Annotated in this window: 90 protein-coding genes and 1 riboswitch (1 of these 91 only partly in view); of the genes, 25 read left to right on the forward strand and 65 right to left on the reverse strand. The window is 53.6% G+C overall.

Annotation, left to right across the window (positions count from 1 at the left end):
• The 9 genes from gltB to RKA07_RS10970 all read right to left on the reverse strand — a co-directional run.
• Nucleotides 1-1,258 carry the 5' portion of a glutamate synthase large subunit gene (gene gltB / locus RKA07_RS10930; protein ID WP_310966336.1) on the reverse strand. It extends 3,191 nt beyond the left edge of the window, so 1,258 of the gene's 4,449 nt are visible here — the first part of the coding sequence; its start codon is at nucleotides 1,256-1,258; its stop codon lies off the left edge, out of view.
• A gap of 210 nt (nucleotides 1,259-1,468) precedes the next feature.
• The gene (locus tag RKA07_RS10935; protein WP_310966337.1) at nucleotides 1,469-2,929 is read right to left on the reverse strand and encodes an SPOR domain-containing protein; all 1,461 of its coding nucleotides are present in this window, start codon (nucleotides 2,927-2,929) and stop codon (nucleotides 1,469-1,471) included.
• 35 nt (nucleotides 2,930-2,964) lie between these two features.
• Complete coding sequence (gene aroB / locus RKA07_RS10940; protein WP_310966338.1) at nucleotides 2,965-4,062, reverse strand: 3-dehydroquinate synthase; 1,098 nt, start codon at nucleotides 4,060-4,062, stop codon at nucleotides 2,965-2,967.
• Nucleotides 4,055-4,621: a shikimate kinase AroK gene (gene aroK, locus RKA07_RS10945; protein ID WP_200204844.1), complete on the reverse strand. Its 567-nt coding sequence runs from the start codon at nucleotides 4,619-4,621 to the stop codon at nucleotides 4,055-4,057. Before aroK ends, aroB begins: the two co-directional genes overlap by 8 nt.
• A 135-nt stretch (nucleotides 4,622-4,756) precedes the next feature.
• Nucleotides 4,757-6,811: a type IV pilus secretin PilQ gene (locus RKA07_RS10950; protein ID WP_310966370.1), complete on the reverse strand. Its 2,055-nt coding sequence runs from the start codon at nucleotides 6,809-6,811 to the stop codon at nucleotides 4,757-4,759.
• 65 nt (nucleotides 6,812-6,876) lie between these two features.
• Entirely contained in the window at nucleotides 6,877-7,425 is a 549-nt protein-coding gene (locus tag RKA07_RS10955; protein WP_310966339.1) for a pilus assembly protein PilP, read from the reverse strand.
• 2 nt (nucleotides 7,426-7,427) lie between these two features.
• A complete protein-coding gene (locus RKA07_RS10960; RefSeq protein ID WP_310966340.1) occupies nucleotides 7,428-8,039 on the reverse strand; it encodes a type IV pilus inner membrane component PilO in 612 nt (203 codons plus the stop codon).
• Nucleotides 8,039-8,602, reverse strand: coding sequence for a PilN domain-containing protein (locus RKA07_RS10965; RefSeq protein WP_200204847.1), 564 nt, complete (start codon nucleotides 8,600-8,602; stop codon nucleotides 8,039-8,041). The genes RKA07_RS10960 and RKA07_RS10965 overlap by 1 nt, the downstream gene beginning before the upstream one ends.
• Entirely contained in the window at nucleotides 8,602-9,666 is a 1,065-nt protein-coding gene (locus RKA07_RS10970; protein WP_200204848.1) for a pilus assembly protein PilM, read from the reverse strand. The genes RKA07_RS10965 and RKA07_RS10970 overlap by 1 nt, the downstream gene beginning before the upstream one ends.
• A 195-nt stretch (nucleotides 9,667-9,861) precedes the next feature.
• Between RKA07_RS10970 and RKA07_RS10975 the strand changes: the two genes are divergently transcribed.
• Nucleotides 9,862-12,378, forward strand: a complete 2,517-nt coding sequence (locus RKA07_RS10975; RefSeq protein WP_310966342.1) for a penicillin-binding protein 1A — start codon at nucleotides 9,862-9,864, stop codon at nucleotides 12,376-12,378.
• Nucleotides 12,379-12,460: 82 nt separating this feature from the next.
• On the opposite strand, the gene RKA07_RS10980 is transcribed toward RKA07_RS10975, so the two are convergent.
• Both RKA07_RS10980 and rpmE read right to left on the reverse strand, forming a co-directional pair.
• Nucleotides 12,461-13,726 carry a malic enzyme-like NAD(P)-binding protein gene (locus RKA07_RS10980; protein WP_200371767.1) on the reverse strand — a complete coding sequence of 422 codons (1,266 nt, stop codon included), beginning with the start codon at nucleotides 13,724-13,726 and terminating at the stop codon, nucleotides 12,461-12,463.
• Between the two features lie 228 nt (nucleotides 13,727-13,954).
• Complete coding sequence (gene rpmE / locus RKA07_RS10985) at nucleotides 13,955-14,179, reverse strand: 50S ribosomal protein L31 (RefSeq protein WP_200204851.1); 225 nt, start codon at nucleotides 14,177-14,179, stop codon at nucleotides 13,955-13,957.
• 215 nt (nucleotides 14,180-14,394) lie between these two features.
• Here rpmE and RKA07_RS10990 point away from each other — a divergent pair, with 215 nt between their 5' ends.
• From RKA07_RS10990 to hslU, 5 genes are all read left to right on the forward strand, one after another.
• Entirely contained in the window at nucleotides 14,395-16,569 is a 2,175-nt protein-coding gene (locus tag RKA07_RS10990; RefSeq protein ID WP_310966343.1) for a primosomal protein N', read from the forward strand.
• Between the two features lie 110 nt (nucleotides 16,570-16,679).
• A complete protein-coding gene (argS, locus tag RKA07_RS10995; RefSeq protein WP_310966344.1) occupies nucleotides 16,680-18,365 on the forward strand; it encodes an arginine--tRNA ligase in 1,686 nt (561 codons plus the stop codon).
• Nucleotides 18,366-18,515: 150 nt separating this feature from the next.
• Complete coding sequence (locus RKA07_RS11000) at nucleotides 18,516-19,007, forward strand: SPOR domain-containing protein (RefSeq protein WP_227715399.1); 492 nt, start codon at nucleotides 18,516-18,518, stop codon at nucleotides 19,005-19,007.
• 209 nt (nucleotides 19,008-19,216) lie between these two features.
• Nucleotides 19,217-19,786: an ATP-dependent protease subunit HslV gene (gene hslV / locus RKA07_RS11005; RefSeq protein ID WP_309045778.1), complete on the forward strand. Its 570-nt coding sequence runs from the start codon at nucleotides 19,217-19,219 to the stop codon at nucleotides 19,784-19,786.
• A 2-nt stretch (nucleotides 19,787-19,788) separates the two neighbouring features.
• Entirely contained in the window at nucleotides 19,789-21,120 is a 1,332-nt protein-coding gene (gene hslU / locus RKA07_RS11010; protein ID WP_200371771.1) for an ATP-dependent protease ATPase subunit HslU, read from the forward strand.
• Between the two features lie 52 nt (nucleotides 21,121-21,172).
• Here hslU and RKA07_RS11015 read toward each other — a convergent pair whose 3' ends face one another.
• From RKA07_RS11015 to RKA07_RS11025, 3 genes are all read right to left on the reverse strand, one after another.
• A complete protein-coding gene (locus RKA07_RS11015) occupies nucleotides 21,173-22,417 on the reverse strand; it encodes a patatin-like phospholipase family protein (RefSeq protein WP_310966345.1) in 1,245 nt (414 codons plus the stop codon).
• Between the two features lie 119 nt (nucleotides 22,418-22,536).
• The gene (ptsP, locus tag RKA07_RS11020; protein ID WP_310966346.1) at nucleotides 22,537-24,843 is read right to left on the reverse strand and encodes a phosphoenolpyruvate--protein phosphotransferase; all 2,307 of its coding nucleotides are present in this window, start codon (nucleotides 24,841-24,843) and stop codon (nucleotides 22,537-22,539) included.
• Nucleotides 24,844-24,858: 15 nt separating this feature from the next.
• Complete coding sequence (locus tag RKA07_RS11025; protein WP_200204859.1) at nucleotides 24,859-25,389, reverse strand: RNA pyrophosphohydrolase; 531 nt, start codon at nucleotides 25,387-25,389, stop codon at nucleotides 24,859-24,861.
• A 173-nt stretch (nucleotides 25,390-25,562) separates the two neighbouring features.
• Between RKA07_RS11025 and RKA07_RS11030 the strand changes: the two genes are divergently transcribed.
• A complete protein-coding gene (locus tag RKA07_RS11030) occupies nucleotides 25,563-26,219 on the forward strand; it encodes a histidinol-phosphatase (protein WP_200371773.1) in 657 nt (218 codons plus the stop codon).
• 64 nt (nucleotides 26,220-26,283) lie between these two features.
• Here RKA07_RS11030 and RKA07_RS11035 read toward each other — a convergent pair whose 3' ends face one another.
• The 3 genes from RKA07_RS11035 to RKA07_RS11045 form a co-directional block, all read right to left on the reverse strand.
• Nucleotides 26,284-27,480, reverse strand: coding sequence for a class I SAM-dependent rRNA methyltransferase (locus RKA07_RS11035; RefSeq protein ID WP_200371774.1), 1,197 nt, complete (start codon nucleotides 27,478-27,480; stop codon nucleotides 26,284-26,286).
• Between the two features lie 225 nt (nucleotides 27,481-27,705).
• A complete protein-coding gene (gcvH, locus tag RKA07_RS11040) occupies nucleotides 27,706-28,098 on the reverse strand; it encodes a glycine cleavage system protein GcvH (protein WP_200371775.1) in 393 nt (130 codons plus the stop codon).
• 44 nt (nucleotides 28,099-28,142) lie between these two features.
• On the reverse strand, nucleotides 28,143-29,033 hold the full coding sequence (locus RKA07_RS11045) for a LysR family transcriptional regulator (RefSeq protein WP_200204863.1): 891 nt from the start codon (nucleotides 29,031-29,033) through the stop codon (nucleotides 28,143-28,145).
• Nucleotides 29,034-29,155: 122 nt separating this feature from the next.
• Here RKA07_RS11045 and metE point away from each other — a divergent pair, with 122 nt between their 5' ends.
• A complete protein-coding gene (gene metE / locus RKA07_RS11050; RefSeq protein ID WP_310966347.1) occupies nucleotides 29,156-31,477 on the forward strand; it encodes a 5-methyltetrahydropteroyltriglutamate--homocysteine S-methyltransferase in 2,322 nt (773 codons plus the stop codon).
• Here the strand turns inward: metE and cpdA are convergent.
• From cpdA to thiC, 4 genes are all read right to left on the reverse strand, one after another.
• Nucleotides 31,471-32,277 (reverse strand): 3',5'-cyclic-AMP phosphodiesterase, encoded by an 807-nt coding sequence (gene cpdA / locus RKA07_RS11055; RefSeq protein WP_200204865.1) that lies wholly within the window; start codon nucleotides 32,275-32,277, stop codon nucleotides 31,471-31,473. The two genes, metE and cpdA, sit on opposite strands and share 7 nt — an antisense overlap.
• Before the next feature lie 231 nt (nucleotides 32,278-32,508).
• On the reverse strand, nucleotides 32,509-32,994 hold the full coding sequence (locus RKA07_RS11060; RefSeq protein WP_200204866.1) for a DUF1249 domain-containing protein: 486 nt from the start codon (nucleotides 32,992-32,994) through the stop codon (nucleotides 32,509-32,511).
• A gap of 2 nt (nucleotides 32,995-32,996) precedes the next feature.
• Complete coding sequence (locus tag RKA07_RS11065) at nucleotides 32,997-33,611, reverse strand: NUDIX domain-containing protein (RefSeq protein ID WP_200204867.1); 615 nt, start codon at nucleotides 33,609-33,611, stop codon at nucleotides 32,997-32,999.
• A 260-nt stretch (nucleotides 33,612-33,871) separates the two neighbouring features.
• The gene (thiC, locus tag RKA07_RS11070; protein WP_200371777.1) at nucleotides 33,872-35,749 is read right to left on the reverse strand and encodes a phosphomethylpyrimidine synthase ThiC; all 1,878 of its coding nucleotides are present in this window, start codon (nucleotides 35,747-35,749) and stop codon (nucleotides 33,872-33,874) included.
• 90 nt (nucleotides 35,750-35,839) lie between these two features.
• Nucleotides 35,840-35,956, reverse strand: a riboswitch (TPP riboswitch).
• 206 nt (nucleotides 35,957-36,162) lie between these two features.
• Here thiC and RKA07_RS11075 point away from each other — a divergent pair.
• A complete protein-coding gene (locus RKA07_RS11075) occupies nucleotides 36,163-37,524 on the forward strand; it encodes a TolC family outer membrane protein (RefSeq protein ID WP_200371778.1) in 1,362 nt (453 codons plus the stop codon).
• Nucleotides 37,525-37,613: 89 nt separating this feature from the next.
• Here the strand turns inward: RKA07_RS11075 and waaA are convergent, their stop codons facing one another.
• Nucleotides 37,614-38,867 carry a lipid IV(A) 3-deoxy-D-manno-octulosonic acid transferase gene (gene waaA, locus RKA07_RS11080; RefSeq protein WP_310966349.1) on the reverse strand — a complete coding sequence of 418 codons (1,254 nt, stop codon included), beginning with the start codon at nucleotides 38,865-38,867 and terminating at the stop codon, nucleotides 37,614-37,616.
• A 122-nt stretch (nucleotides 38,868-38,989) separates the two neighbouring features.
• Between waaA and lpxL the strand changes: the two genes are divergently transcribed.
• The 3 genes from lpxL to RKA07_RS11095 are packed head-to-tail and all read left to right on the forward strand — an operon-like array spanning nucleotide 38,990 to nucleotide 42,013.
• Nucleotides 38,990-39,937 (forward strand): LpxL/LpxP family Kdo(2)-lipid IV(A) lauroyl/palmitoleoyl acyltransferase, encoded by a 948-nt coding sequence (lpxL, locus tag RKA07_RS11085; RefSeq protein WP_200371780.1) that lies wholly within the window; start codon nucleotides 38,990-38,992, stop codon nucleotides 39,935-39,937.
• Nucleotides 39,924-40,901 carry a mitochondrial fission ELM1 family protein gene (locus RKA07_RS11090; RefSeq protein WP_310966350.1) on the forward strand — a complete coding sequence of 326 codons (978 nt, stop codon included), beginning with the start codon at nucleotides 39,924-39,926 and terminating at the stop codon, nucleotides 40,899-40,901. Before lpxL ends, RKA07_RS11090 begins: the two co-directional genes overlap by 14 nt.
• Nucleotides 40,898-42,013, forward strand: a complete 1,116-nt coding sequence (locus RKA07_RS11095) for a glycosyltransferase family 4 protein (protein ID WP_310966351.1) — start codon at nucleotides 40,898-40,900, stop codon at nucleotides 42,011-42,013. Before RKA07_RS11090 ends, RKA07_RS11095 begins: the two co-directional genes overlap by 4 nt.
• 34 nt (nucleotides 42,014-42,047) lie before the next feature.
• Here RKA07_RS11095 and RKA07_RS11100 read toward each other — a convergent pair whose 3' ends face one another.
• Entirely contained in the window at nucleotides 42,048-42,869 is an 822-nt protein-coding gene (locus tag RKA07_RS11100; protein ID WP_310966352.1) for a glycosyltransferase family 2 protein, read from the reverse strand.
• A gap of 130 nt (nucleotides 42,870-42,999) precedes the next feature.
• Here RKA07_RS11100 and RKA07_RS11105 point away from each other — a divergent pair, with 130 nt between their 5' ends.
• The 3 genes from RKA07_RS11105 to RKA07_RS11115 are packed head-to-tail and all read left to right on the forward strand — an operon-like array spanning nucleotide 43,000 to nucleotide 47,346.
• The gene (locus tag RKA07_RS11105; protein WP_310966353.1) at nucleotides 43,000-44,415 is read left to right on the forward strand and encodes a mannose-1-phosphate guanylyltransferase/mannose-6-phosphate isomerase; all 1,416 of its coding nucleotides are present in this window, start codon (nucleotides 43,000-43,002) and stop codon (nucleotides 44,413-44,415) included.
• Complete coding sequence (locus tag RKA07_RS11110) at nucleotides 44,412-45,317, forward strand: lysophospholipid acyltransferase family protein (RefSeq protein WP_200371785.1); 906 nt, start codon at nucleotides 44,412-44,414, stop codon at nucleotides 45,315-45,317. The genes RKA07_RS11105 and RKA07_RS11110 overlap by 4 nt, the downstream gene beginning before the upstream one ends.
• A gap of 1 nt (nucleotide 45,318) precedes the next feature.
• Nucleotides 45,319-47,346 (forward strand): O-antigen ligase family protein, encoded by a 2,028-nt coding sequence (locus RKA07_RS11115; protein ID WP_310966354.1) that lies wholly within the window; start codon nucleotides 45,319-45,321, stop codon nucleotides 47,344-47,346.
• On the opposite strand, the gene RKA07_RS11120 is transcribed toward RKA07_RS11115, so the two are convergent.
• The 3 genes from RKA07_RS11120 to RKA07_RS11130 are packed head-to-tail and all read right to left on the reverse strand — an operon-like array spanning nucleotide 47,297 to nucleotide 50,202.
• Nucleotides 47,297-48,370: a CDP-glycerol glycerophosphotransferase family protein gene (locus RKA07_RS11120; protein ID WP_310966355.1), complete on the reverse strand. Its 1,074-nt coding sequence runs from the start codon at nucleotides 48,368-48,370 to the stop codon at nucleotides 47,297-47,299. The genes RKA07_RS11115 and RKA07_RS11120 overlap by 50 nt on opposite strands.
• Nucleotides 48,371-49,489, reverse strand: a complete 1,119-nt coding sequence (locus tag RKA07_RS11125; RefSeq protein ID WP_310966356.1) for a glycosyltransferase family 4 protein — start codon at nucleotides 49,487-49,489, stop codon at nucleotides 48,371-48,373.
• Nucleotides 49,486-50,202, reverse strand: a complete 717-nt coding sequence (locus RKA07_RS11130) for a 3-deoxy-D-manno-octulosonic acid kinase (RefSeq protein ID WP_310966357.1) — start codon at nucleotides 50,200-50,202, stop codon at nucleotides 49,486-49,488. The genes RKA07_RS11125 and RKA07_RS11130 overlap by 4 nt, the downstream gene beginning before the upstream one ends.
• A 157-nt stretch (nucleotides 50,203-50,359) precedes the next feature.
• Here RKA07_RS11130 and RKA07_RS11135 point away from each other — a divergent pair, with 157 nt between their 5' ends.
• A complete protein-coding gene (locus RKA07_RS11135; RefSeq protein WP_200371790.1) occupies nucleotides 50,360-51,388 on the forward strand; it encodes a glycosyltransferase family 9 protein in 1,029 nt (342 codons plus the stop codon).
• An 82-nt stretch (nucleotides 51,389-51,470) separates the two neighbouring features.
• On the opposite strand, the gene RKA07_RS11140 is transcribed toward RKA07_RS11135, so the two are convergent.
• The 3 genes from RKA07_RS11140 to glnE form a co-directional block, all read right to left on the reverse strand.
• Nucleotides 51,471-51,875 (reverse strand): DUF6165 family protein, encoded by a 405-nt coding sequence (locus RKA07_RS11140; protein WP_200371791.1) that lies wholly within the window; start codon nucleotides 51,873-51,875, stop codon nucleotides 51,471-51,473.
• An 84-nt stretch (nucleotides 51,876-51,959) separates the two neighbouring features.
• Nucleotides 51,960-52,886 (reverse strand): branched-chain amino acid transaminase, encoded by a 927-nt coding sequence (locus RKA07_RS11145; protein WP_310966358.1) that lies wholly within the window; start codon nucleotides 52,884-52,886, stop codon nucleotides 51,960-51,962.
• 88 nt (nucleotides 52,887-52,974) lie between these two features.
• Nucleotides 52,975-55,878 carry a bifunctional [glutamate--ammonia ligase]-adenylyl-L-tyrosine phosphorylase/[glutamate--ammonia-ligase] adenylyltransferase gene (gene glnE / locus RKA07_RS11150; RefSeq protein ID WP_310966359.1) on the reverse strand — a complete coding sequence of 968 codons (2,904 nt, stop codon included), beginning with the start codon at nucleotides 55,876-55,878 and terminating at the stop codon, nucleotides 52,975-52,977.
• Nucleotides 55,879-55,956: 78 nt separating this feature from the next.
• On the opposite strand from glnE, the gene RKA07_RS11155 reads away from it, so the two are divergent.
• On the forward strand, nucleotides 55,957-57,126 hold the full coding sequence (locus RKA07_RS11155) for a potassium channel family protein (protein ID WP_200371794.1): 1,170 nt from the start codon (nucleotides 55,957-55,959) through the stop codon (nucleotides 57,124-57,126).
• A 22-nt stretch (nucleotides 57,127-57,148) separates the two neighbouring features.
• Nucleotides 57,149-58,492 carry a magnesium transporter gene (gene mgtE / locus RKA07_RS11160; protein ID WP_200371795.1) on the forward strand — a complete coding sequence of 448 codons (1,344 nt, stop codon included), beginning with the start codon at nucleotides 57,149-57,151 and terminating at the stop codon, nucleotides 58,490-58,492.
• Here mgtE and RKA07_RS11165 read toward each other — a convergent pair.
• From RKA07_RS11165 to typA, 5 genes are all read right to left on the reverse strand, one after another.
• Nucleotides 58,489-59,367 (reverse strand): CYTH domain-containing protein, encoded by an 879-nt coding sequence (locus RKA07_RS11165; RefSeq protein ID WP_310966360.1) that lies wholly within the window; start codon nucleotides 59,365-59,367, stop codon nucleotides 58,489-58,491. The two genes, mgtE and RKA07_RS11165, sit on opposite strands and share 4 nt — an antisense overlap.
• Before the next feature lie 103 nt (nucleotides 59,368-59,470).
• Nucleotides 59,471-60,496, reverse strand: coding sequence for a porin (locus tag RKA07_RS11170; RefSeq protein ID WP_310966361.1), 1,026 nt, complete (start codon nucleotides 60,494-60,496; stop codon nucleotides 59,471-59,473).
• A gap of 384 nt (nucleotides 60,497-60,880) precedes the next feature.
• Nucleotides 60,881-61,327 carry a D-aminoacyl-tRNA deacylase gene (gene dtd, locus RKA07_RS11175; protein ID WP_200204899.1) on the reverse strand — a complete coding sequence of 149 codons (447 nt, stop codon included), beginning with the start codon at nucleotides 61,325-61,327 and terminating at the stop codon, nucleotides 60,881-60,883.
• Nucleotides 61,328-61,423: 96 nt separating this feature from the next.
• Nucleotides 61,424-62,386 carry a prolyl aminopeptidase gene (gene pip, locus RKA07_RS11180; RefSeq protein WP_200371798.1) on the reverse strand — a complete coding sequence of 321 codons (963 nt, stop codon included), beginning with the start codon at nucleotides 62,384-62,386 and terminating at the stop codon, nucleotides 61,424-61,426.
• A 138-nt stretch (nucleotides 62,387-62,524) separates the two neighbouring features.
• Nucleotides 62,525-64,336, reverse strand: a complete 1,812-nt coding sequence (gene typA / locus RKA07_RS11185; RefSeq protein WP_310966362.1) for a translational GTPase TypA — start codon at nucleotides 64,334-64,336, stop codon at nucleotides 62,525-62,527.
• A 615-nt stretch (nucleotides 64,337-64,951) separates the two neighbouring features.
• On the opposite strand from typA, the gene glnA reads away from it, so the two are divergent.
• The 6 genes from glnA (at nucleotide 64,952) to RKA07_RS11215 (ending at nucleotide 71,302) form a co-directional block, all read left to right on the forward strand.
• Nucleotides 64,952-66,355 carry a glutamate--ammonia ligase gene (gene glnA, locus RKA07_RS11190; protein WP_200371800.1) on the forward strand — a complete coding sequence of 468 codons (1,404 nt, stop codon included), beginning with the start codon at nucleotides 64,952-64,954 and terminating at the stop codon, nucleotides 66,353-66,355.
• A 217-nt stretch (nucleotides 66,356-66,572) separates the two neighbouring features.
• Nucleotides 66,573-67,097 (forward strand): DUF4124 domain-containing protein, encoded by a 525-nt coding sequence (locus tag RKA07_RS11195; RefSeq protein ID WP_200371801.1) that lies wholly within the window; start codon nucleotides 66,573-66,575, stop codon nucleotides 67,095-67,097.
• 280 nt (nucleotides 67,098-67,377) lie between these two features.
• Nucleotides 67,378-68,475 carry a nitrogen regulation protein NR(II) gene (gene glnL, locus RKA07_RS11200; protein ID WP_200204904.1) on the forward strand — a complete coding sequence of 366 codons (1,098 nt, stop codon included), beginning with the start codon at nucleotides 67,378-67,380 and terminating at the stop codon, nucleotides 68,473-68,475.
• Nucleotides 68,472-69,896 (forward strand): nitrogen regulation protein NR(I), encoded by a 1,425-nt coding sequence (gene glnG / locus RKA07_RS11205; RefSeq protein ID WP_200204905.1) that lies wholly within the window; start codon nucleotides 68,472-68,474, stop codon nucleotides 69,894-69,896. The genes glnL and glnG overlap by 4 nt, the downstream gene beginning before the upstream one ends.
• Before the next feature lie 36 nt (nucleotides 69,897-69,932).
• A complete protein-coding gene (locus RKA07_RS11210) occupies nucleotides 69,933-70,115 on the forward strand; it encodes a hypothetical protein (RefSeq protein WP_200204906.1) in 183 nt (60 codons plus the stop codon).
• A complete protein-coding gene (locus RKA07_RS11215) occupies nucleotides 70,103-71,302 on the forward strand; it encodes a sensor domain-containing diguanylate cyclase (protein WP_310966363.1) in 1,200 nt (399 codons plus the stop codon). Before RKA07_RS11210 ends, RKA07_RS11215 begins: the two co-directional genes overlap by 13 nt.
• 66 nt (nucleotides 71,303-71,368) lie before the next feature.
• Here RKA07_RS11215 and ssb read toward each other — a convergent pair whose 3' ends face one another.
• Together ssb and RKA07_RS11225 are read right to left on the reverse strand one after the other, a co-directional pair.
• Complete coding sequence (gene ssb / locus RKA07_RS11220; RefSeq protein ID WP_200371804.1) at nucleotides 71,369-71,920, reverse strand: single-stranded DNA-binding protein; 552 nt, start codon at nucleotides 71,918-71,920, stop codon at nucleotides 71,369-71,371.
• A 57-nt stretch (nucleotides 71,921-71,977) separates the two neighbouring features.
• A complete protein-coding gene (locus RKA07_RS11225) occupies nucleotides 71,978-73,348 on the reverse strand; it encodes an MFS transporter (protein WP_310966364.1) in 1,371 nt (456 codons plus the stop codon).
• Nucleotides 73,349-73,525: 177 nt separating this feature from the next.
• Between RKA07_RS11225 and uvrA the strand changes: the two genes are divergently transcribed.
• A complete protein-coding gene (uvrA, locus tag RKA07_RS11230; RefSeq protein ID WP_310966365.1) occupies nucleotides 73,526-76,369 on the forward strand; it encodes an excinuclease ABC subunit UvrA in 2,844 nt (947 codons plus the stop codon).
• A 200-nt stretch (nucleotides 76,370-76,569) separates the two neighbouring features.
• On the opposite strand, the gene rplQ is transcribed toward uvrA, so the two are convergent.
• From rplQ to tuf, 29 genes are all read right to left on the reverse strand, one after another.
• On the reverse strand, nucleotides 76,570-76,968 hold the full coding sequence (gene rplQ, locus RKA07_RS11235) for a 50S ribosomal protein L17 (RefSeq protein WP_200204912.1): 399 nt from the start codon (nucleotides 76,966-76,968) through the stop codon (nucleotides 76,570-76,572).
• A 33-nt stretch (nucleotides 76,969-77,001) separates the two neighbouring features.
• On the reverse strand, nucleotides 77,002-78,006 hold the full coding sequence (locus tag RKA07_RS11240; protein ID WP_200204913.1) for a DNA-directed RNA polymerase subunit alpha: 1,005 nt from the start codon (nucleotides 78,004-78,006) through the stop codon (nucleotides 77,002-77,004).
• A 35-nt stretch (nucleotides 78,007-78,041) separates the two neighbouring features.
• Complete coding sequence (rpsD, locus tag RKA07_RS11245) at nucleotides 78,042-78,662, reverse strand: 30S ribosomal protein S4 (RefSeq protein WP_200204914.1); 621 nt, start codon at nucleotides 78,660-78,662, stop codon at nucleotides 78,042-78,044.
• An 18-nt stretch (nucleotides 78,663-78,680) separates the two neighbouring features.
• On the reverse strand, nucleotides 78,681-79,070 hold the full coding sequence (gene rpsK, locus RKA07_RS11250; RefSeq protein WP_100641182.1) for a 30S ribosomal protein S11: 390 nt from the start codon (nucleotides 79,068-79,070) through the stop codon (nucleotides 78,681-78,683).
• Nucleotides 79,071-79,083: 13 nt separating this feature from the next.
• Nucleotides 79,084-79,440, reverse strand: a complete 357-nt coding sequence (gene rpsM / locus RKA07_RS11255; RefSeq protein WP_200204915.1) for a 30S ribosomal protein S13 — start codon at nucleotides 79,438-79,440, stop codon at nucleotides 79,084-79,086.
• A gap of 142 nt (nucleotides 79,441-79,582) precedes the next feature.
• Nucleotides 79,583-79,696, reverse strand: coding sequence for a 50S ribosomal protein L36 (gene rpmJ / locus RKA07_RS11260; protein ID WP_008174902.1), 114 nt, complete (start codon nucleotides 79,694-79,696; stop codon nucleotides 79,583-79,585).
• A 31-nt stretch (nucleotides 79,697-79,727) separates the two neighbouring features.
• Nucleotides 79,728-81,050: a preprotein translocase subunit SecY gene (secY, locus tag RKA07_RS11265; protein ID WP_200204916.1), complete on the reverse strand. Its 1,323-nt coding sequence runs from the start codon at nucleotides 81,048-81,050 to the stop codon at nucleotides 79,728-79,730.
• A 17-nt stretch (nucleotides 81,051-81,067) separates the two neighbouring features.
• On the reverse strand, nucleotides 81,068-81,502 hold the full coding sequence (rplO, locus tag RKA07_RS11270) for a 50S ribosomal protein L15 (protein ID WP_200204917.1): 435 nt from the start codon (nucleotides 81,500-81,502) through the stop codon (nucleotides 81,068-81,070).
• A 1-nt stretch (nucleotide 81,503) separates the two neighbouring features.
• A complete protein-coding gene (gene rpmD / locus RKA07_RS11275) occupies nucleotides 81,504-81,692 on the reverse strand; it encodes a 50S ribosomal protein L30 (protein WP_200204918.1) in 189 nt (62 codons plus the stop codon).
• 4 nt (nucleotides 81,693-81,696) lie between these two features.
• On the reverse strand, nucleotides 81,697-82,197 hold the full coding sequence (gene rpsE, locus RKA07_RS11280; RefSeq protein WP_144780214.1) for a 30S ribosomal protein S5: 501 nt from the start codon (nucleotides 82,195-82,197) through the stop codon (nucleotides 81,697-81,699).
• A gap of 12 nt (nucleotides 82,198-82,209) precedes the next feature.
• Complete coding sequence (gene rplR, locus RKA07_RS11285; protein WP_100641175.1) at nucleotides 82,210-82,557, reverse strand: 50S ribosomal protein L18; 348 nt, start codon at nucleotides 82,555-82,557, stop codon at nucleotides 82,210-82,212.
• 9 nt (nucleotides 82,558-82,566) lie between these two features.
• Nucleotides 82,567-83,100 (reverse strand): 50S ribosomal protein L6, encoded by a 534-nt coding sequence (gene rplF, locus RKA07_RS11290; protein ID WP_200204919.1) that lies wholly within the window; start codon nucleotides 83,098-83,100, stop codon nucleotides 82,567-82,569.
• 9 nt (nucleotides 83,101-83,109) lie between these two features.
• Nucleotides 83,110-83,502, reverse strand: a complete 393-nt coding sequence (gene rpsH / locus RKA07_RS11295) for a 30S ribosomal protein S8 (RefSeq protein ID WP_200204920.1) — start codon at nucleotides 83,500-83,502, stop codon at nucleotides 83,110-83,112.
• Between the two features lie 89 nt (nucleotides 83,503-83,591).
• Nucleotides 83,592-83,897: a 30S ribosomal protein S14 gene (gene rpsN / locus RKA07_RS11300; protein ID WP_041341451.1), complete on the reverse strand. Its 306-nt coding sequence runs from the start codon at nucleotides 83,895-83,897 to the stop codon at nucleotides 83,592-83,594.
• A 13-nt stretch (nucleotides 83,898-83,910) separates the two neighbouring features.
• The gene (gene rplE / locus RKA07_RS11305; protein WP_100641171.1) at nucleotides 83,911-84,450 is read right to left on the reverse strand and encodes a 50S ribosomal protein L5; all 540 of its coding nucleotides are present in this window, start codon (nucleotides 84,448-84,450) and stop codon (nucleotides 83,911-83,913) included.
• A gap of 15 nt (nucleotides 84,451-84,465) precedes the next feature.
• Nucleotides 84,466-84,786 (reverse strand): 50S ribosomal protein L24, encoded by a 321-nt coding sequence (gene rplX, locus RKA07_RS11310; protein WP_144780220.1) that lies wholly within the window; start codon nucleotides 84,784-84,786, stop codon nucleotides 84,466-84,468.
• Between the two features lie 17 nt (nucleotides 84,787-84,803).
• Nucleotides 84,804-85,172: a 50S ribosomal protein L14 gene (rplN, locus tag RKA07_RS11315; protein WP_200204921.1), complete on the reverse strand. Its 369-nt coding sequence runs from the start codon at nucleotides 85,170-85,172 to the stop codon at nucleotides 84,804-84,806.
• Between the two features lie 18 nt (nucleotides 85,173-85,190).
• Nucleotides 85,191-85,457 (reverse strand): 30S ribosomal protein S17, encoded by a 267-nt coding sequence (gene rpsQ / locus RKA07_RS11320; RefSeq protein WP_071267344.1) that lies wholly within the window; start codon nucleotides 85,455-85,457, stop codon nucleotides 85,191-85,193.
• A 1-nt stretch (nucleotide 85,458) separates the two neighbouring features.
• On the reverse strand, nucleotides 85,459-85,650 hold the full coding sequence (gene rpmC, locus RKA07_RS11325; protein WP_096784142.1) for a 50S ribosomal protein L29: 192 nt from the start codon (nucleotides 85,648-85,650) through the stop codon (nucleotides 85,459-85,461).
• Nucleotides 85,650-86,063, reverse strand: a complete 414-nt coding sequence (gene rplP / locus RKA07_RS11330) for a 50S ribosomal protein L16 (protein WP_100641166.1) — start codon at nucleotides 86,061-86,063, stop codon at nucleotides 85,650-85,652. The genes rpmC and rplP overlap by 1 nt, the downstream gene beginning before the upstream one ends.
• A gap of 12 nt (nucleotides 86,064-86,075) precedes the next feature.
• On the reverse strand, nucleotides 86,076-86,759 hold the full coding sequence (gene rpsC / locus RKA07_RS11335; protein ID WP_200204922.1) for a 30S ribosomal protein S3: 684 nt from the start codon (nucleotides 86,757-86,759) through the stop codon (nucleotides 86,076-86,078).
• A gap of 11 nt (nucleotides 86,760-86,770) precedes the next feature.
• On the reverse strand, nucleotides 86,771-87,103 hold the full coding sequence (gene rplV / locus RKA07_RS11340) for a 50S ribosomal protein L22 (RefSeq protein WP_100641162.1): 333 nt from the start codon (nucleotides 87,101-87,103) through the stop codon (nucleotides 86,771-86,773).
• 17 nt (nucleotides 87,104-87,120) lie between these two features.
• A complete protein-coding gene (gene rpsS / locus RKA07_RS11345) occupies nucleotides 87,121-87,396 on the reverse strand; it encodes a 30S ribosomal protein S19 (protein WP_200204923.1) in 276 nt (91 codons plus the stop codon).
• A gap of 23 nt (nucleotides 87,397-87,419) precedes the next feature.
• Nucleotides 87,420-88,247, reverse strand: a complete 828-nt coding sequence (gene rplB / locus RKA07_RS11350) for a 50S ribosomal protein L2 (protein WP_200366507.1) — start codon at nucleotides 88,245-88,247, stop codon at nucleotides 87,420-87,422.
• A gap of 17 nt (nucleotides 88,248-88,264) precedes the next feature.
• A complete protein-coding gene (rplW, locus tag RKA07_RS11355) occupies nucleotides 88,265-88,558 on the reverse strand; it encodes a 50S ribosomal protein L23 (protein WP_200204925.1) in 294 nt (97 codons plus the stop codon).
• Nucleotides 88,555-89,160, reverse strand: coding sequence for a 50S ribosomal protein L4 (gene rplD / locus RKA07_RS11360; protein WP_200204926.1), 606 nt, complete (start codon nucleotides 89,158-89,160; stop codon nucleotides 88,555-88,557). Before rplD ends, rplW begins: the two co-directional genes overlap by 4 nt.
• An 11-nt stretch (nucleotides 89,161-89,171) precedes the next feature.
• Nucleotides 89,172-89,810, reverse strand: coding sequence for a 50S ribosomal protein L3 (gene rplC / locus RKA07_RS11365; RefSeq protein ID WP_200204927.1), 639 nt, complete (start codon nucleotides 89,808-89,810; stop codon nucleotides 89,172-89,174).
• 75 nt (nucleotides 89,811-89,885) lie between these two features.
• The gene (gene rpsJ, locus RKA07_RS11370; RefSeq protein ID WP_041341420.1) at nucleotides 89,886-90,197 is read right to left on the reverse strand and encodes a 30S ribosomal protein S10; all 312 of its coding nucleotides are present in this window, start codon (nucleotides 90,195-90,197) and stop codon (nucleotides 89,886-89,888) included.
• A 192-nt stretch (nucleotides 90,198-90,389) separates the two neighbouring features.
• A partial coding sequence (gene tuf, locus RKA07_RS11375; protein WP_310966021.1) for an elongation factor Tu occupies nucleotides 90,390-91,481 on the reverse strand: 1,092 nt, incomplete at its 5' end.

Here is a 91,481-nt window from a genome sequence, read left to right on the forward strand (position 1 = left end):
TGAGCCGCTGATCGATATCCCGGGTGTGCAACACTTCTCCGGTTTCCGTATCAATTGCCAACATCTGCCCGGGGCCTACCCGGCCTTTGGCGACCACGTCCTTTGGCTGGTAACCGTAGGTACCAATCTCTGACGCCAGGGTAATGAAATCATCCTTGGTAACTACCCAGCGCGCCGGCCTCAAACCATTTCTGTCCAGCATGCACACAGCGTAACGGCCATCCGACATAACCAGTCCGGCAGGGCCATCCCAAGGTTCCATGTGCATGGAGTTGTATTCGTAAAAGGCCCGCAATTCCGAATCCATGGTATCGACGTTCTGCCAGGCCGGTGGAATCATCATGCGCGCAGCCCGGAACAGGTCCACGCCGCCTGCCAGCAGAATCTCCAGCATATTGTCCATGCTTGAGGAATCAGAACCGGCAAGGTTCACAAGAGGCTGCAGTGTTTTCAGATCCGGCAGGTTTGGCGAGCTGAACTTGGCGGCACGAGCAATAGCCCAATTCCGGTTGCCGTCGATGGTGTTAATTTCACCATTGTGGGCCAGAAAACGAAACGGCTGAGCCAAGGGCCAGAGTGGCATGGTATTGGTGGAGAAGCGCTGGTGAAACACGCATATGGCTGTAGCGAAATCGGGATCACCCAGATCCTTATAGAAGTTCGCCAGATCCGCCGGCATCATCAGCCCTTTATAGGCAAGTGTGCGATGGGAGAGACTGCAGATATAAAACTCGGAATCATCCGCCATATCCCGCTCGGCATGGCGGCGCCCAACAAACAGGCTGATGGCAAATTCCTGCTCAGTCTTGCCTGCAGGCGTTACATAAACCTGCTCTATCCGGGGCATGCAATCCAAAGCCATTGGCCCAAGACAGCCGTCATCTACTGGCACTTCCCGCCAGCCCATAACTTCAAGGCCTTGGTCGGCCAGACACTTTTCCAGAACTAATCGGCCTTTTGCAGCTTTACCGGCATCCTGACTCAGAAACACCTGGCCTACGGCGAATAAGCCTTTGGGCTCTTGGCCGAATGCTTTTTTGGCCGCTTTCTTCAGAAAAGCTTGAGGACTTTGTATCAGGAGGCCGCAACCGTCACCGGTTTTGCCATCGGCCGCAATACCACCTCTGTGTGTCATGCAGGTGAGCGATTCTATGGCTGTTTGCAGCAGTTTGTGACTGACCTCGCCTTTCATGTGGGCGATTAGTCCAAACCCGCAGTTATCTTTGAACTCGTCGGGGTGATACAGACCTGATTTCATAAGCGCCCTCTTGCATATTTATGCATCTTTATCGGCGACTTTGCACCAACAAAGTGCACAAAATCCGCCGACGCTAAAAAAATGGGGCAGCGATTATACGCACGTAAAAATACGTACACAAACACATTTTATTTTATATTTTCTGAAAGGAAACAGAGCAGTTAAGCTTTTCTCTTAAGAAACAGGAAGTTGCCCTGTGTTATCGGCAGGTCATAAGGCTTCGATTGTTCGCACCCAAGGCGTGCCCGATATCAGTGCACGGGGCAAAGTGGACGCAGCCTTCTGAGCCTCTTCCTTGGTTGCGTAGCTCCCATAAAGAACCATGAACCAAGGCTCGCCCTTACGCGCTCCCCTGGTATAAACCAGCTCAGGGAGAGAGGGGTTGCGAGCAATAACATTCAGTGCCGTTTGCTCCAGATTTCCAGCCACCAACTGGATGGTCCAACCCTTACTCCGGCTGCGTATTTGCTCAACGCCTACATATTTACTGGCATTTTTTGGAACGAAGTCAGGCTCAGGCTCAGGCTCAGGCTCAGGCTCAGGCTCAGGCTCAGGCTCAGGCTCAGGCTCAGGCTCAGGCTCAGGCTCAGGCTCAGGCTCAGGCTCAGGCTCAGGCTCAGGCTCAGGCTCAGGCTCAGGAATAGGTTCCGCCAGGGCCAGAGTTTCTGTCAACACCGGAATATCTTCCACTGGAACCACATTTTCTGGAGTTTCTGGGCCAATGGTAATGCTTCTGCGAACGCGATCAGGCTCTGGAAGCGTTTCACTATCCAGAGCTACCGTTTCATCATACTGCTGGGACACGAACCACCAGGAAGCTCCCAGAATCAATAGGGCCAACGCAGGCAAGCGGAACTGTTTGAAATCGATACGCCTGGTCTTTCTTTGCCTGGAGGCATCAGACACGATATCCAGCCAAATACCTGGCGTAACCCTTTTCAACCGAGAGAAACTCCCCTGGCTGAGATCGTGTATCCGCGCAAGGCGAGCAGGACTCAAAAGTTCACTCACCTTACCTCCCGCGTTATGGACGCGGGGCTCAAGATAGGAGAACACTTCTTCCCGGGTTAGTGGTCGCAAATGGACCTGATGCACAGAGGTGGACGAGTCATCGAGGCCAAGGAGTGTAACCAGGCGGTCTTCCCCAACGAAAACCGGGACTGCCGCCTTGGCTCGATCTGCTGCCAAAAACCCGTCGAGGATTAGCCTGAGAAGCTCTGGAGGAGCCCGGTCAGCATCATCAATAAGCAGCACCATACGCTGCCCTTTACCGACTCTGGTTTCAGACCATCGAAAAAAACGATACACGGCCTCTCGCGGGTTATCATCCGCTCCAACACCAGAACGGGCAATCTGCCGGAGATCTTTTGCAAGCGCATTAGCACTGACCATGGCTGCAGAAGAAATGCGATGAAAACCCAATCGTGACGATTCACTGCGAACCAACTCTGCCAGCAACCGGCTTTTTCCAGACCCGGGGCCGCCGGTGAGTAAGAGAGCCATGTCGCCAAACCCACATAGATGGCGCAATGCCTCCAAGGCGTGGTGACGCATACCATCCGGAAAGAACGGCGTGTCCATCTCCAGCGGATTACCTCTCAGGCCATACCGCTGCTGCAAACGGGGGAACAAGCCTCCTCCATCCAGGCTGTTGAAGCTGTCGTCAGTCACAAAAGACCCCTACCGTTCAATGTTACGCGCCCCGCTCAGTTATCCTGATAACAAAAGGCGTTTAGTGTTGCCTTAAGATTTTCTGGAGAGGCTTCGGATGTGACTTCCGCCTCTCCGACAGCCTTAAGCAACACCAACCTCAACTTGCCATCAACATTCTTTTTGTCGACCGCCATAAGGCTCATAAAGTCCGCAGGGGTCATTTGTTCGGGCGGCTGCGAAGGAAGCCCTGCTTTGAGAACGATGCGCACAACCCGGTCATAATCAGCCCGGTTTATCGATCCCTCACGTAAAGACAAGTCGGCAGCCATTATCATGCCAGTGCCTACAGCCTCTCCATGAAGCCAGTTGCCATAGCCGGCGAAGGTCTCAATCGCATGGCCAAATGTGTGACCAAGATTCAGCGTAGCTCGAATTCCACTTTCCCGTTCATCCTGACCGACCACATCTGCCTTGCACGCGCATGAGCGAAATATAGCTTCTCCCAGAGCCTCGCTGTCAAAAGCGACCAGCTGGCCCATTGCCTGCTCCAGCCAATCAAGAAAAGCAGTATCGCGAATAAGTCCATATTTAATGACCTCTGCAAGGCCAGCAGACACCTCCCTCGGCGGTAAGGTTTGCAGCGAATCTGTATCAATCAGCACCACTTCCGGCTGATGAAATGCACCAACCATGTTCTTCCCGAGCGGATGGTTAATTCCGGTTTTTCCACCCACAGATGAATCCACCTGGGACAGCAGCGTAGTGGGAATTTGTATGAATGGAACACCTCTCTGATAGCAGGCAGCTGCGAATCCTGTCATATCGCCGATTACACCACCACCGAGTGCCACCAACGTAGTTTTACGGGTGTGCTGATTTTCCAGAAGGGCATCAAATATCAAATTCAGCGTTTGCCAGTCTTTATGCTTTTCACCATCAGGGAGTACCAAAGCATCTATTGTCTTTCCGGGAAAACTGGCTTTGGCTTTCTCCAGATACATGGGGGCAACCACATCGTTGGTTACGATCATTACCTGGGATCCGCCAACGTAGCCTGAAAGATCAAACTCACCCAGCATGCCTTTACCGATTATTATCGGATAACTACGCTCACCCAACTCAACCTGAAGTTCGTGAAGCAGCTTATACATGATTGCGACCCTCCTTTCGCACCTGCCTTTGTTGTCGCGGTGTTTTTGGGTTTATGCGATTAACAAGCTGCCGCACTACAAGACGGGGACTCTTACGGTCCGTGTGCATAATAATGTCTGCCAGCTCGGTATATAAGGGGTCCCGAACCGCAAACAAAGTCCGCAAAACACCTTCGGGATCATCATTCTGCAGCAAAGGCCGATTCCGGTCTTTGCGTGTGCGCTCTACCTGCTGCTCTATGGATGTTCTCAGGTAGACAACCACTGAATGTTTTTTCAGGAGAGCGTGATTTTCAGGGCGCATTACAGCCCCACCACCGGTAGCAAGTACCGTCTCAGGCTCAGCCGCAAGCTCTTCCAGCATCGCCGTTTCACGCTGCCGAAAACCCTCTTCCCCTTCTACATCGAATATCCAGGGAATATTTGCTCCACAACGCTCTTCTATGATCCGGTCAGTATCAAGAAACCTGTACCCCATCTCCCGGGCAAGCATACGGCCAATCGTACTTTTACCTGCGCCCATGGGGCCAATCAGGACTATGCGTTTGGGCAAAGACATAACTTCCGCTCAATAATGTTCAGGCGCGTGAGAATATCACAGGGCTGAAGATTGCATAAGCTTCGCCTGGGATCTCAGGTTTTCAGACACAAAAAAGCCGCCGGTTTATCGCGGCGGCTTTGCTGCTGACCCCTGTTACTGAATAAGGTCGTTCTTGATGATCTTCGGTGTGATGAAGATCAAGAGTTCACTACGGAGTTCGGTTACTTCCGTCCGCTTGAAAAGACGGCCCAGGTAGGGAATATCACCCAGGAATGGTGTTTTTGTGACCGTGGTTGAGTTGGTGGACTCAAAAATCCCTCCAAGCACAATTGTTTCACCATTGCCCACAAGCACCTGCGTTGTAATGGAGTTGGTATTAATCGCCGGACCCGCGTCAGTATCTTCGCCTCGGGAATCCTGATTAACCTCAAGGTCCATTATGATCTTGTCGTCAGGGGTGATCTGAGGAGTGACCTCTAGCGACAGCACCGCCTCTTTGAATGAAGTGCTGGTTGCACCGCTGCTGGAAGCTTCCTGATATGGAATTTCCTGACCCGACTTGATAGAAGCCGTCTGACGATCTGCAGTTACCACGCGTGGCTGCGAGACCACCTCGGCCTGACCGTCACTTTCAAAAGCGGACAACTCCATATCAATCAAGAAGTCCGTACCAATGTAACCAAAGGCTAGCGACCCTGCCGGGGAACGAATAGTGCCCAGGTCTACGTTAAGGTCAGACGGGAAGCCAAGAGCGCCGCTGCCGGCAATCGAGCTCAAGCCACCCTGTGAGCCGCCGACTACAACATTATTGTTTCCACTGTTTGCATTACCCCGGCCTGCTGCACCCCAGCGCACACCAAGCTCTTGAGCAACGTTATTCTGAGCGCGAACAATGCGAGCTTCGATGGAAACCTGACGAACCGTTATGTCCCAAGTCGAAACAAGACGACGGATTTCATCCAGTTTCTCAGTCGTCTCCCGAACACTGATGGTATTGGTGCGCGCATCTGAGGAAACGAAGCCTCTGCTCGAGATCAGCTCTTTATCTGCTTGAATAAGTGCAACTATGTCACTCGCCTTCGCGTAGTTAACCTGGATAATGTCCAAACGAACCGGCGCAAGCTCAGCAATCTGCTTGGTAGTTTCCAGCTCAAGCTTCTCACGGGCCGCAATCTCTTCAGCAGGTGCGACTAACAATACGTTGCCAATCTGACGCTTATCCAGCCCTTTGGTCTTCAGGATAAGATCCAGAGCCTGATCCCAGGGAACATTCTGCAGTCGCAGAGTAATGCTGCCACCTACCGTGTCACTGGCAACAAGATTCAAGCCGGTGAAGTCAGCAATCAACTGCAGCACTGAGCGCACTTCGATATCCTGGAAGTTCAGCGACAGCTTTTCTCCAGAGTAAGGGAACTTTTCCTCACGGCGGGTCTCAGCTTCTTCTTCGCTCAGCTTTTCAACACTCACCGTAAACTGACTACCAGACTGATAGGCAATGTAATCATAATTGCCTTCAGGGCGTATCTCGACCACCGCGTTGCCATCTTCGATGAACGTATCAACGCGGCTGACAGGTGTTGCGAAGTCGGTTACATCCAAGCGTCGGCGTAGATCGGCTGGCACGGCAATCCCATTCATCGTGAGACGGATTTTCCCGCCCAACTCAGACAGATCAACCGGCGTGCCTGGACTTCCAAGATCAACAATGACACGACCCTCGCCATTCTTTCCACGACGGAAATCTATGCCGGCCAATGTACCTGGTGTAGAAGCGGACTGTGACGCAGCTGCTGTTCCGGAAGTGTTAGTGGCAACAGAGCCAGCACCTGACTCACCACCGATTGTCATCACCAGCGAGTTGTTATTCCGAACTGTCTCGTAAGGCGCAAGCTCAACCAGATTGAAGATCAAGCGCGTACGATCCTTTGTCTCAACAACGGTCATGCTCTGGGCATTACCCGAACCGAGAGGAATGCTGCGGGTGTTAAGCCCACTGGTAGTGTCACGCAAATCCATCGCGATTCTTGCTGGTCGTTCAATGGTGTAACCCGATGGTTCGGGCGGTTGACCATCAAACTTAAGTGTCACTTCCAGGCGCTCTCCCGGTAGCGACGAAAACGACACGTCTTCCAGCGTGACCGCACTGGCCAGGCCGGATAACAACCCAAAAGCAATTAAGCTGACGTATACATTGAGTTTTCTGAACATCGCTAGCCTCGACCCCGAACTTTTTTGTGCATGCATTTTTCTTTCAGTTTTCATAAAGTCGCTCCTTAGCCAGCGTCTTCGTCCAGGGTCAGAGAGCGAGGACGCTCTACCCAGCCACCCCGGCCATTGGGAACGATTTCGATAAGCTCTATACGGGTTTCACTAACGCCAATAACCCGGCCATAGTTCTGCCCCATGAAATTCCCGGTACGAACCCGGTGAATACCCCCCGCATTGTCCCGAATCAGAGCAAACAGGTTTCCGGACACTCCCTGGAGCGTCCCCACCATGCCAAGATCCTTGAGATCAAAATTCTCCAGCACTTCTTTGGGGCGATCCAGATTGGGCTCAATATCACTTATGGGCTTTTCGTCAACCATAGTCAGCTGAACATCCAGTGGGGGCTCAAACGGAGCCCGCCTGTCTGCTGCAGAGTAACTGAACGCCTCGTATGCGCTAAACTCAGGCAATGGTTCGACATGCCCCCGAGGTTTGGCTCGGGTGTCTGCCATAAACTTGTCCAGATCGGAAAAACCGCTGCCCTGGGAGCAAGCTGTCAAGAGTGATACCAGACAAACACCCAGCCAGGCTTTTCCCGCATGCTTTGCTGCCATGCTCATTCTCCAGCCCGGTAGCGGTAGGTGCGCGCAACAACTTGCATATCAAGTCGCTCACCGTCTCCGCCAGTTGGTTTAATGGTTAAATCATGCAATGTTACGATCCTTGGAAGGCTTGCAACGCTGCTTACAAAGGATGCCAACTCATGGTAAGAGCCGGAAACACGGATATTGATCGGTAGTTCTGAATAGAAGTCGCGTCTCTGCTCAGGCTGTAGCTTCACTTCCTGCAACGCGAGTCCGCTACCCAGAGCAGTGTTAGTGATATCTTCCAGAAGCCCCGGCACTTCTGTCTCGCTCGGCAACTGCCGAACCAGAGCGCCAAAGGTCTCTTCCATTTCAATCATCTGCGCTTTGAACACCTCCAGGTTAGCTACCTGGTAAGCTTTCTCTTCGTACTTTTTGCGCAAATCCAGTTCGATTTTTTCAACCCTGTCGATCTGAACATACTGGTCTTTTATGAAAAACCAGTAGCCTCCGCCCATGATCAGACCGAAAACGATCAAAACAACAATGGCCTTGATAGGTGCAGGCCAGATACCCGCATTATTTATATCAAGATCATTGATATCAAATTCATTCAGGCTTTTAAGTGAATCCGCAAGGCTCATTACTTACTCCCTCCTTCCGGCTCAGGTGTTTTTTGCTGCACTGTCATGGTGAACTGGCTGTAACCTGCACGCTTTCCATCCGCCGACGACACATTGGACAGATTCGGGTTTGTGAACCACTCGGACTCATCAAACTGACGCATCAGCGTTGAAACACGGCTATTTGATTCCGCCATACCCACAATGCTCACCTGATCACCTGTCTTTTTGAGGTCTGTATAAAACAGACCATCAGGTAAGGTGCGGACCAACTCATCAAAGGCACGAACAATGACGGGCCGCTTGCCCTGCAAGTCCTGAATGACCTTCATGCGCGCAAGCAACTCGTTACGCTTGCGCTTCAAGCTGTCAATTTCCTTGATCTGCACATCGAGCTTTTTGGTGGCCGACTCGATGTACGCGTTACGTGAATGTTGGTATGCGATACTGCTATCGAGGTCAGAACTCCACAAAAACGTAAGCCCTGCTCCGATAATAGCGGCACCCACAACCATCACAACAAACTGTTTCTGCTTCTCTGCCCGGAGCTCTTCGCGCCAAGGCCTGAGGTTAATTCTTGCCATTAGTCGAAGCTCCTCATCGCCAAGCCACAAGCAATCATCAGCGAGGGAGCATCGTTACTCAAAGCAGATGCGTTAACCCGCGAACCGACCGCCATCTCTGCAAAGGGGTTCGCAACAAGTGTTGGTGTACCAGTCTTTTCTTCCACCATTTCTGTCAGCCCCTGAATCGAAGCAGTACCACCTGCGAGCACCACGTAGTCCACCGCATTGTACTGGCTAGCCCCGAAAAAGAACTGCAGCGCACGGGCAACCTGCTGAACCACGGCCTCCCTAAACGGCGTAAGCACTTCGGATTCGTAATCATCAGGCAGCCCGCCCTGCTTTTTGGCAAGCCCGGCTTCTTCTACAGACAAACCGTAGCGACGCTGAATTTCTTCCGTAAGCTGTTTGCCACCAAAGATCTGCTCTCGCGTATACACGGTTTTACCTTCAGCCAGTACACTCAAGGTTGTCATGGTCGCCCCAACATCAACAATGGCCACCACAAGCTCCTCACCCTGGGAATCGAGCTGAGCTTCAATCAAACCGTATGCACGCTCCAGCGCATAGGCTTCAACGTCCACAATCTTCGTGTTAAGCGAAGCGATCTCGAGTGCGTCCTGGCGGATATCCACGTTCTCCTTACGGCAAGCCGCCAGGAGCACATCCACCTGATCCGGGTTCGTTTCCGAGGGACCCTGCACCTCGAAATCAATAGCAACCTCGTCTAACGGATATGGGATGTACTGATCAGCCTCGAGGGCGATCTGATCTTCCATCTCAAATTCGTTAAGGCCGCCATCCATCTGAATGAGCTTTGTAATGACCGCTGAGCCGGACACCGCCACAGCAACCTGTTTGACGCTGGAACGCGACTTTGAGGCTACCCGCTTGAGAACCTCACCCACCGCTTCTACGTCCGTGATATTTTTTTCCACGACAGCATTCGCCGGCAACGGCTCAACAGCGTAGCTTTCGACCTTATAACGGTCGCCCTGCTTGGACAGCTCTATGAGCTTGACGGAACTGGAGCTCACATCAACGCCCAACACTGCACTGGATTTCTTTCCGAACAATCCGAACACGCGCTCACCCTATACCTGGTTAGTTGCACCCGGTTACATGTGTTATGTGTTTTTTATTTAAGAGAATTTCTTCATTGTTCCGTTTACAATGCCCACTCTCGTTCAGCTGGGAACATTTGCAACGGTGAAGCGACTCATCCTTCCTAAAGCAATTTCTCAAATGATAGACCTATATCCAACAGTTGTCAGAAAAAAATGTCTCATTTGTTGCGTACTTCTCGCCTTTTTGCCTGGTTATTTCTCACCGGACTGAGTGTCGCCGTTATCGTTGGCTCAGGCTTTTATCTTTACTTGCGCCCTGGCCTTCCACCTGTTGAGCAGCTTCTGGACATAAAACTCCAGACGCCGCTGCGGGTATATAGCAAAGACAACAGATTAATAGCAGAATTCGGTGAAAAGAGAAGGGCCCCGATCACAATCGAACAGATCCCTACAATTCAGTTACAAGCCTTTTTGGCAGCTGAGGACTCACGCTTTTACGAGCACTTCGGGGTCGACATCAAAGGATTGGTGCGGGCTGCGATCGAACTGATCTCTACCGGCTCGATCCAATCTGGCGGCAGCACCATCACCATGCAGGTTGCAAAAAATTACTTTTTGTCACGCGACCGGACCTTTATTCGCAAGTTCAACGAGATACTCCTGGCTGTTCAAATAGAACGTGAACTCGAAAAAGACGAAATTCTTGAGCTCTACCTGAACAAGATCTACCTGGGCAACCGGGCTTACGGCATAGCGGCTGCGGCTCGCGTTTATTACAACAAGCCCGTCAACGAACTGTCACTTGCTCAAATGGCCATGTTGGCAGGACTACCCAAAGCCCCCTCTGCATACAACCCTCTCGCCAACCCCCAGCGCGCTATGCAGCGCAGAGACTGGATTCTTGGCCGAATGAAAGAGCTTGCGTATATCAGCCCGACCGCCTACGACCTCGCCATTCAGGCGCCACTCACAGCAACTTACAACGCCACAGAAACCGAAGTGGACGCCGACTATGTTGCTGAGATGGCGCGAGCAGAGATGGTCCGACGCTTTGGAGAGGAAGCCTATACCGATGGCTACTCCGTTACACTGACGGTAGACAGCAAAGAACAGCAGACAGCAACAGACGCCTTGCGAAGCGGCCTTGAAGCCTACGATCGCCGACACGGGTTCCGGGGCGCCATAGGCAAACTGGATGCCGACACCCTTGCAGGAGGAGATCTTGCTCGCGCGATGCTGAACTACCCCAGAGTAGAGTCTTTGATGCCTGCCGCTATTACCGAAATTAATGACGATAAAGGGGAAGCGCGCGCCTATGTGCGGAGGTTTGGACCAGCAATCATACCCTTCGAAACAATGCAGTGGGCCCGCCGCTACAGAACTGAAAACCTGACCGGGCCCAAACCCGAAAAAGCTTCAGATGTTGTGAGCGTAGGCGACGTTGTTTATGTTCGGGTAGACGAACTCCCCAAAGTACCAGACACACCGGATGACGCAGAGCAAACAGTCGACCAGGACCCAGCATCTGTCCAACCCATCCGCGCGTCACTCATGCAAGTTCCAAAAGCCGAAGGTGCGCTAATCTCTATTGAGGCTAAAACCGGCGCCATACAAGCACTTGCGGGCGGCTACAGTTTCGGGCAAAGCAAGTACAACCGTGCCATACAAGCCAAGCGTCAACCAGGCTCTACATTCAAACCGTTCCTGTACCTCAGCGCCCTGGAGAGCGGCAAAACGCCGGCCACTATTTATAACGATGCCCCAATTGTTTTTGATGACTCGGAACTCGAAACTGCCTGGCGCCCACAGAATTCCTCAGGACAATTCTATGGCCCCACCCCTCTGCGTGAAGCCCTTTACCGCTCACGAAATCTTGTTTCTATCCGGCTCTTGAGAGATCTGGGCATTCCCCAAATGCTGGACTACCTTGATCAGCTCAAGGTTCCCACCGAGAATATGCCCAAAGACCTGTCCCTCTCACTGGGCAGCGGACAACTCTCGCCGATGGAGTTAGCCAGAGGCCTGGCAGTTATCGCCAACGGTGGTTACGACGTAGAACCGTTCCTGATTCAGAGCATCACAGATGTAGACGGCAAGGACATATACTTGGCCCCGGAGGTTATTCTGTGCGAACGTAACTGCGGCACCAACGACCTGGAGCCTGAAACCAGCACAGATGACACTCTCGAAAGCACACTGACCATGACAGAGGAATCCGCCCCCAAGACGCGTGTTATGCGTCGGCTAGCAGACGAGCGCTCTGTATACATATTGCACTCAATGCTCCGGGATGTGGTTAAGCGGGGAACTGGGCGCAGGGCGCTGGCCCTTGGCCGGGATGACATTGCCGGCAAGACCGGCACAACAAATGAGCAGAGGGACACCTGGTTTGCAGGGTTCAACCACAACCTTGCCACCACGGTGTGGGTCGGGTTCGACCAGCCAGCCCCACTAGGCCGCCGGGAATTCGGTGCGAGCACAGCCTTACCCATCTGGATAGACTACATGAAGGTAGCGCTTGACGGCGCCCCATCAGCCTTCATGCCGCGCCCTAACGGCATTGTAAACATTCGAATCAACCCGGAGACCGGTAGGCGTGCAAGACCTGGCGAGGAGGGTGCCTTCGAGATATTCAAGGAAGAAGATGCACCCGCACCTCTGACCGAAGAAGATGAGAGACCCGGCCGCACTCATGGCAATGGAGACGACCTTTCGCGCCAAATCTTCTAGGCAACCCGCAGCACAAAACAAATACCCACAAAAAACCGGCGGGATCACCGCCGGTTTTTTTACAAACTCATAACGTCATCGATCAGATGATGTCATCCATACTCTTCAGCGGATAGTGCGCCGGATAGCCTTTACGGGCAACGCCGGAATCCACTGCAGCACGGGCAACAGCTGCAGGAACAACCTCCAGCAGACGAACATCCATGGGCTTGGGAATGATGTACTCTTTACCAAACTCAAAGCTGTCAGCACCGTAGGCTTCGCAGATCTCCTGCGGCACCGGCTCTTTAGCCAGTTCACGGATCGCATTCACTGCAGCCACTTTCATTTCTTCGTTGATGCAAGTTGCACGAACATCAAGTGCACCACGGAAGATGAATGGGAAGCCAAGCACGTTGTTAACCTGGTTTGGATAGTCTGAGCGACCAGTCGCCATGATGAGGTCATCACGAACAGAGTGCGCCACCGCAGGATCGATTTCAGGATCCGGGTTTGAGCAGGCAAACACAACCGGGTTGGGAGCCATTTTCTTGAGCTGGTCAGCGCTCAGCAGATCCGGGCCAGACAGGCCCAGGAACACATCGGCTCCATCAATGGCTTCATCCAGCGTACGCTTGTCGGTGTCGTTGGCAAACATCGCCTTATACTGATTAAGGTCATCGCGACCAGAGTGGATCACACCCTTGCGGTCGAGCATGTAGATGTTATCAGAGCTGATACCGCAGCTGATCAACAGCTTCATGCACGCGATTGCAGCAGCACCGGCACCCAGGCAAACCACTTTCGCTTCTTCAATTTTCTTGCCCTGCAACTCAAGGGCGTTGATCATGCCGGCTGCAGTAACAATCGCTGTGCCATGCTGATCATCGTGGAAGATAGGCACGTTGCACTTTTCGATCAGCGCGCGTTCAATTTCGAAACACTCTGGCGCCTTGATATCCTCAAGGTTAATGCCACCAAAGGTGTCAGCAATACGCTCAACGGTTTCAATGAACGCCTGCGGGCTTTCAGAATTGACTTCGATGTCGAATACGTCAATCCCGGCAAAGCGCTTGAACAGTACACCTTTGCCTTCCATTACCGGCTTGCTCGCCAGCGGGCCCAGGTTACCCAGACCGAGGATCGCAGTACCATCGGAGATAACGGCGACAAGGTTACCCTTGGCCGTGTACTTGTATGCGTTCTCCGGGTCCTTCGCAATCTCGCGAACCGGCTCTGCAACGCCTGGGCTATATGCCAAAGCGAGGTCGCGAGCGGTCGCGGTCGGCTTGGAGATTTCTACACTAATCTTTCCAGGCCGCGGCTTGGCGTGATATTCAAGGGCTGCTTCTTTCAGATCTTGAGACATTGCCACTGTTCCGTTTGTCACGTTAAAAGGTAATAAGCCTCCAGACGGCAGGTGCCTGCCTGAAGGAGCGCGACATTATGGCGCGCTCGCCCCGAAACGACAAGGGCAAATCGAACAAACTATAACCAGTCAATACGGCGAATTGCGTATAATCAAATACTAAGCTGTTATTTTGCGCTTCCCATAAAAAAAGCGCCCTCAGGCGCTTTTTTCGAATCTATAACAAGATCAGTCTTCTTTCTTTCCGGCGATACGACCGCCAAAACGCTTCTGGAACTTGTCGATACGACCACCAGTATCCATAACCTTCTGCTTGCCAGTGTAGAATGGGTGACACTGGGAACAAACATCCAGCTGCAGGTCATGACCGACAGTAGAGCGAGTTTTGATCACGTTTCCGCAAGAACATGTTGCGGTGATGTCTTCGTACTTGGGGTGAATACCTTCTTTCATGGCGAACCTCTGTGGGTCATGCCGCTACCTGATCACGGGACACTCGTAAAAGCCCAAGTGCCAGGCACCGCATGTTTGAATCAATGGAGAAGACGGGGCACAATCATGCCCTGCCGCAAACAGACCGCGAATCTTACTTGCAATTATCCTGGCAGGCAAGCCTTGCAGGTGCGTGAACCCTGCCTTATACGCATAAATCATTAAAGGATTACCCGTTGCCATCAACAGCCCGTATTGCGCTGAATCGGCCACTAAGAAGGCTCTTTGATTACCTTGTGCCCGAGGGAATACCTTTGGAACCGGGCCAACGCGTAAAAATTCCTTTCGGGCGACAGCAGGCGATCGGCCTGGTTGTGGAAACAAACATTGAACCACCAGAGGGCATCACCCTGAAACCGGTGCTAAAAGCACTGGAAAACTGGCCCGCCCTGCCAAATGAAACTTTTCAATTACTTAGCTGGGCTAGCGACTACTACCAGCACCCTCTGGGGGAGTGTTTGTTCACTGCCATCCCACCCGCTCTGCGGCGGGGCCGGCCGGCCATACAAAAAAACGACGACAGATGGCAGGCCTGCGGTAGCAGCGCGGCCCTCCCGGCAAAAGCCCACAAGCAAAAAAACCTGCTGGAATGGATTGCCCAGCATGAGCAGGGCGTAAAAAATAGCGAAATCACAAAAGCGGGCTTCACTCGCCCGCAACTGAAGGCTCTGCTTGAAAAAGAACTGGTTCGAGTTGCAGCCCCGGAGAGCGCAAGCCCCCAAAGCCAGCAATACAGTGAATCCATTGCAGCCCCAACACTTTCTCCTGCCCAACTCAACGCCGCATCCCAGCTTCCACTACCGGACGAAGGCTTCAGCGCCTCCCTTCTATACGGCATCACCGGCAGCGGCAAAACCGAAGTTTACCTGCACTACCTTAAGCAGAACCTCGCCACAGAAGATCAGGCTCTGGTACTGGTTCCGGAAATCAACCTGACCCCCCAAACTGTCGCCCGCTTCAAACGCTATTTTGGCGAGCGCATCCTGGTATGGCACTCCGCCCTGAACGACAGCGAACGACTGAACGCCTGGCTAAAAATCCGCAATGGTGACCCCATCATACTCATTGGCACCAGGTCGGCGGTACTACTTCCATTCACCGCACTGAAAACCTTGATTGTTGATGAGGAGCACGACAGTTCATACAAGCAAGGCGAAGGATTTCGCTATTCCGGCAGGGATGTTGCCGTTTATCGTGCGCACCTGAATCGTTGCCCGGTGATCCTTGGCTCCGCCACACCATCTCTGGAGTCTTATCACAACGCCCTGGCGGGCAAGTACAGGCTGATAAAACTGGAAGAACGTGCCGGTGAGGCGCTACCGCCCTCTATCAGCCTGCTGGACATCCGTAGCCGCCCCCTGGAGGGCGGGCTCTCCCGCCCTGCCCTGCAAGCACTCAAGAAAACACTGGAAGACGGAAACCAGGCACTCGTGTTCGTAAACCGTCGCGGTTATGCGCCAGTTATGATGTGCTTTGACTGCGGCCACATGGTTGAGTGCCCGCGCTGCGACACCCGCCTCACCTACCATCGCCGTGACCGCGCCATGCGCTGCCACCATTGCGATTACCAGGCTGCAGCAACCGACACCTGCCCCAAATGCAAAAGTGAAGCTTTCAAACCCGTAGGCCAGGGAACAGAGCAAACGGAAGATATCCTGGCCGCCCACTTCCCCGACACTCCCATCGTCCGGGTAGATCGCGATAGCACCCAGCGCAAAGGCAGCATTCAGACGATACTCGAACAGGTCAACACCGGCGAGCCCTGCATTCTCGTAGGCACCCAGATGCTGGCAAAGGGCCACGACTTCCCAAATGTGACGTTGGTTGTTGTTATCAATGCCGACGGCGGCCTTTTCAGCGTCGACTTCCGGGCCCCTGAGCAATTGATCCAGACATTACTCCAGGTAAGTGGCCGGGCAGGGCGTGGAACTAAAGTAGGCAAAGTAGTTGTACAAACCTGCCACAGCGACCACCCCCTGCTCAGAACACTTTGCAATGGGCACTATCTCGACATGGCAGACCAGCTTCTTGGGGAGCGCGAAGCCGGCCAGTTTCCGCCTTTTCGCGCCATGGCTATATTCCGGGCCGAAGCGGACACCATGGAGCAAAGCCTACAGATCCTCGACAGCATAAAACCGCTCACAAACACACCAGGCATCGAAGTTTGGGGCCCCCTGCCCTCCCTGATCGCACGCCGGGCTGACCGACACCGGGCGCAACTGGTGCTAAATACGGATAACCGGCGACGCCTCAATAAGCTTTTGACGAGCGTTTGCCAGACGCTTGAACAAAAGCGATTTCAAAAGGGCGCGAAATGGATGATTGATGTGGATCCGCAAGAAACGGGCTAATCATCATGCTTTTGCTTGCGGCCGGACTTTCCGCGATAATGGCCCTCTTCAATTATCACCGGGCGCCCTGCCCCAACCCAACTTTCCAGTAAACTGAGCCATCTCACAGCATGAAAGAGACCGTTTCCGACCTGCTCCAGTCCGCACTGGCGGCCCTTCAATCTGAAGGCACGCTACCAGCCGACCAGACCTATACGCCGCAAGTGGGTAACACCAAGGATAAATCCCATGGTGACTATGCTTGCAACATCGCATTGGTTGCAGCCAAAACGGCCGGCTGTGCGCCTCGCAAACTGGCAGAAATGCTGATTGAGAAGTTGCCCCAAAGCAGCGCTGTCGCGAAGGTGGAAGTTGCAGGCCCGGGGTTTATTAACTTTTTCATGAGCACGGCCAGTGCATTTGAGATAGTAAATACCATTCTGGATGAGGCTGGGCAGTTTGGTCGCAACAACAGCGGTAAGGGTGAAAAAGTCCAGGTGGAATTTGTATCCGCCAACCCCACTGGCCCACTGCACGTAGGCCACGGCCGGGGCGCAGCCATTGGCGATTGCCTTTGCCGCCTCCTGGAAGCCAACGGCTATGACGTTACCCGCGAGTTTTACTACAACGATGCCGGCGCCCAAATCAACAACCTTGGCCTGTCCGTACAGGCGCGCGTCAAGGGGCTGACACCCGAAGACGAAAGCTGGCCGGAAGACGGCTATCGTGGCGACTACATTGCTGATGTCGCAAAAGCCTATCTGGCCGGTGATACGGTTACGGCAGATGACAGGGAGGTGACTGCCAGCGCCAACCCTGATGACCTGGCTGCCATTCAGGAGTTTGCAGTGGCCTATCTGCGCCGGGAGCAGGATCTCGACCTGAAAGCCTTTGGCGTCGAGTTTGATGTGTACTTCCTGGAATCGTCCCTGTACGACGATGGAAAAGTGGAAGCTACCGTTAAACGCTTACAGGAAAACGGCTACACCTATGAAGACGGCGGCGCCATGTGGCTCAAAACCACAGAGTTCGGTGACGACAAAGACCGGGTTATGCGCAAGAAAGACGGCGGCTACACCTACTTCCTGCCAGATGTCGCCTACCACCTGGACAAATGGCAGCGTGGCTTTACCACGGTCATCAACGAACAGGGGGCCGACCACCACTCTACGGTAACTCGCGTTCGTGCTGGCTTGCAGGCTTTGAACGCAGGCATTCCCAAGGGCTGGCCGGATTACGTTCTGCACCAGATGGTGATGGTTACCCGTTCCGGACAGGAAGTAAAAATTTCCAAGCGCGCAGGCAGCTACGTCACCATTCGCGATTTGATAGACGAAGTCGGCCGCGACGCCACCCGTTTTTTCCTTGCAGCTCGGCGCGTTGACTCCCAGTTGACCTTCGATATCGATCTGGCCCGCTCCCAGACCAATGAAAACCCGGTGTACTACATTCAGTATGCCCACGCACGCATATGCAGCGTGTTACGGAAGCTGGCTGCCGAAGGCGTTGCGCGCGGACTGAACGAGTGTGTGGGCGATCTGTCTTTACTGACGCTGGATGAAGAAAAAGAGATAGCAAACCAGCTGGCGAAATATCCGGAGCTGATTGCCAGCTCTGCCTTACAGCGTGAACCACACACCCTCACCCATTATCTGAGGGAGCTGGCCGGCCAGTTTCACACTTATTACAACGCCCACAAGGTGCTGATAGAAGATACAGCACTGCGAGATGCCCGCATCAGCCTCTACCTCGCCGTACGCCAGGTAATTGCCAATGGGCTGGACCTGCTGGGCGTTAGCGCACCGGAAGAGATGTAAGTAACAACAATGTCCCGAGACTATGCTCGTAAAAATCGCTCAGGTGCTTCTGCAGCCCCCAACAGGAAAAAGCCTGCCAAGCCTGCTAGCGCCCAGAAAAAACGCGCAAAGCCAGCTGCGCCTGCGCGCTCTCAGCGAGGAGGTTTATCCTTGAAGTGGATTTTTTCACTGGCAACGGTTGGTGGCTTTATCGGGTTTATTGTCTACCTCAATTCTGTGCCACCAAGCAGCGGGCCGCAGCAGCCGCCCACTGCCAAAGAGTCAGTACAAACTCCGGCAACGAAAACCGCCAAACCGGAGGAGAAAAAACCAGGTTTCCGGTTTTATGAGATGCTGCCGGAATCTGAGGTTATTCCGCCAAAGGTGGAGGAGTACACTCCGGGCCCAACCAAGCAGGACTTTGACTACCTGGTGCAGTCCGGTTCTTTCCGCAGCAAGGAAGATGCTGAGCGTCAGCGCGCACAGATTGCCTTTCAGGGGCTCAGAGCCGGCGTGCAACGCATAGAACTCGATAGCGGCTCCGTTTGGTATAGAGTGAATGTCGGGCCCTTTAATACCCGCAGCCAGATGAGCTCAGCCATCGACAAGCTTGTTTCGATTAACATTCAGCCGCTTATTCGGAAGGTTCCCAAGCAAGGTTGAGGTTACCCGATAGCTACGGGAGTCTGCAGGGTGCGGCTTTTCAAAACCGTGCGGAGCCATGGATGGCGGAGCCGAGCGTACAGGGAGGTATTCACAGCGTGTTTTGAAAAGCCGCACCCTGCAGACTCCTACTCCAAACTACTTGAATTCTTCCATCCTGCCTCCATAACTGCCCAATACCGATTTTTAATCAGGCAATTGGAGCCCGAATGACTACCATACTTTCCGTCAGACGCGATGACGAAGTTGCCATGGGTGGCGACGGCCAGGTTTCTCTGGGAAATACCATGATGAAGGGTAATGCCCGCAAGGTACGCCGCCTCTATAACGGGCAGGTTATCGCGGGTTTTGCTGGCGGCACCGCAGATGCGTTTACTCTGTTTGAGCGCTTTGAGGCGCAGCTTGAAAAGCATAACGGCAATCTCACAAGAGCCGCCGTTGAACTTGCCAAAGACTGGCGGTCAGACAGAGCCTTACGCAAGCTGGAAGCGCTTTTGGCTGTGGCGGATAAAACAGCTTCCCTGATCATCACAGGTAATGGTGACGTGATAGAGCCAGAGCACGGGTTGATTGCCATCGGCTCCGGCGGCCCGTTTGCTCAAGCTTCCGCACGGGCTCTGCTTGAAAACACCGAGCTTTCTGCCCACGAGATTGTGGAGAAAGGCTTGGAAATAGCTGCAGATATCTGCATCTATACCAACCACAATCGCACCATTGAATTGCTCCCCAAAGACGCAGTTACCAAACCAGAACCCTCCAAAACGACTGATCCGGAGTAAACATGTCTGCAATGACTCCCCGTGAAATTGTTCACGAGCTCAATAAACACATCGTGGGTCAGCAAGAGGCCAAGCGGGCTGTGGCGATCGCCCTGAGAAACCGCTGGCGCCGGATGCAGCTGGACAGCACGCTTCGGGATGAAGTCACGCCCAAGAACATCCTGATGATCGGCCCTACCGGCGTGGGCAAAACTGAGATTGCCCGCCGTCTGGCGAAATTGGCAGATGCACCTTTCCTGAAAGTTGAAGCCACCAAATTTACCGAGGTTGGCTACGTTGGGCGTGATGTGGAATCCATTATCCGCGATCTGGCGGATATGGCCGTAAAAATGCTGCGGGTTCAGGAAATGAAGCGTCACGAAGAGCAGGCTTTGGACGCAGCCGAAGACAGAATCCTGGACGCCCTGCTCCCACCGCCAAGAAGCTTCGGCGAGGATAGCCAAAAGACCTCTGAAGACTCCTCCACTCGCCAGATGTTCCGGAAAAAGCTGAGGGAAGGCGAACTCGACGATAAGGAAATCGAGATCAACCTCCGTAATTCAAGCGCCGGCGTAGAAATCATGGCACCTCCTGGCATGGAGGAGATGACCAGCCAGCTACAGAGCATGTTTTCCAACATGGCCGCTGACAAATCCAAGCCACGGAAAATGAAGGTGGCAGACGCTCTGAAACGGGTGAAGGAAGAGGAAGCCAGTAAGCTGGTCAATGAGGAGTCGATCAAACAGAAAGCCATTATCGCCGTTGAGCAGAACGGCATTGTGTTTCTCGATGAAATTGACAAGGTGGCCAAGCGCGCGGAGAACAGCTCGTCGGATGTTTCCCGGGAAGGCGTTCAGAGGGATCTGTTGCCACTTATTGAGGGCAGTACCGTGAGCACAAAATACGGCTCGGTACGCACAGATCATATTCTGTTTATTGCGTCCGGCGCTTTCCACTTGTCCAAGCCATCGGATCTTATTCCGGAGCTGCAGGGCCGACTGCCAATACGGGTAGAACTGCAGGCTCTTACCCCGGACGATTTCAAGCGCATTCTCACAGAACCGGATGCCTCATTGGTTCAGCAGTACGAAGCTCTGATGAACACCGAGGGCGTTAAGCTGACGTTCAGTGAAGATGCAATTGCCCGCATAGCGGAGATCGCCTGGAAGGTAAATGAGACAACCGAAAACATCGGTGCCAGGCGCTTACACACGGTTTTGGAAAGGCTATTGGAAAGCCTGTCTTTTGATGCGGGTGATGGGGTAACCGAAGCGTTTGAAGTCACTGCAGATTACGTTAATGAAAAGCTTGGAGAACTGTCGGAAGACGAAGATCTGAGTCGTTATATTCTCTGATTTGAAGCCACCGTTGAGCCAGGCGTGCTTTTCGCGCGCCTGGCCCGAATACCTACTCTGCCTTTGAAAACAGGTGGGTGACCGTTCCCAGCCCTGCCGCCAGCTTGCCCTTTCCGGTTGTCTTTTTCTTTCTGCTCTTGGCCACATACAGTGGCAGCATTTCGCCATAAAGGCTGGTACTAATGGTGCGCTGCTCATCTTCCAGACGATCCCGGCGTAGCTTGATGCCATATTTTGCCAGCTTTGGCTCCAGCTCGTCTGCACGATTCCGCAGATCCTGGCGGGTCATCTGATAAGCATGCTCACACACCATTCGGCGTGACTGGAAGCTGAACACGTTAGAGAAAAACAGCTTGGCGTCATCCCGAGTCGGCTCAAACAACAGGATATCCTTATCCGGATAGTCCGTCGCGTAGTGAGCAATACCCGACTGCATGCGGGAATAAACCATGGTCCGGAACATCTGTGACAGCAGGTTTGGCATCCCCGAACGAGTCAATTCTCCGGGCGCCATAGTGCCCGCCCGTACCGCCGCACTGGCATCAATGGGCACCAAGGGGTTCACAGCAAAAACCAGGTCTGCACCATCTTCAAACGCAACCGATGCATGCAAGCCTTTGCGCAGCGTTCCGTCTACATAATACCGGCCATCGATATCAACCGGCACGTACAGCCCCGGAGATGCTGTGCTCGCTTGTATGGCTTTGGATATAGGCACATGATCAAACCCGGGAGCGCCAAAGCACACGGCGTCGCTGCTTTCCACGTCTGCCGCAACAATGTATAGGCTGCGCTTTAGCTGCCGGAAGTCGTTTGAGCGGCCCAACATGGAAAAAGCACGCTTGAGATAATCATGAAGCCCTTCATTATCAAACAGCCCAGCGGGAGCCGCCTGAGACAGTATGGTAAGGGCCTCTAACAAGCTTTGGTCGTAGGGGTTAGCAACAAAACGGCGCACGGCCGTAGTGATCAGTCCGGGCACCGCCAGCAAACGGCCCGCCATTTCTTTCAGTGCTGGCCGGAAGAATACATCAGGGTGAAAAGGATGAACTTCAGCTTCATTACGCACAAAAATCCGGCACAGCTGCGCCGTGGTCATCTGGTTTGCAAGGTTGGCAGCTACGAATGAGCCGGAGTTAACACCCACGTACACATCAAGATTATTGAAGTCCAACCCATCCAAGGCCTCATCCAGCGCCCGGAGTGCGCCAATCTCGTATATGCCGCCTAAAGGTCCACCCCCACCGAGCGCGAGCCCGATGCGTGGTGCTGGTTTCAGTTCGGTTGGCTTTTTCATGGCCTTTCCTTCTCCGGATAAATCGCCAGATTTATTTTCTGGCCTGCCTGACTTAACAAGGTAGCAACCCGGTTTAGAGCACGCACCCTATATTTGAGCGACTGCCTGATATGACAAGCTCAAGAGGCGGCCTGTTCCACAAGAGCAGCGCTCGTAGAGATTCCCGGCCGGAGATACCGACCAAAGCCCGCATCGCGAAGCGCAAGATCCACACAACTCTTGATCACGTGAGGAGAGTCCAGCAACAGCACGTCTTTCAAGAGCTTTACCGCCCATTCCCGGCTGACGCTGCGAATCACGGATTTCACTTTTGGCAGGCTGGCGGCGTTCATGGAAAGGGAATCGTAGCCCATAGCCATCAACAACAATGCGCCACCGGGATCTCCCGCCAGCTCGCCGCAGATACCCACTGGCTTGCCGACCGCATGGGCATCCTGGGCAATCCGCACCAACGCCTGCAAAACAGCGGGATGATAGGAATGGTATAGCTGAGCAACCCGAGGGTTGTTACGGTCGACCGCTAGCAGATACTGGGTCAGATCATTTGAGCCCACCGAGAGAAAGTCCACACGATCAGCCAATTCACGAACCTGGTATACCGCGGCCGGTATTTCCACCATCACACCCACTTTGGGCATGTGAATGTTAAAACCTTCCTCTCGCACCTCGTGATATACCCGGTAAATCAGGTGCAGAGACTCTTCTACCTCAGAAATATTGCTGATCATGGGTAACATGATCTGCAGATTGTTCAGGCCCTCACTTGCTTTGAGCATGGCTCGCACCTGAACCAGAAATATTTCCGGATGGTCCAGAGTTACCCGAATACCGCGCCAACCCAGGAACGGGTTCTCTTCCTCAATCGGGAAATAGGTCAGCGCCTTGTCACCACCGATATCCAGAGTACGCATGGTTACCGGGTTGGGTGCAAAGGCTTCCAGCTGTTCCCGGTAATACTGTCGCTGCTCCTGCTCCGATGGAAAGCGGTCCTTGATCATGAAAGGCACTTCGGTGCGATAAAGCCCTATGCCTTCGGCGCCGTGCGACAAGGAACGCACTACATCCGTCATCAGCCCGGTATTCACCAGCAGGGGCACACGATGGCCATCGGTGGTTATACAGGGTTTATCGCGAAGCGCTTCCAGCCCCCGATCGAGTTCAGCCTCTTCCTCGCAGATGGTTTGAAAAAACGCCCTGAGGTCTGACGACGGAGAAGCAAAAATCTGCCCCTCAAAACCATCAACAATCAGCTCCCGACCATCGAGCTGATTCACCGGAATATCCACAAGCCCCATAACGGTGGGCACACCCATTGCGCGGGCGAGAATGGCCACATGGGAGTTGCTGGAACCTTTGACGGAAACAAGGCCCACCAGCTGGCCCCGGGGCACCTCTCCCAGCATGGCAGGCGTCAGCTCTTCACTGACGAGAACCGTGCGTTCGGGGTAGTTCAGGTCCTTTTGATCGCCCTCCTGCAGGTAGGAAAGCAGACGGCGACCAAGGTCGCGGACATCGACCGCCCTTTCCTGAAGGTAGTGGTCATCCATCATTTCGAAATGACGAACGTAGTGCTGAACCACCTGTTTGAGGGCACCCTGAGCCCAGTTTCCTTCCCGAATACGATTATTAACTTCCCCGGGCAATGCTTCATCGCCCAGCATGCGGAGATATACGTCAAACAGTGCCAACTCTTCCGGACGAAGCCGTGAAGTGAGCCGCTTGGCGACCTGGCCAATGTCTTCGCACACCGATTGCACTGCCGACCGGAACAGCTCCAGTTCCAGCTCAATATCTTCTGCAGGCTTATCGGGAACCACGTCCAGATCAGCTGCGGGGTACACCACAACACCATGACCAATTGCCACTCCGGGCGCGCCCGGAACACCATTAAAGCTGACATCTCGGGTCTCTTCGCCGGTGAGAGAGAGACCGCTGATGGCGCCGGTCGCCTCACTGTGGGCTATAACGCCCGCAAGCTGAGCTGAAACCGTGACCAGAAACGCTTCTTCACCCTCATCAAAGCACCGGGAACTCTCGCGCTGCTGGACTACGAGAACCCCAAGCACACGGCGATGGTGAATAATGGGGACACCGAGGAAGGAGCGGAAACGCTCTTCACCAGTTTCGGGAAAATAACGATAACGGGGGTGGGAAGGTGCATCTTCAAGATTGATTGGTTCTTCCCGGGAACCGACAAGGCCCACCAGGCCTTCTGAGTGCGCAAGGCTCACTTTGCCTACGGCTTTCAGGTACAGGCCTTCGGTGGCCATCAAAATGTAGCGATTGGACACCGGATCCAGCAAGTAGACAGAACAGACCTCGGTGTTCATGGCTTTCTGCACACGCGACACGATAATACCCAACGCTTCCGAGAGATCCCGGGCGCTGTTTACCTCTTGTACAAGACTTCGCAGAATGCTCAGCATGGGTGTGTCAGTCCGTCATTTCGCCTGTTCCTTTAAACGCCGGTTGTGCTCGCTCCGGTGCCACTGCTCCATGTTGTAGAACAGTCTTGGCGCAAGTTCTCTCAGCGCACGTCGGTACACTTCACGCTTGAAGGACACCACCTGACCCAACGGATACCAGTAGCTTACCCACTGCCAGCCATCAAATTCCGGTGAATCCGTACCATCAACGCGCACTTGTGCATCGGGTGATAACATCCTCAGCAGGAACCATTTCTGTTTTTGACCCACGCAGACGGGGTGCGAGTTGTGCCGCACCATCCTTCGGGGAAGACGGTACCTCAGCCAGCCCCGGGTGCAACTGATGATTTCGACATCATTGGCGCCCAGGCCAACTTCCTCTCCGAGCTCCCGGTATAGCGCTTCTTCCGGCGATTCTTCGTGATTTATCCCGCCTTGAGGAAACTGCCAGGAGTCCTGTCCTATTCGCCTCGCCCAGAGAACCTCTCCCCGGTGGTTGGCCAGAATGATTCCGACATTGGGTCTGAAACCGTCTGAATCGATCACGGTACAGTCCTCTTGATAGAGTCGGCAGGCCGGTGAGATATGTACCGGCCGGATTTTTTCCAAGTTGCGCTCATTCTTACAGAATCCCAAGACTTCGGCAAACGCAGCCGCACTCAGGGTACCCGTGGTAACATACCGCTTTTCGCAAGCCCTATGCCTCTGGAGGTAAACGTTTGACGCTCGCAATTTTTGATCTCGACAATACCCTGCTCGCTGGCGACAGCGACCACGCTTGGGGCGAGTTTCTTGTAGAAGAAGGCATCGTTGATGCAGAGACCTATCGCCAAGCTAACGACCGCTTTTATCAGGAATACCTGAATGGCGAAATGGACATCCTGAATTACCTCAGGTTTGCGCTTCAACCTTTGTCAGCACACAACATGAGTGAACTACTGGCGTGGCGAGATGTGTTCATGGACAAGAAAGTGCGCCCCATGCTGCAAGAAAAAGCCAGTGAACTGTTGAACAGCCACCGGGAGCAGGGCCATACGCTGATGATTATCACAGCCACCAACCGGTTTGTGACCGAGCCCATTGCAGCCGTGCTGGGTATTGACCACCTGATCGCCACCGAACCTGAGTTGGTCAATGGACGTTACACCGGTGAAATTGCAGGCGTCCCCAGCTTTCAGGGAGGCAAGGTCACTCGTCTAAACGACTGGCTGAACGCTCACAACAGAAGCCTGGACGGCGCCTGGTTCTACAGCGACTCACACAACGATTTGCCACTGCTGGAAAAGGTGGACAATCCGGTTGCCGTTGACCCGGATCCAAAGCTGGAAGAATTTGCGAGGAACAAAGGCTGGAGTGTTATGACGCTTCGCGACTGAGCCCCGCTAACTGCGCGTTGAGCCCGCCTCCTTGTTTTATTGGAGGGCGGGCTCAACCAGGGGATCACATAAAACCGGTAAGGGATCGTACGAAGCAGGACTTGATGTAGTCGGTCTCTGGAATGCCTGGAATAATCGGGTGGTCCGGCGCCTGATGCCCCTGCTCCAGCAACTGCACGAAGCGATCGATCTTGCGGCCACTGCCGCGAATGATATCTACCAGCTTTTCCTGCGAGAGATGCATGGAACACGAAGCAGAAACAAGAATTCCGTCCCGCTCCAGCAGCCTCAGCCCAAGCTGATTCAACCGCGCATAGGCCTGCTCGCCAGCTTTCTGATCCCGACGGCGGGGAATAAGCGCGGGCGGGTCCAGCACAACGATATCGTACTTTTCCTTCTCTTCCGCCAGCGCTTTCAACGCATCAAACGCATCGCCTTCGATGGTTTCAACATTATCAAGGCCATTCAGCTTGGCGTTGTGATGTACCGAATCAATAGCACCAGAAGAACTGTCCACACAGGTAACCTGGGCGGCACCGGCGCATGCCGCCTGAATACCCCAACCGCCTACATAACTGAACACATCCAGCACCCGTTTACCCGGCGCGTAGGCCTGCAGGCGCAGACGATTCATACGGTGATCGTAAAACCAACCGGTTTTTTGACCGCCCTCCAGGGGCACTTCGAAGCGCACGCCGTTTTCTTCCACTTCAAGCAGTGTCGCTTCCGGGCCATGGGCCTGCTCAACGTATGAGTTCAGCCCTTCAACGCTGCGCATCTTGCCATCGTTTTTCAGGATGATGGCTTTCGGGTGCGCCAACCGCTGAACCGCACGGACTATAGATTCTTTCATCAGCTCCATGCCAGCGGTGGATATCTGGACGACAACCGTATCGCCAAAGCGATCGATAACCAGCCCGGACAGGCCGTCGCTGTCGCCGAATACCCAGCGGTAGAAGGGCTTATCAAACAACCTGTCCCGCAATGCCAGCGCTGTTTCCATGCGCTGAGTCAATCGGTTCGGGGTCATACCTTGTGCCGCGTCCCGGCTGATGAGTCGGCCGCAAATAAGAGCATGAGGATTTACGAAAATCACACCGAGAGGTTTGTCGTTGGACGCACGCAGCTCAGCCTGGGTGCCGGCTTCAAACTGTGTCAGTGGTGATCTCTGGATGTCGACTTCGTTGCTGTAAACCCACAGGTGGCCAGCCCGAAGCCTGCGCTCCGCGCCTTTGCGTAGATATAAAACCGGGAAATTCATTGCTGCCACCTTGGGGGAAGAAAATCAGGGCGGGATTATACATTAACTGCGGTCTACGACACATGAGCTGGGGGCGCAGTCGGGGCGCAGCTCCCAAAACACGCTGTGAATACGTCCGTGTACGCTTGGCTCCGCCATCCATGGCTCCGCACAGTTTTGGGAGCTGCGCCCCGACTGCTTCGACACTGGAGGTGCCTATAACTGCTTTCGAACCAGTGCCAATAATTACTCGGCGGCCGCTACATGCTCGGCGTAGGCATCTGCATCCATCAGTCCATCAAGCTCACTTTTATCAGCAAGCTTTACCTTGAACATCCAGCCATCGCCGTACGGATCTTCGTTGACCTTCTCTGGCTCGTCTTCAAGGCTTTCGTTAACTTCAAGAACCTCACCTGTTACCGGGCTGAACACATCGGATGCGGACTTCACAGATTCGGCCACGCCAGCTTCTTCGCCGCCGGTGACTGTTTCGCCAACTTCCGGAACACCGATATAAACCACGTCACCCAGTTGCTCTTGGGCGAAGTCGGTTATGCCAACGGTTGCAGTGCCGTCAGCGTGTACGCGCACCCACTGGTGGGTGTCGATGTATTTGAGATCAGAAGGTGTTTCACTCATAAGGGTAATTCCTGACAAAAATTTTGGGCAGTGTAACCGAAACCTTAGCGCCAGCGAACCTCTCGTGCCAGCTTCATGAAGGAATCGAGATATTGCACGCCCACATCTCGCTCGCGGCAGCCCAGGAATATCTGTTTGGATATGCCTTCTTTGCCCAGTTTTACCGGAACAATGCCCAGCCGGTCGCTGTATTCCGTGACCAGCCATCGGGGTAGCGCCGCTACGCCACGGCCGGCGGCGACCATTTGCAGCATGATGTCTGTGGTCTCAATGGTTTTGTGGCGTGCGGGGCGCATGTTTGCGGGCACCAGTATGTGGTTGAAAACATCCAGCCGCTCTATCGCCACGGGATAGGTAATCAAGGTTTCCGATTCCAGATCCACCGCTTCTGCCCAAGGCTTGCCTGCCAGGCGGTGGGTAGCGGCAACCACCAGCACCTGCTCGTAATCAAACACAGGCTCAAACACTAACCCCGGCCTGTGCAGCGGGTCGGGAGTGACCAGCATGTCGATGTCGTGGCCAAAAAGAGCGCCAATACCACCGAATTGGAATTTCTGCTTTACGTCTACATCCACCGATGGCCACTGCTCAAGGTAGGGGCCAACAACTTTTAGCAGCCATTGATAGCAGGGATGGCACTCCATTCCGATACGCAGGGTGCCCGCCTGCCCTCTGGCGAACTGGCCGATGAGCATTTCCGCATGCTCAAATTGAGGTAACAGGCGATTAGCCAGTGCCAACAAGTGGCTGCCGGCTTGGGTCAATCGAAGTTGCCTGCCTTCTCGCAGCCAAAGCGGGGTTCCCAACTGCTGCTCCAGTTTGCGTACGGAGTGGCTAAGCGCGGACTGGGTAAGGTGAAGGCGGCTGGCGGCTGCTGTCAAGGAGCCTTCTGTTTCAACAGCTCGAAGAACTTCCAGATGGTTACGTTCAATCATTCGGCAATCCATGAATGGAATTAATGGAACCCTGAAATAATACCATTATTTTTCATTGACCCGGAACGCTAATCTGGCAACTCCTATCAACGCCTCACTAAACACAGATTCAGGAGTTTCAGATGACCATTACGCACAACCTCGGCTATCCGCGCATCGGCGCGCGCCGGGAACTTAAATTCGCCTTGGAAGCACTTTGGAATGGCACCTCCTCCGAACAGGCGCTGCAGGAAACCGCCGCCGGGTTGCGTTCGCAAAACTGGCAAGAGCAGGCCGATCTTTCCCTGGCGCCCGTAGGCGATTTTTCGCTTTACGATCAGGTGCTGGACATGAGCGCGACACTTGGCAATTTGCCGGAGCGGGCAAGCGCCCATGAAGGTTCACCGCTGGACGAGTATTTTCGTGTGGCCCGGGGCCGCTCCCCAAGCGACAGTGCCTGCTGCAGCGTCCATGCGGGCGAAATGACCAAGTGGTTTGATACCAACTATCACTACATAGTGCCGGAGTTCAGTGCCGATACGAATTTCAGCCTGAACGCTGATCGCATACTGGTGCAACTGGCGGAAGCCCGCGCTCAGGGTGTAAACACCAAGCCTGTCATCATCGGCCCGGTTACCTATCTATGGTTGGGAAAAGCCAAAGATGAATCTGATCGCTTGAAACTGCTCGACAAGCTGCTGCCGGTCTACACCGAGTTACTGGCGAAGCTCGCGGATGCGGGTGCTGAATGGGTGCAGATTGATGAGCCGGCACTGGTTACCGAGCTGGATGCCGACTGGAAGCATGCTTTCATTCTCGCGTACCACGAACTGAAAACCGCTCCGGTAAAACTGCTGTTGACCACTTATTTTGGCGAGCTAAGGGAAAACCTGCAACTTGCCTGCGAACTGCCTGTGGCAGGCATTCACTTGGACGCTATCAGCGCACAAAACGAAGTTGCGCGACTGGCCGACTGGCTGCCAGCTCACAAGGTGCTGTCCCTCGGTGTTATCAACGGCCGAAACATCTGGAAAACCGACCTGAATGCTACTCTGGATCTTCTGGAGCCGCTGAAGGAAAAGCTGGGCGAGCGTCTTTGGCTGGCGCCTTCCTGCTCTCTTCTGCATGTACCGGTTGATCTGGAAAGTGAAACCACGCTGGATGCCGAAGTGCGCAACTGGCTGGCTTTTGCCCGGCAGAAACTGCAGGAGTTAAACACTCTGGCGAAGGCTCTTGATGAAGGTCGAGAAGCCGTAGCCAAAGAACTGGCCGCCAATCAGAACGCCATCGAGAGTCGCCGCCAGTCCTCAAGAGTACACAACCCCGCGGTTGCGGAAGCCCTGTCAGCCATTACGCCTGAGCATGGCCAGCGCAAGAGCCCGTTCAGCACACGGTCCAAGCTGCAGCAGGAACGATTCAAGCTACCCGCCTATCCGACGACCACCATTGGTTCCTTCCCGCAAACGCCGGAAATACGCGCGGTTCGCAAAGAGTTCCGCCAAGGCAACCTGAGCCAGCAGGACTACACCGCGCGGATTCATGAAGAAATTGCTTACTGTGTTGAGCAACAGGAAGCGCTAGGCCTGGACGTGCTGGTGCACGGCGAAGCTGAACGCAACGACATGGTGGAGTATTTTGGCGAACAGCTGGAAGGCTACGTGTTCAGCCGGTTTGGCTGGGTGCAGTCCTATGGCTCACGATGCGTGAAACCACCCATCCTGTTTGGTGACATCACCCGCCCCAATGCCATGACCCTAGACTGGACCAAATACGCCCAGTCCCTGACCGACAAGCCCATGAAAGGCATGCTCACCGGCCCGGTTACCATTTTGAACTGGTCGTTCGTGCGGGATGACCAGCCACGCAAGGACACCTGCCTGCAGTTAGCGCTGGCCGTACGTGAAGAAGTTCAGGATCTGGAAAAAGCCGGGGTAGGGATTATCCAGATTGATGAAGCCGCCTTGCGTGAAGGCTTGCCACTGCGCCAGTCAGACTGGAATACCTATCTGGAGTGGGCTATCGAAGCCTTCCGCATCAGTGCTAATGGCGTGCAGGATGACACTCAGATTCATACTCACATGTGCTACTCGGAGTTCAACGATATCATCGGGGCCATTGCCCGCATGGATGCCGACGTGATCACCATCGAAACATCACGCTCTGCCATGGAGCTGCTGGATGCGTTCAAGGGCTTTGAGTATCCCAACGACATAGGGCCAGGGGTTTACGACATCCACTCCCCGAACATTCCGCGAGTGGCACAAGTAACCGATTTGATGAGCAAAGCCGCAGAGAGGATTCCGGCAGAGCGTTTGTGGGTCAACCCGGATTGCGGCCTGAAAACCCGCCGCTGGGAGGAAGTCATACCTGCTCTGGAAGCAATGGTGGCAGCAGCACGAGAGCTTCGCGGACAAAACGCAGAAAGTGACGTTGCAGAGCAGGAGCTGGCAGAAGCGGCTCAGTAACCGGTGCTGTTCTGATCCAGCTCAAACTCGAAACTCCGGGCCCGGCAGACCTCCGTAGTGAAGTCGCCGGAAGCCTGGAGCTCAAACCAACGATACCCGGGCGCCAGGTCATCTACAGAGAACTTGCGTGAGCCGGAGGTAAATTGAATGCAGGTGGACGGCGTAGCCAACAAGTGCACGCCGTTTCTTTGCTGCTCAAAGGTCTGGTGAATGTGGCCCCACAACACAATTTTTACTTGCGGGAACCTGTCAATCAACTGCCAGAACTCTTCACGGTTTCTCAGCCCAATATCGGCCATCCAATCGGTATCAATATCAACGGGGTGATGGTGCAGGGTTACAAGGGTCGGCACATCCGGATTCTGCTCCAGCATCTGTACTAAAAAACCCAACTCGGATTCCGCGAGCTCCCCATGCACTTTACCCGGTACGGACGAATCCAGAAGAATAAACTGCCAGCCGCCCTGCACAAGGTGACGACGGTTTGCGCCGTAGCGAGCGGCAACTTCTTTCAGGGAGGGAACCTTGTCGTGATTACCGGCAATCCAGGCTGATGCACAGTTAAAAGCAGTAAAACTCTCGCCTAGCGCACAATAAGCTTCTTCCGATCCATCCTGAGCAAGATCGCCAGTGGCAAGAATCAGATCCGGCTGCCCGTGCGAAGCAAGCACTTCAGCTATGACTGCATTGAGGCTGTCGCGGGTATTAACACCAAGCAGCGCGCCATCAGCACTGGCCATAAGGTGTGGATCCGTTAGCTGCAGTACCCGAAGTGGCCGGGCGGTTTCCTTTGAGGTCATGATGCTATTGGTCTGTTTGCTGCCGTCAATGAGTAACAGATTTACGGGCTACCACGTTACACAGGCTCCCATGATCTGAGGGCAAGTGTACGTTGTAAGCTACCGAATTTATCACTTGCTATTGGAACCGATGTCACATTCTGGCCTAACGCAGGCAAAATATTGCGCGATTTGCCAACTCTATTCGCCTTTCACAGCACCTGATTTACTGGCAGCCAGGCGCAAAAACTCTTAGTCGACACCCTGCCGGGTCGTCCATGCCGCATGTTCAAGAGGCAGGTGGCCGAATCTCAGACAGTATTCCAGCCAGTCGGCCAGGAACCCATTAACCTGCGTCTTTTCATCCGGGTGGTGCATAAAACGGTTAGGATAATCGTTGACCGGCGCAATCTGCGTGTCGCGATAACAACTTATGACCTCTGCCATAACTGCATCGTGGTATACACGCACGGTCATCTGCGGATTGTTAAGCCAGCGACCACTATTGTGTATTTGTTCGAGCAAGAGGGTTTCGGTATATCGGGCGGTTTGCAGCACCTTGATTCGAACCCGGCCCAAATATTCGCTTTCCCGGTGCAACTCAATGTCGCAGACGGGCTGATCACCTGCTCTCAGTTGGCGTAATCTTTCAATGCGGTGGTAGTTACCCTCACACAGGGCTCCAAGCTGCCGCAGGTCGGGCACGTAGCGCTTGGGTTTCATTGCCCATTCATTCATGGCTACCACCCTGCCCGCAGTCTGGCACGATTGATCTGCAGCCATTGTATGGCAATGATTGCTGCTGCATTGTTGATGCGGCCGTCGCTGATCATCGCTATGGCTTCGTCTGCTGAAACCACATGGGCACGGATGTCTTCGCTTTCCTCTTCCAGTCCGAACAGGCCGCCTGCGGATTCGGTGCTGACTTTGCCGCAATACAGGTACACCATTTCTGTAGTGCCACCTGGCGACACCAGGTAATCACAGATTTTTTCGAGTTTGCTGAAGCTGAGGCCGGCTTCTTCTTCAGCCTCTCTTTGGGCGACTTCTTCGCTGCTCTCGCCTTCTTCGTTCATTCCAGCGACCAGTTCCAGCAACCAGGGGGATTGGTCTCGCCCCAAAGCGCCCAGGCGGAATTGTTCCAGCAGTACCACTTCGTCCCGTTCGGGGTCGTAGGGAAGCACGCAGGTGGCATCGCCACGAATGAAAAGCTCGCGGGTAAACTGCGGCATGTTCCGGCCATCAAAGCGCGGGTGAGTCAGGCACAGCTTGTCCATGCGAAAGAAGCCCTGGAAGACGATTTCGCGTTTTTCAACTTTGACATCACTGGCTTTGAACTGGAACGGCTTGGTCATGCTTTACTCTGTTTTGAAATCGGTTTTGCACGATAGCCGGTTGGTGTTGTTTATTGCAAGCCTGCTTGGGTGCAAGACAGTTGTGGGAGAACGCTTCCCAAAACACGCTGTGAATACGTCCCTGTACGCTTGGCTACGCCATCCATGGCTTCGCACAGTTTTGGGAAGCGTTCTCCCACAACTGCCCCGTGCATCACAGTAATACGCTGACAGTAATTAGCTGGCTGGATCGCGCCCAGCCAGCTAATCAGGCTAAGAACTTACACTTTATCGTATAGCTTACTCCCTGACTCCACGAACTCCCGGGACTTTTCCTTCATGCCTGCATCCACGGCTGAAATCTCATCAATGCCGTGTTCGGCTGCATAATCGCGAACTTCCTGGGAGATTTTCATGGAGCAGAATTTCGGGCCGCACATGGAGCAGAAGTGGGCCACTTTGGCGGATTCCTTGGGCAGGGTTTCGTCATGGAAGGCGCGGGCTGTGTCCGGGTCCAAACCGAGGTTGAACTGGTCTTCCCAGCGGAATTCGAACCGGGCTTTGGATAGGGCGTTGTCGCGGATTTGGGCGCCGGGATGGCCTTTTGCCAGGTCGGCGGCGTGGGCGGCGATTTTGTAGGTGATGATGCCGGTTTTTACGTCGTCTTTATTTGGTAAACCCAAGTGCTCTTTGGGGGTGACGTAGCAGAGCATGGCACAGCCAAACCAGCCGATCATGGCAGCGCCGATGCCGGAGGTTATGTGGTCGTAGCCAGGGGCAATGTCGGTGACCAATGGCCCGAGGGTATAAAAGGGCGCTTCGTCACAGCACTCCAGCTGCTTGTCCATGTTCTCTTTTACCAGGTGCATGGGTACGTGGCCGGGGCCTTCGATCATGCATTGTACGTCGTGCTTCCAGGCGATTTTGGTGAGTTCGCCCAGGGTTTCCAGTTCGCCGAACTGGGCTGCGTCGTTGGCGTCGGCTATGGAGCCGGGGCGCAGGCCGTCGCCGAGGCTGAAGGAGACATCGTAGGCTTTCATGATTTCGCAGATGTCTTCGAAGTGTTCGTACAGGAAGCTTTCCTTGTGATGGGCCAGGCACCATTTGGCCATGATGGAGCCGCCACGGGAGACAATGCCGGTGGTGCGTTTGGCGGTCATGGGAACGTGATGCAAACGCACACCTGCGTGGATGGTGAAGTAGTCCACGCCCTGCTCTGCTTGCTCAATCAATGTATCCCGGAAGATTTCCCAAGTGAGGTCTTCAGCGACACCGCCTACTTTTTCCAGCGCCTGATAGATGGGCACTGTGCCGACCGGCACCGGTGAGTTGCGGATCAGCCATTCGCGGGTTTCGTGAATGTTCTTGCCGGTGGAAAGGTCCATGATGGTATCGGAACCCCAGCGGATGCCCCAGGTGAGTTTCTCTACTTCTTCTTCAATAGACGAGGTAACCGCTGAGTTGCCGATGTTGCCGTTGATTTTCACCAGGAAATTTCGGCCGATAATCATGGGCTCGGATTCAGGGTGGTTAATGTTCGCGGGGATGATGGCCCTGCCCCGGGCAACTTCGCTGCGCACAAATTCGGGGGTAATTTCCTTTGGGATGCTGGCGCCGAACGATTGGCCGGGGTGCTGATCATCGGCCAAGCCTTGCTCACGAGCTTCCTGCAGCTTCATGTTTTCCCGTATGGCGATGAATTCCATCTCCGGCGTAATGATGCCTTTGCGGGCGTAGTGCATCTGGGTCACGTTTTTATTGCCCAGCGCCCTCAGCGGCTTGCGCTCATCCATAAAACGGAGCGGGTCCAGCTGCGGATCTTTCATTCTGCGACGGGTGTATTCCGAGGTGTAGCCTGCCAAGGGAGCCGTATCTTCACGCTCCGCTATCCAGGCCGCGCGGATGGCGGGAAGGCCTTTGCGCAGATCGATGGTGGCTTCAGGGTCTGTGTATATGCCGGAGGTGTCGTACACCACAACCGGTGGGTTTTTCTCGCCACCCATTTCTGTGGGTGTGTCCTGCACGGTGATTTCCCGCATAGGCACCCGCAGGTCGGAACGGCTACCCTGCACGTATACTTTGCGCGACCCCGGCAAGGGCTGTATCGCGGCGGAATCGACGCGGGCGGAATCACTGAGGTAGGTAGGCAGATCTGTCATCATTCGCTCCCGGAATATTACTTTGGAATTCGGGTCGCGCATGACGGAGAGAGCCCCTACCCACGTGGTTCTCGGGTAGCACTGGCTCTTCGATAGCTTGGTCTCAATCCCTACGCCGGTATTATCCGGATCAGGTCGCGGGTTCTGCGATGCAATCTCAGCCGACTATCTGAACAAGTCAAACAGCCAGCACCCCGTCAAGACGCGAGTCTTTAATCTGTAGCACTCAAAGTGAGTGTTGTTTGCAAGTGTAGAGCTGAGCGCAATTATTGTCCATAATGGGAAGATTGTTTCAGTCGGCTTGCTTAACCATGCCATTACTGATGTTGCCTCCATGTCATCGCGGGCAATCCGGTATCCTTTTTCAGCGCCCCCAACTGGGCGCCGGCGCGCACATGTACTCAGGAGTAATAATGAAGAAACGATTGCTTTCCGGACTTATTGGCCTCTTGGCGGCTCAGCCTGCCCTTTCCCTGGACCTGGTTGAGACCTATGAGAAAGCACTCTCTTACGACTCCGGGATCGCGGCTGCTCAAGCCAGATTCGAATCCCAGCAGGCGGCCAGTGATATAAGCAAGAGTACCCTGCTGCCCCAGATTGGAGCCTATGCGCAAGGAAATCATACGGATTTTGACGCCAAAAACGGCGTGGGGGACAGTTACAAATCTCTTAACTACGGTGTGCGCCTCACCCAACCGGTATTCCGAGCAGACAACTGGTTTCGTTATGATTCCAGCAAATTCCAAACCGCAGCAGCCCAAGCTCAATACAATCTGGCACAGCAGCAGCTGATTCTGGATGTTGCCACTGCCTATTTCAACGTATTGCGGGCGCAAGACACTGTTACAACCGCAAGAGCAGGCGAAGCCGCCATTCGCCGGCAATACGAACAGGCACAAGAGCGTTTTGATGTTGGCCTGATAGCTATCACAGAAGTTTATGAAGCGCGCGCCAGCTACGACGATGCCAGAAGTATCCGGATTGCAGCAGAAAACCAGACGAACATCGCCCGGGAGCAACTGGCCCGGTTTACAGGCGAATATTCTGAAGACCTGCAAAACTTGCGTCAGAGCTTCCCTCTGGGTCAACCAGAACCGCAAGACCCATCCGCATGGGAAATGACGGCTCTTGAACAGAACTGGGCAATACAAGCTGCTATGTCAGTACTGGATTCAAGCGAATCCAATTTAGACGTCGCAAAATCTGGCCATATGCCAACGCTAGATCTGATCGCCTCCTACGGAAAAAATGAACTCGATGGCAACAAGCTTCCGCAACAGGAAGGGACCCAAGGTGTTATCGGCCTTGAGCTGAATATACCATTATATATGGGCGGCGGAACTCAAGCTGGTGTTAGACAGCAGCGTTCGCTGGTTACAGTAGCTCAGGAGGATCTGAACACGACCCGCCGCGATGTAAGAGTGAGCACGCGCAGCCTGTACCTGACTGTAAACAACAACGTAGAGACTGCATCCGCCCTGGAGCAAACGATTATTTCCCGCCGCAGCGCACTGGACGCGACCCGCGCGGGGTATGACGTGGGCACCCGCAACATAGTTGAGGTACTGGATGCAGAGCGCGCTTACTACGTGGCTCTTAATGATTACGCCAATGCTCGCTACGACTATGTTACGAATACCCTCCGGTTAAAGCAGGCTGCCGGCACCCTTAGCCCTAGAGATCTTATTGAATTGAACAATTGGCTTAGCGCCAGTGCACCGGGAATTGAGGCTCTGGCCAACGACAAACAGACCCTGAAAGACCCGACACGCTAGTTTGCGAGGCTAAAATCCGGATGAAAGCGCGGTGGGGAGCACATTCCTCCCCACCCAACGTTTACTGCCCCCCCCTACACCAACCCAACTCAAACCCACTCGATAATTCCGTCAACCACCCTATCCAGCGCACCCTTGTTCTTATTTACCACCGACAATGCACGTTGCCCCCTGGCTTGACGCTCCTCAACATCAGTGAACAGGGCGAGCAGCTGTCGAAACACCTCATCTCCATCCCTGACCATGGTTACGCCACCATCATCAAGCAACCGATCATAGATAGTTTCAAAATTGAATACGTTGTGCCCAGAAATAACAGGAATTCCCCAGCCCGCCGGTTCCAGAGGATTGTGACCGCCACGCTCTATCAACGAGCCGCCCACAAAAGCCACATCACTGGCTCCGTAGAGCATCATCAGCTCGCCCATGGTGTCGCCCAGGTATACCTGCGCGCTGGAGGGGTCGTCACCTGAAGAGCGCCGCGCCAGAGAGAATTCCTGTCGGCCAATGAGTTCCGCTACTGACTCAAACCGCTCCGGGTGGCGGGGCACAATAATCAACAGCGCATCGGGCTGATGCTGCAACAACTGCTTATGTGCCGCCAGCAACTGGGCGTCTTCGCCTTCATGGGTACTTCCGGCAATCCACACGGGGCGACCTGAAAGGCTGCTCTTTAGCTGCCCTGACGCCGCGCGCACTGAGTCAGGTATATCCACATCAAATTTGACGCTGCCTGTAACCGCAACTTTGGACGCGGCGACACCTATTCTTCGAAAGCGCTCTGCATCTTTTTCAGCTTGGGCTGCAACCCAGCTGATGCTGCGCACAATCGGTGCTACCAGTCGCTTTACACGTTCATAGCCCAGCGCTGAGCGCTCCGACAGCCGGGCGTTGATAAGAAAAACAGGGACCCCGCGAGACCGGCTCTGGCGAATCATGTTCGGCCATATCTCCGTTTCCATAATCACCAGTATTCTGGGGTTAACACGGTTCAGAAACCGGCGAATGGCACCGGGGGTGTCATAAGGTGCGTATGCATACTGAACCTGGTCCCCAAACATTTTCATGGCCTGCGTCTGACCTGTGTCTGTCATGGCGGTTAACAGGATTGTTATATCGGGATTGCGGGCGAGCAGCCGCCGCACCATGGGCGCAGCGGCAATGGTTTCGCCTACCGACACAGCATGAACCCAGACAACAGTGCCGCTGGCATGGGGAACAAAACCCAACCGCTGCCGCCAGTTGATGCGCAGCTCAGGCGCTTGACGGCCCTGCCACCACAACCGGATAAGAATAAACGGCAGCGCCAATCGTATAAGCTGTGAATAGATAAATTGAAGCACGCAGGACTCTCCCCAAAACAGTGCGGTATCATATCGCAAAGCCTGACCAGTTGCTTCCGACTGACACTGCCGGGCAACATAGCCATAGCCGCAACCCACTGAGCTAGCAGGACAGATTTCAAGTGAAGAAGAAACACCGTAAACAGGCGCGCAATACAGACTACGCAGCCTATCGCCACCCGCGTTGGTGGCCAACCTGGATCGGAATTGCTGTTATGTGGTGTGCAGCCCAGCTTCCCATCCGTTTTCAGTGGTGGCTTGGCAAATGCATTGGGCTTCTGGCGTGGCGCTTTGTCAAGAGGCGGCGACATATCACCGAGGTTAATATACGCCTGTGTTTTCCTGAACTGACGCAGGCGCAGCAAGGTGCACTGGTTCGTAACAGTTTTATCGCAAACGGAATAGGCCTCATGGAGCTGGGTATAGCCTGGTTCCGGAATCCGGCAAAGCTTACGGGTATAACAGAGGTTCATGGCAAGGAGCATCTGGACAATGCGCTGGCCGAAGGTAAGGGTGTATTGTTGCTGGGCGGCCACTACAGCACCCTGGACCTTGGAGGCAGCCTGGTTACCGAGTACATTGAGGCAGATGTGATGCAGAGGGATCACAACAACCCACTGATGAACGCCGTTATGACCCGGGCAAGGGAACGTCGCTACGAGACAGTCCTGGGCGCCCGGGATCTTCGTGGGCTATTCCGCAGCCTGAAAAAGAATCGGACTGTGTGGTACGCCACAGACCAGGATTATGGCCGCAAAGATATTGTTTTCGCGCCGTTCTTTGGTATACCAACTGGTACTATCACAGCCACATCTCGTATAGCTGCACGCAGCCAGTGTAAAGTGGTTCCATTCAGCCATTTTCGACGGCAGGACAAGCCTGGCTATGACATATACTTTCACCCGCCGCTGGACCCCTTCCCAAGCGGCGACGACATGCAGGATGCGACGGCAATCAATCAGATTATTGAGCGCGAGATCCGGCGCGCACCCGATCAGTATCTCTGGATGCACCGCCGCTTCAAAACGCGGCCAGATATAAACGACCCAGGTTTTTATGGCGGCAAATAGCACGTCGGCGGCACCTGTAATATGGCTGCTCACAGACAACAAGCCCGGGCACCGAAATCAACTAAAGGGGCTTGGCAACCGACTACGGGTGAAAGCCGGGGCCAGTCTGTACTGGATCGACGCTCCCGACACACGCACACCCTTGTGGCGAGCGCTGCTGGCAATACCGCCCGGGCTGGGCAGATCGCTCCCCCACCCGGACCTGATCATTGCTGCAGGTGCGGGCACCCACAAACTGCTGCTTTCTTTGCGACGGCTCAAGAATGCCAAAACTCTGGTCATCATGAAGCCCGGATTCCCGCGCAACTGGATCGACGGCGCTATAATTCCCGCCCATGACGGCATTGCTCAAAACCGGGACACACTGATTACTGACGGTGTTATCAACACGGTCACACCCCTGGCCAGAATTACGGATAAACCCGAAGCCCTTTTGTTACTCGGTGGCCCATCACCCCATTACGACTGGGACGATGACGTGGTTTTCGGGCAGGTCACTCATCTGATCGGAGAGTATCCTGAATGGCGCTGGACCATCAGCAGCTCAAGACGAACGCCTGGAGCTCTCAGGGAACGACTAAATGAGCTGGCCGGCCTCAAGATTACCGTGGCAGACCCTGACAGGACCCATGAAGACTGGTTAAGCCACAGTGTAGCGGCATCCCGGGCTATCTGGGTAACCCCTGACAGCATGTCCATGGTATGTGAAGCTGCCACATCCGGGGTACCAACCGGGTTGTTCCAACTCCCCGAGCGTTCCGGAAGCCGTGTAGCCAGCGGCGTGCAACAATTGGTTGAGGCTGGCCATGTAGCGCGCTGGAGTGATCATGCAACCGTGATGGGCGGTAAAACTGGTCAGGGAAAACCTCTCTGGGAGGCTGACCGGGCGGCTCTATGGGTGATTAAACGCTGGCTGACACCTGCCAGCGAAAAGCAGAAAAGAGTAAAAGGGATGACTCCTTGAGAATTCTCCAGGCACTACCGGCTCTATACAGTGGCGGTGTAGAACGGGGAACCGTCGAGTTTGCGGCGGATCTTGTTCGCCACAACTGCGAATCCTGGGTTGTATCAAACGGCGGGCCTCTGGTGAAACGTCTTGAAGAGCAAGGCACAACCCACATCAGAATGCCCATTCATCGCAAGTCACCTGCATCCTTTGGGCAAATTCGCCCCATGCGTAACCTGATTCGGGAGCTTCAGCCAGACATTATTCACGTACGCTCACGCATGCCCGCCTGGATCGTGCGCCTTGCGTGTAAGGGGCTGCCTGCCAGCCAGCAGCCAGCCATTGTGTCGACTTTCCACGGCATGTATTCCGTAAACCCGTACAGCGCCATCATGGCAAAATCCGATCACGTGATCGCAGTATCAAACTGTGTACGCAACTACATCACCCACAACTACCAGGTTCCCGAGCAAAAGCTCACTGTGATACAGCGCGGAGTGGATGTGGATTACTTTCAGCAACAAACACTGAGTGAAACATGGCGACAATCTCTGTTTACCCAATTCCCACAACTTGAGAACAAACATATTCTCATGATGCCCGGGCGCATTTCCCGGTGGAAAGGCCAGCTGCAGTTTCTTGAGGCTATGGCTGAAATCACCCGCGAAAAACCAGACTGCCACGGCATCATTGTTGGCGGTGCAGAACCCGGGAAAGAGCGCTTCCTGCAGGAACTGGAACGACATCGCACAAAGCTCGGGCTTACTGACAAAGTCAGCTTCCTTGGGCAGCGGGATGATATGGCGGAGCTATATCTGCTTGCCGACCTGGTCTGTCATATGTCGACAAAGCCCGAACCCTTCGGCCGCACTGTTACCGAAGCACTTTCCTCCGGCACGCCCGTGGTTGCGTTTAACCGTGGTGGTGCAGCTGAAACGCTGCAGGCATGCTTTCGCGACGGGCTTGTAACCCCTGATAACATTCAGGAGTTTGCCCAGGTAGCTATCAGATTGCTCGGTGACAACGCCCCGCACATTGAGATTCCATACCGGTTTCGGCTGCAGGCGCAAACAGAGTCGACACTGGAGGTTTACCGGAAGGTTCTTGGCAAAGCCGCTTCCACCTTTTGAAAATTATCTGGCAGATACATGTGTCAGGCAAGCGTCACTGCGGGCCCTTGGCCTGGTTTTTATGTTCAGCCCCACCTTCCAGCTCCGCCAGCATTTGCATCTCCTTTGCCTTGGCCAGCCTCATAAAGTTTCTGTTCGCGGCGGTAATCGCAACACTTAATCCAAACCATCCATTTCGGAATTGCCCACGAACCAGGTAATACTTAAGGAACTTGAGTGGGAACTCTGCAAACAGCCGCGCACTTGGAATTTTCCGGCCTTTTGCAACCAAAAACCGCGCCTGTTCCGATGAAAGCTGGCTGTATTTTTTCTCAATCTGCTCTAATGAAACGAGCGTTCGGTGAAGAACATCTCCTTTCAATTCAAGCACCTTGCCCACCTTAACCTGCGGGCGATCGTTATTGCTATCCTTCTCAGCCTCTATCGCTGCTCTGGTTCGGTTGTATAAACGAAGAATCTTCTTACTTCTTTCGTATCTGAACGGGTGGCCTTGCAGAGGTGGGGACAGCACCCAGCGCATCTTGAACCCTGCAACATCATCCGGAATCGGCTTTTCAAACAAGCCCCGAATGTTCGCCACTAACTCATCAGACAATACTTCATCGGCATCCAGATCAAGCACCCAGTCGTTGCGACAAAGGCTTGCAGCATAGGCCTTCTGGCTGGCAAACCCCTCCCAATCGTTGTGCACAAACCGGGCCCCTGAAGATTCCACAATTTCTCTGGTTTTATCAGTACTTCCAGAGTCCACAACTAGTATTTCATCAGCCCAACCCATCACTTTTGCCAGTGACTCCGGGAGCCGCAACTCCTCGTTCTGAGTAATATAGTAAACAGACAACGGTAGTTTCATCATGATTCCTGGCATTAAAGCGGCCGACTAAAGCCATTGACCGGTCATTATTACGGTATCAATATGGTAAAGTATTTCGCTTCAGGTTGGCGCTTTTCTATAGCTTTCACAAACTCAAGCCCGGAGCAAACCCATGATTCATCCCGTCATTATGGCTGGCGGTACCGGCTCGCGACTTTGGCCGTTGTCACGACAGCTGAACCCGAAGCAGTTTCTCAAGCTGACCGACAGCCCACTCTCGATGCTGCAATCGACCGTGGCCCGGCTTGACGGCATGGACACACAAAACCCGCTCCTGATTTGCAACGAAGAGCATCGCTTTCTGGCTGCAGAACAAATGCGGCAGTCCGGCCACGAAGATAGCTGTATTATCCTTGAGCCTTGTGGTCGCAATACCGCGCCTGCCATTGCCCTGGCGGCGCTTCAATTGTGCGAAAGCGCCGGGAGCGAAGACCCTCTGATGTTGGTACTTGCTGCCGACCACCTGATTACAGACGTCGAAGCTTTCCAGGATGGTGTGAAAAAGGCTGTGCCTTTGGCAAAACAAGGCAAACTTGTGACATTTGGCATCATCCCGCACCAACCTGAAACCGGATACGGCTATATCCATCGCAGTACCGAGTTGGCGACTGACTGTTACTCCGTTGACGGTTTTGTGGAAAAGCCCGATCTTGAGACCGCAAAAACCTATCTTGAATCTGGAGAATACCTCTGGAACAGTGGCATGTTTCTGTTTGGCGCCAAGCAATACCTGGCAGAACTGGAGCTGCACCGCCCTGACATTTTATCAGCCTGTCGCGCTGCGATGGCTGATACCAGCGAAGATCTTCACTTTGTTCGGGTAAGCCCGGAACTTTTTGCAAACTGCCCCTCTGAATCTGTTGACTATGCAGTCATGGAAAAAACGAACCATGCTGTGGTTGTTTCTTTGGACGCCGGATGGAGTGACATAGGCTCCTGGTCAGCGCTGTGGGATGTCAGTGAAAAAGACGCCAATGGCAACAGCCTCAGCGGCGATGTAATCGCCCACCAAACCAGCAACACTCTGGTTCGCGCAGACAGCCGGCTGGTAGCGGCAATTGGCGTTGATGATCTTGTCATTATTGAGACCAACGATGCCATTCTTGTTGCTCACAAAGACAAAGTACAGGACGTAAAAGCGGTGGTTGAGCAGATCCGAAACGATGGCCGACATGAGCACATGAATCACCGCGAGGTTTACCGTCCCTGGGGTGTATACGACTCCATAGACAGCGGGCCGCGTTACCAGGTAAAGCGGATCACAGTAAAGCCCGGCGCGAAGCTATCGGTTCAAATGCACCATCATCGCGCTGAGCACTGGATTGTTGTCAGCGGGACAGCACGCGTAACAAACGGTGAAAAAACATACCTCGTGACTGAAAACCAGTCCACTTACATACCGATAGGACAGGTACACTCATTGGAAAACCCGGGAGTTATCAACCTGGAGTTGATTGAGGTGCAGTCGGGTTCTTATCTTGGTGAGGATGATATCGTCAGGTACGAAGACCGGTATGGCAGAAAATGAATAAGCTGAAATATCTTTTTGTTGCAGGTCTCCTGCGCATCGCCGGCAAGCTTTCTCTGGCAAGCGCCCAACGGATTGGCAAGTTTATCGGCTTGCTTATGTGGAAGTTGCAGCTCAAGACTCGTGAAGTTACGGAGATAAACCTCTCAATTTGTCTCCCGGAGCTCTCGCCAACAGAGCGAGCAGACCTTGCGAAGGAATCACTGATCAGCACAGGCATGACGATGCTGGAAATTCCTTTAATGTGGGAGTGGCCGGTTGAAAAATGCCTTGATCTGGTTCGTGAAACAGAAGGCCTCGAGCTGATTGACGAGGCAATGGCTGACGGTAGCGGCCTGATCCTTCTAGCCCCGCACCTTGGCAGCTGGGAGTTAGCGGGACTGTTTTTCTCATCCCGTTACAAAATGGCTGCTCTATATAGCCCGCCCAACATGCCGGAATTCGAGGACTACATGATCCGTGTACGCGGCCGGCTTGGCTCCGAACTCGTGCGAGGCGACAGGCGGGGTCTTGTAAGGCTGGGAACGATTCTCCGGGAGGGCGGTGTGGCGGGCATCCTTCCGGACCAATCCCCGCGTGGCAAAGGTAATGCCTTTGCCCCATTTTTTGGTATGGAAGTCAAAACCATGACTCTGGTCTCCAAGCTTATGCAACGAACCGGAGCCAAGGTTTTGATCACCTACGCCGAACGGTTAGAAAACGCACAGGGCTTCCGGATTGTAGTACGCAAAACCGAACCGGGCCTCGACAGCAAGGATTCCGTGGCAGCAACAACCGCCCTGAACCAGTCAGTTGAACAGTGTATTCGGGATATTCCCGGGCAGTATCAATGGGAATACAAACGCATGCGGCACCGGCCACCAGGTGAAATCAACCCCTATAATCCGGACCGGGTGTGCTGACATGACAAATCACTTCAAAAAACCTGTTTACCTGCTTTTTGTAGCCGGTATAGCAGGAGCGCTTCTATCATCCAGCATTTTGGCAGCCGCCGCGCTTTTGCTTGCCATAACAGGCCTCATAATCAGTTTCCGAAAATCTCTCTATCAAGCCGGATGGGATAAGCCCAAAGAGCTACGTTTACTGCATTTCGCATTCTGGTTTTTCGTGCTCGTGAGTTTTTACTCTTGGGCAATTGAAGGTTTCAGCTACGAGGGAGGCAAAACGTTCGGTAACCATGCCCGCTTCATCCTCTTCTGGCCTCTGATCATTGCTCTAAGCTACGCCCACCTGAACGCAAGTACACTTTTTGCCGGGGCCGGGCTCCTGGCTGCAAGTACTTTTGGGCTGCTGGGCTCAGCGCTGCTTGCAAATCAAGGTTCTATAGACTTGCTTCTCAACAGCCGCTTTGGCGGTGGAATAAACCCGATCAGTTTTGGGAATATCGCGTTACTGGGTGGTTTTCTCACTCTGGTGGGCGGGCTGTTTTTTTACCGCAGTAAGCGACGCGCTCTTGGCTTTCTTTTTATCACTATAGGAGCCGCGGCCGCCGCGATCGCCATGCTCTCGCAAACCCGAAGCAATCTTGTTGCCCTGCCATTTTTCCTGCTGCTACTGGTGCCTCTGCTAAGCAAAAACCTGCGCATCATCAGCATGATCGCAATTCCTGTTGTGGTTGTGGCTGCCATTGCAACCAACGATCGGATGTCAGAGCAAATTGCAGGTTTTCTGCAAAATGACACCCCGGATTCAGCCATTACAATCCGGATGGAGGTATGGGGCCTTGCTTGGAATATGTTTGCCGAGAATCCTTGGACCGGCATCGGACTTGGCGGCTATACGCAAGAAATCGAGGCGTCAGTCGCCTCCGGGGAGGCATCTGCCGCACTGATCGAATGCTGCACAGGCCACGCCCACAATGATTTTTTCAACATTGCTGCCACCAGCGGTATCCCGGGCATTCTTAGCTGGGCGTTTCTGATATTCATACCGCTGACAATTTTTTCACGACACCTGTTCAGCAGGCATACAGCTTCCGCGCATCTTGCAGTTGCGGGCTCACTGGTCAGTATTGGTTACTTTCTCTTCGGACTAACCGAAGCTACCTTTAATCGAACGCTGTTCCTGACCTTCTATCTGGTATCGGTTGCCGGTATCGCTGCTGCGCTATTCAACGAGCTTAGCACCTCATATGTACGCCAAAGGACCAAAACAGTCTCTGCAACGATCATCACTAAAAACGAAGAGGACCACATTGCCGATTGCCTGAAATCGGCCCGACTGGTTGCCGACGAGATTATTGTTCTGGATAGCGGAAGCACAGACAGAACCGTTGAGATTGCAAAGCAATATGCCGATATTATTGAGGTAACCGATTGGCCCGGTTTTGGCGTTCAGAAACAAAGAGCTCTGGAAAAAGCCACGGGCGAATGGGTGCTGTCACTGGATGCCGATGAACGCATTACGCCGGAACTCGCCCGTGAAATAAACCATCGGCTTGCCGATCCCGACGCAGATGCTTACAAGCTCCCTTGGGCTGTCACCATCTATGGTGCTCGACTGGACTTCGGCCGCAGTGGCAGGGCTCCTCTGAGGCTGTTCCGGCGAGAGGGTGTTCGTTTTTCCGATGCACTCGTTCATGAACGAATTCTGATTCCAGAAGGAAGGAAAACCAAAACCCTGCGCGGCCGCCTGACTCATTACACACACCGAGACTTTGGCCACTCACTTGAAAAAAGCGCCAAGTATGCCTGGCTTGGTTCACTGGAAAAGCACCGGAAAGGCAAGAAAACACGCACTATGATCTACCCTACCCTGAGGGGATTGATGACCTTTGTGCAGGTCTATTTTATCCGGTTTGGGTTTCTTGATGGCGCCGTTGGTTATCTGACGGCGGTCACTTATGCCCAAGTGACCTTTAACAAATACGCGGGCCTGTGGACTATCGACCGTCCCTCGATACCCGCAACTCACGACGCAAACGCCGCCTAACCTTGAGCTTTCTAAGCAGGTTAAAAGGCTTGCGCCGCAAACCTGACTTTTTGTTTGCCAGGAAATCGTCTACCGCATCCAGAACCCGAGCGCTGGAGCGCCCGTCACGGTAACTATGAAGATCGTCGCACAGGTTTCTCGCGGACGTCATCAACATCTCAGGATGGTCCAAAGCCCGCTCCAAAGCTGGCTCCAGCTCTTCAACCTTAGCCACATCAATCAGATAAGGTCCGGGCATTTTTGTTCTGAAGGTAACCACCGGCCGATCCAGAAACATAAATTCAAACATGATTGATGAGGTGTCGCACAACATAACGTCAGCCTCGGGCAGTAGTGGCAATAGATCCTCATCACTCTCGATAAACCTCAGATTCTCCCCTGCAAGGCGCCGGTATTGCTCAACCACTGAAGTTTCCATTTTCGGGTGCAGAGTAACAATGAATTTCCAGCGACCACTCCCCGCCAGCTCAGCAATCTTGTCGACAAGAACTGGCGCCGAAGTTACAGTCCGGCTGAAGGTGGAAGCGAAAAAAACTACGGGCAAACCATCTTCAGAACGACGGCGCCGCTCTTCACGTGGCTGAGACAAAAGGGGATCCAGCTTTGACCAGCCAGTATGTGCTACGGAGAAATGTCGGTGCTGCTCGGCCAATGCCTGAAACCTGGCCGTATCGCTTTCCGCATGAGTGCAGTAAAGATCGAACCAGCCGCGAATTCGATAGTGATCGCTCTCATCTTCGCTGCTGTGGCCTCGCTTGTTTCGCGCCATGCCATGAAAGACCTCCACCTTGATACCCGGAAAGAAATAAGGTACCCAGTCCCCTGGCACGAAGGTCGCGTCGGCACGATAATCCATAACCTCCTGAACGGTTTTCAGACGTCGCTCATCAGGCCGCAGAGGAGCCGCCGAACAACCAGCAACAAACCACGCAGCCTCGTCGCCACGTCGACGAATCTCATCCTGCAGCGGGCGCAGGATGGAGTACGAGTATGGCTGGTTAACGAAAAACAGATACCGACGCATTCAGTTTTTTCTCGTCAGTGATTTATAGAGGTCGCCGGTTTCACGAACAGTTTGCGAGGTATGGAAGTCGTTAGCAATTCGCTCTCTGGCAGCCTGCCCTAACTTTTCAAGCAACGCCCTGTCACGGTATAGCAGCTCTATTGCAGAAGATAGGGCAGCAGAGTTCTTAGGGGGAACCACAAGTCCACTACTTTTATCCTCTACCAACTCAGGCATGCCACCGACATTGGTTACGATTGGTGCCACACCATAGGCCATGGCTTCAATAACAGCTCTGGGCAGCCCCTCTCGCTCAGTCGACGGCAAAACAAATACATCACTCGCAGCAGCTATCGCTGGTGCATCAGTTCGAAAGCCGGTGAAATGGATACGCTCAGGGTGTGCTGACTGACTCACCTGAGCTTTCAGGTCCTGATTGTCGATAGCATCGCCCACCAGAACTAAATGCGCTTCCACACCCTCAGGCAGCTTGCTGATAGCATCAATCAAAAAATCATATCCCTTTCTGGGATTGTTTCGGCCAGTGCTACAAACTACAAACGCCCCCTCGGGCACGCCAAACTGTCCAAGATCTACCGGTGCAGCCTGATACCATCCGAGATCGTGGCCTTTGTAGATGCGGGTGAGCTTTTCATGCGGAATATGCAACCAGAGCAGCCGGAGACCCGCAAGATAGTCTTTGATTGCATCGGCCACACACACAATCTTGCTAACCCTGGGATGTAAAAATGTTATCCAGGATTCGGGGTTTAAAAAACTGATGTTGCCAATAATCCCACGGTACGCCACAACTTTTATATCTGTTCCTTTAGACGCTCGCAAAGCGCAAGCCAGCGCCCTCGGATTGTACGCGTGGATAACGTCATAACTCTTACTGTTCAACTGTGCTTTGATTGCCGCAGTGCCTTCCTTATCAAAGCGATTTTTCAGAGCCATTGGCTGCGCCACCAAACCCTCTTCAACAAGACGCTGATAATTTCGGCCTTTGGGATTGCACATAACGTCTACGTCAAACCCGACGTTTTTCAATCCTATGAAGAGTTCACTCTCCGGGCGGTCACAGGCGTCAGTCAGGCATAAAATTGCCGGCAGTGCCCGCTTTTCAGATTTATCACTCAAGCGGCAGAACTCCCCTCATATCCATTTAAAAACACATTCCAGAACCTGTTCAGGGCAGCATCGCCTGCAACCTTCTTCAAAGAACGGGCTAAACGATTCAAGTTATCGGCTTTCCAATTGGACCGAGAGCTTGGCGGCATAATACACCCCTTATCGAAATCAATCAGGAAGAAGTCCTTTTCCACCATCAGCACATTAAAGCAGTTCAGGTCTGCATGCCGCACATCTGCGTCGTGAAAGCGGCGAACTGTTTGCCCAAGCGCATGCCAATCACCACTGTCGAGCTTACCTATCAGGTCTGCCAAGGGCGTCGCACCCTTTATGCGTTCGATAATGATAGCTGCACGATATTGGATGGGAGACACCTTCCGGTACCAGGCTGCCACCGGCACCGGTACCGGCAAATCCATAGATATCATGCGATTCAGGACTCGAAACTCCGAGAAGGATCGAACATTATGCTCACCAGTATAGGCATAAGTCTTCCGGGAAATATGAGAGGCCAAACCGCCACGCAGGTACTCTCGCAAAACGAACTCCTTGTCACCAGCCTTGATAAACCAAGCCCCACCACGGCCACCACTGCCCACTAACGAGGCTTTATCCCCCCAGTATTCCGGCGTAAACCAATCCGTTGTCACATTCCCGATAACATCGGAATTAACAAGAATAAAAGAGTTGTTTTCACGCTTAAAAATTTCAGTTTCGACCATGTAACCCCGGACAAACACAGCGGGAGGTTAACCACCCTCAATAGCCACCAGTTAAGACGATAGCAAACAAGTAAGATAGAATGACTGGTAGTTTATCAACGATTCGCCGCAAAGCTCTACCAGCTGCGCTCTTCAATCTGTAACGGATTTTCAATAGATGAAGTCTATCTGCATTCTCCGCCTCTCCGCCATCGGGGACGTTACCCATGTCATCCCTGTTGTGCTTAGCCTTCAGGAACAGATTCCCGGCGTAAAAATCACTTGGATTATCGGAAAAATCGAAGCCAAGCTAATTGGGGATCTGCCCGGAGTCGAGTTTATTGTCTTTGACAAGAAAGCCGGACGCCACGCCTATTCAAATCTCCGAAAACAGATGGCCGACCGCAAGTTCGACGCCCTGCTGCATATGCAGGTCGCGTTTCGCGCCAACCTTGTTGCCGCCTGCATTCGCGCAAAAGTGCGCGTCGGTTACGACAAGGCTCGTAGCAAAGACCTCCATAGCCTCTTCATCAATCGCCGGATTGCGCCGGCTTATCAACAGCATGTTCGCGATTGTCTGGCCAGCTTCCTCGAGCCTTTAGGTCTTCAGCCGGCTCAGCCAAAATGGCTTATTCCACTCACCCGGAGTGATCACGAGTTCGCCGAAAAGCACCTTGCCGACGATCGTAAGAATCTGGTTATAAGCCCTTGTGCGAGCCACAAATTGCGAAACTGGCCGCCGGAGCGTTACGCTCTGCTGGCAGACTATGCAATAAAGGTGCATGGCATGAATGTCATTCTGGTTGGCAGTCCTGCGCCGTTCGAAGCGGAGTACTGCGAAGCCATCGAAACCGCAATGAAAGAGAAGGCGCACAACATTTGCGGCAAGGACACCCTCAAGCAACTGGCAGCCTTGCTGACTCACGCCGACTTAGTGGTTGCGCCCGACACGGGGCCAGCCCATATTGCCAGCGCCGTAGGCACGGACGTGCTGGGATTATTTGCCGCCAGCAATCCCTATCGATCAGGCCCATATAATTCATTGCAGTGGTGCGCTAACCGCTATCCGGAAGCCCTGAAGAAATTCACAGGAAAGTCTGTAAATGAAGCCCGCTGGGGAGCCAAAGCAGAGTTTGAAGGCGCTATGGAAATGGTGTCGGTTGAGAACGCAACAGAGGTACTGGATAAGTGGGTTGAGGCTCACTAATCTCCCTCTCCCTTGAGGAGAGGGGGGGGGAATTCAATTCTACGTTCCGGAATGCAAAGCAGGCTCTATGGAGAGGGCCTGCTTAATTACGGGCCGTGTAATCCTGGTAAGATTTCTCTTCTACAAACCGTGACCCAAGCGCCAGGTTAATGTCTTTCTTCAATGCCGCACGCTTATCATTGGTAACATATACAGCACGCGCCAGTTCAATAAACTTCGGGCCGAAGTCCTGTTTTGCTTCTTCATCCCGAATGTCGTCTTCAATAACCCAAAGCTCTTCATTAACCGCTTTCAACTGCTTGCGCAGCTCTGCGATTGCATCCTGATCTTTTACAGCTTCGGCCCAGGTGGCACTTAATTCATCCAGCTCAAGCCTGACATTTCGCACCTTGGCTTCATCCTTGATGCGCTCGGATTTAATTTCCAGAATGGTGATTTTGTCGAGTACTTCGCCGAAAGAAACCGGAACTTTAATGACGTCAGCCATTTTCTGCACCTGTCAATTTGATGAGTTTAAACACTTGAAGACCGCTTGCGCTATTGCAAGCGGCGACAATCGAATCGATCACGTTCAGTCTTTGATGTGCGTCAGCCAGTCACTGTGCTGCGGCAGCTTTCCTTTCACCGCATCAAAATACATAGCCTGTAATTTCTCGGTTACCGGCCCGCGTTTGCCCGCGCCAATGGCACGGCCGTCCAGCTCGCGAATCGGCAGCACTTCTGCCGCTGTACCGGTAAAGAAGGCTTCGTCAGCAACATACACTTCATCGCGAGTAATTCGGCGCTCTTTTACCGGGATGTTCAATTCTGCAGCAAAATCCAGAATGGTCTGGCGGGTAATGCCCTCCAGACAAGAGGTCAATTCTGGTGTGTGCAGAATCCCATTACGCATGATGAAAATATTTTCGCCAGAGCCCTCGGCCACATAACCCTCATTATCCAGCAACAGGGCTTCTTCACATCCACTGGCAATCGCCTCATTCAACGCCAGCATGGAGTTGATGTAGTTGCCGTTCGCCTTCGCCTTACACATGGTGATATTAACGTGGTGGCGAGTGTATGAAGAGGTGCGAACCTTGATGCCAACTTCCTTGGCTTCTGGCGACATATACGAAGGCCAACTCCAGGCCGCAACCATTACATGCACCTTCAGATTATCGGCACGCAAGCCCATGCCTTCAGAGCCCATAAATGCCATCGGGCGCAGGTAGGCTTCATCAAGGTTGTTCTCACGAACAGCCGCGCACTGGGCTGCGTTCAGCTCTTCTTTGCTGAATGGCATTTTCATGTTCAGAATGTGGGCGGACCGGAACAGTCGATCTGTGTGATCCTGCAGGCGAAAAATAGCCGGGCCATTCGCAGTGTTGTATGCGCGCACCCCTTCAAAACAGCCCAGTCCGTAATGCAGAGTGTGAGTCAGGACGTGAGTTTTGGCTTCACGCCAGGGAACCATTTCACCATCCAGCCAGATAACGCCATCGCGATCAGCCATCGACATGCTTCGTTGCTCCTAAAAAACGGTTTTTGGAAACCTAGTGTAGTCTGGCATTCTATCAGGAAATTTTAGCGGAACGACACCAGGCTCACTATACCGCCATGATTTTCTTCCAGACGGACTGAATGTATCGCCGCTCGTCGGTGAACGTATCACTCGCTACCTGGCTGTTAAGATTCTGCAACGCCCGTCGGTGAATGCTGGAGCGCAAGGCAATATAGGCCTCACGCAACTTCTCGGCATCGTTCACCGGCAACACCCCGGCCCTGCCCAGCTCCTCCATTTGCCGGATATTGTCAGACCATTGAGTCAGTTCCGGATGCGCCTCGCTCCAGGCCAGCATCAGGTACTGCACCATGAATTCCATATCCACAATGCCGCCCGCATCATGCTTGATGTGGAAGGTCTCCTCGCGCCGGCTTTCTGGCGTGCCCAGATTGGTGCGCATTTTCTCGCGCATCTCCAGCACCTCCTGGCGCAGTTTATCCTTGTCCCGATGCTGGCAAAGTATATCGTGCCGAACCGCCTCAAAAGCCGCAATGGTTTGCCTGCTGCCGGCAACACCACGGGCGCGGGCCAAAGCTTGATGTTCCCATGTCCAGGCATCATTGCGCTGATACTTTTCAAAAGCGCCAAGCGTGCTCACCAACAACCCGGAATTGCCCGAGGGTCGCAGCCGCATATCCACTTCGTACAACTGACCGGAAGGCGTCTGGGCATTAAGGATATGAACAATTCGCTGACCAAGACGGGTATAGAACACCACGTTATCAATGGGCTTATCACCATCTGTTGATAGCTCGGGGTCTGCAGTGTGAACAAACACCAGATCCAGATCCGAGGTGTAGCCCAGTTCGATGCCACCGAGCTTGCCGTAGCCAATCACGGCAAAATCAGTACCGCCGTTTGCGCCCTCAGCTTGTCCAGGATACCCATGACGGGCGACCAGATTGGTGAAAGCGACATCCACCACATGATCAAGCACCACCTCGGCAATCCAGGTGAGATAATCACTCACCTTCATCAGGGGCAAGGTCCCCTTCAACTCGGACGCCGCCACACGAAGGGTGTGGGCTTTCTTGAAGTGACGCAGCGACTCCATCTGGTTTTCCAGATCATCGTAAGAAATCCTCAGTGTTTGCTGGCGCAGATCATCCTGTAACTCTTCCCGTGCCGGCGGGCTGTATAAGCTTTCAGCATTAAGAAGCTCATCCAGCAGCAAGGGGGTTTCCGCCAGCTGCCGCGCAATCCACGGGCTTTCGCTGCACAGGCTTACCAACTGGGCTCGGGCGCCGGGGTTCTCCAGCAAAAGAACCATGTAGGCCGTTCGACGCAAAATCGCTTCAACCAACTGCAAAACGCGGGACAGAGTTTCTGAGGGCTTCTCTACTTCGGCTAATGCCGCCAGCAGCACCGGCATAAATTGGTTCAGCCGCTTGCGGCCCTGAGTCTGCATAGTCTGAACTGTGCGGCTTTCACGTAAGCTGCCGAGTAGCCCAAGGCTGCCAGCAGGATCTTCGTAGCCGTGGCTTTCCAGCCACTCCTTATCTGAAACCTCATCAACCTCCGCCAGCCATAGTTCACACCAGCCTTCATCCAGAGAAGATCGTGCGTTGTCTTCGTCCTCTTCGGTGGCAATAATATTTGCGAAATGGGTAGCAACATTTTCCCGATGCCGCGCCAGGGCCTGCTGGCAGCCATGCCACTCCTCAAACCCCATAATCAGTGCAACACGGGCTCTTGAAAGCTCATCCTCGGGCAATAGCTGGGTTTGTTTATCTTCCATTCCCTGCAGGGCATGCTCAAGATTACGAAGAAAGACATACGCCTCACGCAGCTCATTCACTACCTGCGAAGGCAGAAGCTCCAACTCCTCCAACTCTTTCAGAATGACCAGCAATTCACGCTGCTGAAGCTCTCTGTCGCGGCCGCCACGAATGAGCTGAAACGCCTGAACCACAAACTCGATTTCCCGGATGCCTCCACTGCCAAGCTTGATATTGTTCTCAAGCCCCTGCCTGCGAACTTCGCGGCCAATCATCGCTTTCATGCTGCGCAGGGACTCAAACGCACTGAAATCAATATAGCGGCGGTACACGAAGGGCCTGAGGCTCTCCATAAGAACCTGCCCAGCTTTCAAATCACCCGCCACCACGCGGGACTTGACCATGGCGTAACGCTCCCAATCTCGCCCCTGATCCTGATAGTAGGTTTCCAGCGCGGCGAAGCTCAGTGCAAGTGCACCACTTTGCCCATAAGGGCGCAGACGCATATCCACCCTGAACACAAAGCCGTCAGCGGTAATCTGGTCCAGAGCCTGAATCAAACGCTGGCCAAGCCGGATAAAAAACTGCTGGTTGTCCAGAGAGCGCCCACCGCCCCGGGTTTCGCCTTTGCTGGGAAAGGCAAAAATCAGATCAATATCCGAAGATACGTTCAGCTCACGACCACCCAGCTTCCCCATACCAATAACAATCAGGGATTGGGGCGCCTCTGCACCTGTTACCGGGTCTAACCCCCAAGGAGTGCCATGCTGCTCACAGGCCGCTTCGTTCAGCCAGTCCAGCGCACCCTGAATACACACTTCAGCAAAGGCACTGGTCGCAGCCATGGTCTCCGCCAGATCTGCCCAGCGCAGCAAATCCCGCCAGATTATGCGGAACTGCGCCTCCCGGCGGAAACGGCGCAAAGCCACATGTAATTCAGGCTCATCCGATACTTCCGAAAGGTATTCACGACAGCGCGACTGAAGATATTCCGGCGTGGTTGGCTCACTCAGCAATCGCGATTCCAGCAGTGTCCGCACCTGCTGTGGATGCCGCTCAAGGGTTTGCCGCAGAAACAGGCTCCGTGCCACGGCCTGGACCACCACATCTTCCGATACGCTGGCATCTGCCAGAAGCCAGCCTGGCAAACCTTCCGGAAAAACCGATGCCCAACTGGCAGAAACATCATCCGCCAACGGCAAAGGAAGGCAATTCCATGGCTCGGACATAATGCAAACCCCTGTCTCTCTGTTATATTTCCGTTACTGTATAACGAACTTACCCGAGACTGAACAGGCCAACACCGGATGCTGAGAAACCGCTTCCCCCTCAACGCGGAACATGAGAAAAGCAAAATCCCCATGGGCGGGCTTATCCGGAAACGGGCAAAAAACCTGTTTATGGTTCTGATTGCGCTGCTGACCACCCATATACTGATAATCTGGGCAGTAGAAGAGCTAACCCTGTTCGAATCGCTCTGGATGACCATGACCACCATCGCGACCGTAGGCTATGGCGACTACGCACCGGTAACCTACATAGGCCGCATCAGCACCATACTGTTCATCTTCGTGGGCGCTATTACCTTAATGACGCTGATTGTCAGCGATTTCATCGAGTACCGGTTCTACCGCCGGGAACGCATTCTCACCGGACGCTGGATCTATAAAATGAACAACCACATTGTCATTATCAACACCCCCAAACACGGCGGCACCACCTATTTCATGCGCTTTGCAACGCAAATCCGGGCCGTACAGGGCTATGAAACCATCCCTATCATGCTGCTTACCCGGGAATTCCCCAGCGGCCTGCCGGCTGAACTGTCCGATTTGGGCATCGTTCACTACCATGGTTCCGGCTTCGATCCGGAGGCACTGAAGGCGGTACACGCAGGCAGCGCCAAGCATATTGTTGTATTGGCTGCAGACGAGTCCGACCCTCACTCTGATAGCCTCACTTTCGATATATCCCACCGTCTTGGCGAACTCAACCTGGGCCAGAAAACAACGGTGGAGTGCGTAACTGATGCCAACCGCAGCCGGTACAAAGAACTTGGGGTTAGGGCCGTTATTCGGCCTGTACGCACCTACCCTGAAATCATGGTGCGCTCTGTAGTGGCTCCAGGATCAGAAAAGGTTCTGGAGGACATGTTCAACTACGAGCAAGACCACCCGCACCGCTACGACCTGGAACTGGATGATCTTAACTGGGCAGATATTGTCAGCGCACTGATTCGCCATGGTATTGGTACCGCACTGGCCTATATTAATCATGACGACGAGGTTATCTGCCACCCGGCTATAACCAAAGAGATAGAGGGCAAAGGCCTTATCGTGCTGGTCAAATCCAACGATACGCCGGATCTGGCGGTGGTCGAAGAAGCACTGGAGCGCTACCGCAAGTTTATGGAAAAATGGAGAAACATGCAGGAAGATGCGACCATAACCGATTCTTCACCCCCCTCCACTCACTAAGCAACTTCTCCAGGCTTTGTCTATGGAATCCGTACTTTTCCAGCCGCTGGTTGATGCGCTTGCATCCGGCCAGCCTCAGGCCATTGCTGAAGCAGCAAACCTGTTCAATGCTGCCGATCTTGCCGAATTTATCGAACAAAATATTGAGGGAGAAACAGGTCGCGCTCTGTTTCAGGGCCTCCCCATTGCTCTGCGAGCAAAAGTGCTGGGCTATACCAACCCGGACACCCAGCTGCTGTTGACCGAAGCTACACCTCTGGCTGAACTGGCCCTGCTTACCACAGAAATGCCATCGGACGACCGGGTTGATTTCTTTAATCTGCTTGAAGAGCCTCGCCAGAAGCAGCTCATCAAAAAGCTTGACCAGGAAGATCAGGAAGACCTGACAGCACTTCTGGCCCACGAAGAGGGCACTGCGGGTGCCTTGATGAGCACGGATTACGCTGTGTTCGAATCAGGCATCACGGCAAGTGAAGCCATAGACATTCTGCGCAAAACTGCAGAGAGCAAAGAAACCATATACCAATCCTACGTGATTGATGAAGACCAGGTGCTGATTGGCGTGGTGTCACTGCGCCGCCTGATCATTGCCAAGCCCGATACTGTTATCGACTCCCTGCTCGCCACGGGCCTCGTAACCACGCACACGAACACTTCACAGGACGATGTTGCCAGACTGATCGCCAAGTATGATCTCCTCGCACTGCCCGTTGTAGACGACCACAACCGCCTTGCAGGCATCGTCACCTATGATGATGCCATGGACGTTATAGAGGCCGAAGCGACGGAAGACATTCACAAGGGTGGAACCGTAAGCAACCTCGACTCTGGCATTACCCTGGCCTCACCTTTTTCGCTCTACCGATCCCGCATCCAGTGGCTGGTTATTTTGGTGTTCGCCAACATTTTCACCGGTGCGGGCATCGCGCATTTTGAGGACATCATTGGTGCCCATCTGGCCCTTCTGTTTTTCATGCCACTGCTGGTTGCCAGTGCCGGTAACGCAGGCGCGCAATCCGCCACACTGGTGGTACGCGGCATAGCAACGGGGGACGTGGTAAACCGGGACTGGATTCGGCTGTTCAACAAAGAGCTATTCGTGGCAACCGCGCTCGGCCTGACCATGGCCCTGACCGTATGGACCGTAGGCATGTTCCGAACTGAAATGGTTATCGCCACAATTGTTGCCATAACCATGATTGCGGTAGTACTTGCCGGCGGGCTAATTGGCATTTTGTTACCGCTGCTACTCAACCGGTTGGGCGTCGACCCGGCTGCGGCAAGCATTCCACTTATCACAACCATTGCCGACGTAAGCGGTGTACTGATCTATTTCAGTATCGCCACAGCCATTTTAGGCGCCTAGCGGGCGCCTGCCCTACTCGCCAACAGTCCCAACTGGCACTGACCAGGCTCTGGCCTAGATAGCAAGTTTCCCAAAGACTGCCCTTTGGCCAAGGCCTCAACCACTGCGGCAAAGGATTGCCCTTGCCCGGAAGCTTCTGCCTGCACCGCAAGCGCCTGAACATCCAGCCCATCAAGCGAGACGCTGCCCTGCTCAAGCCAGGCATGACTGAGCCGGTATAAAAGTCGATCAAGATCATCATGCGTGTCGGCGCCTGTGCCACCATCTTCACCAGCAACATGTATTCCCGCAAGGTAATAGCCCTGTTCCGCCTTGCTGACCAGATTCAGAAAAACCGGGCATTGCAGGGCAAGCTTTTCAGCCCAGGCCAGCAGCCGGGATGGATCCCCAGACACAAGTTCAAACTCCACTTCGTGAAGTGGTTTTTCCTTTCCGCCGGCTGCAATAATGCCCTCATCCACAGCGCACTCAATCAATGCCTCGCCGTCGTCCAGCATGACCACCTGACGAGTAAAATTGGTTTCAAACGCAGGCGCCAGCCGAGCGAGGTTCACTCGATCTCCCAATGGTGTGTCTGCCAGCAACCCTATTGAAAGCTGCGGCCCATCCACTGGCCACTCCCACTCCTCCCGCCGGTGGGCACCATCCACGAACTCGCCACGGGTTTTGAGTGTCTGCACATAATGGCTACCGGCCTTGCGCACACGAAGAGCCGCCTGCTGGTGATTGAGCTCCGCATCCGGGGTGTCGTAGTAACAGTTCACCAGAGATTTCTTGCTGCCAGCTTGAGCTTCCGGTTGTGCAAGCAACCAATTCAGCGCCTTCAAGAGATCTCCGGACTTGAGGCTCAATTTTATTTCCAGCTCTTCCGCCATGCTTGCCTAACCTATATTTTCTGTAAGCCAATAACGCAAAAAACCGGTGGCCCTGAGGCCACCGGTTTTCAATACCAAACTAACTGATTAGCTGGTGAGCTGATCAGAAGTAGTAGGTACCACCAACAGAGACAGAGGAAGCCTCGCTCTTGTCAGCCACCTTATAGGCGTTGTCATCGCCACCACCCAGGTAGCCTTCTACGTAAACGTACAGGTTATCTGACACGTTATGAAGTGCCTGCAGAGTAATGACATCTTTCTTTACTGCTCCAGCCGTCTTCGCAGCGCCGTCAGGGTCTGCCATTTCATATGAAAGTGCGAACACGTTCTTTCCAAGCGTGTACATACCCTGAACGCCGACCACATCGCTCACATCTTTGCGGGTCTGGTACTCAAGGGAAACGCCCAATGCATCCATCTCGTAAGCAACTCGTACACCGTAGGTGTTTTCGTTGTTCTTGGGAGCTTCGAATCCGCCGTCTTTAATCGTTAAATCGGCGTTCTGAGAATATTTAGTATCCCCGTCGTTTGAATCCATAGCAAAAGCCAGAGTCAACGCGTCGACTGAGTAGATAGCTGCCAACTGGTACGGATAGCTCTTTTTGCCATTATCTTCACCGTCTCCATTGATCTGAACCGCAGCGCCCAGCTTCAGGCCACCAAACGAAGGAGTCATGTACTGGATCAGGTCACCTTCACCAGTGGTGTAGCTACCACCGAGGTTATACGTTCCAACTTCGTAATAGTTTACGATCTTGTCGACCGCTGATTCGTACAGGGAATCGTCAGAACCAACCCACAGTTGACCGAAGTTGTCACCCTTAATACCGATGTACGCCTCGTCCAGCTTGATACGACCACGACCTTTAGACTTGTCGTCTGCATCAATACCATCCAGCTCAATCTTCATGAAGCCTGTGAGGCCAGGGTTGATCGCATGCTCATGAGTAAAGCCGATGGTGGAGCCGTTATCGTTGTGGGCGATGTCGCTTGGGCCACCATCAACGTTGGTGTAAGTCAGAGCGTACTGGATGTTACCGTAAACCGTCGGCAGGTTGCTTTCCTGTGCCAGTGCAGTGCCAGAAATAGTGGCAGCAGCGATAGCAGATGCAATGAGAGTCTTCTTCATGTTGTATGTCCTTTTGCGAGTTATTTCAGGTTTTAACAACGGGTTAATCCCGATTTCTATAAGCTGCCCCAGAAAAACCGGATGGCTCTTATTTTAGGTTTGCAACATGTCAAATCTATGACAAAGAAGCAACTTTTCCCACCATAAAGACCTCACTCAATCAGATCTTTATGGTTCAGTCACTTACGGCACTCTCTTAAAGCGCCGCATGATGACTCACTTTTAATACATGAACAGCTATTTTGCAAATATTTCATGTCGATTTTTTAACCCATTTAATCCCAAAAACGCAAACCTTTATTCCAAAGCTCCTTCGGCCAAGGCCAAGCCGCTCTTTTCAGGATGGGTAAATCAACTTGTTCCACTATAAGTTTGCAACAACACTCAGCGGGTTGAAAGCATAAAAGTTACCGGCCCGTCATTAACCAGGCCCACCTTCATGTCCGCGCCGAATAAACCTTCTTTAACCCTTGCCGCACCCAGCTCCGCCCGTGCCAGATCGAGGAAACTGGCATACTGGCTTTCTGCCAAATCCGGGGCGGCCGCACGTGAAAAACCAGGGCGTGTACCTGAAGAAGTGTCAGCAGCAAGTGTAAACTGGGGTACAACAAGCAAGGCGCCACCTGTATCGAGCAAACTGAGATTCATGCGCCCCGCTTCATCAGGAAAGATGCGGTAGGTAAGTATTTTCCGAAGCAGCTGTTTTGTTTCACTCTGTTCATCTCCCCGCTCCACACCCAGCAACAACAATATACCGGCATCTATGCGCGAAATTTCACGACCGTTAACCTCGACGCTGGCTTTTGACACCCGCTGGACAAGTCCTTTCATCCGGTTTTTTTGTTAACTCCGGTCAAATGAGAATTACAATCAGGCAAGAGTGTAGCCATGCTCGCAGGTTCTCGCAACCCCGACTAACGGCTAGCATCAGCCGGCATTTTTCTCCGCTCTTGCAATGACCTCATCAACACTTCGCAAAAGCGCATCCACAATAGCCGGTTCAGACGCAGAATGCCCGGCTTCGCGGATAATTCGCAACTCTGCTTCTGGCCAGGCATTACTGAGAGCAAGCGCATTATCCAGCGGACACACCATGTCGTAGCGGCCATGAACAATAATGGCGGGTATACCCCGGAGCTTGTGCGCATCCCTTACAATCTGGTTATCTTCCAGAAACGCAGCATTCATGAAGTAGTGACACTCGATTCGCGCCAGGGCAATGGCAACATGCGGGTGACCAAAATGCTCAACAACCCGCGGGCTCGGGTTCAGCGTGGCGCAGCGTCCTTCCCATATCGACCAGGCTTTCGCAGCCTGCATCTGCTCCAACTCGTTACTGCTGGTTAGTCTTCGGTAATAGGCGCTCACCATATCACCGCGCTCAACTTCAGGTATCGGTGCCTCAAACTCCTTCCAGTAGTCTGGAAATACGCGGCTTGCACCATCCTGATAGAACCAGGAAATATCCCGGGGACGACAAAGGAAAATTCCCCTAAGCACAAGCCCCATAACCCGCTCCGCATGGGCTTGGGCGTATACAAGACTAAGAGTGGAACCCCAACTTCCTCCGAACAGCAGCCAGCGCTCAACCCCCAGGAATTCACGAATAGTTTCCATATCCTGAACCAGCTTGTCGGTGCTGTTCCCCTCCAGTTCCGCCAGGGGTGTGGAGCGACCGGCTCCGCGCTGATCCATCAGAATGATTCGAAAACGCTCCGCATCGAAGAATCGGCGATGATAGTCCTCACATCCACCCCCGGGACCGCCATGAACAAAAAGAACGGGTATCCCCTCCGGATTGCCACTTTCCTCAACATACAGTTCATGGGGCGCTTCCACCGCCAGCCGGTGTTTTGCGTAAGGTTTGATGTCCGGGTACAGGGTAAGCATGGGGCGCTCCGCTGATCAGCTTAAGGTCGACGACAGTGTAGCGGAGATATGCGGATACCGGGATGTGTTTGCAAAAACCGGAAGCAAAAAAAAGCCGGGGCTGTGTTACCAGCGCCGGCCTGATTCAAAGCGTAAACCTTACTTTTTGCTCGCGCGCTTACGCTCGTTTTCGGTAAGGTGTTTCTTACGCAGACGAATAGATTTGGGTGTTACTTCAACCAGCTCATCATCGTCAATAAATTCCAGCGCCTGCTCAAGAGTAAACTTGATCGGCGGCACCAGGCCAATGACCTCGTCCTTGCCGGAGGCACGCATGTTATCCAGCTTCTTGCCTTTGGTGGGGTTAATCACCAAGTCATTTTCACGGCTATGTATACCGCAAAGCTGCCCTTCATAAATTTCCTGGCCTGGATCGAGGAACAGCTTGCCACGACTCTGGAGAGTTTCCAGTGAATAGGTCAAGGCCGTACCTGTGGCCATGGAAACCAGAACGCCGTTTTGGCGACTGGTAACGTCACCGCTTTTGATCGGGCCATAGTGACTGAAGGTTGAGGTAAGAATACCCGTACCTGAGGTCATGGTCAGAAAGCTGTTACGGAAGCCGATAAGCCCGCGGGCAGGAATCGTGTACTCAAGGCGCATACGGCCCTTGCCGTCCGGTACCATGTTGGTGAGATCGCCCTTGCGCAGCCCCATTTGCTCCATCAAGGAACCCTGGTGCTGCTCTTCGATATCAACAATAACGTTCTCGTACGGCTCCTGCTTTTCGCCGTCTACTTCCTTGATAACCACTTCCGGGCGACCTACCGCCAACTCGAAGTTTTCGCGGCGCATGTTTTCAATCAGAACTGACAGGTGCAGCTCACCGCGCCCGGATACCTTGAACTTGTCTGCTGAGTCACCCTCTTCTACGCGCAAGGCAACGTTGTGCAGCAATTCCTTCTCAAGGCGGTCCTTGATGTTCCGACTGGTCACAAACTTGCCTTCTTTACCACAGAAGGGCGAGTCGTTAACCTGGAATGTCATGGAAACAGTTGGCTCATCCACCGTCAGCGGTGGCAGGGCCTCCACGTTGTTCATGTCGCACAGGGTGTCGGAGATGTACAGTTCATCCAGACCGCTTACGCACACAATGTCGCCCGCCTGCGCTTCAGCCACTTCCACGCGCTGCAAGCCGGAGTGCCCCATAATCTTGAGGATTCGGCCCTGACGCTTCTTACCATCTGCACCAATGGCAACCACGGGTGAATTGGTTTTGATCTTGCCGCGGGCAATACGGCCGATACCAATCACACCAAGAAAGCTGTTGTAATCGAGCTGGGATATCTGCATCTGGAAGGGACCTTCCAGATCAACAGAAGGCGCGGGCACGTGATCAACGATCGCCTGGAAGACGGCATCCATGTTGTCTGCCAGATCCTCATGGTCCAGGCCGGCTACACCGTTCAGTGCGCTGGCATAAACAATCGGGAAATCCAGTTGCTCATCGGTTGCACCGAGACTGTCAAACAGATCGAAAACCTGGTCTACAACCCAATCCGGACGCGCGCCCGGGCGGTCAACCTTGTTCACAACCACAATCGGACGCAGCCCGGCGGCGAAAGCCTTCTGGGTTACGAAACGGGTCTGGGGCATGGGGCCGTCGATGGAATCAACCACCAGCAGCACGCAATCAACCATGCTCATGACCCGCTCTACTTCGCCACCAAAATCCGCGTGCCCAGGGGTGTCTACAATATTGATATCGTAGCCATTCCACTTAAGTGCGGTATTTTTGGCAAGAATAGTAATGCCCCGCTCTTTTTCCTGGTCGTTGGAGTCCATGACGCGCTCGTTCTCGAGCTCTTTGCGATCCAGCGTGCCGGACAGACGCAGCAGTTTGTCTACAAGCGTGGTCTTACCATGGTCAACGTGGGCGATAATGGCGATATTACGAAGTTTTTCAATCACAAATTTATTCCTGAGAAATGCACTCAATGATCCAAGAAAGCCATTCAGGGACAACCCCGCACGCGCCACCTCAAATCTGTAAAATGGACTCATCCACTGGCACCTGGCGGCCCAGCGCTCCGCATGCAGCGCCCGGCTTGTTAGCCTGGACCCATGCAGAGAAAATGAAGCGGCGCGCAGTATATCGAAAACTCTGCACCGTTTATATGTAGAAGAACGCCTATTTCTTAATCAATTTCACGAAGCGATCCTGGCGCACCAAGTTGGTGCGACAAGGCGAGCCAACCTCGGCAGACGCACCATTATGGCGCACATTGCGTATGTTAAGCCAATCACTCCATCCACCCTCATTTCCGAATACCGCCCAAAGACGCTGTAACTGGGGAGAAATCATCAGATCCAGAACAGCCACCCAAAACTGGCAAGCACCTTGCTTTAACCCAACCATCGAGTTTTTTTAAACCGTCTGCTCAGCGCAAATGTGAAGGTAAGAACCAACAGCTTTTGCTAAGCTGCGCAGACTTGTATACCAGACCGGAATTCAGCCCCACAGAACGATCCGGAACACCGATCACGAATATGCCCGCGGCGCGGGATTACTTACGGAGCATGCACATGTCCAAGACAGTTGATTTGATCAAAGAGCACGAAGTGAAATGGGTTGATATGCGCTTCACGGACAGTCGCGGCAAAGAGCAGCACGTCACCATACCTGCAACTGAAGTCAATGAAGATTTCTTTGCTGAAGGCAAGATGTTTGACGGTTCCTCCATTGCCGGCTGGAAAGGCATTAACGAGTCCGACATGATTCTGATGCCAGATGACAGCAGCTCCGTTCTTGATCCGTTCACCGAAGAAAGCACTGTTAACATTACCTGCGACATTGTTGAGCCTTCTACCATGCAAGGCTATGAGCGCGACCCCCGCTCTGTTGCTCGTCGTGCAGAGGAATACCTGAAATCCACCGGCATTGCAGACGGCGCTCTGTTTGGCCCGGAGCCGGAATTTTTTGTGTTCGATTCGGCAAGGTGGAAGACCGACATGCAAGGCTCCATGTACTCGCTTCACTCTGAAGAAGCAGCCTGGGTTTCCGGCGACGACTTTAATGGCAATAACATCGGCCACCGTCCTGGCGTGAAAGGTGGTTACTTCCCCGTACCACCGGTCGACAGCCTGCACGATCTGCGGGGCGCAATGTGCGCAGCCATGGAATCCATGGGCTTGGTTATTGAAGTGCACCACCACGAAGTGGGCACAGCCGGCCAGTGTGAAATTGGCGTTGGCCCGAACACCCTGACCAAAAAAGCAGACGAAGTTCAGATTCTCAAGTACTGCGTACACAACGTAGCCCACGCCTACGGCAAAACGGCTACCTTTATGCCCAAGCCAGTTGTTGGCGATAACGGCTCCGGTATGCACGTTCACATGAGCCTGAACAAAGACGGCAAAAACCTGTTTGCAGGCGACAGCTATGCAGGCCTGAGTGAAATGGCACTGTTCTACGTTGGCGGTATCATCAAGCACGCCAAAGCCCTGAACGCGTTCACCAACCCGGCTACAAACAGCTATAAGCGCCTGGTTCCCCATTACGAGGCGCCAGTTATGCTGGCCTACTCTGCGCGCAACCGTTCCGCATCCATCCGCATTCCGTATGTCACCAGCCCGAAAGCGCGCCGGGTAGAAGTTCGCTTCCCTGATCCGGCTGCCAACCCGTACCTGGCATTTGCAGCGCTGATGATGGCGGGCCTTGACGGTATTCAGAACAAGATTCACCCAGGCGACGCGATGGACAAAGATCTGTACGACCTGCCCAAGGAAGAAGCACTGAGCATTCCCAAGGTTGCAGAAACCCTTCAGGAAGCGCTGGACGCCCTGAAAGAAGACCATGAGTTCCTGACCCGTGGCGGTGTATTTACAGAAGACATGATTCAGGGCTACATCGACCTGAAGCGCGGTGAGGTTGAGCGTATCAACATGACCACTCACCCGGTTGAGTTCGAGCTGTACTATTCTTGCTAAAAGCCTTGGTGCAGCCCTTTATTAGCTGCTCTGGGACTGAATAGTTGTGGCAAAAGCCCCGCTCTCAAAAGCGGGGCTTTTTTGTGGTGAGATTTTGTGATCCTCGACACAACACCGAAGCCCTTAACGATATGTAATAATCATCCCGCCACTGCTACATTGAAAAGGCCCGCCCGGCCATTGATAATCAGCATACATATTACTGCAGGCTGCACTTATGAAATCAACGCTTGGAATCACCGCAGGGCTGATGCTCCTGATCTCGGGGCCGGTCACCGCAGAGGTGTACCGCAACGTGGATGCACAAGGCAACGTTACCTTCTCCGATGAGCCTTCAAAAGGCGCAGAAAAGGTAACCGTGAAGCCCGTGACGACCATCACTCTTCCAAAACCGCAAAATGTTCAGGAAACTGAAAAACTGCGAGAAGATGTGGAGCGGGAAGGCTCAATTTATGAAAGTGTTTCTCTCACTTATCCTGAAAACGAGCAGGCATTCCACTCGGGCAACGGCGATGTGCAGTTCGAAATGAGCAGCTCACCCGCGCTTGCGCCAGGCCATAAATATGAAGTAACCCTGGATGGCCAACCCGTTGGCCAGAGCACATCTGGCTCTGTCACCGTTCGCAACGTGTTTCGCGGCACCCATGAGGCCGGCATTCATATTGTAGACAGAAACGGCGTTCAGATTAAAACCGGCAGCCCTGTACGCTTCACCATCCACCGCCCTTCTGTTCAGAACTGACACAGGCGCACCGTTTTGGTGCGCCCGCCCGGCAATAGTGCAATAATGATGCGGATAGCAGAGGCGTAATACGTCGACCTGTCCGCTCCCCTGTTGTTCTGGCTGCACCTGCTCACAGCCGCGCCCAGCGTCCTTGATGGCAGGTTTACATACTTAACCATCAACTCATAGAAACTGGTTCGGTTTTTGCTGCATTCTGTTATCGCGGCCAGAAAGGGCCCAGGGAGTTACTGACCAAGTGGCACCCAGCCTATCTCGCCTTAGTCAACAGGACGCACCCATGGAATACCTCCCGGCATCTGCAAACCAATTCAAAAACATGCTGGACAGCCTCTCCACAGCCGTTGTTGTGCTGGAGCGCAATCTGACAATACGCTACCTGAACCCTGCTGCCGAAAATCTGTTTGAAACCAGCTTGACTCGCAGTGCAGGCCTTGCATTCAGCGACATATTGCTGGACTCAGACGAGGCCTTCAGAACCCTGCGTAAAGCGGCGGCAAGCAACCAATCGTACACGCGCCGGGAAACCGAATTCCTGATGGCCAGCGGCTCGCTGAGAATGGTGGACTACTCTGTGTCACCCCTGGACCAGTCACCCGCCGCATTGCTGGTAGAAATCCAACCCAGAGATCGCCTGCTTCGAATAAGCCGCGAAGAAGACCTGATCGCTCAACAGGAAACCACCCGCATCCTGGTGCGGGGCATGGCCCACGAGATAAAGAACCCTCTTGGGGGAATTCGCGGCGCCGCACAACTGCTTGACCGGGAACTGGGCAGCGAAGGCCTCCGGGAATATACACGGGTAATCATTGATGAAGCCGATCGCTTGCGCGGCCTCGTTGACCGCATGCTTGGCCCCAACAAGGCTCTGAAACTCGCCCCCGTCAACATCCATGAAATTCTTGAGCGCGTGCGCACTCTGCTGGAAGCCGAAAGCAAAGGCAAAGTTGTGTTCCAGCGAGATTACGACCCCAGCCTGCCAGAGCTTTCCGGCGACAAGGAGCTGTTAATTCAAGCGTTTCTCAACATTGCACGCAATGCGATGGAAGCGGCATTTGAAAGCCCTGCCAAACACTTTGGCACCGATAAAACACCCACCATCACATTTCGCACACGTGCCCTGAGGCAGGTGTCCATTGGCCCCAATCGTTACCGTCTTGCGTGCCGTGTAGACATCATCGATAACGGTCCGGGAATAGCCCCTGAGCTGCGCCAGAATATTTTTTATCCGATGATAAGCGGTCGCGCTAACGGCACCGGGCTCGGGCTGTCCATTACCCAAAGCATTATCGGTCAGCACCACGGACTGGTTGAGTGTGAGAGTGAGCCGGGCCAGACAGACTTCATTATCTTCCTGCCTCTGGAGGGCACCATATGAGCCAGAAATCTGCCAAGGTCTGGATCGTCGATGACGATCGCAGTATTCGCTGGGTGCTCGAGCGCGCCCTATTGCAGGCTGGCTTACAGCCTACTGCTTTCGAAAGTGGCGAAACCATCATGAAGCGGCTGTCCCAGGAGCAGCCTGACGCCATCATCAGCGACATCCGCATGCCCGGCGTAGATGGTATAACCCTTCTTTCACGAATCGCAGAAGCGCATCCGGACATACCCGTTATTATCATGACGGCTCATTCCGACCTGGAAAGCGCAGTCACCAGCTATCAGACCGGGGCTTTCGAGTACCTTCCAAAGCCCTTTGACGTAGACGACGCCGTTGCACTGGCATTGCGTGCCGTAGCTCACAGCCATGAAAAGCGGGCAGACTCAGAACCCAAAACAGAAGAACTTAAGCACAGCACAGAAATCATCGGCGAAGCCCCTGCCATGCAGGAGGTTTTTCGGGCCATAGGCCGGCTGTCACACTCCAACATCACTGTTTTGATCAACGGTGAAAGCGGAACAGGTAAAGAACTGGTCGCTCAGGCGCTGCACAATCACAGCCCCAGAGCCCAACTTCCCTTCATTGCCCTGAATATGGCGGCCATTCCCAGAGACCTTATAGAGTCTGAACTCTTTGGCCATGAGAAAGGGGCCTTCACCGGTGCTTCCGCTATACGCCAGGGACGATTCGAGCAAGCTAACGGCGGCACACTGTTTCTTGATGAAATTGGCGACATGCCAGGCGACACCCAAACTCGCCTGCTGAGAGTTCTGGCTGACGGCGAATTCTATCGGGTTGGCGGCACCACGCCCGTCAAGGTTGATGTGCGCATCATCGCTGCTACCCACCAGAATCTGGAGAAGCTCGTTGAGTCCGGGGAATTCCGGGAAGACCTGTTCCACCGCCTGAATGTTATTCGCGTGCACCTGCCAAAGCTGGCCGAGCGCCGCGAAGACATTCCCAGGCTTATGCAACACTTCTTGCTACGGGCTGCCAATGAGCTGAAGGTTGAGCCAAAGATTCTGCGCCCGGAGACCCAGAGTTACCTGACCACCTTGCCATGGCCCGGCAACGTACGTCAGTTAGAGAATGTCTGCCGATGGTTGACGGTTATGGCCAGTGGCCGCGAGGTGCATATTAATGACCTGCCTCCCGAACTTCGTCACCAGAGCGAGCAGCCTATAGCTGGTGCCACTTGGCAGGAGGGGCTGAAGAATTGGGCGCACCAGGAACTCAGGCGCGGAGAAACCGCCATACTCGAATCCGCCATGCCAGAATTTGAAAAAATCATGATTGAGACAGCTCTTGAATATACCGGAGGGAAACGCCGCGATGCTTCTGTTCTTCTGGGCTGGGGGCGAAACACACTGACTCGGAAAATCAACGAATTGGGCATGGATCGCACAGAGGAAGAATAAGCCCTTAACATCCCTGCATCTAAAGACTTCATTGCCATGACAAAAGCGCACAACAAGATCTTCCTGATCGTTTCGCTGATCATACTTGTGAGCGAGGCGGTCTTTGTCATCATCAACTATTTCAGTGACAAACATACACTGCAAGCAGCCCTCTCGCAGGAAGGTCAGCAGTCACAAAAAACCTTTCAGGTTGCGCTGGCAACGACATGGATGAGTTAAGACACCTGGTTGTGGATGTAAACCGCGATGGGCAACCCCGCCAAGGGTTTGAACTTGGTCGAATATATGCCGGGCTGCGGGGTGTTGTACCCATCTTCAGTTTCAGCGGCCCCGAAAAGAAAGTTGGCGCACTGGAGGTGGGCACGTCGTTCAGTACGCTCATTGACTCGATAAGCACGGCCATTGGTTCCGATGTGGCAATCCTGATCCGCGACGAGCGCGTGGGTGATGCCGTCTGGAATCTGCCAGAGAAAGCAATTAGGTCAGAGTGCGGCTGTTTTATCGAAGCCAGCTCCTCTGATGATTTGAAAGAAGTGATAACGGCTTTGGAAAGTAAGCGTAAACACCAGCCCGATTCTGAAGAGCGCACCACCCTGCTGGAGACCCAAAGCGGCCCTATAGCCTTGACAGAGTTTGCTCTGCGAGACTACATCGGCATCCGTGACCAACATGAAGTTCCCGTCGGTAGAATCATGATCTGGCACTCTGCTGAAAATGCTGTGCAAGGGTTTTACCGAGACACTTGGGTCAATATTGTTTACGCCGTTGCCGCCTTCATTCTGATCGAACTTGCGCTTTACTTTGGCCTGCTCATGGCGTTGGGCAGACTGGAGACCACCGTAGCCTCCCGAACCCGTGACATCCAGATGCTGAACACCCGGCTTGAGGAAATGGCCAATAGGGATGCGCTGACCGGCGTGTATAGCCGCCGCTATCTCATGGAACGAGTGCAACAGGAACTGAACCGCACCTCGAGGGAACATCATCCAGCAGCACTTATAATGTTGGACCTGGATCACTTCAAAAAGGTTAACGACAGTTGGGGCCATCTGGCAGGCGACGCAGTGCTTGCAGATCTGGGGCGCATCATGCAGGAGCAGGCCCGAAACTATGATGTTGTTGGCCGCTATGGCGGTGAGGAGTTCGCGATTCTAATACCCGGTGCAAACGAAGAAACCGGTTATAAAATTGCAGAAAAGCTACGCCAACGGGTCGCTGACGAGATTGAAATACCGGGCAGCGAAGGCGCCCCTGTAACCATTAGCGCGGGCGTGGCTGCTTATAGGGACGGCTACAAGAAAGAAGACTGGTTTGCCGCAGCCGATGCCGCTCTTTACGCGGCCAAGCGCGCAGGTAGGAACAGGGTTATGGTCAACGAGCTGACACAAGCCACAATCAAACCCTAAAAACCATAAAGCCCCAACAAATGGGGCTTTATGGTTTTTGTGAACATTTTTTAGACGAATTGCCGGCTAGAACGGTATATCGTCATCAAAATCATCCACCGGCTCAGGCATGCTGCTTCCCTGTGCTGGCTGGCCTTGATTTTGGCCCTGATTATAACCCTGATTGTAACCACCAGACTGCGGGGGGGTATTCTGGGGCGGGGCAGAAGGTGCCGATTGCTGCTGAGGACGTCCGGCCGGTGCGCCTTGACTCATTCCACCTTCGCCACCACTACGACTATCCAGCATCTGCATCTGGCCATTAATGTCGACAACCACCTCAGTAGTGTAAACATCCTGGCCTTCCTTGTTCTGCCATTTGCGCGTTTGCAGCTTACCTTCGATATAGACTTTGGAGCCTTTACGCAGGTACTGACCAGCAATCTCGGCAATCTTTCCAAACATGACGATGCGGTGCCATTCGGTTTTCGGAACCATCTGGCCGGTCTGGCGATCCTTGTAGCTCTCGTCGGTTGCAAGAGTCAGGTTTACCACGGCATTGCCGTTGGGGGTGTATCGAGTATCCGGATCCTGCCCGAGATTCCCGATAAGAATAACTTTGTTTACGCCTCTTGCCATGTTCTGCTCCTGATTCTGTTTTCAGCGACACTCGCACTCCTTGCGAGCCTCCGGATTTCAAGAATTGCTACCCTGGCGGACGAATGGAAAATCCGCAAGTAACGTCTCATCAAAGTGCTGTCGATCCACCTTAAGATAGGCTGTGGCAGCGTTTTCAATAATGACCACATCCTGCACACCCGGCAAGCGGCGCAGACTGCCATCAACATAGTCGTACTGGTCGCTGACCATGTCCCGCAACTGTACCACGAAACCTGAGGTGTGACCCGGCGCAGGCATGGTCAAAGCAACCAGTAACCACAGCCCCAAAATCGCCACCATAAACCAGACAACCCCTTCAACTCCAACCTGCTGCAGCAGGTAGCCACCAAAGGCTCCGCCCATGAAGGCACCCATAAACTGAGAGGTAGAATACACACCCATCGCCGTTCCTTTACTGGCCGCCGGCGCCTCTTTACTGATCAGTGAAGGGAGGCTGGCTTCCAGTAAGTTGAAGGCCATAAAAAAGAAAAACATCACAACCCAAGCGAAGACAAGGCCAGCCGACACTTTGGAAAGACCCGCCGTCGCAACGGCAAGAAGCGCAATTGCGCCACAGAGCACAGGCTTCATCATGCGCTTTTTCTCGCCAACAATGATAAATGGCACCATGGCAAAAAATGAGGTGATCATAACACTCAGGTAAAACCACCAGTGCGAGCTGCTGGCAAGCCCGAGCTGATTCTGCAGCACTGAAGGAAACACCAAAAACAATGAAGTCAGCACCAGGTGCAGAGCAAAAATACCGAAATCGAGTCGTAACAGGCGCTTATCAGACAAAACCCGCCCCAGCATAGCTTTAGCAGGGTGAGTATCAGCGCTGGCCTTGTGCTGATGAGGCGTAGGCACCACACGACTTACGATAAGCAACGCTACAAGCGCCAGCACCGCCGTCGCGTAGAAAATCCCGGACAACCCCCAAGCTGAGCCCAGCAAAGGGCCAAGTACCAGAGACACGGAGAATGACAGCCCAATTGAGATGCCAACGGTAGCCATGGCTTTGGTTCGCTGCTCTTCTCGGGTAAGGTCACTGAGCAATGCCATGAGCACACTGGCAATCGCTCCGGCACCCTGAAGAATCCGTCCAGCGATAACAACGTATATTGAATCCGCGGAACCTGCCAGTATGCTGCCTGCGGCAAACAGAAGCAGGCCAATATAGATCATGCGCTTGCGTCCGACACGATCTGAAAGCAGGCCAAAAGGAATCTGCAACAAGGCCTGACTCAGGCCGTAAGCACCAATAGCAAAACCTAGCAGTGCAGGAGTTGCGCCCTCAAGGCCGTCACCCAGCAACATGAATACCGGCATGATCATGAATAACCCGAGCATACGCACGGCATACACTGATGCCAGCGCAAATACGGAGCGTTTTTCCAGCGAATTCATGGCAGTAGGCTCCTCTCTCGGGGTTATAAACACAAACATACGAACGAACATATTTTTCGCAGGCGGCGCATTGTAACAGAAGGTGCCCCAGCGAGGCACAGCTACAACTTTACCGACACTTTCGCCGCAGCCGGCGTAACACGGTATAATTCCCGTTTTTTCTCCACGCGAGGTGTTATGGATCATATCCAGATCAAAGGGGCACGTACCCACAACCTGAAGAACATCGACCTGGATATCCCGAGGGACAAACTGATCGTCATCACCGGGCTATCCGGCTCAGGCAAATCGTCCCTGGCATTCGATACGCTGTACGCTGAAGGTCAGCGGCGCTATGTGGAATCCCTGTCCACCTACGCTCGCCAGTTCCTGTCGATGATGGAGAAACCCGATGTAGATCACATCGAAGGGCTTTCCCCTGCCATCTCGATCGAGCAGAAGTCCACTTCCCACAACCCTCGCTCGACAGTCGGCACTATTACTGAAATCTACGATTACCTGCGACTGATGTTTGCCCGGGCGGGGGAACCCCGATGCCCGGAACACGGGCAAGCCCTCGAAGCCCAAACAGTAAGCCAGATGGTGGATCAAGTGCTGGCGATGCCCGAGGACAGCAAGCTCATGATCCTTGCGCCGGTGATCCGTGACCGTAAAGGTGAGCACCTACAGGTTGTAGAGACCATGCGCAGCCAGGGGTTTATCCGGTTGCGAGTCGATGGAATCGTTTACGACATTGATGATGTACCGGCACTCGACAAGAAACGCAAACACCAGATTGACGTAGTAGTGGACCGCTTAAAGGTAAAGCCCGGCCAGGAACAACGGTTGGCTGAGAGCTTTGAGACAGCATTGGGGCTTGCTGATGGCATCGCACTTGTTGCACCTATGGATGCCGACACAGGCAGCGAGAGTGAAGAACAGACCTTCTCAGCGAAATACGCGTGCACACAATGTGGTTACGCACTAAGCGAACTCGAGCCCAAACTGTTTTCCTTCAATAACCCGGCCGGAGCCTGCCCCACTTGCGACGGCTTGGGTGTGAAACAATTCTTTGATGCCGAGAAAATTGTCCAGCACCCTGAATCCACCCTTGCAGCTGGCGCCATCAAAGGCTGGGATCGGCGGGCGGTCTATTACTTCCAGATGCTGGGTAACATAGCCGAGCACTACAACATCGACCTTGAAACACCCTGGGAGGAACTCCCGGAAGACTTCAGGACAATGCTCCTTTTTGGCTCAGGCACTGACGAAATTCCGTTTCGCTACGTGAACTCCCGTGGCCAGATCATGGAACGTGCCCACTCCTTCGAGGGCATTATTCCAAACCTCGAACGCCGTTATCGGGAAACAGACTCCCAAAGTGTGCGCGAGGAGTTGGCAAGGCACCTCAGCACCCAGCCTTGCAAGGAATGCGGGGGCTCCCGGCTTCGGCGCAGCGCTCGCCACGTGTTTATTGAAGATCACAACATTTCCGACCTCACACGCCTTCCTATCGGCGAAGCCTATACCTATTTCGACACACTCGACCTGCCTGGACGTAAAGGCGAGATCGCCGAAAAGATCACCAAGGAAGTCCGGCAGCGCCTGCAATTTCTGGTGAACGTAGGGCTTGAGTATCTGACACTGGAACGCAGTGCCGACACCCTGTCTGGGGGCGAGGCACAGCGAATCCGACTCGCCAGCCAAATCGGCGCCGGCCTCGTGGGGGTCATGTACATTCTGGATGAGCCATCTATCGGGCTTCATCAGCGCGACAATGATCGCTTGCTGAGCACCCTCACCCATCTTCGCGATCTGGGCAACACCGTTATCGTTGTCGAGCACGATGAAGACGCAATTCGGGCGGCCGACCATGTTATCGATATCGGGCCAGGTGCCGGCGTGCACGGCGGCCAGATAATCGCCCAAGGCACCCCTGCGGACATACTTGCAAATCCGGACTCACTGACAGGCCAATATCTCAGCGGAGCCAAAGAAATAGCCGTACCGGCAATCCGGAATAAAGGAAACGGCCAAACCCTGACTCTAACCGGCGCCACTGGCAATAACCTGCAAGATGTCACACTAACCTTGCCACTAGGTATCATGACCTGCGTAACGGGTGTATCTGGCTCGGGCAAATCTACACTGATAAACAGCACACTTTACCCGGTAGCCGCTGCCAAGCTGAACAAAGCAACCAGCTTGACCGCCGCACCGTACAAAGCACTAACCGGCCTCGACCAACTGGACAAAGTGATCGATATAGATCAAAGCCCAATCGGACGCACCCCACGCTCCAACCCGGCTACCTATACTGGCCTGTTCACGCCAATCCGCGAACTCTTCGCTGGAACTCAAGAAGCTCGCTCGCGGGGATACAAGCCGGGGCGCTTTTCATTCAACGTCAAAGGCGGCCGCTGCGAAGCCTGCCAGGGCGACGGCATGATCAAGGTAGAAATGCACTTCCTGCCAGACGTATACGTCCCCTGCGATGTGTGCAAAGCCAAACGCTATAACCGTGAGACACTCGAGGTTCGGTACAAGGGCAAGAACATCAATGAAGTGTTAAGCATGACCGTTGAAGAAGGACGGGAGTTTTTCGATGCCGTCCCCTTCCTCGCCAGAAAGCTGCAAACACTCATCGATGTAGGCCTCTCATACATCCGCCTTGGACAGAGCGCAGTCACCCTGTCTGGCGGCGAGGCCCAGCGCGTAAAGCTCGCCAAAGAGCTCTCAAAGCGCGACACGGGTAAAACCCTGTACATACTCGACGAACCAACTACGGGATTGCACTTCTACGACATCCAGCAGCTGCTTAACGTACTGCAACGCCTGAGAGACCACGGCAACACCATCGTGGTTATCGAGCACAACCTGGACGTAATAAAAACAGCAGACTGGGTAATCGACTTGGGCCCGGAAGGTGGTTCAGGGGGCGGTCAGATCATTGCGGAAGGAACGCCTGAAGAAGTTGCAGAGAACCCTGCGTCCCATACCGGTCGCTACCTGAAACCAATGCTGGGCCAAAAAGGAAACTAGCACAAAGTATGTTCGGCCTGGGGTGGTGGGTTCATTTTCTGCCGGAAAAAGATGTCTGAGCGAAGCGAGTTATTTTTCCAAAGAAAATGAACCCACCACCCCGGGCCAGCCTCCTAAGCGCGAGCAGTTGCACCAAACTCCAGACACAAAAAAACCGGACCCCTCTCGGAATCCGGCTTTTTAAAGACTAGCCAACGATATTACTCGTCGCCTTCGTCCACTTCTTCTGCTTCGATGTCCAACGGACGACCTACCAGCTCAACAAATGCCATAGGGGCATTGTCGCCAGCACGGAAGCCACACTTCAGAATACGAAGGTAACCACCCGGACGCTCATTGTAACGGGGGCCAAGCTCATTAAACAGCTTGGCTACCGCTGCGTCGTCGCGCAGGCGGGAAAACGCCAGACGACGATTCGCTACCGAATCTACTTTGGCGAGCGTGATCAAAGGCTCCGCTACACGACGAAGCTCTTTGGCTTTCGGCAGCGTTGTTTTAATCAGCTCATGACCAACCAGTGACGCAGTCATGTTACGAAACATGGCCTTGCGATGCGCACTGGTCCTGCTGAACTTACGACCACTCTTACGATGACGCATTGCTCTGATTCCTTACCTTAAACTAATCGGCAATCAACCGCCCAGAACCCGGTCGTCGCCGCGAAGGCTAGCCGGTGGCCAGTTATCAAGACGCATCCCCAGAGACAAACCACGGGACGCCAAAACGTCCTTGATCTCCGTGAGCGACTTCTTACCAAGGTTAGGCGTCTTCAACAGCTCAACTTCTGTGCGCTGGATCAGATCACCGATGTAGTAAATATTTTCAGCCTTCAAGCAGTTAGCCGAACGTACCGTCAATTCCAGATCATCAACCGGGCGCAGCAGAATCGGATCAATTTCTTCCTCTTCCTCTACACGCTCAGGCTCTTTTTCATGATCAAAATCGACAAATACTGCCAGTTGCTGCTGGAGAATGGTGGCTGCCCGGCGAATTGCTTCTTCCGGATCAATTGTGCCATTCGTTTCCAGATCAATAACCAGCTTGTCCAGATCGGTACGTTGCTCTACCCGTGCACTTTCCACTGAGTAGGCTACACGGCGAACCGGACTGAAGGTTGCATCCAGCTGCAGGCGGCCGATGGCGCGGGTTTCATCTTCATCGAGACCACGCTGGTCAGCCGGCTCATAGCCGCGACCGCGAGCAACACGCAGACGCATGTTCACTTCACCCTTTTCACTCAGGTGACAGATAACATGATCCGGGTTGGAAATCTCAACGTCGTGATCCAGCTTGATATCACCAGCTGTAACGACGCCCGGGCCTTTCTTACTGAGGGTTAGCTCAGTGTCGTCCCGACCGTTCATTTTGACCGCAACGCCCTTGAGATTCAGAAGAATCTCAATAACGTCTTCCTGGACACCTTCAATCGCGCTGTACTCGTGCAAGACACCGTCAATCTGCGCTTCAGTAACAGCGCAGCCCGGCATCGATGACAAGAGAATGCGGCGAAGTGCACTTCCCAAAGTGTGTCCAAAACCTCTTTCCAGAGGCTCCAGAGTAACTTTGGCACGCATCGCACTCGATTCTTTCACGTCAATGGTACGAGGTGTCAATAACTCTTGTACTGAACGCTGCATAGACGCCCCTATCTACTATCGTTGCTTATCAGGCTTTACTTGGAGTAAAGCTCGACGATGAGGTTCTCGTTGATGTCGGCCGGCAATTCAGTGCGCTCAGGCACTGATTTGTAAACGCCGGACATCTTAGTGGCGTCGACCTCTACCCAGCTCACCGGTGCACGGCTTGCAGACAGTTCCAGGGCGCCTTTAACGCGCAGCTGGTTTCTGGCTTTTTCACGCACGCTCACAACATCGCCTGGCTTGACCTTGTAGGAAGGAATATTCACTACCTTGTCGTTAACCAGAATCGCCTTGTGAGAGACGAGCTGACGGGATTCAGCACGGGTAGAACCAAAACCCATGCGGTATGCAACGTTATCAAGACGCGTTTCGAGAAGTTGCAGCAGGTTTTCACCCGTTGCGCCCTTCAGACGAGCCGCTTCTTTGTAATAGTTGCGGAATTGCTTTTCCAGCACACCGTAAATACGACGAACCTTCTGTTTTTCACGAAGCTGAACGCCATATTCAGACAGACGACCGCGACGTGCGCCGTGCATACCTGGTGGAGTCTCGATGTTGCACTTGGAATCCAGCGCGCGAACACCGCTCTTCAGAAAAAGATCTGTCCCTTCACGACGAGACAGTTTGCACTTCGGGCCTATATAACGAGCCATAATTCACTGTCTCCTGTGTTAGACGCGGCGCTTTTTAGGCGGACGACAGCCGTTATGGGGAATCGGCGTCACATCTGTGATGTTAGTGATCTTGTAGCCGCACGAATTCAACGCACGAACTGCAGACTCACGTCCGGGCCCGGGACCCTTAACCTCTACGTCCAGGTTTTTAAGGCCGTATTCAGCAGCCGCGTTACCGGCTCTTTCAGCTGCTACCTGCGCAGCAAAAGGTGTGCTCTTACGTGACCCACGAAAACCGGAACCACCAGAAGTGGCCCAGGACAGGACGTTGCCCTGACGGTCAGAAATGGTCACGATCGTGTTGTTGAAGGAAGCGTGTACGTGCGCGACGCCATCAACAACGGTCTTTTTCACCTTTTTACGGGTACGTGTACCTGGCTTTGCCATGTTTGCCTACCTGTTACTTACGAATAGGTTTGCGAGGACCTTTACGGGTGCGTGCGTTGGTCTTTGTGCGCTGACCACGGACGGGAAGTCCATGACGGTGGCGCAGACCACGGTGACATCCGAGATCCTTCAAACGCTTAATGTTCATCTGTACTTCACGACGCAGATCGCCTTCAACGATTACTTTACCCACTTCGGTACGAAGTGTCTCAAGCTGCTCGTCGGACAGGTCTTTGACCTTGACGTCCGGCTTAACACCGGTTGCATCGCAAAGCTTCTGGGCTGTTGTCTTGCCAACACCAAAGATGTAGGTCAGCGAGATAACAGCATGTTTGTGATCGGGTATATTGACACCGGCTATACGTGCCATCCAAATTACTCCGCGTTCAAAACTTTGCTGTGTGAATTTTCCGCCACAAAAATGGGGCGCGAAATAATAGCGCCTGACTCGGCATCGAGTCAAGCGCCATCATTACGAACCTCTTTTGCAACCAGGTTAGTTCCCGAAGGAATCAGCCCTGACGCTGCTTGTGGCGAGGCTCCGAGCAAATGACTCTTACTGAGCCATTGCGACGAATTACTTTGCAGTTACGGCAAATTTTCTTTACCGAAGCGCGTACTTTCATTGTCGACTCCAGTTTTCAAGGGGAACGGGTGTTACCCGTTCCGTCCATAGCCCTTGAGATTGGATTTCTTCATCAGCGATTCATACTGATGCGACATCAGGTGCGACTGAACCTGCGCCATGAAATCCATCACCACGACTACAACAATCAGCAGTGAGGTGCCGCCCAAATAGAACGGAACATTCCCGGCCACCATCAGAAACTGAGGGAACAGAGAAACTGCTGCAATGTACATTGCACCGAACAGGGTCAGCCGAGTCAGAACGCCATCAATGTACTTGGCTGTCTGATCGCCAGGACGAATGCCCGGTATAAACGCGCCAGAGCGCTTGAGATTATCCGCAACTTCTTTCGGGTTATACATCAAAGCTGTATAGAAGAAGCAGAAGAATACCACCGCTGCTGCAAACAGAATAATGTATAACGGCTGGCTTGGCGCCAATGCCTGGGAAATATCACTGAGCCACTCCATGCCCTCACCTTGCCCAAACCACTGCCCGAGCGAAGCCGGAAAAAGCAGGATGGACGAAGCAAAGATGGGCGGGATGACCCCGGCCATATTTACCTTCAAAGGCAAATGACTGGATTGCTGAGCAAACACGCGGCGCCCCTGCTGTCGTTTTGCATAGTTGATAGTCAGACGACGCTGACCACGCTCCATGAACACCACGAAGCCAACTACTGCAATCGCAAGGATACCGATACCCAGAACCACCAACAGGCTCATTTCGCCGTTACGAGCCTGCTCCAGAGTCTGGCCGATTGCGCCGGGGAGACCGGCAACAATGCCTGCAAAAATCAGCAGGGAGATGCCATTACCGACACCCCGCTCAGTAATCTGCTCACCCAGCCACATCATGAAGACAGCACCACTCACAAAAGAGACCACTGCCACAAAGTGGAAGCTGAAACTATCGTTAAAGGTGACGCCCTGAGAGGCCAAACCAACAGAAATACCAAAACCCTGTACCAGAGCCAGGAGAACCGTACCGTAGCGCGTATACTGGCTTATCTTGCGACGACCAGCCTCACCTTCCTTTTTCAGCTGCTCAAGCTGCGGACTTACCGCAGTCATGAGCTGCATGATAATTGAGGCAGAGATATACGGCATGATACCGAGAGCGAAGATACTCATGCGCTCGAGCGCACCACCTGAGAACATGTTGAACATACTCAGGATCGTGCCCTGATTCTGCTCAAACAGTGCCGCCAAACGGTCGGGGTTAACTCCAGGCACCGGGATGTGGGCACCGATCCGGTACACCAGCAATGCCAGGAAGACAAACCAGAGCCTTGATTTCAGCTCAGCAAGTCCTTTTCCCGCGCCCGCAGGCAATGATGCGTTCTTCGCCATTTAGTCCTCGACTCGCCTTAGTCTTCGACTTTGCCACCCGCGGCAGAAATTGCCTCGCGCGCGCCTTTGGTTACACGAAGTCCCTTTACAGTTACTGCGCGGTCAAGTTCGCCCGACAGGATAACCTTAGCTTCGCGAATTTCTTCGCGGATGATGTCAGCTTTCTTAAGTGCTGCAAGATCCACAATATCGCCTTCAACTTTGGCCAATTCGTTCAGTCGAATTTCGGCAACATAACGCTGTTGGCGCGATGTAAAGCCAAACTTCGGCAAACGACGAGCCAAAGGCTGCTGACCACCCTCGAAACCAGGGGCAACACTGCCACCGGAACGGGATTTCAGACCCTTGTGACCACGACCACCGGTTTTACCGAGGCCGCTACCGATACCACGACCAACACGCTTGCCGGAAGGACGTGAACCGGGCTCTGGACTAAGCTCGTTCAGACGCATCTTAGTTCTCCTCAACCCGAACCAGGTAATTAACCCGGTTGATCATGCCGCGAATAGAAGGGGTATCCTCTACTTCAACGGTATGACCGATTTTACGAAGACCCAGGCCCTTTACACAAAGCTTGTGCTTGGGCTGGCAGCCAATTGGGCTGCGGGTCAGAGTTACTTTGATCGTATTTGCGTTCGCCATGACTTCAACCCAGAATTTCTTCGACGGATTTACCGCGCTTGGCTGCAATATCTTCAGGCGCTTGAGTAGCCTGAAGACCCTTGATGGTGGAACGTACCACGTTCACCGGGTTGGTAGACCCGTAACACTTGGACAGTACGTTCTGAACCCCTGCAACTTCCAACACAGCACGCATTGCACCACCGGCAATAATACCTGTACCTTCAGACGCCGGCTGCATGTACACCTTGGAGCCACCATGCTGGGCCCGCACTGCGTACTGCAGGGTAGTACCGTCAAGCGGAATGTCTACCATGTTCTTACGTGCAGCTTCCATCGCCTTCTGAATCGCAACTGGCACTTCACGTGCCTTGCCGCGGCCAAAGCCAACGCGTCCTTTTCCGTCGCCAACAACGCTCAGCGCGGTGAACGCAAATACGCGACCGCCCTTGACCACTTTAGCAACGCGATTCACCTGAACCAGCTTTTCCTGGAGCTCAGGCGCCTTCTGATCGTTAACGCTCATCTTCTCCACCTCTTAGAATTGCAAGCCAGCTTCACGAGCTGCGTCGGCCAAAGCCTGGACGCGTCCGTGATAACGGTAACCGGAGCGGTCAAATGCAACCTGCTCCACACCTGCCGCCTTGGCACGCTCAGCAATCAGCTGACCAACCTTCTTGGCGGCATCCACGTTACCGGTTGCACCCTGGCGCAATTCCTTATCCAACGTGGAGGCAGTGGCTAAAACCTGGCTGCCATCTGCTGTCGTAACCTGAGCATACATGTGACGCGGAGTGCGGTGAACGCACAAACGTGTCGTACCCAGCTCACGGATCTTCATGCGCACTTTGCGTGCGCGACGCAATCTTTCGTTATTCGCGCTCATAGTCCCGCCTTATTTCTTCTTGGCTTCTTTGCGTCTTACCTGCTCATCCGCATACCGAACACCTTTGCCCTTGTAAGGCTCGGGCGGACGGAACGCGCGGATTTCTGCAGCGACGTGGCCAACCTGTTGCTTGTCGATACCGCGAATAACTACTTCCGTATTGGACGGAGTTTCAACGGTAATCCCCTCGGGCAGCTCATAAGAAACCGGATGAGAAAAACCCAGTGTCAAATTGAGCTTCGTACCTTGCGCCTGGGCCCGATAACCAACACCGACCAGCTGGAGCTTACGCTCGAAGCCTGCGGATACACCGGTCACCATATTGTTGACCAGCGCGCGGGTTGTACCAGCAAGAGCGCGGGACTTTTGGGCACCATCGCGAGCAGCAAAACGCAGAAGATTTTCTTCCTGTTTTACTTCAACCGCTTGGTGAATCGAAAATTCAAGAGCTCCTTTGGAGCCCTTAACACTAATTTCCTGGCCGTTCAGCTTAACCTCAACACCGGAAGGCAGCACGACAGGATTATTGGCAACCCTGGACATGTGATTCTCCTAGAATACGGTGCAGATGACTTCGCCACCCACGCCAGCAGCTCGTGCGGCGCGGTCAGTCATAACGCCCTTGGACGTAGAGACTATCGCGACTCCTAAACCACCGGATACCTTCGGCAGTTCCCCAGCACCTTTGTACTGACGCAGACTTGGGCGGCTTACCCGCTTAATCTGTTCAATAACCGGCTTGCCACCGAAATACTTGAGCGTGATGGTCAACTCAGGCTTTACATCGGCTGTAACGGAAAAATCTGCAACATAACCCTCGTCCTTAAGAACCTGGGCTACTGAGATCTTCATTTTTGAAGATGGCATCGTAACGTCTGCTTTCGATGCCATCTGGGCGTTGCGTATACGGGTTACCATATCCGCAAGCGTGTCTTGCATACTCATTGGTATGAGGCTCCTGATCTTTTTAGTTGTGCAGCGGCGCGCCGCACCGCTTACCAACAGGCATCCTGACCTAAGCCAGGATACCTATCTTACCAGCTTGCCTTGGTCAGGCCCGGAACGTCGCCACGCATGCCGTATTCACGGAGCTTAATCCGTGAAAGTTCGAACTTCCGCAGAACGCCATGGGGACGACCAGTCACCTGGCAACGATTACGAAGACGCGATGGAGAAGCATCACGAGGAAGCTGCTGGAGCTTCATCTGTGCATCCCAACGGTCATCATCGCTGGTATTTGGGTTCTTGATAATCGCCTTGAGCTCAGCACGCTTCGCTGCAAATTTCGCAACGGTTTGTTCGCGCTTCAGCTCACGGTTTTTCATTGAAACCTTAGCCATTACTCTCGTTCCTTTATTTCTTGAACGGAAAGCCGAAAGCTTTCAGCAGCTCGCGACCTTCGTCGTCGGTACGGGCACTGGTGGTAATGGTGATATCCAGCCCGCGGATCTTGTCGACTTTGTCGTACTCGATCTCCGGGAAGATGATCTGCTCACGCACACCCATGCTGTAGTTACCGCGCCCGTCAAAGGACTTGGGATTAAGACCGCGGAAGTCACGAATACGGGGAACCGCAATGTGAACCAGGCGATCAAAGAAATCCCACATACGCTCACCGCGCAGGGTAACTTTACAACCGATCGGCCATCCTTCACGGATTTTGAAACCCGCAACGGACTTACGCGCTGTAGTAACAACCACTTTTTGTCCTGCCAGGCGCTCTAAATCTGCCACAGCATTCTCAATCAGCTTTTTGTCACCGACAGCTTCGCCGACACCCATGTTCAGGGTAATCTTTTCGATACGCGGCACCTGCATGACGTTCTTGAAACCGAACTCTTTCTGCAGGGCGGGTACCACTTCCTTGCTGTACTGCTCTTTCATGTTAAGCATCGTAACCACCACCGCTTACTGGTTATCGACAGCTTCTTTCGTAGCTTTGAAGATCCGCGTCTTCGCCCCGTCTTCCTTGATCTGGAAGCCAACACGATCGGCCTTGCCGGTCTGCGGATTAAAAATAGCTACGTTGGAAGCCTGGATAGGCGCTTCTTTTTCGACGATGCCACCGGGGGTGCCCAACATCGGGTTTGGTTTGGTGTGCTTCTTCATCATATTGATGCCAGAAACAATTACCTTGCCATCGTCCTGAACTTTCAGAACTTTACCACGTTTGCCTTTGTCTTTCCCCGTAGTGACGATTACTTCGTCATCTCGTTTAATCTTTTTCATAACCGGCCTCTGGTCCTTTAAAGTACTTCGGGTGCCAGTGAGATAATTTTCATGAACTTTTCGTTTCGCAGTTCACGGGTAACCGGTCCGAAGATACGGGTACCAATGGGTGCGTCCTGATTGTTCAGAAGTACAGCCGCGTTGCCGTCGAAACGGATAAGCGACCCATCGGGACGGCGAACACCCTTGCGGGTGCGCACTACTACAGCCTTCAGGACCTGGCCTTTCTTCACTTTTCCGCGGGGGATGGCTTCCTTAACGGTCACCTTGATGATATCCCCAATGGCGGCGTAACGCCGGTGTGAACCGCCCAGGACCTTGATGCACATCACCTGACGCGCACCACTGTTATCCGCGACTTCAAGCATTGTCTGAGTCTGAATCATGGTTGTTCTCCGGGCGAATTACACCTTGGATGCATGTTCAGTGACTTCCACCAGGGCCCAGCTTTTGGTCTTGGAGACCGGGCGGGTTTCCTGAATGGTCACAGTGTCACCGATATTGCACTGGTTGCTCTCATCGTGAGCATGGATCTTGGTTGAACGCTTCATGTACTTACCGTACAGAGGGTGCTTTACCTGACGCTCGACCAACACCACGATGGATTTCTCCATCTTGTTGCTCACGACCTTGCCGCTAAGAGTTCTGGCAGTTTGGGTAGCTTCGGTCATGTCACTTTCCTGCCTTTTCGTTCAATACTGTTTTCACACGAGCAATGTCGCGCTTCACCCCGGCGAGAAGGTGAGACTGATTGAGCTGACCAGTAGCCTTGCGCATGCGCAGGTTGAACTGCTCCTTCAGGAGATCGATCAGCTCCTTATTCAGCTCCGCGGCTGATTTTTCACGCAGCTCTGTTGCTTTCATCACATCACCGTCCTCGTTACGAAGGTGGTCTGTACTGGCAGCTTAGCCGCTGCGAGTGTGAAGGCTTCGCGTGCGATATCTTCAGAAACACCTTCCATCTCGTAGAGCATCCGGCCTGGCTGAATTTCAGCCACCCAGTACTCGACAGAACCCTTACCTTTACCCATACGTACTTCAAGCGGCTTACCGGTGATCGGCTTGTCCGGGAACACCCGGATCCAGATCTTCCCGCCACGCTTGATCTTACGCGTCATGGTACGACGTGCCGCTTCAATCTGGCGCGCAGTTATACGCCCGCGAGTCGTCGCTTTCAATCCGTATTCACCGAAGCTCACCTTGTTGGCGCGGTGAGCAAGACCGGTATTACGGCCCTTCATTACCTTGCGAAATTTGGTGCGTTTTGGTTGCAGCATAAGATTGCCCCTTTACTTAGAACCTTTCTTCCCAGAGGCTTTCTTGTCAGCACGGACCTGTTCCATACCACCAAGAATCTCACCTTTGAAGATCCATACCTTGACGCCAATAATGCCGTAAGTGGTATGCGCTTCGTAGGTTGCGTAATCAATATCTGCACGCAGAGTGTGCAGCGGAACGCGACCTTCACGATACCACTCGGAACGCGCAATTTCGGCACCCCCGAGACGACCACCAACCTGAATCTTGATGCCTTTGGCTCCCTGACGCATAGCGTTCTGTACCGCGCGCTTCATAGCGCGACGGAACATCACACGACGCTCCAGCTGTCCGGCAACGTTTTGCGCTACCAGGCGAGCATCCAGATCCGGCTTGCGGACTTCTTCGATGTTGATGTGCACAGGCACACCCATCATCTCGCCGACTTCACGACGCAGACGATCAACATCTTCACCCTTCTTACCGATAACTATACCGGGGCGGGCAGTATGGATCGTGATACGTGCGTTCTGAGCAGGGCGCTCGATCACAATCTTGCTAACAGACGCCTTAACCAGACGCTTGTCGAGGAATTCGCGAACCTGAATATCGTTCAACAGGTTCTTTGCGTATTCCTTTTTATCGGCATACCAAACTGAGTTGTGCTCTTTAATCACACCCAGGCGGAAGCCGATTGGATTTACTTTATGACCCATCTGAGCATCTCCTACTTGTCGGCGACCTTGACGGTGATATGACAGGTGCGCTTCATAATTCTGTCAGCGCGCCCCTTGGCTCTAGCCTTGATCCGCTTGAGCGTCGGGCCTTCATCCACCATAACGGTGGAAACCCGCAATTCGTCAACGTCCAGACCTTCGTTGTGCTCAGCGTTAGCGATGGCGGACTCAAGAGCTTTCTTGATAATCACCGCCGCCTTCTTAGGGCTGAAAGTCAGAATGTTCAGGGCGTCCTCAACCGGCTTGCCGCGGACTTGGTCGGCGACAAGACGTGCTTTCTGAGCTGAGAGGCGAGCGCCCTTATACTTGGCTGCTACTTCCATTTCTATTCCCCTCACAATCAGCGTTTAGCTTTCTTGTCGGCCGCGTGGCCACGATAAGTGCGCGTTGCCGCGAACTCTCCCAGTTTATGCCCGACCATATCTTCGGTGACAAAAACCGGCACGTGTTGCCTGCCGTTATGGACTGCAATGGTCAAGCCTACAAACTCCGGGAAAATCGTGGAACGACGCGACCAGGTTTTAATTGGTCGTTTGTCGTTCGCTTCCAGAGCTGCCTCGACCTTCTTCAACAGATGCAGGTCTATGAATGGACCTTTCTTTAAAGAACGTGGCACAGCATTTACCTCTATGTGGTCGTTTACTTGGCTGAACGACGACGTACTATCATTTTGTCAGTACGCTTGTTCTTACGAGTCTTATGCCCTTTGGTCGGAACACCCCAAGGAGTAACTGGGTGACGTCCGCCAGAGGTACGCCCTTCACCACCACCGTGTGGGTGGTCAACTGGGTTCATAGCCACACCACGAACCGTTGGGCGCTTACCGCGCCAACGTGATGCACCCGCTTTGCCAAGCCGCTTGAGACTGTGCTCACTGTTGGATACTTCACCCAACGTAGCACGGCAATCTACAAGCACCTTTCGCATTTCACCTGAGCGCAGACGGATGGTCGCATAAGCACCTTCCCGAGCTACAAGTTGCACGGATGCGCCCGCAGAGCGAGCCAGCTGTGCACCTTTACCAGGCTTGAGCTCAACGCAATGGATCACAGAACCAACCGGCATGTTCCGGAGGGGCAATGTGCTTCCAACCTTAATAGGCGCGTCGATTCCTGAGCGCACAGGCTCGCCGATCTGCATCCCCTTGGGAGCGATAATGTAACGACGCTCGCCATCGGCGTATTTGATCAGCGCGATGTGCGCAGAGCGGTTCGGATCGTATTCAATGCGCTCGATTGTCGCAGGAATACCATCTTTGGTCCGCTTGAAGTCTATTATGCGGTAGTGCTGCTTGTGGCCACCACCAATATGACGGGTAGTGATACGGCCGTTGTTGTTACGACCACCCGACTTGCTTTGCGATTCGACCAACGGTTCGTAAGGGCGCCCTTTGTGTAAATCTGGGTTGTACAGCTTTACAACGTGACGGCGTCCGGCTGATGTTGGCTTGGTTTTGACGATCGGCATATTACGACCCCTTTACCTTATTCCACATCCAGAAAATCGATGTCCTGACCTTCAGCCAGCTTTACATAAGCCTTACGAATGTCATTACGCTTGCCGAACCCGCGGGCAGTGCGCTTAAGCTTGCCCTTACGATTCAGAACCTGAACACCTTCTACGGTGACGTTGAACAGTTGCTCAACAGCTTTTCTGATCTCCGGCTTGGTGGCGTCCGGGGCGACCCGGAAAACAACCTGTCCATGCTCGGCGACCATTGAAGCCTTCTCCGATACGTGAGGCCCCAAAAGGACCTTATAAATACGTTCCTGATTCATCCCAGCATCTCCTCGATCTTCTTCAGAGCGGGAACAGTTACCACGACCTTTTCGTAAGCAACCAAGCTAACCGGATCCAGACCCGCAACATCACGTACATCTACGTGAGGCACGTTGCGGGAAGCCAGGTGCAAGTTATGCTCCAGACTTTCTGTCAGGATCAAGGCATTGGAAAGGCCCAGATCTGCCAGCTTGGACGTGAAGGCCTTGGTCTTTGGCGCATCGACTGCAAAGTCGTCAACCAAAACCAGGCGCTCCTGACGAACCAACTCGGAGAAAATAGAGCACATCGCGGCACGATACATCTTGCGGTTAACTTTCTGCTCAAAGCTGCGAGGCTTGGCAGCGAAAGTTACACCACCGGAGCGCCAGATAGGGCTACGGATAGTACCGGCACGAGCGCGACCTGTACCCTTCTGACGCCAGGGCTTCTTACCGCCACCACTGACTTCTGAACGGGTTTTCTGAGCCTTGGTCCCCTGACGGCCAGCTGCCATATAAGCAGTCACAACCTGGTGAACCAGAGCTTCGTTAAAATCTTTGGCAAATGCAGCTTCGGAAACAGAGATTCCCTTGCCACTACCTGTAATAGTCAATTCCATCGAACCGCTCCTCAGGCTTTAAGTGCAGGCTTGATGACAACATCACTGCCAGTTGCGCCGGGGACGGCACCACTAATCAGCAGGAGGTTGCGCTCGGCGTCGACACGGACAACTTTAAGGTTCTGCACAGTTACTTGCGCATTACCCATCTGGCCCGCCATCTTTTTGCCCTTGAATACCTTGCCCGGAGTCTGGTTCTGACCAATAGAACCCGGAGCACGATGCGATAGGGAGTTACCATGCGTTGCGTCCTGCATGGCAAAGTTCCAGCGCTTAACGCCACCCTGGAAACCCTTACCCTTGGATTGACCGGTGGCATCCACAAGCTGACCGTCTTCAAAGACAGTTGCAGCAATTTCGCCGCCAGCAGCCAGGTCTTCGCCTTCGCCATCTGCCAGTCGAAACTCCCAAACTCCCCGACCCGCCTCTACGCCGGCCTTGGCAAAATGACCTGCCTCAGCTTTGGTAACGCGTGATGCACGACGAGCGCCCACAGTCACCTGAACAGCGCGATAGCCATCATTCTCAAGAGTTTTGAGCTGAGTAATGCGGTTAGGATCAACCTCAATTACCGTAACAGGCAAAGCCTGTCCGTCTTCCGTAAATATACGGGTCATACCAGCCTTACGGCCGACAACACCAATTGCCATGTTTCACCTCTAAGTGTACGGGGCTCTCACCCTCTATGGCCTTAGGACAGTTACACAGATCAATACCGGGTGGTATTAACCGAGGCTAATCTGAACGTCTACACCTGCTGCCAGGTCCAACTTCATCAAAGCATCTACTGTCTTTTCCGTTGGCTCAACAATGTCGAGCAAACGCTTATGAGTACGAATTTCATACTGATCGCGCGCATCTTTATTGACGTGCGGGGAAACCAGAATTGTGTACTTCTCCTTCCGCGTCGGCAGAGGGATAGGTCCACGCACTTGAGCGCCGGTCCGCTTAGCGGTATCGACAATCTCCTGCGTTGACTGGTCGATAAGGCGATAATCAAACGCCTTCAACCTGATTCGAATCTTTTGGCTTTGCATGTTGCACCAAACTCCACTCGTAGCAGCTACTGAACTAGTAAGCCGACCTTCAAAAAAAGGAGCCGCATTGTATGCATAATACCCAACCCTGTCAACAGGGATGACTGCTGACCAGATCGGGAGAAGCGGTTGCGACAGAAACCGAAAAAGGGGCTGACCAAGTCAGCCCCTTTTCCTGATGCAACGAGCGTCTTACTCGATGATCTTGGCGACTACGCCGGCACCAACGGTACGACCGCCTTCGCGAATCGCGAAGCGCAGGCCATCTTCCATGGCGATCGGAGCAATCAACGTTACTTCCATCTGAACGTTGTCACCAGGCATAACCATTTCCACGCCTTCCGGCAATTCACAGGAACCAGTTACGTCAGTCGTACGGAAGTAGAACTGAGGACGGTAGCCCTTGAAGAACGGAGTGTGACGACCACCCTCATCCTTGCTCAGTACGTATACTTCACACTCGAACTTGGTGTGCGGCTTGATGCTGCCCGGCTTACACAGAACCTGACCACGCTCAACGTCGTCACGCTTGGTACCACGAAGCAGTACACCCACGTTCTCGCCCGCACGACCTTCGTCGAGAAGCTTACGGAACATCTCAACACCGGTACAAGTCGTCTTGACGGTATCCTTGATACCAACAATCTCAACTTCCTCACCAACCTTGACGATACCGCGCTCAACACGCCCGGTTACAACCGTACCACGACCGGAGATAGAGAACACATCTTCAATCGGCAGCAGGAACGGCTGATCAATCGCACGCTCCGGCTCAGGGATGTAATCATCCAGAGCTTCTACCAGCTTCTTGACCGCGGTGGTGCCCATTTCGTTGTCGTCTTTGCCCTGCAAAGCCATCAGAGCAGAACCGGTGATGATCGGAGTGTCGTCACCCGGGAAGTCGTACGCGCTCAACAGCTCGCGAACTTCCATCTCTACCAGCTCAAGCAGCTCTTCATCGTCAACCATGTCCGCTTTGTTCAGGAACACAACGATGTAAGGAACACCCACCTGACGAGACAGCAGGATGTGCTCACGCGTCTGAGGCATAGGGCCGTCAGCTGCGGAACAAACCAGAATCGCACCATCCATCTGTGCCGCACCAGTGATCATGTTCTTCACATAATCCGCGTGGCCCGGGCAGTCTACGTGTGCGTAGTGACGGTTAGGAGAATCGTACTCAACGTGAGAGGTCGCAATGGTAATACCACGCGCACGCTCTTCCGGTGCGTTATCGATCTGATCGAATGCACTCGCAGAACCTGTGCCCCAAACTTCGTGACA

It is taken from the genome of Marinobacter xiaoshiensis (assembly GCF_031631795.1).
Taxonomy (GTDB): domain Bacteria; phylum Pseudomonadota; class Gammaproteobacteria; order Pseudomonadales; family Oleiphilaceae; genus Marinobacter; species Marinobacter xiaoshiensis.

Excerpts from the sequence above, each read along its gene's own strand:
- rplR (WP_100641175.1), bottom strand. The coding sequence starts at position 82,557 with ATGAGCGCGAATAACGAAAGATTGCGTCGCGCACGCAAAGTGCGCATG.
- RKA07_RS11090 (WP_310966350.1), top strand. The coding sequence starts at position 39,924 with ATGGCGGCAAATAGCACGTCGGCGGCACCTGTAATATGGCTGCTCACA.
- RKA07_RS10950 (WP_310966370.1), bottom strand. The coding sequence starts at position 6,811 with ATGTTCAGAAAACTCAATGTATACGTCAGCTTAATTGCTTTTGGGTTG.
- RKA07_RS11115 (WP_310966354.1), top strand. The coding sequence starts at position 45,319 with ATGACAAATCACTTCAAAAAACCTGTTTACCTGCTTTTTGTAGCCGGT.
- rplE (WP_100641171.1), bottom strand. The coding sequence starts at position 84,450 with ATGCTTAACATGAAAGAGCAGTACAGCAAGGAAGTGGTACCCGCCCTG.
- RKA07_RS11140 (WP_200371791.1), bottom strand. The coding sequence starts at position 51,875 with ATGGCTGACGTCATTAAAGTTCCGGTTTCTTTCGGCGAAGTACTCGAC.
- RKA07_RS11155 (WP_200371794.1), top strand. The coding sequence starts at position 55,957 with ATGCTGAGAAACCGCTTCCCCCTCAACGCGGAACATGAGAAAAGCAAA.
- mgtE (WP_200371795.1), top strand. The coding sequence starts at position 57,149 with ATGGAATCCGTACTTTTCCAGCCGCTGGTTGATGCGCTTGCATCCGGC.
- RKA07_RS11035 (WP_200371774.1), bottom strand. The coding sequence starts at position 27,480 with ATGAATTTCCCGGTTTTATATCTACGCAAAGGCGCGGAGCGCAGGCTT.
- rplQ (WP_200204912.1), bottom strand. The coding sequence starts at position 76,968 with ATGCGTCATCGTAAGAGTGGTCGTAAGTTCAGCAGGACCAGTGCGCAT.
- RKA07_RS11065 (WP_200204867.1), bottom strand. The coding sequence starts at position 33,611 with ATGACCAAGCCGTTCCAGTTCAAAGCCAGTGATGTCAAAGTTGAAAAA.
- RKA07_RS10965 (WP_200204847.1), bottom strand. The coding sequence starts at position 8,602 with ATGGCAAGAATTAACCTCAGGCCTTGGCGCGAAGAGCTCCGGGCAGAG.
- RKA07_RS10955 (WP_310966339.1), bottom strand. The coding sequence starts at position 7,425 with ATGGCAGCAAAGCATGCGGGAAAAGCCTGGCTGGGTGTTTGTCTGGTA.
- rpsM (WP_200204915.1), bottom strand. The coding sequence starts at position 79,440 with ATGGCACGTATAGCCGGTGTCAATATACCCGATCACAAACATGCTGTT.
- RKA07_RS11170 (WP_310966361.1), bottom strand. The coding sequence starts at position 60,496 with ATGAAGAAGACTCTCATTGCATCTGCTATCGCTGCTGCCACTATTTCT.
- rplD (WP_200204926.1), bottom strand. The coding sequence starts at position 89,160 with ATGGAATTGACTATTACAGGTAGTGGCAAGGGAATCTCTGTTTCCGAA.
- metE (WP_310966347.1), top strand. The coding sequence starts at position 29,156 with ATGACCATTACGCACAACCTCGGCTATCCGCGCATCGGCGCGCGCCGG.
- RKA07_RS11045 (WP_200204863.1), bottom strand. The coding sequence starts at position 29,033 with ATGATTGAACGTAACCATCTGGAAGTTCTTCGAGCTGTTGAAACAGAA.
- glnG (WP_200204905.1), top strand. The coding sequence starts at position 68,472 with ATGAGCCAGAAATCTGCCAAGGTCTGGATCGTCGATGACGATCGCAGT.
- RKA07_RS10980 (WP_200371767.1), bottom strand. The coding sequence starts at position 13,726 with ATGTCTCAAGATCTGAAAGAAGCAGCCCTTGAATATCACGCCAAGCCG.
- RKA07_RS11195 (WP_200371801.1), top strand. The coding sequence starts at position 66,573 with ATGAAATCAACGCTTGGAATCACCGCAGGGCTGATGCTCCTGATCTCG.
- rpsK (WP_100641182.1), bottom strand. The coding sequence starts at position 79,070 with ATGGCAAAGCCAGGTACACGTACCCGTAAAAAGGTGAAAAAGACCGTT.
- uvrA (WP_310966365.1), top strand. The coding sequence starts at position 73,526 with ATGGATCATATCCAGATCAAAGGGGCACGTACCCACAACCTGAAGAAC.
- RKA07_RS11240 (WP_200204913.1), bottom strand. The coding sequence starts at position 78,006 with ATGCAGCGTTCAGTACAAGAGTTATTGACACCTCGTACCATTGACGTG.
- rplF (WP_200204919.1), bottom strand. The coding sequence starts at position 83,100 with ATGTCCAGGGTTGCCAATAATCCTGTCGTGCTGCCTTCCGGTGTTGAG.
- RKA07_RS10975 (WP_310966342.1), top strand. The coding sequence starts at position 9,862 with ATGTCTCATTTGTTGCGTACTTCTCGCCTTTTTGCCTGGTTATTTCTC.
- RKA07_RS11215 (WP_310966363.1), top strand. The coding sequence starts at position 70,103 with ATGGATGAGTTAAGACACCTGGTTGTGGATGTAAACCGCGATGGGCAA.
- aroB (WP_310966338.1), bottom strand. The coding sequence starts at position 4,062 with ATGTATAAGCTGCTTCACGAACTTCAGGTTGAGTTGGGTGAGCGTAGT.
- rpsJ (WP_041341420.1), bottom strand. The coding sequence starts at position 90,197 with ATGCAAAGCCAAAAGATTCGAATCAGGTTGAAGGCGTTTGATTATCGC.
- thiC (WP_200371777.1), bottom strand. The coding sequence starts at position 35,749 with ATGACAGATCTGCCTACCTACCTCAGTGATTCCGCCCGCGTCGATTCC.
- argS (WP_310966344.1), top strand. The coding sequence starts at position 16,680 with ATGAAAGAGACCGTTTCCGACCTGCTCCAGTCCGCACTGGCGGCCCTT.
- dtd (WP_200204899.1), bottom strand. The coding sequence starts at position 61,327 with ATGAAAGGACTTGTCCAGCGGGTGTCAAAAGCCAGCGTCGAGGTTAAC.
- ptsP (WP_310966346.1), bottom strand. The coding sequence starts at position 24,843 with ATGCTGAGCATTCTGCGAAGTCTTGTACAAGAGGTAAACAGCGCCCGG.
- RKA07_RS11015 (WP_310966345.1), bottom strand. The coding sequence starts at position 22,417 with ATGAAAAAGCCAACCGAACTGAAACCAGCACCACGCATCGGGCTCGCG.
- glnE (WP_310966359.1), bottom strand. The coding sequence starts at position 55,878 with ATGTCCGAGCCATGGAATTGCCTTCCTTTGCCGTTGGCGGATGATGTT.
- RKA07_RS11135 (WP_200371790.1), top strand. The coding sequence starts at position 50,360 with ATGAAGTCTATCTGCATTCTCCGCCTCTCCGCCATCGGGGACGTTACC.
- secY (WP_200204916.1), bottom strand. The coding sequence starts at position 81,050 with ATGGCGAAGAACGCATCATTGCCTGCGGGCGCGGGAAAAGGACTTGCT.
- RKA07_RS11225 (WP_310966364.1), bottom strand. The coding sequence starts at position 73,348 with ATGAATTCGCTGGAAAAACGCTCCGTATTTGCGCTGGCATCAGTGTAT.
- rplV (WP_100641162.1), bottom strand. The coding sequence starts at position 87,103 with ATGGAAGTAGCAGCCAAGTATAAGGGCGCTCGCCTCTCAGCTCAGAAA.
- rpmE (WP_200204851.1), bottom strand. The coding sequence starts at position 14,179 with ATGAAAGAAGGTATTCACCCCAAGTACGAAGACATCACCGCAACATGT.
- rpsD (WP_200204914.1), bottom strand. The coding sequence starts at position 78,662 with ATGGCTCGTTATATAGGCCCGAAGTGCAAACTGTCTCGTCGTGAAGGG.
- hslU (WP_200371771.1), top strand. The coding sequence starts at position 19,789 with ATGTCTGCAATGACTCCCCGTGAAATTGTTCACGAGCTCAATAAACAC.
- rpmC (WP_096784142.1), bottom strand. The coding sequence starts at position 85,650 with ATGAAAGCAACAGAGCTGCGTGAAAAATCAGCCGCGGAGCTGAATAAG.
- RKA07_RS11060 (WP_200204866.1), bottom strand. The coding sequence starts at position 32,994 with ATGAATGAATGGGCAATGAAACCCAAGCGCTACGTGCCCGACCTGCGG.
- rpsH (WP_200204920.1), bottom strand. The coding sequence starts at position 83,502 with ATGAGTATGCAAGACACGCTTGCGGATATGGTAACCCGTATACGCAAC.
- rplW (WP_200204925.1), bottom strand. The coding sequence starts at position 88,558 with ATGAATCAGGAACGTATTTATAAGGTCCTTTTGGGGCCTCACGTATCG.
- rplC (WP_200204927.1), bottom strand. The coding sequence starts at position 89,810 with ATGGCAATTGGTGTTGTCGGCCGTAAGGCTGGTATGACCCGTATATTT.
- RKA07_RS11075 (WP_200371778.1), top strand. The coding sequence starts at position 36,163 with ATGAAGAAACGATTGCTTTCCGGACTTATTGGCCTCTTGGCGGCTCAG.
- rpsC (WP_200204922.1), bottom strand. The coding sequence starts at position 86,759 with ATGGGTCATAAAGTAAATCCAATCGGCTTCCGCCTGGGTGTGATTAAA.
- RKA07_RS11100 (WP_310966352.1), bottom strand. The coding sequence starts at position 42,869 with ATGATGAAACTACCGTTGTCTGTTTACTATATTACTCAGAACGAGGAG.
- rplX (WP_144780220.1), bottom strand. The coding sequence starts at position 84,786 with ATGAAAAAGATTAAACGAGATGACGAAGTAATCGTCACTACGGGGAAA.
- gcvH (WP_200371775.1), bottom strand. The coding sequence starts at position 28,098 with ATGAGTGAAACACCTTCTGATCTCAAATACATCGACACCCACCAGTGG.
- RKA07_RS10960 (WP_310966340.1), bottom strand. The coding sequence starts at position 8,039 with ATGAGCCTTGCGGATTCACTTAAAAGCCTGAATGAATTTGATATCAAT.
- glnL (WP_200204904.1), top strand. The coding sequence starts at position 67,378 with ATGGAATACCTCCCGGCATCTGCAAACCAATTCAAAAACATGCTGGAC.
- rpmJ (WP_008174902.1), bottom strand. The coding sequence starts at position 79,696 with ATGAAAGTACGCGCTTCGGTAAAGAAAATTTGCCGTAACTGCAAAGTA.
- rpmD (WP_200204918.1), bottom strand. The coding sequence starts at position 81,692 with ATGGCGAACGCAAATACGATCAAAGTAACTCTGACCCGCAGCCCAATT.
- rpsN (WP_041341451.1), bottom strand. The coding sequence starts at position 83,897 with ATGGCTAAGGTTTCAATGAAAAACCGTGAGCTGAAGCGCGAACAAACC.
- hslV (WP_309045778.1), top strand. The coding sequence starts at position 19,217 with ATGACTACCATACTTTCCGTCAGACGCGATGACGAAGTTGCCATGGGT.
- ssb (WP_200371804.1), bottom strand. The coding sequence starts at position 71,920 with ATGGCAAGAGGCGTAAACAAAGTTATTCTTATCGGGAATCTCGGGCAG.
- rplP (WP_100641166.1), bottom strand. The coding sequence starts at position 86,063 with ATGCTGCAACCAAAACGCACCAAATTTCGCAAGGTAATGAAGGGCCGT.
- rpsQ (WP_071267344.1), bottom strand. The coding sequence starts at position 85,457 with ATGACCGAAGCTACCCAAACTGCCAGAACTCTTAGCGGCAAGGTCGTG.
- RKA07_RS11105 (WP_310966353.1), top strand. The coding sequence starts at position 43,000 with ATGATTCATCCCGTCATTATGGCTGGCGGTACCGGCTCGCGACTTTGG.
- RKA07_RS11165 (WP_310966360.1), bottom strand. The coding sequence starts at position 59,367 with ATGGCGGAAGAGCTGGAAATAAAATTGAGCCTCAAGTCCGGAGATCTC.
- RKA07_RS11120 (WP_310966355.1), bottom strand. The coding sequence starts at position 48,370 with ATGCGTCGGTATCTGTTTTTCGTTAACCAGCCATACTCGTACTCCATC.
- pip (WP_200371798.1), bottom strand. The coding sequence starts at position 62,386 with ATGCTTACCCTGTACCCGGACATCAAACCTTACGCAAAACACCGGCTG.
- cpdA (WP_200204865.1), bottom strand. The coding sequence starts at position 32,277 with ATGACCTCAAAGGAAACCGCCCGGCCACTTCGGGTACTGCAGCTAACG.
- RKA07_RS11145 (WP_310966358.1), bottom strand. The coding sequence starts at position 52,886 with ATGTCGATGGCTGATCGCGATGGCGTTATCTGGCTGGATGGTGAAATG.
- rplO (WP_200204917.1), bottom strand. The coding sequence starts at position 81,502 with ATGCGTCTGAACGAGCTTAGTCCAGAGCCCGGTTCACGTCCTTCCGGC.
- rpsE (WP_144780214.1), bottom strand. The coding sequence starts at position 82,197 with ATGAGCGTTAACGATCAGAAGGCGCCTGAGCTCCAGGAAAAGCTGGTT.
- rplB (WP_200366507.1), bottom strand. The coding sequence starts at position 88,247 with ATGCCGATCGTCAAAACCAAGCCAACATCAGCCGGACGCCGTCACGTT.
- aroK (WP_200204844.1), bottom strand. The coding sequence starts at position 4,621 with ATGTCTTTGCCCAAACGCATAGTCCTGATTGGCCCCATGGGCGCAGGT.
- RKA07_RS11110 (WP_200371785.1), top strand. The coding sequence starts at position 44,412 with ATGAATAAGCTGAAATATCTTTTTGTTGCAGGTCTCCTGCGCATCGCC.
- RKA07_RS11210 (WP_200204906.1), top strand. The coding sequence starts at position 69,933 with ATGACAAAAGCGCACAACAAGATCTTCCTGATCGTTTCGCTGATCATA.
- rplN (WP_200204921.1), bottom strand. The coding sequence starts at position 85,172 with ATGATTCAGACTCAGACAATGCTTGAAGTCGCGGATAACAGTGGTGCG.
- glnA (WP_200371800.1), top strand. The coding sequence starts at position 64,952 with ATGTCCAAGACAGTTGATTTGATCAAAGAGCACGAAGTGAAATGGGTT.
- RKA07_RS11130 (WP_310966357.1), bottom strand. The coding sequence starts at position 50,202 with ATGGTCGAAACTGAAATTTTTAAGCGTGAAAACAACTCTTTTATTCTT.